Annotated in this window: 100 protein-coding genes and 1 pseudogene (1 of these 101 running past the window's edge); 41 read left to right on the top strand and 60 right to left on the bottom strand. The window is 62.2% G+C overall.

The window, feature by feature from the left end:
* Positions 1 to 190: the 5' portion of a LysR substrate-binding domain-containing protein gene (locus tag HX807_RS17615; RefSeq protein WP_102605866.1), read on the bottom strand. It extends 668 nt beyond the left edge of the window; 190 of the gene's 858 nt are visible here — the first part of the coding sequence; its start codon is at positions 188 to 190; its stop codon lies beyond the left edge, outside the window.
* Between the two features lie 107 nt (positions 191 to 297).
* On the opposite strand from HX807_RS17615, the gene HX807_RS17610 reads away from it, so the two are divergent.
* The 3 genes from HX807_RS17610 to HX807_RS17600 all read left to right on the top strand — a co-directional run bounded on the left by HX807_RS17610 (position 298) and on the right by HX807_RS17600 (position 1,328).
* Positions 298 to 576, top strand: coding sequence for a carboxymuconolactone decarboxylase family protein (locus HX807_RS17610; protein ID WP_008436391.1), 279 nt, complete (start codon positions 298 to 300; stop codon positions 574 to 576).
* A 5-nt stretch (positions 577 to 581) separates the two neighbouring features.
* A complete protein-coding gene (locus tag HX807_RS17605) occupies positions 582 to 956 on the top strand; it encodes a tautomerase family protein (protein ID WP_177050571.1) in 375 nt (124 codons plus the stop codon).
* 153 nt (positions 957 to 1,109) lie between these two features.
* On the top strand, positions 1,110 to 1,328 hold the full coding sequence (locus HX807_RS17600) for a hypothetical protein (RefSeq protein WP_102605864.1): 219 nt from the start codon (positions 1,110 to 1,112) through the stop codon (positions 1,326 to 1,328).
* A 528-nt stretch (positions 1,329 to 1,856) separates the two neighbouring features.
* On the opposite strand, the gene HX807_RS17595 is transcribed toward HX807_RS17600, so the two are convergent.
* The 5 genes from HX807_RS17595 to HX807_RS17575 form a co-directional block, all read right to left on the bottom strand.
* Positions 1,857 to 2,246: a hypothetical protein gene (locus HX807_RS17595; protein ID WP_102605863.1), complete on the bottom strand. Its 390-nt coding sequence runs from the start codon at positions 2,244 to 2,246 to the stop codon at positions 1,857 to 1,859.
* Positions 2,247 to 2,278: 32 nt separating this feature from the next.
* Positions 2,279 to 3,535, bottom strand: coding sequence for a 3-phosphoshikimate 1-carboxyvinyltransferase (gene aroA, locus HX807_RS17590; protein ID WP_102605862.1), 1,257 nt, complete (start codon positions 3,533 to 3,535; stop codon positions 2,279 to 2,281).
* Positions 3,536 to 3,619: 84 nt separating this feature from the next.
* Complete coding sequence (locus HX807_RS17585; RefSeq protein WP_102605861.1) at positions 3,620 to 4,078, bottom strand: nuclear transport factor 2 family protein; 459 nt, start codon at positions 4,076 to 4,078, stop codon at positions 3,620 to 3,622.
* 11 nt (positions 4,079 to 4,089) lie between these two features.
* Complete coding sequence (locus tag HX807_RS17580; RefSeq protein ID WP_173883058.1) at positions 4,090 to 4,920, bottom strand: SDR family NAD(P)-dependent oxidoreductase; 831 nt, start codon at positions 4,918 to 4,920, stop codon at positions 4,090 to 4,092.
* Entirely contained in the window at positions 4,917 to 5,816 is a 900-nt protein-coding gene (locus tag HX807_RS17575) for an NAD-dependent epimerase/dehydratase family protein (protein ID WP_102605859.1), read from the bottom strand. Before HX807_RS17575 ends, HX807_RS17580 begins: the two co-directional genes overlap by 4 nt.
* A gap of 114 nt (positions 5,817 to 5,930) precedes the next feature.
* Between HX807_RS17575 and HX807_RS17570 the strand changes: the two genes are divergently transcribed.
* The gene (locus tag HX807_RS17570) at positions 5,931 to 6,830 is read left to right on the top strand and encodes a LysR family transcriptional regulator (RefSeq protein WP_102605878.1); all 900 of its coding nucleotides are present in this window, start codon (positions 5,931 to 5,933) and stop codon (positions 6,828 to 6,830) included.
* Here HX807_RS17570 and HX807_RS17565 read toward each other — a convergent pair.
* A complete protein-coding gene (locus HX807_RS17565) occupies positions 6,827 to 7,627 on the bottom strand; it encodes an isocitrate lyase/phosphoenolpyruvate mutase family protein (protein WP_102605858.1) in 801 nt (266 codons plus the stop codon). The two genes, HX807_RS17570 and HX807_RS17565, sit on opposite strands and share 4 nt — an antisense overlap.
* Before the next feature lie 174 nt (positions 7,628 to 7,801).
* Here HX807_RS17565 and HX807_RS17560 point away from each other — a divergent pair, with 174 nt between their 5' ends.
* Together HX807_RS17560 and HX807_RS17555 are read left to right on the top strand one after the other, a co-directional pair.
* Entirely contained in the window at positions 7,802 to 8,155 is a 354-nt protein-coding gene (locus tag HX807_RS17560) for a DUF1428 domain-containing protein (RefSeq protein WP_008430817.1), read from the top strand.
* Positions 8,156 to 8,367: 212 nt separating this feature from the next.
* Positions 8,368 to 8,997, top strand: coding sequence for a lytic polysaccharide monooxygenase auxiliary activity family 9 protein (locus HX807_RS17555; RefSeq protein WP_177050569.1), 630 nt, complete (start codon positions 8,368 to 8,370; stop codon positions 8,995 to 8,997).
* A 135-nt stretch (positions 8,998 to 9,132) separates the two neighbouring features.
* Here HX807_RS17555 and HX807_RS17550 read toward each other — a convergent pair whose 3' ends face one another.
* The 5 genes from HX807_RS17550 to HX807_RS17530 form a co-directional block, all read right to left on the bottom strand.
* Entirely contained in the window at positions 9,133 to 9,687 is a 555-nt protein-coding gene (locus HX807_RS17550) for a UPF0149 family protein (RefSeq protein ID WP_177050567.1), read from the bottom strand.
* Between the two features lie 87 nt (positions 9,688 to 9,774).
* Positions 9,775 to 11,028, bottom strand: coding sequence for a chloride channel protein (locus tag HX807_RS17545; RefSeq protein ID WP_177015417.1), 1,254 nt, complete (start codon positions 11,026 to 11,028; stop codon positions 9,775 to 9,777).
* Between the two features lie 114 nt (positions 11,029 to 11,142).
* Positions 11,143 to 11,826, bottom strand: coding sequence for an anti-sigma factor domain-containing protein (locus HX807_RS17540; protein WP_177050564.1), 684 nt, complete (start codon positions 11,824 to 11,826; stop codon positions 11,143 to 11,145).
* Positions 11,823 to 12,350, bottom strand: coding sequence for a sigma-70 family RNA polymerase sigma factor (locus HX807_RS17535; protein ID WP_008430807.1), 528 nt, complete (start codon positions 12,348 to 12,350; stop codon positions 11,823 to 11,825). Before HX807_RS17535 ends, HX807_RS17540 begins: the two co-directional genes overlap by 4 nt.
* A 70-nt stretch (positions 12,351 to 12,420) precedes the next feature.
* Entirely contained in the window at positions 12,421 to 12,942 is a 522-nt protein-coding gene (locus tag HX807_RS17530; RefSeq protein WP_003215266.1) for a DUF3455 domain-containing protein, read from the bottom strand.
* Between the two features lie 137 nt (positions 12,943 to 13,079).
* Between HX807_RS17530 and HX807_RS17525 the strand changes: the two genes are divergently transcribed.
* Both HX807_RS17525 and HX807_RS17520 read left to right on the top strand, forming a co-directional pair.
* Positions 13,080 to 13,859, top strand: coding sequence for a class I SAM-dependent methyltransferase (locus HX807_RS17525; protein WP_003215268.1), 780 nt, complete (start codon positions 13,080 to 13,082; stop codon positions 13,857 to 13,859).
* 82 nt (positions 13,860 to 13,941) lie between these two features.
* Positions 13,942 to 14,727: a sulfite exporter TauE/SafE family protein gene (locus HX807_RS17520; protein ID WP_177050563.1), complete on the top strand. Its 786-nt coding sequence runs from the start codon at positions 13,942 to 13,944 to the stop codon at positions 14,725 to 14,727.
* Here HX807_RS17520 and HX807_RS17515 read toward each other — a convergent pair.
* Positions 14,724 to 15,959 (bottom strand): acyl-CoA dehydrogenase family protein, encoded by a 1,236-nt coding sequence (locus HX807_RS17515; RefSeq protein WP_177050562.1) that lies wholly within the window; start codon positions 15,957 to 15,959, stop codon positions 14,724 to 14,726. The genes HX807_RS17520 and HX807_RS17515 overlap by 4 nt on opposite strands.
* A 263-nt stretch (positions 15,960 to 16,222) precedes the next feature.
* Between HX807_RS17515 and sfnG the strand changes: the two genes are divergently transcribed.
* On the top strand, positions 16,223 to 17,314 hold the full coding sequence (gene sfnG, locus HX807_RS17510; protein ID WP_087692696.1) for a dimethylsulfone monooxygenase SfnG: 1,092 nt from the start codon (positions 16,223 to 16,225) through the stop codon (positions 17,312 to 17,314).
* Here sfnG and HX807_RS17505 read toward each other — a convergent pair.
* Positions 17,298 to 18,398, bottom strand: a complete 1,101-nt coding sequence (locus tag HX807_RS17505) for a GNAT family N-acetyltransferase/peptidase C39 family protein (protein WP_003215276.1) — start codon at positions 18,396 to 18,398, stop codon at positions 17,298 to 17,300. The genes sfnG and HX807_RS17505 overlap by 17 nt on opposite strands.
* Positions 18,399 to 18,492: 94 nt before the next feature.
* On the opposite strand from HX807_RS17505, the gene HX807_RS17500 reads away from it, so the two are divergent.
* A complete protein-coding gene (locus tag HX807_RS17500; RefSeq protein ID WP_003215278.1) occupies positions 18,493 to 20,079 on the top strand; it encodes a RimK family protein in 1,587 nt (528 codons plus the stop codon).
* Between the two features lie 6 nt (positions 20,080 to 20,085).
* The gene (locus HX807_RS17495) at positions 20,086 to 21,027 is read left to right on the top strand and encodes a magnesium transporter CorA family protein (RefSeq protein WP_008430799.1); all 942 of its coding nucleotides are present in this window, start codon (positions 20,086 to 20,088) and stop codon (positions 21,025 to 21,027) included.
* Positions 21,028 to 21,162: 135 nt separating this feature from the next.
* On the opposite strand, the gene map is transcribed toward HX807_RS17495, so the two are convergent.
* Both map and HX807_RS17485 read right to left on the bottom strand, forming a co-directional pair.
* On the bottom strand, positions 21,163 to 21,918 hold the full coding sequence (map, locus tag HX807_RS17490; protein ID WP_177042233.1) for a type I methionyl aminopeptidase: 756 nt from the start codon (positions 21,916 to 21,918) through the stop codon (positions 21,163 to 21,165).
* Positions 21,915 to 22,118, bottom strand: coding sequence for a ParD-like family protein (locus HX807_RS17485; RefSeq protein WP_003215288.1), 204 nt, complete (start codon positions 22,116 to 22,118; stop codon positions 21,915 to 21,917). The genes map and HX807_RS17485 overlap by 4 nt, the downstream gene beginning before the upstream one ends.
* Before the next feature lie 258 nt (positions 22,119 to 22,376).
* Between HX807_RS17485 and ilvA the strand changes: the two genes are divergently transcribed.
* Both ilvA and HX807_RS17475 read left to right on the top strand, forming a co-directional pair.
* Positions 22,377 to 23,396 carry a threonine ammonia-lyase, biosynthetic gene (ilvA, locus tag HX807_RS17480; RefSeq protein ID WP_102606112.1) on the top strand — a complete coding sequence of 340 codons (1,020 nt, stop codon included), beginning with the start codon at positions 22,377 to 22,379 and terminating at the stop codon, positions 23,394 to 23,396.
* Positions 23,397 to 23,908: 512 nt separating this feature from the next.
* Entirely contained in the window at positions 23,909 to 24,184 is a 276-nt protein-coding gene (locus HX807_RS17475) for a DUF1652 domain-containing protein (RefSeq protein WP_063029815.1), read from the top strand.
* 11 nt (positions 24,185 to 24,195) lie between these two features.
* On the opposite strand, the gene HX807_RS17470 is transcribed toward HX807_RS17475, so the two are convergent.
* A complete protein-coding gene (locus HX807_RS17470; RefSeq protein WP_177050561.1) occupies positions 24,196 to 24,594 on the bottom strand; it encodes a hypothetical protein in 399 nt (132 codons plus the stop codon).
* A 153-nt stretch (positions 24,595 to 24,747) separates the two neighbouring features.
* On the bottom strand, positions 24,748 to 25,008 hold the full coding sequence (locus HX807_RS17465; protein WP_008436118.1) for a DUF2790 domain-containing protein: 261 nt from the start codon (positions 25,006 to 25,008) through the stop codon (positions 24,748 to 24,750).
* Positions 25,009 to 25,338: 330 nt separating this feature from the next.
* Between HX807_RS17465 and HX807_RS17460 the strand changes: the two genes are divergently transcribed.
* On the top strand, positions 25,339 to 26,580 hold the full coding sequence (locus tag HX807_RS17460) for a hypothetical protein (RefSeq protein WP_008436119.1): 1,242 nt from the start codon (positions 25,339 to 25,341) through the stop codon (positions 26,578 to 26,580).
* 112 nt (positions 26,581 to 26,692) lie between these two features.
* A complete protein-coding gene (gene aqpZ / locus HX807_RS17455) occupies positions 26,693 to 27,385 on the top strand; it encodes an aquaporin Z (RefSeq protein WP_008436121.1) in 693 nt (230 codons plus the stop codon).
* Between the two features lie 643 nt (positions 27,386 to 28,028).
* Here aqpZ and HX807_RS17450 read toward each other — a convergent pair.
* From HX807_RS17450 to HX807_RS17380, 15 genes are all read right to left on the bottom strand, one after another.
* Entirely contained in the window at positions 28,029 to 28,967 is a 939-nt protein-coding gene (locus HX807_RS17450; RefSeq protein WP_177050560.1) for a carbohydrate kinase, read from the bottom strand.
* Positions 28,968 to 28,979: 12 nt separating this feature from the next.
* Positions 28,980 to 30,461 carry a xylulokinase gene (gene xylB / locus HX807_RS17445; protein WP_177050559.1) on the bottom strand — a complete coding sequence of 494 codons (1,482 nt, stop codon included), beginning with the start codon at positions 30,459 to 30,461 and terminating at the stop codon, positions 28,980 to 28,982.
* Positions 30,462 to 30,607: 146 nt separating this feature from the next.
* The gene (locus tag HX807_RS17440) at positions 30,608 to 32,089 is read right to left on the bottom strand and encodes a mannitol dehydrogenase family protein (protein WP_134326703.1); all 1,482 of its coding nucleotides are present in this window, start codon (positions 32,087 to 32,089) and stop codon (positions 30,608 to 30,610) included.
* An 18-nt stretch (positions 32,090 to 32,107) separates the two neighbouring features.
* Complete coding sequence (locus HX807_RS17435; RefSeq protein WP_102606106.1) at positions 32,108 to 33,211, bottom strand: ABC transporter ATP-binding protein; 1,104 nt, start codon at positions 33,209 to 33,211, stop codon at positions 32,108 to 32,110.
* Between the two features lie 37 nt (positions 33,212 to 33,248).
* Positions 33,249 to 34,079: a carbohydrate ABC transporter permease gene (locus HX807_RS17430; protein WP_003215312.1), complete on the bottom strand. Its 831-nt coding sequence runs from the start codon at positions 34,077 to 34,079 to the stop codon at positions 33,249 to 33,251.
* A gap of 10 nt (positions 34,080 to 34,089) precedes the next feature.
* Entirely contained in the window at positions 34,090 to 35,016 is a 927-nt protein-coding gene (locus HX807_RS17425) for a carbohydrate ABC transporter permease (RefSeq protein ID WP_003215314.1), read from the bottom strand.
* Positions 35,017 to 35,194: 178 nt separating this feature from the next.
* Complete coding sequence (locus HX807_RS17420; protein ID WP_003215317.1) at positions 35,195 to 36,505, bottom strand: sugar ABC transporter substrate-binding protein; 1,311 nt, start codon at positions 36,503 to 36,505, stop codon at positions 35,195 to 35,197.
* A gap of 336 nt (positions 36,506 to 36,841) precedes the next feature.
* Entirely contained in the window at positions 36,842 to 37,747 is a 906-nt protein-coding gene (locus HX807_RS17415) for an AraC family transcriptional regulator (RefSeq protein ID WP_003215319.1), read from the bottom strand.
* A gap of 71 nt (positions 37,748 to 37,818) precedes the next feature.
* Entirely contained in the window at positions 37,819 to 39,102 is a 1,284-nt protein-coding gene (locus tag HX807_RS17410; protein WP_177009418.1) for a glycosyltransferase, read from the bottom strand.
* 71 nt (positions 39,103 to 39,173) lie between these two features.
* A complete protein-coding gene (locus HX807_RS17405; protein WP_008436139.1) occupies positions 39,174 to 40,256 on the bottom strand; it encodes a nucleoside hydrolase in 1,083 nt (360 codons plus the stop codon).
* Positions 40,257 to 40,283: 27 nt separating this feature from the next.
* Positions 40,284 to 41,594, bottom strand: a complete 1,311-nt coding sequence (locus tag HX807_RS17400; RefSeq protein WP_010169608.1) for an MFS transporter — start codon at positions 41,592 to 41,594, stop codon at positions 40,284 to 40,286.
* Positions 41,595 to 41,817: 223 nt separating this feature from the next.
* Positions 41,818 to 42,450 (bottom strand): N-carbamoylsarcosine amidohydrolase, encoded by a 633-nt coding sequence (locus HX807_RS17395; protein ID WP_003215327.1) that lies wholly within the window; start codon positions 42,448 to 42,450, stop codon positions 41,818 to 41,820.
* Positions 42,451 to 42,588: 138 nt separating this feature from the next.
* Positions 42,589 to 43,341 (bottom strand): Asp/Glu racemase, encoded by a 753-nt coding sequence (locus HX807_RS17390; protein ID WP_177050558.1) that lies wholly within the window; start codon positions 43,339 to 43,341, stop codon positions 42,589 to 42,591.
* An 11-nt stretch (positions 43,342 to 43,352) separates the two neighbouring features.
* A complete protein-coding gene (locus tag HX807_RS17385) occupies positions 43,353 to 44,162 on the bottom strand; it encodes an alpha/beta fold hydrolase (protein ID WP_008436143.1) in 810 nt (269 codons plus the stop codon).
* On the bottom strand, positions 44,159 to 45,292 hold the full coding sequence (locus HX807_RS17380; RefSeq protein WP_003215332.1) for an FAD-dependent monooxygenase: 1,134 nt from the start codon (positions 45,290 to 45,292) through the stop codon (positions 44,159 to 44,161). Before HX807_RS17380 ends, HX807_RS17385 begins: the two co-directional genes overlap by 4 nt.
* 308 nt (positions 45,293 to 45,600) lie before the next feature.
* On the opposite strand from HX807_RS17380, the gene HX807_RS17375 reads away from it, so the two are divergent.
* The 4 genes from HX807_RS17375 (at position 45,601) to HX807_RS17360 (ending at position 51,500) form a co-directional block, all read left to right on the top strand.
* Positions 45,601 to 46,653: a 2,5-dihydroxypyridine 5,6-dioxygenase gene (locus HX807_RS17375; protein WP_003215335.1), complete on the top strand. Its 1,053-nt coding sequence runs from the start codon at positions 45,601 to 45,603 to the stop codon at positions 46,651 to 46,653.
* A 189-nt stretch (positions 46,654 to 46,842) separates the two neighbouring features.
* The gene (locus HX807_RS17370) at positions 46,843 to 47,277 is read left to right on the top strand and encodes a MarR family winged helix-turn-helix transcriptional regulator (RefSeq protein WP_003215338.1); all 435 of its coding nucleotides are present in this window, start codon (positions 46,843 to 46,845) and stop codon (positions 47,275 to 47,277) included.
* 193 nt (positions 47,278 to 47,470) lie between these two features.
* Positions 47,471 to 47,947, top strand: coding sequence for a (2Fe-2S)-binding protein (locus HX807_RS17365; protein WP_087692683.1), 477 nt, complete (start codon positions 47,471 to 47,473; stop codon positions 47,945 to 47,947).
* Positions 47,948 to 47,963: 16 nt separating this feature from the next.
* A complete protein-coding gene (locus tag HX807_RS17360) occupies positions 47,964 to 51,500 on the top strand; it encodes a molybdopterin cofactor-binding domain-containing protein (RefSeq protein WP_177050556.1) in 3,537 nt (1,178 codons plus the stop codon).
* A 121-nt stretch (positions 51,501 to 51,621) separates the two neighbouring features.
* Here HX807_RS17360 and HX807_RS17355 read toward each other — a convergent pair whose 3' ends face one another.
* On the bottom strand, positions 51,622 to 52,278 hold the full coding sequence (locus HX807_RS17355; RefSeq protein WP_003215344.1) for a TetR/AcrR family transcriptional regulator: 657 nt from the start codon (positions 52,276 to 52,278) through the stop codon (positions 51,622 to 51,624).
* Between the two features lie 153 nt (positions 52,279 to 52,431).
* Between HX807_RS17355 and ggt the strand changes: the two genes are divergently transcribed.
* On the top strand, positions 52,432 to 54,156 hold the full coding sequence (gene ggt, locus HX807_RS17350; protein ID WP_003215346.1) for a gamma-glutamyltransferase: 1,725 nt from the start codon (positions 52,432 to 52,434) through the stop codon (positions 54,154 to 54,156).
* Here ggt and HX807_RS17345 read toward each other — a convergent pair.
* From HX807_RS17345 to HX807_RS17330, 4 genes are all read right to left on the bottom strand, one after another.
* On the bottom strand, positions 54,153 to 55,670 hold the full coding sequence (locus HX807_RS17345; protein WP_177050554.1) for an FAD-dependent oxidoreductase: 1,518 nt from the start codon (positions 55,668 to 55,670) through the stop codon (positions 54,153 to 54,155). The genes ggt and HX807_RS17345 overlap by 4 nt on opposite strands.
* 141 nt (positions 55,671 to 55,811) lie before the next feature.
* Positions 55,812 to 56,333 (bottom strand): AAA family ATPase, encoded by a 522-nt coding sequence (locus tag HX807_RS17340; protein ID WP_177050637.1) that lies wholly within the window; start codon positions 56,331 to 56,333, stop codon positions 55,812 to 55,814.
* Positions 56,330 to 56,893: a nicotinamide riboside transporter PnuC gene (pnuC, locus tag HX807_RS17335; protein ID WP_003215352.1), complete on the bottom strand. Its 564-nt coding sequence runs from the start codon at positions 56,891 to 56,893 to the stop codon at positions 56,330 to 56,332. Before pnuC ends, HX807_RS17340 begins: the two co-directional genes overlap by 4 nt.
* 191 nt (positions 56,894 to 57,084) lie before the next feature.
* The gene (locus HX807_RS17330) at positions 57,085 to 58,719 is read right to left on the bottom strand and encodes a methyl-accepting chemotaxis protein (RefSeq protein ID WP_177050552.1); all 1,635 of its coding nucleotides are present in this window, start codon (positions 58,717 to 58,719) and stop codon (positions 57,085 to 57,087) included.
* 229 nt (positions 58,720 to 58,948) lie between these two features.
* Between HX807_RS17330 and HX807_RS17325 the strand changes: the two genes are divergently transcribed.
* Together HX807_RS17325 and HX807_RS17320 are read left to right on the top strand one after the other, a co-directional pair.
* Positions 58,949 to 59,779: an undecaprenyl-diphosphate phosphatase gene (locus HX807_RS17325; RefSeq protein WP_003215357.1), complete on the top strand. Its 831-nt coding sequence runs from the start codon at positions 58,949 to 58,951 to the stop codon at positions 59,777 to 59,779.
* Complete coding sequence (locus HX807_RS17320; RefSeq protein ID WP_003215359.1) at positions 59,776 to 60,159, top strand: DUF1294 domain-containing protein; 384 nt, start codon at positions 59,776 to 59,778, stop codon at positions 60,157 to 60,159. The genes HX807_RS17325 and HX807_RS17320 overlap by 4 nt, the downstream gene beginning before the upstream one ends.
* Here the strand turns inward: HX807_RS17320 and HX807_RS17315 are convergent.
* Both HX807_RS17315 and HX807_RS17310 read right to left on the bottom strand, forming a co-directional pair.
* A pseudogene (locus HX807_RS17315) lies at positions 60,142 to 60,504 on the bottom strand (MmcQ/YjbR family DNA-binding protein). The gene HX807_RS17320 and the pseudogene HX807_RS17315 overlap by 18 nt on opposite strands.
* Complete coding sequence (locus tag HX807_RS17310) at positions 60,501 to 61,409, bottom strand: LysR substrate-binding domain-containing protein (RefSeq protein ID WP_003215364.1); 909 nt, start codon at positions 61,407 to 61,409, stop codon at positions 60,501 to 60,503. Before HX807_RS17310 ends, HX807_RS17315 begins: the two are co-directional and overlap by 4 nt.
* 125 nt (positions 61,410 to 61,534) lie before the next feature.
* Here HX807_RS17310 and HX807_RS17305 point away from each other — a divergent pair, with 125 nt between their 5' ends.
* Positions 61,535 to 62,146, top strand: a complete 612-nt coding sequence (locus tag HX807_RS17305) for an FMN-dependent NADH-azoreductase (RefSeq protein ID WP_003215366.1) — start codon at positions 61,535 to 61,537, stop codon at positions 62,144 to 62,146.
* Between the two features lie 227 nt (positions 62,147 to 62,373).
* Positions 62,374 to 63,411 (top strand): dienelactone hydrolase, encoded by a 1,038-nt coding sequence (locus tag HX807_RS17300; protein ID WP_008436172.1) that lies wholly within the window; start codon positions 62,374 to 62,376, stop codon positions 63,409 to 63,411.
* Here HX807_RS17300 and HX807_RS17295 read toward each other — a convergent pair.
* The 4 genes from HX807_RS17295 to HX807_RS17280 form a co-directional block, all read right to left on the bottom strand.
* Positions 63,405 to 64,589 carry an MFS transporter gene (locus HX807_RS17295; protein WP_177050550.1) on the bottom strand — a complete coding sequence of 395 codons (1,185 nt, stop codon included), beginning with the start codon at positions 64,587 to 64,589 and terminating at the stop codon, positions 63,405 to 63,407. The two genes, HX807_RS17300 and HX807_RS17295, sit on opposite strands and share 7 nt — an antisense overlap.
* 347 nt (positions 64,590 to 64,936) lie before the next feature.
* Positions 64,937 to 66,526 (bottom strand): ABC-F family ATPase, encoded by a 1,590-nt coding sequence (locus HX807_RS17290; RefSeq protein ID WP_008436174.1) that lies wholly within the window; start codon positions 66,524 to 66,526, stop codon positions 64,937 to 64,939.
* A 162-nt stretch (positions 66,527 to 66,688) separates the two neighbouring features.
* Positions 66,689 to 67,927 (bottom strand): MFS transporter, encoded by a 1,239-nt coding sequence (locus HX807_RS17285; protein WP_177050548.1) that lies wholly within the window; start codon positions 67,925 to 67,927, stop codon positions 66,689 to 66,691.
* A 541-nt stretch (positions 67,928 to 68,468) separates the two neighbouring features.
* On the bottom strand, positions 68,469 to 68,855 hold the full coding sequence (locus HX807_RS17280; protein ID WP_177050546.1) for a TIGR03067 domain-containing protein: 387 nt from the start codon (positions 68,853 to 68,855) through the stop codon (positions 68,469 to 68,471).
* Between the two features lie 402 nt (positions 68,856 to 69,257).
* Here HX807_RS17280 and HX807_RS17275 point away from each other — a divergent pair, with 402 nt between their 5' ends.
* The gene (locus HX807_RS17275) at positions 69,258 to 70,601 is read left to right on the top strand and encodes an LPS O-antigen chain length determinant protein WzzB (RefSeq protein ID WP_043224670.1); all 1,344 of its coding nucleotides are present in this window, start codon (positions 69,258 to 69,260) and stop codon (positions 70,599 to 70,601) included.
* Positions 70,602 to 70,863: 262 nt separating this feature from the next.
* Positions 70,864 to 71,763: a lipid A hydroxylase LpxO gene (lpxO, locus tag HX807_RS17270; RefSeq protein ID WP_008436177.1), complete on the top strand. Its 900-nt coding sequence runs from the start codon at positions 70,864 to 70,866 to the stop codon at positions 71,761 to 71,763.
* Between the two features lie 18 nt (positions 71,764 to 71,781).
* Here the strand turns inward: lpxO and ligD are convergent, their stop codons facing one another.
* Both ligD and HX807_RS17260 read right to left on the bottom strand, forming a co-directional pair.
* Entirely contained in the window at positions 71,782 to 74,280 is a 2,499-nt protein-coding gene (gene ligD / locus HX807_RS17265) for a DNA ligase D (RefSeq protein WP_177050544.1), read from the bottom strand.
* A gap of 11 nt (positions 74,281 to 74,291) precedes the next feature.
* A complete protein-coding gene (locus HX807_RS17260; RefSeq protein ID WP_003218456.1) occupies positions 74,292 to 75,140 on the bottom strand; it encodes a Ku protein in 849 nt (282 codons plus the stop codon).
* Positions 75,141 to 75,336: 196 nt separating this feature from the next.
* Between HX807_RS17260 and HX807_RS17255 the strand changes: the two genes are divergently transcribed.
* Both HX807_RS17255 and HX807_RS17250 read left to right on the top strand, forming a co-directional pair.
* Positions 75,337 to 75,657, top strand: coding sequence for a hypothetical protein (locus HX807_RS17255; protein ID WP_177009410.1), 321 nt, complete (start codon positions 75,337 to 75,339; stop codon positions 75,655 to 75,657).
* 30 nt (positions 75,658 to 75,687) lie between these two features.
* Positions 75,688 to 76,848, top strand: coding sequence for a PQQ-dependent sugar dehydrogenase (locus tag HX807_RS17250; RefSeq protein WP_177035622.1), 1,161 nt, complete (start codon positions 75,688 to 75,690; stop codon positions 76,846 to 76,848).
* A gap of 126 nt (positions 76,849 to 76,974) precedes the next feature.
* On the opposite strand, the gene HX807_RS17245 is transcribed toward HX807_RS17250, so the two are convergent.
* Positions 76,975 to 77,454, bottom strand: coding sequence for a nuclear transport factor 2 family protein (locus tag HX807_RS17245; RefSeq protein WP_177050534.1), 480 nt, complete (start codon positions 77,452 to 77,454; stop codon positions 76,975 to 76,977).
* Between the two features lie 32 nt (positions 77,455 to 77,486).
* On the bottom strand, positions 77,487 to 78,038 hold the full coding sequence (locus tag HX807_RS17240; protein WP_177035623.1) for a TetR/AcrR family transcriptional regulator: 552 nt from the start codon (positions 78,036 to 78,038) through the stop codon (positions 77,487 to 77,489).
* Positions 78,039 to 78,163: 125 nt separating this feature from the next.
* On the opposite strand from HX807_RS17240, the gene pssA reads away from it, so the two are divergent.
* Positions 78,164 to 79,507: a CDP-diacylglycerol--serine O-phosphatidyltransferase gene (gene pssA / locus HX807_RS17235; protein WP_003218446.1), complete on the top strand. Its 1,344-nt coding sequence runs from the start codon at positions 78,164 to 78,166 to the stop codon at positions 79,505 to 79,507.
* Positions 79,508 to 79,525: 18 nt separating this feature from the next.
* Here the strand turns inward: pssA and HX807_RS17230 are convergent, their stop codons facing one another.
* The 8 genes from HX807_RS17230 to HX807_RS17195 all read right to left on the bottom strand — a co-directional run bounded on the left by HX807_RS17230 (position 79,526) and on the right by HX807_RS17195 (position 88,404).
* Entirely contained in the window at positions 79,526 to 79,969 is a 444-nt protein-coding gene (locus HX807_RS17230; RefSeq protein WP_008436193.1) for a hypothetical protein, read from the bottom strand.
* A 107-nt stretch (positions 79,970 to 80,076) separates the two neighbouring features.
* Entirely contained in the window at positions 80,077 to 81,297 is a 1,221-nt protein-coding gene (locus tag HX807_RS17225; protein WP_003218442.1) for an MFS transporter, read from the bottom strand.
* A gap of 3 nt (positions 81,298 to 81,300) precedes the next feature.
* Positions 81,301 to 82,080: an ABC transporter ATP-binding protein gene (locus HX807_RS17220; RefSeq protein ID WP_003218440.1), complete on the bottom strand. Its 780-nt coding sequence runs from the start codon at positions 82,078 to 82,080 to the stop codon at positions 81,301 to 81,303.
* A gap of 26 nt (positions 82,081 to 82,106) precedes the next feature.
* Positions 82,107 to 83,174, bottom strand: coding sequence for an iron ABC transporter permease (locus HX807_RS17215; RefSeq protein WP_023658859.1), 1,068 nt, complete (start codon positions 83,172 to 83,174; stop codon positions 82,107 to 82,109).
* Positions 83,171 to 84,286 (bottom strand): ABC transporter substrate-binding protein, encoded by a 1,116-nt coding sequence (locus tag HX807_RS17210; RefSeq protein WP_003218435.1) that lies wholly within the window; start codon positions 84,284 to 84,286, stop codon positions 83,171 to 83,173. The genes HX807_RS17215 and HX807_RS17210 overlap by 4 nt, the downstream gene beginning before the upstream one ends.
* Complete coding sequence (locus HX807_RS17205; protein WP_003218433.1) at positions 84,283 to 85,134, bottom strand: PepSY domain-containing protein; 852 nt, start codon at positions 85,132 to 85,134, stop codon at positions 84,283 to 84,285. The genes HX807_RS17210 and HX807_RS17205 overlap by 4 nt, the downstream gene beginning before the upstream one ends.
* A 5-nt stretch (positions 85,135 to 85,139) precedes the next feature.
* The gene (locus HX807_RS17200; RefSeq protein ID WP_003218431.1) at positions 85,140 to 87,368 is read right to left on the bottom strand and encodes a TonB-dependent siderophore receptor; all 2,229 of its coding nucleotides are present in this window, start codon (positions 87,366 to 87,368) and stop codon (positions 85,140 to 85,142) included.
* A gap of 133 nt (positions 87,369 to 87,501) precedes the next feature.
* Positions 87,502 to 88,404 (bottom strand): AraC family transcriptional regulator, encoded by a 903-nt coding sequence (locus tag HX807_RS17195; protein WP_003218429.1) that lies wholly within the window; start codon positions 88,402 to 88,404, stop codon positions 87,502 to 87,504.
* 352 nt (positions 88,405 to 88,756) lie between these two features.
* On the opposite strand from HX807_RS17195, the gene HX807_RS17190 reads away from it, so the two are divergent.
* Genes HX807_RS17190 through HX807_RS17150 form a run of 9 tightly spaced genes read left to right on the top strand, consistent with a single transcriptional unit; the run spans position 88,757 to position 106,311 of the window.
* Entirely contained in the window at positions 88,757 to 90,409 is a 1,653-nt protein-coding gene (locus HX807_RS17190; protein ID WP_003218428.1) for a (2,3-dihydroxybenzoyl)adenylate synthase, read from the top strand.
* Positions 90,402 to 92,150 (top strand): ABC transporter ATP-binding protein, encoded by a 1,749-nt coding sequence (locus HX807_RS17185; RefSeq protein ID WP_003218426.1) that lies wholly within the window; start codon positions 90,402 to 90,404, stop codon positions 92,148 to 92,150. Before HX807_RS17190 ends, HX807_RS17185 begins: the two co-directional genes overlap by 8 nt.
* Positions 92,147 to 93,904 carry an ABC transporter ATP-binding protein gene (locus tag HX807_RS17180; RefSeq protein WP_003218423.1) on the top strand — a complete coding sequence of 586 codons (1,758 nt, stop codon included), beginning with the start codon at positions 92,147 to 92,149 and terminating at the stop codon, positions 93,902 to 93,904. Before HX807_RS17185 ends, HX807_RS17180 begins: the two co-directional genes overlap by 4 nt.
* The gene (locus HX807_RS17175) at positions 93,894 to 97,301 is read left to right on the top strand and encodes a non-ribosomal peptide synthetase (RefSeq protein ID WP_177050533.1); all 3,408 of its coding nucleotides are present in this window, start codon (positions 93,894 to 93,896) and stop codon (positions 97,299 to 97,301) included. Before HX807_RS17180 ends, HX807_RS17175 begins: the two co-directional genes overlap by 11 nt.
* Positions 97,298 to 102,721, top strand: coding sequence for a non-ribosomal peptide synthetase (locus tag HX807_RS17170; RefSeq protein WP_177050532.1), 5,424 nt, complete (start codon positions 97,298 to 97,300; stop codon positions 102,719 to 102,721). Before HX807_RS17175 ends, HX807_RS17170 begins: the two co-directional genes overlap by 4 nt.
* Entirely contained in the window at positions 102,718 to 103,806 is a 1,089-nt protein-coding gene (locus HX807_RS17165; protein WP_177050531.1) for a saccharopine dehydrogenase NADP-binding domain-containing protein, read from the top strand. The genes HX807_RS17170 and HX807_RS17165 overlap by 4 nt, the downstream gene beginning before the upstream one ends.
* Positions 103,803 to 104,582 (top strand): thioesterase II family protein, encoded by a 780-nt coding sequence (locus HX807_RS17160; protein WP_003218418.1) that lies wholly within the window; start codon positions 103,803 to 103,805, stop codon positions 104,580 to 104,582. Before HX807_RS17165 ends, HX807_RS17160 begins: the two co-directional genes overlap by 4 nt.
* 12 nt (positions 104,583 to 104,594) lie before the next feature.
* Positions 104,595 to 104,909, top strand: a complete 315-nt coding sequence (locus HX807_RS17155; RefSeq protein WP_003218417.1) for an isochorismate lyase — start codon at positions 104,595 to 104,597, stop codon at positions 104,907 to 104,909.
* Positions 104,902 to 106,311 (top strand): isochorismate synthase, encoded by a 1,410-nt coding sequence (locus HX807_RS17150; RefSeq protein WP_003218416.1) that lies wholly within the window; start codon positions 104,902 to 104,904, stop codon positions 106,309 to 106,311. Before HX807_RS17155 ends, HX807_RS17150 begins: the two co-directional genes overlap by 8 nt.
* Positions 106,312 to 106,358: 47 nt before the next feature.
* Here HX807_RS17150 and efeO (HX807_RS17145) read toward each other — a convergent pair whose 3' ends face one another.
* The 4 genes from efeO (HX807_RS17145) to efeU are packed head-to-tail and all read right to left on the bottom strand — an operon-like array spanning position 106,359 to position 110,588.
* Positions 106,359 to 107,177, bottom strand: a complete 819-nt coding sequence (efeO, locus tag HX807_RS17145; protein WP_003218415.1) for an iron uptake system protein EfeO — start codon at positions 107,175 to 107,177, stop codon at positions 106,359 to 106,361.
* Between the two features lie 27 nt (positions 107,178 to 107,204).
* Positions 107,205 to 108,512 (bottom strand): iron uptake transporter deferrochelatase/peroxidase subunit, encoded by a 1,308-nt coding sequence (gene efeB, locus HX807_RS17140; protein WP_003218414.1) that lies wholly within the window; start codon positions 108,510 to 108,512, stop codon positions 107,205 to 107,207.
* Positions 108,513 to 108,526: 14 nt separating this feature from the next.
* Positions 108,527 to 109,729 (bottom strand): iron uptake system protein EfeO, encoded by a 1,203-nt coding sequence (gene efeO / locus HX807_RS17135; protein ID WP_177050530.1) that lies wholly within the window; start codon positions 109,727 to 109,729, stop codon positions 108,527 to 108,529.
* Between the two features lie 10 nt (positions 109,730 to 109,739).
* Complete coding sequence (gene efeU, locus HX807_RS17130; RefSeq protein WP_003218412.1) at positions 109,740 to 110,588, bottom strand: iron uptake transporter permease EfeU; 849 nt, start codon at positions 110,586 to 110,588, stop codon at positions 109,740 to 109,742.
* A 168-nt stretch (positions 110,589 to 110,756) separates the two neighbouring features.
* On the opposite strand from efeU, the gene HX807_RS17125 reads away from it, so the two are divergent.
* From HX807_RS17125 to HX807_RS31835, 3 genes are all read left to right on the top strand, one after another.
* The gene (locus HX807_RS17125; RefSeq protein ID WP_134326683.1) at positions 110,757 to 111,779 is read left to right on the top strand and encodes an AraC family transcriptional regulator; all 1,023 of its coding nucleotides are present in this window, start codon (positions 110,757 to 110,759) and stop codon (positions 111,777 to 111,779) included.
* A gap of 189 nt (positions 111,780 to 111,968) precedes the next feature.
* Positions 111,969 to 113,399, top strand: coding sequence for a glutamate decarboxylase (locus HX807_RS17120; protein WP_177050529.1), 1,431 nt, complete (start codon positions 111,969 to 111,971; stop codon positions 113,397 to 113,399).
* Positions 113,400 to 113,468: 69 nt separating this feature from the next.
* On the top strand, positions 113,469 to 115,169 hold the full coding sequence (locus HX807_RS31835; protein ID WP_177050528.1) for a TrkA C-terminal domain-containing protein: 1,701 nt from the start codon (positions 113,469 to 113,471) through the stop codon (positions 115,167 to 115,169).
* Positions 115,170 to 115,343: the final 174 nt, after the last annotated feature.

Genomic DNA, 115,343 nt, shown 5'->3' with positions numbered 1-115,343 from the left:
GCGTCAGCACCAGCCCGCGCCCGGATTTGCTCAGCACCGGCGTGCCGACCTGTTCTTCGAGTTTCTTTAATTGCGCGCTGACGGCTGAAGTCGAACGGCCCAGGCGATCCGCCGCCTTGGCAAAGCTGTTCAGCTCGACGCCGGTGACGAAGGTGCGCAGTACATCAAGGTCGAAGGTGGGGCGGCGCATTGAATGGTCCATTAAAACGGGATGGTGGATGCTATTAAATCTGATATTCGGAATGATCCTGGCTTGCTAGTTTTTGCCCGTCAACTGAATTGTCGGAGCGAGCGCCCATGAGCAACAAATTTACCGAGCTGACCCGCGACGTGCTGTTCGCCGATATCTGGGAGCGCGAGGGCCTGTCGCCCAGGGAGCGCAGCCTGATCACCGTGGCGGCACTGGTGGCGATGTACCGTCTGGAGCAACTACCGTTTCACTTGCAGCGGGCGGTTGGCAATGGCTTGAGCGTCGAGGAACTGGGTGAAGTCATCACTCACCTGGCGTTTTACTCCGGCTGGCCGACAGCGGCGTCGGCGCTGAACCTGTTGGCAGCCATCCATCCTGCGGAGTAACCACCATGCCTTACGCCCGAATCTCCTTGCACCGCGGGAAATCCCCTGAGTATCTGCAAGCGCTTTCACAGGAATTGCATGACGCCCTGGTTGAGAGCTTCGAGATTCCTGACGCGGATCGCTTCCACGTGATCCACCAGCACGAAATTGGCGAGATGATCATCGACCCCAACTATTTGGGCGGCCCGCGCAGCCACGACTATGTACTCATCGCGATCACGGGCGGTAAACCTCGTGATACCGAGACCAAACGGCGGTTTTACCAGGTGTTGGTGGAGCGGCTGGAGGCTACGATTGGGCTGAGCCCTGAGGATGTGATGGTGGTGATTACAACGACGGCGGCGGATGAGTGGTCGTTTGCGGGGGGAAGAGGGAATTAGTAGCACGGGCGTACTTTTCCAATTGGAATGATTGCCCACAAGGTATGGAGAGGTGATCGGGAAATGTCAGTCTGGAAAGGAGGACCTTTCTGACAACCTTTCAGGCGGCTCAGTCTTACTCTTTGCGCTCTCGTGGAATCCAGGAGTAAAGGAATGACTTCCAGCGTCTTGAAGGACGGTTTTCCAGCTGCCTATCGCACCACCCGCGAACGGATCGAAGGCAGTATCGACCTCGGCCGGTTGTTTGCCGCGATCGATGCTGACTCGGCGATTGCGGGGGCAGGAGTGGGTGCAACCATGAGTGTCATAGGCAGCGGCGTCTCCGGGAATATCCGGACACTGGCCATCGGCCTATATGAAGAGTTTGAATAATGGAGCTGAGAAATTCCCCTAGAGCTTTTATGGCTCACTATTTCCCTGTTTTCATCAGTGCTTTTATGTTTGCGCTTTTTGCTCTTGCGGTAGCGGGGTCGTCGATGGGTAGTACCTACATGCGAGGCGTGCCTGCTTATCGTAGTTACACGGGACTGGATGTGGGCATCGCTTCCATTATCTTGTCAGCGGGCAACTTTCTTATCCTCCGAGGTCGCGCCTGGGGCGTCTGGATACTGGCAGGCAGTTGTGTGATGAGCTTTTTCATTGTGCTGTTCACCTACAGCTATCAGCCCCATCCTTTTATCTACACAACGGGGCTGTTGTTCCCGCTGCTAAGCCTCTACCTGCTCAATACCCACCGCCACCGCCAAATGCGCGCAGAACTCGTTCTACTTCGTCACGAACGCCAGCGCTACAAAGCCGGCTTTCGGCCCCCGCGTACTCAGGAGATGGCCCAGGCTCGCCTCGAATACAAAACGGCCCGCAGACTCAAGCGTGAAAATCGCCGCAGATGGAACGCGGCCCTCAACCCTCGCGAAACAAGTCATGAGCATCCAGCAACCGATACGCAATCTCCGGGCGCTTCTCCATGCCCTTGCGAATCGCCGCCGGAATCGACTGCCGGGTCTTGCGACACAACCCCGGCAAGTCATCGATAACGATCTGAATCCCGCGCATCGTCTTCACTTCCGTATGGCCCGGCGCGATATGCACGCGAATGCCCAGTTGCTGGTACATCAGCTGTTGCATGCGCTCAAGATCGGGCAGGCTTTGCAGGTTTTCGAGGCGTTCGAGCAGGCGTTTTTCTTCCTGGCGCGTCAGGTGCAGGATGCGTGCATCGGCGCCGAGAAGGTTGAGCAGTTGCTCACGATTGCAGTCGCAGACGCCGGGTGGGCAGGGTTGGCGAATCGTCATGCAGTCTCCCTCCCGTTACCGGCGCCGTTGGCTTACCAGGTCAGATGAACCCCAAGGCTTTCCAGCTCTTTCCAGTACTCGGGATAGGTCTTGCCGACGCAGTCCGGGTCCTGAATCCTGATCCCCGAGACCTTCAAGCCCGCCAAGGCAAAGCACATCGCGATGCGGTGGTCGGCGTGGGTGTCGATCAGCGCGTTGCACGTGGTGCCCGCCAGGGCCGGATCGCTGGCCACCAGCAAATCATCACCTTCAATGGTCGCCAGGCCCGGACGGACTTCATTCAGGCCGTCATGCAGGGCCTGCACCCGGTCACATTCCTTGACCCGCAGGTTGGCCAGTTCCGTGAAACGTACCGGCGTGTTGTTGAACGCGGCGAGCACGGCGAGGGTGGGGATTGCGTCCTGCATCTGCGAACCGACAACCACCGGTTGCATGTGCGGGAACTGCGCGATCACTTCCTGGGCCTTGGCATCGGGCTGGGTGAAATCCTGCGGGGCGACACCGAGGTCGATGCGGCCGCCGGTCAACACTTCGGCAGCCCACAAATAGGTGGCGGCGGAAGCATCAGGCTCGATCAGGTAGTCGTGGGCGGTGTAGCCGGTCGGGGCCACGCGCCAGGTGCTTTCATCGACGATGTCTACCTGGGCACCGAAGGCGCGCATGCAGTCCAGGGTCAGGTCGACATAGCCACGGGCGCCAATGTCCTTGCCGGTCAGTGCCACTTCAATCGGGGCTTCGCCGCACGCCGCCAGCATCAGCAGCGCCGACACGTACTGGCTCGACAGGCCGCCGTCGATCTCGAAACGCTTGGCTTGCACGCGGCCAGTGCCATGGACGGTCACGGGTGGGCAACCGGTTGGGCTGTCGACCTGGATGCCATTCTGGCCGAGGGTCGCCAGCAGCGGGCCGATCGGGCGTTTTTGCATGTAGGCATCGCCGTCCAGCACCACGGTGCCTTGTACAGTGGCCACGGCAGCGGTGAGGAAGCGCATCGCCGTGCCGGCGTTGCCGAGAAACAACGGCTGCGCCGGCAATTGCAGCTTGCCCAGGCTGGTGACGACGAACGTGGTGTCGTCCGGTTCATCGATCACCACGCCCATCTGCCGCAGGGCCACCGACATGTGGCGAGTGTCATCGCTTTTCAGCGCGCCGCTCAAGCGACTGGTGCCCTTGGCCAGGGCCGCCAGCAGCAAGGCACGGTTGGTAATGGATTTGGAGCCGGGGGGCGCTACCTTGCCGTTCAATGGAAAGTTGGGCGGTGTAACGGTCACGGTTTTCTGCGAACTCAAGGTACAAGGCTCCTGCTTCAAGGCGGGTGGCGTTTGGCGGACACGAATAATCGGCCAAACACGCTACCCTTGTCGAGCATGGATCTACGCCTCCAGCCCTGCCACCGGCTTCCAGGCGGCCAGTGGTGTCAGGAAATGCAGCTCAAAGCGCCGCTCGCTGAACGCCCATTGCCCTTGCCGGCGTTCGAACCGATCGTGATAAAGACCGCTGATCTGCACCTGCCCCAGTTCGTTATGGGTGCACAGGCAATCCACCGCAACCCTCGCGCTGGCGGTATCGCCGCTGATGTCGATCAGCGGGTTGGCCATCCAGTGATGCATATGCGGCATGGCTGCCCAGTTGAGGTGGGCGGAAGCAATGATCGCGGCGACGCCGTCATGGCAGCCGAACGCGGCACCGAGGTCCAGCCGTGCGTCGTCGTGCCAGATGCTGCGCAGCAGTGTTTCGTCGCGGGCGTCGAAGGCGTGGGCGTACTCACTGATCAGGCGCTCCAGGGCGAAGCGGGTTTCCAGCTGTTCTACGCGGGTGATGAGGTCAGTCATGACAGAGGCCTTTATTGAGGAAAATCGGTGGAGGTGGACAGCGAGCGCCAGCGTTCAAGATCGGCGCGAACCTGGTCCAGCTTGGCTTCGACGACACTCAGCGCATCGCTGCCAGCGACGAAGCGCAACGGCGGTGCTGCCAGAGCCGCCAATTGCACAACCGCCAGGCCGAGTCGGTACGGGTCGCCGATTTGCCGGTGATTACGAGCCTCGAAGACCGCCAGCGTGCGGGCGCGAAATTCGGCGTAATCCTCAAGTGCCCGGGTGCCGAGCTTGAGCGTGCGGCTGTCGAGAAAGTCAGTACGAAACGCCCCGGGCTCCAACAGCGTCAGGCGGATGCCGAACTCGGCGACTTCCTCGGCCAGGGCTTCAGAAAACCCTTCAATCGCAAACTTCGACGCCGAATACATCGAGGCCCCACGCACGCCCTTGAAGCCGCCATTGGACGACATCATCACAAGGTGCCCGCTGCGCTGGCGGCGCATCACCGGCAGCACTGCGCGGGTGACGTTGAAGGTGCCGAACACGTTGGTCGCGAACTGACGCTCGATGGCCTCGGGCTCGACTTCCTCGAATGGCCCGAACTGTCCATAGCCGGCGTTATTGACCAGCACATCGATGCGTCCGAATCGTGCGATGGCGGCGGCCACCACCGTTTCGGCCTGTTGCTCATCGCGGATGTCCAGCGCGGCGGTCATCACCTGGTCGCCGCCGTAGGTTTGATCCAGGCGGGCCAAGTCAAGGTCAGTCGCCACCACCTGGTCGCCGTGGTCCAGCGCCGCGCGGGCGATGCCGGCACCCAGGCCGCCAGCGCTGCCGGTAATCATCCAGACTCGGCTCATAGCGGCATCTCGCTGCCGATCCAGTCGAGGATCGAAGCGTGCCGCGGCGCCCAACCCAGCTCGGCGCGAGCACGCTTGGCCTTGACCCGGCTATTGGTGCCGAAGGTGTAGTGCACATGCATCGGGTCCCAGTGTCGTTCGGCTTCGTCGGCCGGCCATGACTGCACCGCGCCCAGGTTCATGCGCTTGGCCAGTGCGGCGGCCATGTCGATGAATGACGCTTCACCGTTTTCCAGAAAGTAGAACGCGCCGGCCGGGGCCTTTTCCACGGCTAGCAGGAACAGTTGCGCGACGTCGTCAATGTGCACGTTGGACCAGCGATTGACACCGGCCCCGACGATACGCATCACCCCGGTTTCCCGGGCGCGGGCCATCAGGAACGGCAGCTGGAAGCTGTGATTGGTCAGGCCATGGCCCACGCCATAGATATTGCTCGGGCAGATCACCACGCTGCGAATGCCCAGGTCGGCGGCAGCCATCATGCGCAGGTCAATGTCGTAGCGGGCTTGCTTGGGGGCCTCGATGATGAACGGCGTGTCTTCGTCGAAGATGTGTTCTGACAGCATATTACCCAACGCATCATCGCCGATGATGCTGGAGCCGCTGGTGTGGATCAGCAGTTTGCCGGAGCCCTGCAGCGCCTCGATAAACGCGTCGACGGCGCCGGCGTGGTCGCTGTTGGCGGCATCAATCACCGCATCGGCTTGGCGAGCTTCGTCGATCAGTAATTGGCGATCATCCAGGCTGCCAATCACTGGAGTGATGCCCTGGGCTTGCAGGCGTTCGGCTTTCTGCGGGTCCCGCAGCAAGCCGCGCACGCTGTGCCCTTGGGCGATCAAGTGATGGGCAACGCTGCCGCCGACGAAACCATTGGCACCGGTAAGTAAAATCTTCATGGGAAAAAGCCTGTGGCTGGGGAACAAGCCACCACCATAGGCGTGAACAATTAGCGGAAAAACAGGCTTTAGTTCTGTTTAGAATGGACTCCAGAGTCCTTAATGGGTGAGCGTATGGAAAGCCTGAATGCCATCGGCGTATTTGTTGCGGCGGCTGAAGCCCGCAGCTTTGTCGGCGCGGGCAGGGCGCTGGGCATTTCGGCGTCGGCGGTGAGCAAAAGCATTGCCCGGCTGGAGGCAAAGTTTGGTGTGCGGCTGTTCCATCGCAGCACCCGCAGCATCACCCTCACGGCCCAGGGCACGCAGTTTGTCGAGCGCTGCCGGCGGGTGTTGGCGGAGCTGGAAGTGGCGGGTGAAGAGCTGTCGCAAACCCTTGCCGCGCCACAGGGACCGCTGCGGGTTGGCCTGCCGATGATTGCCCGGCCGTTCCTGGCGATGCTCGGCGAGTTCCAGGCGTTGTACCCGCAGATCCAGCTGGACCTGGATTTCAACGACCGTCTGGCTGACGTGATCGCCGAAGGTTTCGATGCAGTGATCCGCAGCGGTGCGCCGAAGGATTCCGGGCTGTCGGCGCGTCCGCTGGGCACTTATCGAATGATGGTCGTTGGCTCCCCGGATTATCTGGCGCGGAACGGAACGCCGCGTTGCCCGGAAGACCTGCACGCACATCGCTGCATCCATTTCCGCTTTCCCGCCTCCGGCAAACTCCAGGCCTGGCAGATGCGCCGCGACGAGCGAGCGCTGGAGCTTGAGCTGCCGCGCTCGATGATCTGCAATTCGGTGGAAGGGCGCATGGAGCTGGCGGTGCAAGGCCAAGGCCTGACTTATGCGGCCGACTTCGTGGTGCGCGAGGCGCTGGCGGCCGGGCATCTGGTGGAGGTGCTTGGGGATTACACCTGGGAGGGTGGCCAGTTCAACCTGCTGTGGCCGTCGGGGCGGCAGGTGCCGCCCAAGCTGCGGGTGTTTATCGAATTTATTGTCGCCAATATGCCGTTGGTACGTGGGACGTCTTAACCCGGCATGCGGCCATTCAAGTCGCCGTAGGTGAACGACTTCAGCTCATGGGTATCGAGCTTCCCGGTTCGCAGGAAACCTTCGGCCAGGCTGTGCATGGCGCCATACAGGAATTCGGCGATGCTCGAGCCGGCCGTGAGGCGGCGTACGCCCAAGGCTTGCAGCGTCTCGGGCGCGGGCAGGCCGGCCCAGGCCAGCACGTTGACCGGCAAGTTGGTCGCCTGGCAGAGCTGCTGGATTTCGTGCTCCAGGTGGATGCCGGCGGCAAACAGCCCGTCGGCGCCTGCGCCCTGGTACAACGCGGCGCGCTTGAGGAGTTCTTCAAGGCGCTGTGGCTCCGGGGCCAATCCTTTCAAATACACGTCGCTGCGGGCATTGATAAACAGCTTCACGCCACAGTTGTCCGCCACACGACGGGCGACTTCGATCTTGCGGGCCAGCAGTTCAGGCGTGCCGGCACCGTCCTCGATGTTAATCCCGACGGCACCGGCGTCGATCACCGCCTTGATCACCCGGCCCACGTGCTCCGGGTCGTCGGAATAACCGGCCTCGATGTCCACGCTCAGCGGCACATCGATGACGCGGGCGATGGACTGCACGGTGCTCACCAGCAACGGCAGAGGCAGTTGATTGCCGTCCTTGTAGCCATGGGTCCAGGCGACTGCGGCGCTGCTGGTGGCGACGGCCTGGCTGCCCAGTTGCGCCACCAGGCGCGCACCGCCGGCATCGGCAACGTTGGGCAGGATCAGCAATTGGGCGTGGTGCAGGGCGTGGAAGGCGGTGGCGTGGGCGGTCATGGCGGGTCAGTCCTTTGAGTGGGCTTTGTTGTTGAAGGCGCCTGTCATATCAAGAATCGGCCCGGCATCGCAATCGATAACACACCACTGGTCGACATTTCCCACGTTGATGTCGATTGAGCGCCTGATTGATCGACTACAGGCAGAACAACCCGTCGAATCAGGAGAGTGATCATGTCTTACGTAGATGGCTGTGTGATCGCGGTGCCCACCGCAAAACGCGAACAATTCATCCAGCACGCCAAGGCCGCCGCCGTGGTGTTCAAGGAACATGGTGCGCTGAATATCATCGAGTGCTGGGGCGATGATGTACCTCAGGGGCAGGTGACCTCGTTTCCCATGGCGGTCAAGCTCAAGGAGGATGAAACCGTGGTGTTTTCCTGGATCGTCTGGCCGTCGCGGCAGGTGCGTGACGCCGGGATGAGCAAGGTGATGGAAGACCCGCGCCTGAAGGCGGATGTCAATCCGATGCCGTTTGATGGGCAGCGGATGATCTATGGCGGATTTGAGATGATCCTCAACACCTGAGGCCAGGCGTTCATGGACGGCGGCTGTAGTCCGATCGCCTGCTGCAGGGTAGGACCGACGATAACTCTGGTGCAAGACCAGTGCGAAAACTCTGCAAAACAAGGACTTGACGCGATTTGTCTGACAGAAACGTCGGGTAGACAACCCGGCGAGGTGGGCTAAGTTCAAGGCGCTTCCCATGAGGGGAAGTCTTCAATCAAGGAGTGACTGAAATGAACAAACCCCAGACTCAACTCAGGCATGGTCGCGTCGTGACACCCGCCAGCCGTGGCTCGGTGGCGGTAGAGCGTGGCCTGCTGGAAAACTGGCAAGTCAACGAAATGGAAGGCGGCAAGAACTTCCCGGCCCTCAACGCCGGGCCGTTTCCGGCGCCTTACGAAACCGACGATCAAAGCGTCACGCCGCCCGCCGACGGGCACATCCTCAGCGGCGGCAAGACCGATGCCCGTGACTGCGTGAACTTCACCGACGAAGAAATGGCTAAAAAGCTCAACACTCCGTTTAACTGGCCGTTGTTGAATGTTGAAGCCGGCCAGGTGTTCAAGGTGCAATGGGATTACACCGCCGCGCACGTGACCCGTGGCTATCGCTGGTTGATCACCCGGGACGGTTGGGATCCCAGGCAGCGCATCAGCCGCGCGCAACTGGAGCCCAAGCCGTTCTTCGAGGACTTCTACACCCAGGTGCCGTATTACCAGCACTCGGCCGAACTGAAGGCCAAGGTTGAACATCAGGTGACGTTGCCCAAGGGCAAGAAGGGCCGGCATGTGCTGGTGTTGATGTGGATCGTGGCCAACACCGGCAATGCGTTCTATCAGGCGTTTGACGTCGATTTCAACTAGCGGCAACTGAACCCGGAGGCAAAACAAAAAAATGTGGCGAGGGAGCTTGCTCCCGCTGGGCTGCGGAGCAGCCCTAAAAATCGGGGGCGCTTCGCACCCCAGCGGGAGCAAGCTCCCTCGCCACAGGTGTTGCGTTCAGCGCTGGGCCAACCAGTAGTCGTGCAACGCACGGGCGGCCGGTTCGATAGCGGCTACCCGTTGCTGATGGGCATTTACATCCAGGTCTGCCGGCAGTTCAAAGTTGTCCTGCTCGGCGCACCAGGAAATCTTTTCCAGTTGCCCGGCCTGTTCGGCAGGCAGCTCTGGCCAGTTGCCGATAGCGGCGCCACGGATATAACCAAAGCACCATTCTTCCGCCAGGGTCAGTGGCTGGTCCTGATGCTCGGTTTCCTCGAAACGTGCCTTGAAACCCTGGGCGTCGGTCGCCAGTTGCGTGGCAATGGCGTTCATATGGCGCACGCACAGTTCAAGGAACTGGCCAGCTTCTTCCGGGCTTTCCCAATCCGGGTTCTGCCCACCAAAGATACCGGGGAACCATTCGGCAACCTCCACCTGCGCGGGGCTTGAAATCAGGGCGGTGAAGTAACCGTCGAGCTCGGCCAGGTTCAGCACCGAATGGTCGTCGCCGTACTTGAGCAGGGTGTCGTCGATGAACTCGAAATCGGCGGGGGCGAGGGGTTGGTCGTGCATGGGCATATCCTTTGTGCGTGGAACGCCGCTGATGGGGCGGCTTAAAGCGCGGAGGATGGCGCGTGTCGGGGTTTTAATCCAGCTTCTTCAACGCTTTTCCCACAGGACGCACAGCTTGCTCATGCACATCGAACCTGCCACCGCGAGAATGATCGGCACCAGGAAGTCATGGTCGATGCGGGTGAATTCCGCCACCAGCACGATTGCCGTCAACGGCATGCTCATGCTCGATGCCAGGAACGCCGCCGCACCGATGATCGCGAACGCCCCCAGCGGCACGCCGGGCCACAGCAGGCTCCAGGCGCCGCCGAGGATGATGGCGAGCAGGGCGCCGTTGGCCAGCGCCGGGGTCAGCAAACCGCCTTCGGCACCGGCGCGCAGGCTGCTCGCCGTGATCAGTACCTTGACCACCAGCAGCACCGCGGCAAGGCCGATGGTCAGCTCATTGTCAAAGCCCAGTTGCGCCGGGCCCTTGCCGTTGCCGAGGATCTGCGGCAGGAAAATCGCCAGGCCCCCGATGATCGTGAAGTTGATCAACGACAGTACCGGCAACCGCCAGCCACGGGCGGCGTTGCTGCGGGCCGCGCCGGTCAGCCGGTTGAATCCGTAGGCGGCCAGGCCAAACACCGGCCCGCAGGCCAGCGCCCAGGCGATCAAGCCAGGGCTGAGCACAAAGTGCGGCACCACGTATTGCGCCTCTGCGCCCAAGCCAATCCAGGCCACCGATGCACCGATGGCCGAGGTGGCTAACGCAATCACTGCCGCCGGCCAACTGAACACACCCACCAACACTTCGAGCACAAACACCGCGCCGCCCAACGGCACGTTGTACACCGCCGCCAGCCCGGCGCCCGCACCGCAGGCGACGATCAGTCGGTGCATGTCCGGCGCCAGTCGCGCCCGTTGTGACAACCAGGTGGCGGCCAGCGCGCCGACTTCCCGTGGCGCCACTTCACGGCCCAATGGCGAGCCGAGGGCCACAGTGATGATTTGCAGCACGGCGTGGGCGAGGGTGGTCTTGGGCGGCATGATCGGTGCCTGGGCGGAGACCGCTTGCTTGATGCTCACCAACGGGCGGCCATAGCGGTAGATCAACCACCAACCCGCACCGGCCACCAGGCCACAGGTGATCAGCACCAGCACCCGGCGTTCGGGCGCGGCGGCGGTGACGCCGAGCAAAAAGGTTTCATGGCTGATCAGGCTGTCGAGGCTGTAGCCGTAGGCCAGATGCTGGATGCCGTGCAGCAGTAAGGCGAGGAGCATGCCGCCCAGGCCGGCGCCGATGCCGGTGAAGATGACGACGAGTGCGAGAATCAGCAGCGAACGGGTTTTTGAGGGCATGAAGGGTCCAGGGAGCCGGGTTTCCGAGTCCGATTCTATAGCGCAATGGTGACGCCATAGCCCCGAGATGTAATGCACATGCGCGAACTGGCCTTCCACAACATTGCATTACGTTCAGATTACTTTAACGGCCCGGCCAATTGCCTGAATCGGACCTGTCGGCTTGCCGGTTTTCGACCCGCCGGGATTTTCCAGGGTCAGCTCAAACAGCTGGTTCGGCGCCAGTGGCGGGAGTTTGTCCAGGGGCACAGATAACGTCTGCCCCGGCTTGACCAGGCCCAGCGACACCGGGCCTTGCCAGTCTTCACCCTTGGTCCAGAACTGCAGCGTCTTGTCTGCCGGTACTTCCATGATGCCCAGGGGAATCAGCTGGATTTCCTGGGTATTGCTCGCCTGGATCACCCAGCCCGGGGCCTGGTTTTGCGGGGCTACCAGCACCACCACATACGCGGTCGGGTTGATGGCGACCGTACGGGTCAACAGCAGTGTCGCCAATACCAGGCTCGCCGCGATGCCGGCGCCGGCCAGTCCGCGCCACAACGCCAGCCTGTTCCACCATGAGACCGACGAGTCCCGGGTGGCTGAATGCCCCAGGCTGCGCTCGATGCGTCGCCATAAATACACCGAAGGCGTTGCCGGGGCGGCCTGTCCAGTCAGTGGCAGCAGGCGCTGTTCCCAGGCGTCCACTGCCGCACGCAAGTCGGCATCGGTGGCCAGGCGCTGTTCCACCTCGGTGCGTTGCTCGGTGGGCAAGGTGCCCAGCACATATTCGCTGGCCAGTTCGTCGATGCTGTTCATGCCATGCACTCACGCAATGCCGCGAGGCTGCGTTTGATCCACGCTTTCACGGTACCCAGCGGGGTGCCGAGTTTGTGCGCGATTTCGCTGTGGGAATAACCGTCTACATACGCATGCAGGATGCAGTTGCGGCGGGCCGGGTCGAGTTGTTCGAGGCAGCTGTAGATCCGCCCCGAGTGCGCCTGATAGTCGAAGGTATCAGCGCGCTCTGCGCTTTCATGCTCTTCGCTGAGGGGCACTTCGCGTCCATTGCTGCGCACGGCATTTAGCGCCAGGTGCCGGGTCACGCTGTATACCCAGCCGCGGGCCGAGCCTCTGTGCGGGTCAAAACTGGCCGCGCCGTTCCAGATCTTGATGAAGGCGTCATGCACGATATCTTCGGCCACCGCCTTGTCACGCACGATGCGCAACGCGACCCCCAGCAGCCGGCTGCTTTCCTGTTGATACAGCCGGCGCAAGGCCGGTTGTTCGCCACGGGCGCAGGCCAGCAGGCAGGCTTGATAGTCAAAATCGGCTTCAGGCAAAGACAGGTTTCCAGGTGGAGGCCCCGGCGGTGAGCCCGGGGCGCTTTGGCAGCAGCGTAGACGAATCTGGTCAGTTGGCCGCCCAGAAGATGTAGTCGGCCTGGTACTTGACCACTTCCTGCTTGCCCTTGTTGGCCGCCGTGCATTCCGTGCCTGGCGCCACGCCGCCCTTGAGGGCCACCCGCTGGATATACGCGACGCCACTCATCGCGCCCTTGCCTTCGGCGGGGTTGGCCTTGACCAGTTGATAAGGCAGGTTGCCAGGGCTGGACGGCGCCACGGCCAACTGGGTGCCGGTGACTTTCGAACCATCCTTGGCCTGCCAGGTGGCCGGCGGGCCGAAGTAGCTACCGACCTGCTGGCCGCTGCGGTCATTGAGCACCGCCTTGGGACCGACGAAAAACCATTCGGTCTGGCCGGCAGCATTGGCCTTGTCCCGGCATTCGTAGGTGATTTCGCCGACTCCGGTGGTTTCCATGGTCACCTTGTGGCCGTCCGGCACCTTGATGCTGTCAGGTAAACCGGTCTGGGCAAAGGCAGTCGGTGCAGCGGCGAACAGGCAGGTCACGCAGAACAGGGCTTTGGCGTTCATCGGTGTCTCTCCATAAGGGCAGCAAGGCGCTGCTACCTGTACTACCCACGGCACGCGCAAACGGATGCAGCGATTAGAAAATAAATCTTCAAGGGCGCACACTGTGGGCCCCCGCACTACCAGAGGAGAGATTGACGATGACCGGTGTTCACAAGTCTGCTCAACAGGGCTTCTCTACTCAGGCCGTCACGTACGCCCAAGGCCGGCCGGACTATCCACGGCAACTCACGGGTTGGCTCACCGACGCCCTGCAGATCAATCCCCACTCCACGGTCATCGACCTGGGCGCCGGCACCGGCAAGTTCACCCGCTTGCTCAGCACCGTGGCGCCGACGTTGATCGCAGTGGAGCCGGTGGAGGCAATGGGGGCGCAGTTGCACAAACTGCTGCCCCAGGTGCGCCTGCTGTCGGGCACCGCTGAAGCCATCCCCCTGGAGGCGGCCACCGCTGATGCCCTGGTGTGTGCCCAGGCGTTCCATTGGTTTTCCACGGAAGCGGCCCTGGCGGAAATTCACCGGGTGCTCAAGCCGGACGGTCGCCTTGGGTTGATCTGGAATGTGCGGGATGAGTCGGTGGACTGGGTCGCGGCCATCACCGAAATCATCACGCCCTACGAGGGCGACACACCGCGCTTTCATACCGGACGTTGGCGCGAGGCCTTTACCGGCGAGTATTTTTCCGCCCCCGAAATGACCTGCTTCCCCTACAGCCATGTCGGCAGCCCCCAGGAAGTGATCATGGACCGCTTCCTTTCCGTGAGCTTTATCGCCGCATTGCCACCGGCAGAAAAGGCGCAGGTGACTGAGCAGTTGCAGTCGCTGATCAACACGCATCCGGCCTTGCGCGGCCGTGAGACGGTTGCGTTTCCGTACCAGACCCAGGCTTATCGCAGCCAGCGGCTGATCAGAAAGGCATAAAGTCAGATCGTTTTGATATAAGTAGTTATAAGAAAAATCGCTATGCTGCGGCCAGAATTTTATAAGGCCGCAGGTAGTGGTAATGGATGTAGGTAATTTTGGTTTCTCGATTGCTGGCCTGATTGTTGGATTTATCGTGGGAATGACCGGTGTAGGCGGGGGCTCGTTGATGACGCCGATCCTGCTCTGGTTCGGCATCAACCCGGCAACCGCCGTGGGCACCGACCTGTTGTACGCCGCCATCACCAAGTCCGGCGGGGTGCTGGTTCACAGCAAGAATCGCAACATCGACTGGACCGTCACCGGCTGGCTGACCCTGGGCAGCGTGCCCGCCGTGTTGCTGACCTTGTGGTTTCTCAAGAGCCTGGACACCGACCCCGCCGCCTTGAACGCGGTGATCAAGCAGTCCCTGGGCGTGGTCTTGCTGCTGACGGCCACGGCGATCCTGTTCAAGAACAAGCTGTTGGCCTTTGCCCAGCGGCATGCCGGCGACGACTACAAGATGGCGCCGCGCAACCTTAATGCGCTGACCATCATCACCGGCGCTGTCCTCGGTACCATGGTGGCCCTGACCTCCATCGGCGCCGGTGCCCTGGGCACGGTGGCGCTGTTTATCCTGTACCCGTTCCTGGCCACCAAGCGCCTGGTGGGTACCGAAATCGCCCACGCCGTGCCGCTGACCCTGGTCGCCGGCCTCGGCCACGCCAGCATGGGCAACATGGACTGGACCCTGCTGGGCTTCCTGTTGCTGGGCTCGCTGCCGGGGATTTATGTCGGCAGCCACATGGCCGGCAAGGTCCCGGACGGGATATTGCGTCCTTGCCTGGCGTTCATGCTGGTGATGATCGGCTTCAAGCTGGCGTTTTAACGCGCCGGCCCATTGCCGATCTGCCACACAAACGGCGGCTCGGTGCGGTTGATCACCCAGTCGCCGACAATCCGCGCCTTGTAGATCACCGGGTTGTGGGACGACACGGTGCGGGCGTTGCGCCAGTGCCGGTCGAGGGCTTTGCCCTGGCGCACATCCGAAGCCCCCAGTGCGTTGAACAGTTCAGTGGTGGCGCGCTGGATCAGTTCCGAGACCACCACCTGCGCCGTGGCTGATTCGATTTCGGCGGTCACATTGGCTTCGCGCTCCACGGCATCGTCCCCACCGAACCGCGCCACATAAGCCCGCTGCGCTGGAACTGCGGCTTTCAATGCGCTGGCTTCGGCGGCGTATACCAGTGCTGCAACTTCACCCACCACCTGCTGAATCTGCGAGTCCTGGCTCACATGGGCGGCATTGCCATGGCTGTAGATTCGTTTGCGGCTGCGCACCTGATGCGCCACATCCTTGAGGGCCGCGCGGCCGATGCCGGCGAGGGTGGCGAGCAGCACCAACTGATAGAACGCAGTCTGATATTTGAAGCGCGTGGCAAAGTCGATGACGTTTTCCGCCTCCACCACCGCATCGGTAAAACGCGAGGTGCCGCTGCCGGTGGTACGTTGGCCAAAGCCGTCCCAGTCATCGCTTTGCGCCACGCCGGGCTGGCGGGTGCGGGTGGCGGCAATCACATCGCCGCCGGTGTCGCTGCGTTGGGCGTAGACGTCGATCCAGTCGGAAAACAGGCTGCCGGTGCTGTAGAACTTTTCACCGTTGAGTTTCCATTTGTCGCCGTCGGGGCTGACTTTAGTGACGACATCGCCGATGGCCACGCTGCCGATTTCGGTCCAGGCGCAGCCCACGATGTCACCGTCGACAAAGCGTTTGAACCAGAGGTCTCGCGCCGCGCCGGGTGCGGCATTCAGGCGGTCTTCGGCAAACGCGAAGTGCCCGCGCAAGGCCTGGGGCACGTTGGAGTCGGCTTCGGCCAGTTCGATCAGCAGTTCGAATAGCTGGGGCAGGGAGGCGCCGCCACCGCCGTATTCCACCGGGACGCGCACGGCGCCAAAGCCGGCTTGCTTGAGCCATTGGATCGGCTCGTAGGGCAGGGCGCGGGTTTGTTCGCGCTCTACGGCACCCTCGGCGATGCGCTGGAAAATCGGCCGGAAGCGTTCGGCCAGGGCGTGATAATCGACGCCGGTGGACAGTGGATTGATCACGTGATGTTCGGTCATGGGGACGGTTCCTGGGCAGTGAGATAGGTGAGCTATTGCACGGTCCATGCCGGGCGCGAAGGCACGTATTTACGGGACGGGTGCCGATTCAACTGTTGTTCCTGCAACAGCAAAACGACAAACCGCTGCAATCCATGACAGCTCGGAACAGGCTGCTTTTCGCCTGTTTCCGCGCTCGAAGGCCGGTAGTGCGGGCCTCTCACGCCCACTGGCACAGTTGCTGCTCCACACCTCGTACATGCCAATCCGCGAGGTACAGTCCAATGAGTCAGCAAGCCGTCAAATTTGCCTACTGGGTGCCCAACGTCAGCGGGGGGCTGGTGGTCAGCAAGATCGAACAGCGCACCCACTGGGGCATCGACTACAACCGCAAGCTGGCGCAGTTGGCTGAAGAAGCCGGCTTTGAATACGCCCTGACACAGATTCGTTTCACCGCCGGTTATGGCGCCGAATACCAGCATGAGTCGGTCGCGTTCAGCCACGCGTTGCTGGCGGCCACCACCAAGCTCAAGGTGATCGCGGCAATCCTGCCGGGCCCCTGGCAACCTGCGCTGGCGGCCAAGCAACTGGCAACCATCGACCAACTCACCAACGGCCGCGTTGCCGTCAATATCGTCAGCGGCTGGTTCAAGGGTGAGTTCCAGGCCATCGGCGAACACTGGCTGGAGCACGACGAGCGTTATCGCCGTTCCGAGGAATTCATTCGCGCCCTGAAAGGCATCTGGACCCAGGACAACTTCACTTTCCGGGGTGATTTCTACCGCTTCGACAACTACAGCCTCAAGCCCAAGCCACTGGGCGAGCCCCACCCGGAAATCTTCCAGGGTGGCAGTTCGCGGGCCGCGCGGGACATGGCGGCACGGGTGTCGGACTGGTACTTCACCAACGGCAATACCCCGGAAGGCATCAAGGCCCAGGTCGATGACATTCGCGCCAAGGCGGCGGCCAATAACCATTCGGTGAAAGTCGGTGTGAATGCGTTTGTGATCGCTCGCGACACCGAGGAAGAAGCCCGCGCCGTGCTCGCGCAAATCATCGAGCAGGCCGACCCGGAAGCCGTCAACGCGTTTGGCGATGCGGCGAAACAGGCGGGCAAGGCGTCACCGGAAGGTGAGGGCAACTGGGCCAAGTCGACCTTCGAGGATCTGGTGCAATACAACGACGGCTTCAAGACCAATCTGATCGGCACCCCGCAGCAGATTGCCGAGCGCATCGTCGCCTTGAAGGCGGTCGGCGTGGACCTGGTACTGGCCGGCTTCCTGCACTTTCAGGAAGAAGTGGAATACTTCGGCAAGCGTGTATTACCGCTGGTGCGCGAACTGGAAGCCAAGGCCGGGATCAAGCAAGTCGCCTGAACACCACCACCGCTGCCCGCAATTTGTTATTGCCGAACCGGCACATTCGCTCGAACTCCCCATGGCTGACCGGCAGATGCTGGCAGTCCATGGGCTGGCGATGCTGGCTGTGGTCGACGTCCGGGTCGTGCAGGTACACGAAGTCTTCGTCGCAGTCGGTGACGATTACCCAGTGGGGCGACTTGGAGCGGGTCAGGCGGTAGCTGCTGATCAACACCAGCGGCTGGCCGCCTTCGCGCAGCACCTGGGGTAAATCCAGCGGGCCGCCGAGCACTTGCTCAACGTCGCTCAAGGCCAACTCTTCCTCGAAGGCGTCATGCACCAAACGCATGACGTCTTTTTTATGCTGATCACGTACCCCGTCGAGAAACAACGGTCCGCTGACATTGACCTGCATGCGCACCCGAAAGCCCCGGCGCCAGGCGGCCAGCGCCAAGCCCTGGGGGCTGCAGCCGCCATGGCCGGCGGTCATGAACACGGTGGTTGCCTCGCGCCAGATCTGCAGTTCTTCCCGGCGCTGGGCCACCCGCGCAGGTTCCAGGGCACCCATGGCCATCAGCAGGCTGGCGGCGCCGCAGGTGAAGTCGGTGGTTTGCTGGTAATAGGGCACGCTCAAGGCGCGCGCGTCCTGGTGCTGGAGGATGCGTTTCTCCAGGCGCAGGGCAGGGGCGTGGTCTTCGTAGTAGTCGTTGACCAAGGCAAAGCGCCGGTAGCCGTTGCGCTCATACAGGGCGATGGCGCCGGGGTTGTCGGTACGCACTTCCAGGCGCAGGTAGGCGCAGTCATGCTCCACCGCACAGGCTTCGATGCGCGTCAGCAGCTGTTTGCCCAGGCCCAGGCCCCGGGAAGACTCGGCGATGGCGATGGAGTACAGGCGCGCCAGGGAGGTGCCCCGGTGGAACAACACCAGGGCGTAGCCCAGCAATTCGCCGTGTTTTTCTGCCACCAGCAGTTGCCCGTGGGCGCGACTGACCATCCACTGGAAGCTCCGGGTGGAGAGCCGGTCCGTGGTGAAACAGTGCTGTTCCAATGCCACCAATGCAGGCACGTCATCGGGTGTTGCAACGCGAAAGGAAAGAGCCATGTGACCGCCGTAAAAGTTGCGTAACGAAACGGGACTTCTCTAAAAGATCGTGCTTAATAGAAAAGGTCTAGTTCTCTAAAGCGGATCAATCAATATGTCAGCGGTACAAGGTCATTGGCGTGAAGTATCCGAGCAAACAGTGGCGGCGACAATAACTTCCAACGGTTATTTTTCCAGCCCTCCCAAGAGTGCAAGTCAAGTCGTGATCATTGTCGAGCGCAAGGAAGACTGGGCCTCGTACTTCCCCAGCGAAGACATCGTCACCGCCCAGGAATACCTTGAGCAAACCCGGGAAAACGAGACGGGCAAGCGCGTGCAGGTGATCAACCTGTGCCGCAGCTACAAGTACCTGGGGCACGGCTACTACTGCTCGCTGCTGGCCGAGGCGCGGGGGCACAAGGTGATTCCGTCGGTGCGCACCATCAGCGAACTGACGAAAAAGTCCCTGTACGGCCTGGCCCTGGATGACCTCGATAAAACCCTCGATAAAGCCTTGAGTCATCATCTCTACAGCAACACCGAAGGCTTTACCCTGACACTTTACTTTGGCCGGACCAATATTGAACCCTTGCAGGATCTGGCCCGCCAATTGTTTGAAGCGTTTCCCTGTCCGATCCTGTTAGTTGAGTTTCGCAAGAATAACGGCTGGCACATCGAAGGCATCAAGTCTGGCGTATTGCACAAGTTGCGTGATGACCAGGAAGACCAATTCGCGAATGCCCTGGACAACTTCAGCCGCAAGATCTGGCGTCAACCGCGCTCCCGCCGTCTGGCCCGCTATGACCTGGCGATCCTGCACGACCCGCAGGAACAACTGCCGCCGTCCAACGCCCGCGCCCTGGAAAATTTCGTCCGGGTCGGCAAGGGGCTCGGCATCGACGTGGAACTGATCGAACGCAAGGACTACGCCCGCCTGGCCGAATACGACGCCCTGCTGATCCGCGAGACCACCAGCGTCGACAACCACACCTACCGCTTCGCGAAAAAGGCCGAAAGCGAAGGGCTGGTGGTGATGGACGACCCGGCCTCGATCCTGCGCTGTACCAACAAGGTCTACCTCACGGACCTGCTGAAAAGCCATCAACTGGGCATGCCCGCCACCGAAATTCTCTACAAGGAGCGACCCGAAGATTTCGAACGGGTGGGTGAGCGCCTCGGCTTCCCGCTGGTGCTGAAGATCCCCGACGGGTGTTTCTCCCGCGGCGTGATCAAGGTCGAAAGCCAGCAAGCGCTGCTGACCGCCACCGCCGAACTGTTCGAGCATTCCGTGTTGCTGCTGGCCCAGGAATTTTTCTACACCGAGTACGACTGGCGCATCGGCGTCCTCAACCGCAAACCGATCTTTGCCTGCCAGTACTTCATGTCCAAGGGGCATTGGCAGATCTACAACCACAAGGCCATCGGCCAGGACATCAACGGCGAGTGCCGCACCCTGGCGGTCCACGAAGCCCCCAAGGCGGTGGTGGAACTGGCGGTAAAAACCGCCAACCTGATCGGCGACGGCCTGTACGGCGTCGACCTCAAGCAGTCCGGCGACAAGGTGGTGGTGATCGAGGTCAACGACAACCCCAACATGGACGCCGGCATCGAAGATGCCTACCTGCAAGACGACTTGTATTCCCTGGTACTGGAAGAGTTCGTGCGACGCCTGGAGTTGAAGCGTCAAGGCCAGGTGTGGTGACGCGCGATGATCCAGCGCTTTGAATTAACCGATGGCAAGTTGTACAACAGCCTGGGGGACGGCGGGGATGTCTTGCTGTTCAGCAATCCTGACCCCCACGAGCGCAAGTACCTGCGCGACTGCTACAAGCTCGATGAACACGCCCTGGCTTCGGCGCTGGACCCGGACGAAGTGTCGCGCATCGAGTTCCACCCCGATAACCTGTTCCTGATCTGGAAGCGCCCGGAGAACTATTCCGGCGGCGGCAACCTGGTGTTTGAAGTATCGTCCTGCGGCCTGTTGTTTTCCGGGGACCAACTCCTGGTGATCGCCACCGACGACAGCCAGCTTTCCGGGCTGGGGGCGCGCCGGCCATTGCGCACGCCGCTGGATGTGTTGCTGGACTTGCTGCTCAACAACATCCATCACTACCTGGGCCACCTCAAGGTGATCAAGATGGTCGCCCGGGAACTGCAGCAGCAGTTCAATGCATCGATGAGCAATCGCCACCTGATGCAGATGTTCAACCTCAGCGAAAGCCTGATCTATTACATCAACGCCCTGCACAGCAACGGCGCGGTGCTGACGCGCCTGCGCAACCATGGGGAAAAGGAACATTTCAGCGCTGAAACACTGGGCCTGATCGATGACCTGATTATCGAGAACAACCAGTGCTACAAGCAGGCGGAGATTTACTCCAACGTGTTCTCCGGGCTGATCGACGCCCGGGGCAACCTGATGAACAACAGCATGAACAACCTGCTGCGCAAGCTGACGCTGATCAACGTGGTGTTCCTGCCGTTGAACCTGATCGCCAGCGTGGGCGGGATGTCGGAGTTCAGCATGATGACGGCGGGCACGCCGTGGTGGATTTCGTACCCGTTGTTCATGGCCGCGATGGGACTCGGGGCGGGGTTGATGGTGCTGGGGTTGAAGCGGATTGCGGGGAGTGGCGACAAGGCAGTATGACTAAAATCCTGAATATCACTGAGGTCTAAATGTGGGAGCGGGCTTGCTCGCGAAAGCGGTGGATCAGTCACTGTAGATGGCGACTGTCACACCGCTTTCGCGAGCAAGCCCGCTCCCACAGGGGATGTGCGCCATTCAGACGTCCGGCTGCAACGTCAGCACCTCAAACCCATCCCGCGTCACCGCCACGGTATGTTCCCACTGCGCCGACAAGCTGTTGTCCCGCGTCACCACCGTCCAGCCATCCTTCAAGCTGCGCACCTTGGCGCTGCCCTGGTTGAGCATCGGCTCAATGGTAAACACCATGCCTTCACGCAGTTCGAGCCCGGTACCGGGGCGGCCGAAGTGCAGGATCTGCGGGTCCTCGTGCATCTCGCGGCCAATGCCATGCCCGCAATATTCACGCACCACGCTGTAGCCGTTGCTCTGGGCATGGTTCTGGATGGCGTAGCCGATATCCCCCAGGCGTGCGCCGGGCTTGACTTGGCGGATGCCGGCCCACATCGCTTCAAAGGTCATTTCCACCAGGCGCCGGGCCTTGGGCGAGACATTGCCGATCATGTACATCTTGCTGGAGTCGGCGATATAGCCGCCTTTCTCCAGGGTGATGTCGATGTTGACGATGTCGCCGTCCTTGAGCACGGCCTTGGCGCTGGGCATGCCATGGCACACCACCTCGTTGATCGAGGTATTGATGCAGAAGGGGTAGTCGTACTGGCCCAGGCTCGCCGGTCGCGATTGCAGGTCATTGCGGATGAAGGCTTCCACCGCGCTGTCGATCTCCAGGGTCGACTGGCCGGCGGCGACAAAACCATCGAGCATGGTAAACACCTGGGCCAACAGGCGGCCGGATTCGCGCATCACGGCAAGTTGTTCGGTGGTCTTGATCATTCGCTGCGCCCCCGGATCAGGTCGGGCTTGTCCAGCAACAGTTTGTTGATCAGGTCGTTATAGGCCAGGTGTGGATTGAGTTCGGCGAGCAGGCCGATCTTGATCCAGAACTCGGCCTGGGCGTTGATGGAACGGTCCATGGTGGCGCTGGCCAGACGGAGTTGTTCGTGCAATTGGTCGGTGATCTTGACGATGCCCATGAGCTTCACTGTGCAGAGTTGATATACAAAGCGTATACGTTTCGTATGCTCTACGTAAAGCCTGGCGTTTCGCCATTGACTTGCCCGGTGGCGCCGGTTAATTTTGATTCATGACATTTCAAACCTTTCGTTGCCAGCCAAGCATTATTACCGCCATTCCTCATTTGGCGGGATAGCGCTCGGCTGTACCCAAACCCGCCCTAGAGGCGGGTTTTGTTTTTCCGTCTCCAGGGCCTTGTAAACACCCAGGAGACATCCATGAGTACCCGCCCGGCGAGCCAGCCCCAAGATTCGGGATTGCTTGAGCACTACGTGAAGAAGATCCTGGCCGCCCCGGTCTACGACCTGGCGGTGCGTACGCCATTGCAGGCAGCGCCGGCGCTTTCGGCGCTGCTGGGTAATCAGATCCTGCTCAAGCGCGAAGACTTGCAACCGACCTTTTCCTTCAAGATCCGTGGCGCCTACAACAAGTTGGTGCAACTCAGCGCCGAGCAAAAGGCCCGGGGCGTCATCACCGCGTCGGCGGGCAACCATGCCCAGGGCGTGGCATTGGCGGCGCGGGAGTTGGGGATCAAGGCGACGATTGTCATGCCGTGCAGCACCCCGGAGCTGAAAGTGTTGGGCGTACGCTCCCGAGGCGGCGAGGCGGTGTTGCATGGGGCCAGCTTTCCGTTCGCCTTGGCCCATGCGTTGCAATTGGCCGAGGCCACCGGCAGTACGTTTGTTTCGCCGTTCGACGACCCGGACGTGATTGCCGGGCAGGGCACAGTGGGGATGGAAGTGCTGCGTCAGCAGCAGGGCCCGCTGGACGCGATCTTCGTCCCGGTGGGCGGCGGCGGGTTGATCGCCGGTATCGCGGCCTACGTGAAATACCTGCGGCCCGAAGTGCGCATCATCGGCGTCGAGCCCGAAGGCTCCAGTTGCCTGCTGGCAGCCTTGCGCGCTGGGAGCCGGGTGGTGTTGCCGAGTGTCGACAGCTTTGCCGATGGCACGGCCGTGGCCCAGATCGGCGCCTATGGTTTTGAAATCTGCCGGCACCATGTGGATGAAGTGATCACCGTCAGCAATGACGAACTGTGCAGTGCCATCAAGCTGATCTACGACGATACGCGCTCGATCACTGAGCCTTCAGGTGCCCTGGCTGTCGCCGGTATCCGCAAGTATGTCGGGAAGACTGGCCTCCAGGGGCAAACATGGGTGGCGATCAACTCCGGGGCCAATATCAACTTCGATAGTTTGCGGCATGTTGCTGAACGAGTGGCTGCTCAGACAGGTTAAACGTTTAACCTAAAGACTGTTTAATTTAGTTACATTCATCCGTTTGGATAGTGGTTATGAAGGCGTCAAAAAGTTTGTTGCGGGCACTTATAGCGAGCGGTCTTTCAATTTGCATGATGCCAAGGGAGGCTCATTGCAAGACGCATGAATCGACGGCACGTAATTTTGTCCGAAAGCCCCGATTTGTCTGGGGCGCAGGGCAGTGCGTATGGCGGCACGTTTAATGCTTTATAAGATCCTGTTACAACTCTGAATGAGCTACAAGCACGACGGTTCATACCTCAAACGGGAGGGTTGATGGCGGTCTGCCACGTAACTTATATAAGTAATGTCGTCGCTTATGAGGAAAGGATCCAACGCATTTCGAGCGAGCCTAGTACGCTGGGTAAGCAAAGCCGTCTGCCAGGGCTGGTCAGGCGCAAACGGCGAGCGTGTCACCGCGTTCGCCAGCCGTACGAATAAAGAATATTGATAACAATCGATTGGCAATCTCATAAAAGGAGAGGTCGGCCATGCTTTCGGATCTGGAATTACGCGGCATTATTGAAGGAAGTTTTCTGCCTAAGCGCTGTGAAGTCACCAAGGCGCCAGACGCCTCGCTGACGGTGAAGGTTTATCACGAGATCGACCATGACCGGGTCGACTTGGTGGTCACCGGCATTTGCGCGAACAAGCTCGACAGCAGTCGGGCGATCTGCAATTTGATTACCGAGTTGCGTGAAGACCTCAAGCACACCCACACCCATGCCCCGGCCCTCAAACGAGCCGGTGCGCGTCCTTTCTATTAAACGGACGTCTATTAAACGGACGGTTGAGCTTCAATCAGTGAAGACTTGCGGGCCTGGAGAAACGCCAGGCCCAACGCCGTTTCCGTGATCACCGCCAGCAAAATCCCCGGGCCCGCATGGCCGTTGATCCATTCGCTGATCCCCAACATCGCCAGCACAAAACAGCCGATCGCAAAGCCGGAGGTCATGGCATGCCGTGTCGCATCAGGTGGGGAATGGCGGGCGCGGTAAAACATGATGCCAATGGCCAGGAACAGCGCGGCGTTGCGTCGGGCGACCAGGCCGGTGGCACTGGAGTATTCAACACTCCACACCCACAGGAGCAGGTCCGGGCGCAAACCCCAGATCAGCGCGAGGGCAAAGCACAGCAGGGCAGTGAAGGTAGCGAGGGGACGGAAGTGCACTTGCATGGCGAATCCTTTCAGCCGTAACGAGCGCTCAAGGATACCCCTGTAGGAGCGAGCTTGCTCGCGAAGAACGCAAGGCCCGCGTACATTCAGGATGCCCGCGTTTCGCTGGAGTCTTTCGCGAGCAAGCTCGCTCCTACAAAAAAGCCGATCGGTTCAATTCTGGAAATCACAGGCTTCCGACAGTTTGCGATAGCCCACGTCCTGGACTTTCCCTTGACTGTCCACGAACTTGATATCGGCCTTGATCACCTTGCATTCATTGGTATCGGTTTCATGCATGGCAAGCACCTTCTGCACATCCATCTTCTCGCCGTAGTGATAAGGCGTGACGACGGGTGCGGTGTCAGCCTGCGCCATCCCCGTTACAGCCGTCAGGGCCAGTGCAGCACCGAGCATTAACGTACGCAGTTTCATGGTGTTTCTCCGCAAGTCGTTCGCAGGCTCAACAACGTGATGAGCCGCGGCCGCCCTGGGCAACGGTTGGAGCCGTGCGAGTGCGGTCGAATCAAATGTCTTCCCGGGGGATTAACCATCGATTAAGTGAGGCTTTACTGACAAAAGCTTCATCTTCATGGGGGCGTGGGCTGCGTGAGGGAAGCATCTATTACGCCTTTTTTTATCACCTCACAACCTGTCAACTCTGACAGTTGTCTGTCCTGGGAACTGTGCCATAACTAGGTTGCCCCGGCGCTTGAAACGTCTCACCCGCCGGCCATCAAACTGGCCTCCAAGGAAAGAATAGCCATGAACAATTTGATCAACCGCACGCTGGTTCTCGCGATGGCGGGTGCAACTGCCTATACAGGCGCTGTCAGCGCAGCAACATTCGTCGGTGAAGGCACGGCTGCCGGGAAGCAATGTGTTTCCTTGGCGGTCAACAACTCGGGCGTTGTGGTGGGTACCTGTACCCCGGGCACTACTTCGGGGCCATCCGTGGCGTGGGTCGCGTCCACGGCAGGCACTGAAGTTCCGCTACCGCCATTGGTGAGTGGCCAAGGCTGCACCGCCGTGGCTATAGACAATAACGGACAAATAGCGGGCTCATGCAAAATGGCAGACAATCGAGCCACCGCCGTCATCTGGAACAGCGCTACGCCGGGCGCTGCGCCGGTGGCGTTGCAAGCCGTCTCGGTATTGGGCACTGGATTACTGCCTGAGGCGCGCACTGTCATTAGTGCCTTCAACCAGAGCGATGTATTGGCCGGGGCGAGCTTAAGCGGTACCGGTGACGCAACGGCAGTGTTGTGGTTTTCCGGGAGTACAGCCCCGCTTCAAGTGTCCGCCCTGCACGACAACTGCTTTCCCGCCGACATCAACAACACGCCTATAAACGGTGTGCCCACCGTTGCGCTCGACTGCCCGAATCCTGCGTCTGGCAACACCGTCGCCAAAGTCGTGCAGAAAACCGGGCTACTGGGCACCTTGGTCACGACGCCCTTGACCACACCTGCCGGTAGCACGGGCTGCAGCGTAAGCAGCGTAAACAATGCAGTGCAGTTGCTGGGCACTTGCCACTTCTCGGCGCCGGATGTGCCCCAAGCCGTCTACTGGCCCAATCCAAGCGCCACGCCGGTTCAGTTGAGCAGCATTAGCGGTGTATCGGGGGCATCTCGAATCACCGGTTTGCGGTTGAACAATAACGGGCATGCCGTTGTGTCGTACCAGGACAGCAATGGCCATCATCTGTTGGCCTTCTGGACGCCTTCGTCGGGCAGCACTCAGTTGATTCCGCCGTTGGCAGGCGGCACACATATAGGCTTCGTGGATTTGAGTGATAACGACGTCGTGGCACTGACCAGCGAAAATGCCGGCGAGCATCACCAGGCCGCCACCTGGACTTCTGCGACGGGAACCGTGGCCATTCCACAGTTCGGCGGCGGTCAGGAAAGCGGTCTGACGGCGATATCCCCAAACGGCACTTATGTGGCAGGCGGTGCTGAAGACAGCACGGGCACCGACGATGCAGTCGTTGCAACGCTGCCATAGAAAAAGGCTCACCGGTTTACCGGACAAGTCTGATACAGCCAAGTTAATCGCTTTTGCTACCGTCGCCGCCAGGCCCATCAATCGGATGGCGTTGGCATTGGGTGGAGTTGGTTTGCAAAAGAAAATCGCAGCAGAGTTTCTTGGGACGTTCTGGTTGACCTTCTGCGGGTGCGGCAGCGCGATACTGGCCGCGGCGTTTCCGGAACTCGGGATCGGCTTCGCCGGTGTCGCCCTGGCCTTTGGCTTGACGGTGCTGACGATGGCCTACGCGGTGGGCAGTATTTCTGGTGCACACTTCAACCCGGCGGTGACCATCGGCCTATGGGTGGGGCGCCGGATGCCGGGCGTTGACGTGGTGCCGTACATCATTGCCCAAGTCGCCGGTGCGATTGTCGCCGCCGCCGTGTTGGCGCTGATCGCCAGTGGTCGTCCGGGGTTTGAAGTGGGCGCTTTCGCCGCCAACGGCTATGGCCAATTGAGCCCCGGGCATTACAGCCTGCTGGCCGCGTTGGTGGTCGAGGCGGTGGGGACGTTCTTTTTTGTGTTCATCATCATGCGTGTCACCGGCCCGGGTTCGGCTGTCGGGTTTGCGCCGATTGCCATTGGCCTGACCCTGACGCTGATTCACCTGGTGGCCATCCCCGTCACCAACACCTCGGTCAACCCGGCGCGCAGCACCGGGCCAGCATTGTTTGCCGGCGGGGAATACCTGATGCAGTTGTGGCTATTCTGGGCGGCACCGATAGTGGGGGCGGTAGTGGGCGCCATCGTTGCCCGGGCGGTTACCCGCGCTAGGGAAGCGTGAGCCTACCAGCTCATGCGTACCTGCGCATTACCGCTGAAACCCTCCAGCGTATAGCTGTCCAACTGGGTCTCCTCACATCTTCCAGAATTGCCTTTGTGTCGACGGGCGTTGCGCCTGGAACCAACGTGGCCAACACGATCCCGTGCTGCGCAAACCAAGTATCCGGCTCATGCTGGCCACTTCAATAGTGCAAATTGACCCCTATGCGTGTATGTCCGACAGCTTTTCCCGCTCCCGTGCGGCAACTGATCCCATTTGCCGAGGTGCCGTTACAGAAACCCGTAGGGAATCCGGGTTGAGTGGCGCTCTTTTCTGGGCTCAAAGTTTTCAATGGGGCATAGGGTGCTATAGACACAAAGGACACATGTTCCCATGCAATAGACTCCAGGTCTGTCGTGGTATCCAGTGGCGTTGCGCGAGCAACCGACGTGGCCAACACTATCCCTACGAACAAGCCAATCTTGATGTTTTTCATAAAATCTCCCGGCAACACAATGATGTTGGCGCCACTTCCTTGAGATTGAGGCGTAACCGGAGTCTTGACCCGAAAACCACGACTGACAACTGTCAAAGTTGACAGGTTGTGGAGGAAAGGAGAAAGGAGTAAATGAGTTGCCCCCGCAGCGCGCGGGGGCAGGCTGGGCTAGTTCAATTGCTGGCGGTAGGGCAGGTCCGGCCCGGTCTTGCTGCAGGTGAGTGCGGCAGCGCGGATGGCGAAGGTGAGCATGCTGCTGATCTGCTCGCGGGTCAGCCGTTGCAGGCCCTCTACCGAGTCCAGTTGCTGCTCGGTCAGCCAGGCAATCAACGCGGCTTGGAACGTATCGCCAGCCCCTACCGTGTCCGCCATGACGACCTTGGCCGCCGGCGCCGACCAACTGCCGTGCTGGCGGCTGAACACCGTCGCGCCGTCGCCGCCGCGGGTCAGGAACACCAGTTGGCAACGGTGCTGCAACCAGCCCTGCAGGACGCTTTCCGGTGTTTGGCCGGGGTAGAGCAGGTGCAGGTCTTCGTCACTGACCTTGATCAGGTCGGCATGCTTGACCAGCTCGGCCACGCGGGCGCGCCACAGCTCGATGTTCGGCTCCGGGTTCAGGCGTACGTTGGGGTCGAGGCTGATCAGGCGCTTGCCGCTTTCCCGGCGTACCAGGGCCAGCAGGGTGTCGGCAATCGGCTGCACCACCAGTGAGAACGAGCCGATGTGTACGCCACGCACTTCGTCGCCCAACGCCGGTAGATGCTCAAGTTGCAACTGGCGGTCGGCGCAACCTTCACCGCGAAAGCTGTATTGCGGTGAGCCATTGGCACCCACTGCGACCATTGCCAGGGTGGTGGGCGCTGAGAATTCCACGAGGTACTCCTCGCCCACGCCTTCGTCCTTGAGCACCTGCAACAGGCGTCGGCCCAGGTAGTCGTCGGAGATCCCGGCGAAAAAGCCCGCGTCGATTCCCAGTCGACGCAAGCCTACCGCGACGTTGAACGGCGAGCCGCCGGCAATCGCCTTGTAATTGACCCTGGATGCCTTGCCGCTGGCATCGTCCTCGCTGAAAAAATCAAACAGCGCTTCGCCACATACCAAATACATATTCGTTCGCTCTTAAAGGGATGCAACGTGCTGTTGATAACGCTCATAAGCCTGCTGGTAGGCGCTCACGCTGCCGGCATCCGGCAGTGTGCGGCTGGCTGCGTCGACGCTCACGCAGCGCTGGCACAACTGCGCCAGGCTTTCACCGGACTGGCACCACGCGGCCTGGATTGCCGCACCCAGGGCCGCCGCTTCGCTTTGTTCGGTGCAGACCACTTCGGTGTTCATGATATCCGCGACCATCTGCCGCCACACCGGGCTTTTCGAGCCGCCGCCGATCAGGCGGATGCTCTGGCTCTGCAGGCCGGTCTGGCGCAGCAGGTCCAGGCCATAGCGCAAGCCGAAGGTAGTGCCTTCGACCACGGCGCGGCACAGGTTGGCGCGGGTCAGATTGGTCATCGTCAGGCCGTGCAGGCTGCCGGTGGCGTGGGGCAGGGCGGGCACCCGCTCGCCATTGAGGAACGGCAGCATGCTCACGCCGTCGGCGCCGATCGGTGCCTGGGCCACCAACCCGTTGAACGCCACCAGATCCAGGTCGAACAGCTCGCGGATGACCCCGGTGGCGTTGGTCAGGTTCATGGTGCAGATCAACGGCAGCCAGCCGCCGCTGGATGAACAGAAAGTCGCCACCGACGCCTGCGGGCTGACATTGGCCTGATCGGCAAAGGCATACACGGTACCGGATGAGCCCAGGCTCATGGTGATCACGCCGGGGGCGATATTGCCGGTGCCGATGGCGCCCATCATGTTGTCGCCGCCGCCGCTGGACACCCGCGCATTCGGGTTGATGCCCAGGCGCTCGGCGATGGCTGGCAGGAGGGTGCCCACTGGCTGGTTGGCCTCGATCAACTCAGGCAGCGCAGCTTCCAGGCGCCCGTCGGGATCGATGTGGCGCAACAGTGCCAGGTCCCATTCACGGGTGCGCACGTTGAAATAACCGGTGCCGGAGGCATCGCCGTATTCGGCGCAGGCGCGGCCGGTGAGCCAGTAGTTGAGGTAGTCGTGGGGCAGCAGGATATGCGCGATCCGTGCGAACACCTCCGGGTGCTGTTCGCGGGTCCACAGCAGCTTGGACACGGTGTAGCCCGGCGCGATGGCCACGCCGAGGCGTTCCAGGGAGCCGCTTTCACCGCCCAGGTGTTGCAGCAGGCGATCATTTTCCGGCGCGGTTTCGGTGTCGCACCACAGTTTGGCCGGGCGCAGCACCTGGCCTTGGTCATCCAGCAATACCAGGCCGTGTTGCTGGCCGGAAACGCCGATGGCGAGGATGTCCTGGCCGTCAACCCCGGCCTGTTGCAAGGCGCGGTGAGTGGCTTCGGTAAACGCGTCCAGCCACTCCTGGGTGTGCTGTTCGCGGCGGCCGTTGGCACCGCTGATCAGCGTGTGGCTGGCGGCGCCCAGGCCCAGGACTTTGCCGCTGCTGGCGTCCAGCACGATGGCCTTGGTGCCCTGGGTGCCGCAGTCGATGCCGAGGTAGAGGTTTTGCTGGGTCATGGTAGGTCGCTCAGCCTATTGTTATGGAGAACTCGGTCAATGTGGGAGCGGGCTTGCTCGCGAATAGGGTGTGTCAGTTATGCAAATATTGACTGATCCACCGCTTTCGCGAGCAAGCCCGCTCCCACATTTTTGATTCGGTTCCGTCAGTTGAGATTGGCGAGCAGCCGCTCCAGCGTTTTGCTCACACCCACATCCTGCAGGCTCTCGAAACACCGCTCAAACGCTGCCACAAACTCGGGCGAGTTGGGAATAGCCGTACCAAAAATCTCTTCCACCCCCAGCAGCCGCTTGCTGATCAACGCATCTTCCGTCACCAGCCCCTGGCAAAACTCGGCGCGAGGGTCTGGAATCCGGTAGATCACCCCATTCTCATCCACGCCTTTCAAGTACAACGCCCAGGCCGCCACCACCAGCGCAGCACGCTCGGTCTCGCGACCATCGGCAATCAGGCGGTTGATGGTCGGTACGGTGAACTTGGGAAACTTCGACGAACCATCGGAACACACGCGCTCCAGCTGGTCGGCAATCGCCTGGTTGGAAAAGCGGTCCACCAGGGTCTGCTTGTATTCGGTCAGGTCGATACCCGGAACCGGCGCCAGGTTGGGCGTGACGTCCAGGTCCATGTAGGCGCGCATGTAGGCCACGAACAACGGGTCGTTCATGGTCTCGTGGACGAAGCGATAGCCCTTCAGGAAGCCCAGGTACGTCAATGCCAGGTGGCTGCCGTTGAGCAGGCCGATCTTCATCTCTTCATACGGTGTCACGTCATCGGTGAACTGCACGCCCACCGTCTCCCACGCGGGGCGGCCGTTGACGAACTTGTCTTCCAGCACCCATTGCACAAACGGCTCGCAGACCACCGGCCAGGCGTCGTCGATGCCGTGATCGTCATGCAATTGCAGGCGGTGCGCGGTGCTGGTCATTGGCGTGATGCGGTCGACCATCGCATTCGGAAAGCTCACGTTGGCCTTGATCCACTCGTGCAGGCCAGCGTCATGCAGCGCGGCGAAGGCCAGCAACGCCTTGCGAGTCACAGCGCCGTTGTGGGGCAGGTTATCGCAGGACATCACGGTAAATGCCGGCACCCCGGCGGCCCGGCGCTGGGTCAACGCCGCGCAGATAAACCCGAACACGGTTTTCGGCGAGCCCGGGTTGGCCAGGTCATGCTGGATCTGCGGCAGGTGGGCCATGAACTCGCCGTTGCTGTCGTCGATGCAGTAGCCGCCTTCGGTGATGGTCAGCGAGACGATGCGAATCTGCGGGCTGGCCAGCTTGTCGATCAACGCCTGGGCGCCGTCTTCGGCCAGCAGCATGTCGCTGATGGAGCCGATCACGCGCACTTCGGTGTCGTCGGTGTCGCCCAGTTCATACAGGGTGAACAGGTAGTCCTGGCCGGCCAGGTCGTCCCGCGCCTTGCGGTCCTCGCTGCGCAGGCCCACACCACAAATGCTCCAGTCCAGGCCCACGCCGGTATTCATCAAGGCATCGGTGTAATACGCCTGGTGGGCGCGGTGGAACCCGCCAACGCCGATGTGCGCGATGCCCTGGCTGGTATTGGCAATCGCATAGGCCGGCAGTTGCACTTCGGGCGCCAGTTGCGTGAGGTTTTGCTTGTTCAGTTTCATCGGGAAATTCTCGCGAAATCAGGCGGCGGCGCGCAGTGGGCGGGCCACGGCAACACCCTCAGCGTCGAACAGATGGCATTGGGTCGGGTCCAGGTACAGCTGCAGGGTCTCGCCATATTGGCTGGCCATGTCGCCACGGATCCGCAGGGTCAACGGCTCCTTGCTGGCGGTAATCACGTGGCAGAAGGTGTCGCTGCCGAGGCGCTCGCCGACGTCGGCGGTGACGGTCAGGGTGGCTTGCCCTGGCGCGGCGATTTCCAGGTGCTCCGGGCGAATGCCCAGGGTCACGGCGCTGCCGACGCTCAAGCTCGCGCTGCTCAGGGGCAGGCTGATGCGGCCGCCGGCGTCCAGTTCGACTTCGCAGCTCTGTGGGTCAACGCGAGTGACCTTGCCCTTGAGGAAACCCATTTTCGGCGTGCCCAAAAAGCCTGCGACAAACAGGTTGGCCGGCTGGTGATACAGCTCCAGCGGCGAGCCCACCTGTTCCACGCGGCCGCTGTTGAGTACGACAACCTTGTCGGCCAGGGTCATGGCTTCGACCTGGTCGTGGGTCACGTAGATCATCGTGGCTTGCAGCTCTTTATGCAGGCGCGACAGCTCCAGGCGCATCTGCACCCGCAGGGCGGCATCGAGGTTGGACAGGGGTTCGTCGAACAGGAAGATCTTCGGGTTACGCACAATCGCACGGCCAATGGCGACACGCTGGCGCTGGCCGCCGGACAACTGCTTTGGCTTGCGCTCAAGCAAAGGGCCCAGCTCCAGGATACGTGCTGCTTCGTTGACCTTGCTCTCGACAATCTTCTTGTCGACGCCGGCCAGGTCCAGGGCAAACGACATGTTCTTGCGCACGCTCATGTGCGGGTACAGGGCGTAGGTCTGGAACACCATTGCCAGGTCGCGCTTGGCCGGGGTGACCTCGGTGATGTCGCGGCCATCCAGCTCGATGGTGCCTTCGGTGACTTCTTCAAGGCCGGCAATCAAGCGCAGCAGGGTGGATTTGCCGCAGCCCGACGGGCCGACGAACACCACGAATTCCTTGTCGTTCACCTCAAGGTCGATGCCCTTGATGATGGAGAAGCCTTCGAAGCCTTTTTGCAGATTCTTGATTTTCAGGTTGGCCATGATGGGCCTCCGCTTCTAAATATTTTTGAAGGAGCCGTTACTTCACGGCGCCGAAGGACAGACCGCGGACCAGCTGTTTCTGGCTGATCCAGCCAAAAATCAGGATCGGCGCACAGGCCAGGGTCGACACGGCAGACAATTTGGCCCAGAACAAGCCTTCGGGGCTGGAGTAGGAGGCGATCAATGCAGTGAGCGGCGCGGCGTTGGACGAGGTCAGGTTCAGCGACCAGAACGCCTCGTTCCAGCACAGGATCAGCGACAGCAACACCGTGGAAGCCAGGCCGCCCTTGGCGATTGGCAGCAGCACCCGGACCATTTCCTGCCACAGGGTGGCGCCGTCCAGGCGGGCGGCTTCGAGGATGTCCTTGGGGATGTCCTTGAAGTAGGTGTAAACCATCCAGACCACGATCGGCAGGTTGATCAGGGTGTAGATGATGATCAGCGCAATGCGTGTATCCAGCAGGCCGAAGCTCTTGGCCAGCAGGTAGATCGGCATCAGTACGCCCACCGGCGGCAGCATCTTGGTGGAGAGCATCCACAGCAGCGTGCCCTTGGTGCGCTTGGTCTCGTAGAACGCCATGGAGTAGGCGGCCGGTACCGAGATCAGCAGGCACAGGGCGGTGGCGCTGAAGGAAATCAGTACCGAGTTCCAGGCGTAGCTGAAGTAGTTGCTGCGCTCGTTGATGTGCAGGTAGTTCTCCAGCGTCGGCGTGAAGATGAACTGCGGCGGCGTGGCGAACGCGTCGATTTCGGTCTTGAAGCTGGTCAGCACCATCCAGAAGATCGGGAAGAAAATCAGGATCGCGATGGCCCAGGCCAGGGTGCCGAGCAGCACGCTTTGCAGGCGGCGGGATTGTTGAAGCGTCATGGCGCGGCCCTCAAGGCTTGTCAGTCAGGTTTTTGCCGATCATCCGCACCAGGATGATCGCCGCGATATTGGCGATGACCACGGCAATCAAGCCGCCGGCCGAGGCCATGCCCACGTCGAACTGCACCAGCGCCTGGTTGTAGATCAGGTAGGCGAGGTTGGTCGAGGCGTAGCCGGGGCCACCGTTGGTGGTGGTGAAGATTTCGGCGAACACCGAGAGCAGGAAGATCGTTTCGATCATCACCACCACGGCAATCGGACGTGCCAGGTGCGGCAGGGTCAGGTGCCAGAAGATCGCGATGGCGCCGGCACCGTCGAGGCGGGCGGCTTCCTTCTGTTCCTGGTCGAGGGACTGCATGGCGGTCATCAGCAGCAGGATCGCGAAGGGCAGCCACTGCCAGGACACGATGATAATGATCGACAGCAACGGGTAATGGGCCAGCCAGTCCACCGGCTGGGCGCCGAACAGCTTCCACACGTAGGCGAGGATCCCCGACACCGGATGGAAAATCAGGTTCTTCCAGATCAGCGCACCGACGGTGGGCATGATGAAGAACGGTGAAATCAGCAACACCCGCACCAGGCCGCGACCAAAGAACTCGCTGGCTTCCAGCAGGGCGCTGATCAATACGCCAAACACTACGCTGATCAGCAACACGCTGCCCACCAGCAACAGGGTGTTGGTGGCGCCGGGCAGGAAGCCCGAGTCGGTGATGAAGTAGGTGAAGTTCTCCAGGCCCACGAATTGGTTTTCGCCGGGGTAGAGCAGGTTGTAGCGAATCAGCGAGAAGTACAGGGTCATGCCCAGCGGCACGATCATCCACAGCAGCAACAAGGCCACCGAGGGGCTGACGAGGAACCAGCCGGGGTTGATCAGGCGGCTTTTACGCGGCTTGTCCGGCGTAGCGGTTTGCACTTGGGCAGTGGTGGTATTCATGGTGATCAGGACCAGTCAGGTACATGCGGAATGCGGGTCGGAGTGCGGTCAAATGTGGGAGCTGGCTTGCCTGCGATGAGAGCGCCTCGGTGAAACTGACAGACCGAGTTGTCTGCATCGCGGGCAAGCCCGGCTCCTACATAAAGCGGGTTCCCACATTCAGTGTGGTGAGACCGCTTTACTTGGGATAACCGGCCCGCTTCATTTCGCGTTCGGTGAAGGTCTGTGCATCCGCCAGGGCTTTTTCGGCAGTGGAGCCACCAGTCAGTGCGCTGGAGAAGAACTTGCCGACCTGGGTACCAATCGCCTGGAATTCAGGAATGGTCACCAGCTGGATGCCCACATACGGCACCGGCTTGGCCGACGGGTCTTTCGGGTCGGCGACTTTCAGCGATTCCAGCGTCACCTTGGCAAACGGCGCGGCCTTCATGTATTCGTCGCTGTAGGTCGATTTGCGGGTACCTGGCGGTACGTTGGCAATCCCGTCGGTCTTGGCGACCAACTGGCTGTATTCCTTGGAAGTGGCCCAGGTGGTGAACACCTTGGCAGCGTCCTTGGCTTTGGAACTGGTTGGAATCCCCAGGGACCAGGAGTACAGCCACGAAGTACCTTTGTCGGTCTTCTCGTGCGGGGCAAAGGTGAAGCCGACGTGGTCAGCCACTTTGCTTTGGGTCTTGTCGGTGACGAACGAGCCGGCGACGCTGGCGTCGACCCAGATCGCACACTTGCCGCTGTTGAACAGCGCCAGGTTTTCGTTGAAACCGTTGCTGGAAGCGCCCGGCGGGCCGGATTTCTTCATGTTGTCGACGTAGAAGTTCAGTGCGTCTTTCCACTCTGGCCCGTTGAATTCCGGTTGCCACTTCTCATCGAACCAGCGTGCACCGTAGCCGTTGGCCAGGGTGGTGATCAGCGCCATGTTCTCGCCCCAACCGGCTTTGCCGCGCAGGCACAGGCCGTACTGTTCCTTGTCCTTGTTGGTGAGTTTGGCGGCGAATTCGCCAATCTGGGTCCAGGTCGGGTGCTCGGGCATGGTCAGCCCGGCGTCCTTGAACAGGTCGGTGCGATAGTAGGTGATGGAGCTTTCGGCGTAGAACGGCAGGGCGTACAGCGAGCCCTTGACGGAAAGGCCGTCACGCACGGAAGGGAAAACGTCGTCCAGGTCGTAGGAAGCAGGCAGGTCCTTCATCGGTTCCAGCCAGCCTTTGGCGCCCCAGAGTGCAGCTTCGTACATGCCGATGGTCAACACGTCGAACTGTCCGCCCTGGGTGGCGATGTCGGTGGTGAGGCGTTGGCGCAGGACGTTTTCTTCGAGTACCACCCAGTTCAGCTTGATCTCCGGATGCTCGGTCTCGAAGGTTTTCGAGAGCTTTTGCATGCGGATCATGTCGCTGTTGTTGACGGTGGCAATGGTCAGGGTTTGCGCGCCAAGACTGACGGCGCTGAGGGTCATGCAGGTGCAGGCAAGCAGAGCTTTGGCTGTGAACTTCATCGCGCACTCCATTTCTGCGCCCAGGGGCTGCAGAAGGACAGTTATTGTTGTTGTGTCTTCCACGACAGCTGGAAGAGTGTGCGTTGATTACAGCCTTCAATTGACGTGCTGACAAATCCTTGGGAGCACTTTTACTGATACTTTTTTGCACTGCAGCGGAAAATTGCTGAAACGATTCGCTGGGAGCGATCGGCTTCCTGCGTGAGCGCGATGCAAATGTGGGAGCGGGCTTGCTCGCGAAGGCGGTGAATCAGCCGACATTTGCGCTGCCTGACACACTGCATTCGCGAGCAAGCCCGCTCCCACACAAGCGGGTTCCCACAGGAACGCGCGTTTTCAGGCGAGGTTCTGCTCGGTTAACCGCTGCACCGCCAGGCGCCGGTAGTGCGAGGGGGTCATGCCCTTGAGCTGCTGGAAGCGGCGGTTGAAATTGGAGATGTTGTTGAAGCCTGACTCGAAGCACACATCGGTCACGGCTTTGTCACCATCGGCCAGCAGCTCGCAGGACTTGCTGATACGCAGGCGGTTGACGAATTCGATGAAGGTGCGGCCGGTGGCTTGTTTGAACACGCGGGAGAAATAGGTGGGTTTCATGCCGAGGTATTCGGCCACCTCTTCCAGGGACAGCTCCCGCGCGTAGTGGGCAAAAATGTAGTCCACCGCGCGGTTGGTGCGGTCGATGCTGTGTTCGTCCGCCAATTGCGGCGTGGTCACGCCGGAGAGCAGTTGGTAGTCCTCGCAGGCACTCAGCACTTCCATCAGGATGAAGAAGTGCCCCAGGCGCGCCATGCCTTGGGCGTCCTCGATGCGCTGCATCAGGGTCATGGCCTGGGCGATGGTTTTCTTGCAGCGAAATTCGATGCCGTATTGCGCCCGTTCCAGCAGTGGCGCCAGGGTCTTGAGCTCGGCAAAGACATGGCTGCCGCCGTCGAACAGCTCGTCGGTGAAGTTCACCAGCATGTCGCGCTTGGGCACCACTTCGTCCTCGGCCACCTGGCTGATCCAGTTGTGGGGCAGGTTGGGGCCGGTGAGGAACAGGCTTTCCGGGTAGAAGTTGCCGATGTAGTCGCCGATAAACACCTTGCCGGAGCTGGCAACGATCAGGTGCAGCTCGTATTCCTTGTGGAAATGCCAGCGCACCAACGGGCACGGGAAGCCGTGTTGGCGATAGATGATGGACAGACCGTTGTGATCGTCCATCAGCTCGTAGGAAGGATCGGTGATTCTCGCTGCTCGGGTCATGCTGCAGTCGCTTTATTGTGGTTGCGAAAAGGATAATGCCCCCTTGCGCGCCACCTCGCCAGCGTCTGTGTCTACAGCGTACGGTTTTTCGCCTCGATCCACTGCGCCATGTACTGGGTACTTTTGTGCAGGTGGTGGCGCAGCATGCTGCCGGTGAAATTGTTCCGACGGTGCTCGGCCAACTGGCGGCGGCACTGCTCCAGGCGCTCCACCAGGGCCGGGCCGTGGAGGTCGTGGGCGTAACGGCGGGCCAGTAACTGCCGGCCGTCTTCCTGGGCCTGGGTCCAGCGTGGCGGGTCTTGATACAACGCAACCGCCGCAGCCGCCAGTGCACTGGCGCTGTGTTCGACCACGCCGGGCCACGGTTCGCCCATGGCTTCGGCGCCAATCGGTGTGGTAACGCTGGGTGTGCCGCAGAGCATCGCGTCGGCCAGCTTGCCCTTGATCCCGGCACCAAAGCGCAGTGGCGCCAGGCAGATACGCGCAGCGCTCATGACCTGCAATGCATCCTCGGCCCAATTCATCACGTGGAAGCCCTGGGCCGGGTTGTGCAGCGCGGTGGCCTTGGGTGGCGTATAGGCGCCGTACACGTGGAGTTGAGCGCCGGGCAGTTGCTGGCGGATCAGCGGCCACACACTGTTCTTCATCCACAACACCGCATCCCAGTTCGGCGCATGGCGGAAATTGCCGATGCTCAGGAAGTGGGCACGGTCCTCAAAGGGGGCAAAGGCTTCGGTGGGCGGCGCCAGCATCAACGGGCACCAGTGGAGCAGGGCCGCGGGCACCTTGAAGTGTTCGGTCAGCAACTGGATTTCCACGTCGGAGATCATCAGGCTGATGTCGCAGCGGTAGATCGCGGCGATCTCGCGCTTGGCCAGGTCGGTGTCGGCCATGTCATCGAATTCGGCGGCCAGGTCCCGGCTGAACAGCGCGTCGAAGTCATCAGCTTCGGGGTGCGCCTTCAGGAAATCCTTGAGGCGCTGGTGGCGGGCGTCCCGCAGGCTTTGCAGGTCGGATGCTTCCAGCACCCGAAGAGCATTCGGGCAGGATTTTTCCACGCGCCAGCCGAACTGTTCTTCCATCATGAAACGGTCGAACAGCACGATATCCGGAGCCAATTGCTGGATAAACGCGTCGAAACTGCTGTTATTCAACTCGATCGCGCATTCGCGAATGCCCAGGGCGGGCAGGTCGGCCTTGTGTTCGCCGGTGACCGCCGGGCTGCTGAAGGTGATGTCCCAGCCTTGGGCCAGGAAACTCTCCAGAATCTGCATCATGTGCCCGCTGGCCGCCGAGGAGCGAGGCTCTGGCCAGACGTAGCCAATGACCAGGACTTTGGTGGCGGGCTGATTCATCGACAACGGATTCCTTGAAGGGCTGGGCAAAGGCGCGCAATTAAACCACAGCCCCTCAAGTTCCGGCGCACTCAGCGGAAGATGTTGACCGGCGTCGGCAGCGTCACCAACCCTACATAACCGTCCCAGAACTGCTTCTGGTCCACCGCGAAGACCACCTTGGCCTTTTGCGTGCCGACCGGCGCGCCTTTCTTGTAGCCCAGTGCCCGGCCGTAGTCGGCGCCGAAGGTGGCATCCACGTCCACCCACAGCTCGCGGGATTCGGTGACGATCCCGGGGTTCACGAGAAACAGTGCCGGCAGGCTGTCCCAGGTGAAGCTGTGGTAAGCCGGGTCCTTGGCGAACAGTGGCCCGAACTCGTGCTTGTACAGGTCGGCAATCGGGCCTTTGTGTGCGATCACCCGCTCATACACCGACTTGTCGAAGGTGACTTTCTCACAGACATCGTTGGGAAAAATCACGTGTTCGATGGGCGAGCGCAACACGATCTTCGCCGCCTCCGGGTCGAACCACCAGTTGAACTCCGCCGCCGGCGTGGTGTTGCCCGGGATCTCCAGCGCGCCGCCCATGTACACGATGCGCTTGATCAGCGGCACGATGTCCGGCGCCGAGCGAATCGCCAGGGCAATGTTGGTCAGCGGGCCGACCGCCAGGATCGTTACCTCGTGGGGGTTGGCCCGTACGCTGTCGACGATGAACTGGGCGGCGGTTTCCTTGCGCAGCCTGGTGTGGGTCGCCAGGCCGTCCGGTGGCGCGACCAGTTGTGAGGCACTGGTTGGCCGCGGGTTCTTGAACGCACCCGGCCAGCCGGAACCGAACAGGGCTTTTTCCGCCTCATAGGTGGCGTAGTCATGCAGCAGCGGGTAGGCGGCGCCGGAATACACGCCGACTTCCTTCTCCACACCCATGCGTTCCACCGCCTTGAGGGCGTCGACCTGTTCCTGGTCGACCCAGGCGTTGCCGCTGACCAGAGTCATGCCCAGCAGGTCGATGCGTTTTTGCCCGTGCAGCTGGGCGAGCATGATAAAGGCCTGGCCGTCATCGTTGAGCACGTTGAAGTCGGTGTCGAAGATGACCTTTTCTGCGGCCTGCGCCGTACCGGCACACAGGCCCACGGCGACAAGCAGGGCACAGCGCTTGATGAAACCTTGCATGGAGACTCACCCGAAAAATTGTTGTTGTTAGCGGTTTACCAGCTTCGCCGGCAAGGCGATCACCAGGAAGCTGCTGAGAATCAGGCAGCCGGCAAAAAACCACAAGGCCCCTGCGCTGCTGCCGGTGACGTCAATCGCCACGCCCATCAACGAGTTGCTCACCAGGCCCGCGATGTTCGCCAGCGAGCAGGCCAGGGCAAAGCCGGTGGCCGCTGCGGTGCCTTTCAGGAAGGTCGCCGGCAGGCTGAAAAACACCGGCACCGCACCGATGATCGCCGCCGAGGCAATCGCAAACAGCGCCACGGTGGCGACCACGTTATGGGTGAAGAACGTGCTGGTAGCCATCGCCGCCGCGCCGATGAAGAACGGCACGATGATGTGCCAGCGGCGTTCGCGGTGTTTGTCGGAGCTGGCGCCGATCAGCAGCATGCCCAAGAGGGCCGCCACGCTGGGCAGGGCCGTGAGGATGCCGATGTGGAAAGTGTCGGTAATCCCGGCGTTGCGGATGAATGTGGGCATCCAGAACCCCATGGCATAGGCACTGAGCAGGATCGAGAAGTCGATACCGCCGAGCATCCACACCTTGAGGTTGAAGAAGCCGTCGCGGAAGCTGTGTTTGCTGCCGGCACCGTCGGCGTCGTCCTTGCGCAGTTCGCTTTCCAGCAGGGTTTTTTCTTCCGGCGACAGCCACTTGGCTTGCTGATAGGTATTGGGCAGCGCCCAGAAGGTCCACACACCGAGCAGCACGCTGGGCACCGCTTCGATCAGGAACAGCCACTGCCAGCCGCGCAGGCCGGCCATGTTGTCGAAGTGGCCCATGATCCAGCCGGACAACGGGCCGCCGATCACGCTGGACAGCGGCAGGCCGATCATGAACAGGGCGATGATCCGCCCCCGGCGATGGGTGGGAAACCAGGTGGTCAGGTAATACAGCACGCCCGGCAGAAACCCGGCTTCGGCCGCACCCAGCAGGAACCGCAGGATGTAGAACTGGGTGGTGGAGGTGACCAGCATGGTGCAGGCCGACAGCAGGCCCCAGGTGATCATGATGCGGGCGATCCAGATCTTCGCCCCGACCTTTTCCAGGATCAGGTTGCTGGGGACTTCGAAGATGATATAGCCGACAAAGAACAGCCCGGCACCGAGGCCGAACGCGGTTTCGCTGAAGTGCAGCTGGTCGAGCATCTGCAGTTTGGCGAAGCCGATATTGATGCGGTCCAGGTAGGCCGCGAGGTAGCAGAAACACAGGAACGGAATCAGCTTCCAGGTGATCTTGTGGTAGAGCGTGTGGACCGGATCGGCGACCGTAGTCGCGGGCGCTGCATTCGCAATGGGCATTGGGGTGTCTCCTGGCGGTGACTTATGGTTTTTATACGGCCGCTTTTTCAGCACTTCGGAGTGCTGTGAAAGCGACTTCCAAAGGCAGTGACAGAAGACTGAGGTGGCCCTGTTGGAGGTGATCAAGTGTGGGAGCGGGCTTGCTCCCACATTCGACTGCATTCCAGCGTGGGCGCTCAGTTTTTTCCGGACCACGCTCTTTGTCGTGGTTCCTGTTGACGCGTTACTGCTCCTTGAACTTGCTCATCGCCTCCTGCTTGCTCACCACGTCGCCGTACTTGCTGTCGATATCGAACAAGTTGGCTTCATGGGGCGCCGGGTGGCGGTCGCCGACGCATTCGCGCACGACGATGGTACGAAACCCATGTTGCACCGCATCCACTGCGGTGGCCCGGATGCAGCCGCTGGTGGAACAGCCGGCGAGCACCACGGTGTCGATGCCCTGGGCGTGCAGCATCGGGGCCAGGCTGCTGCCGAAAAACGCGCTGGCGTATTGTTTGGTGATGACCACTTCATTGGCCAGGGGCAAGACCTCGGTGCAGAACGCGGCGAGGGGGTTGCCCTCGACCATGTCTTTCATCACCGGGGCCTTTTTTACCCAGATACCGCCGTCGGCGAAATGGCCCGGATGGTAGCGGATATTGGTGTGCACCACGCTGATTCCGTGACGCCTGGCGCAGGCCAGCAGCTCGACGCTTTCGGCCACGGCGATGCGCACTTCGGGGGCAAACAGTGGCGCGCCTTCGGTGGTATAGCCTTGCATAAAGTCGATCATCAGCAGGGCGGATTTTTTGCCGAAGCCGATTCGGTTACCCCAGACGCCCTGGTAGTTGGCGTCGGCGGATTGTTCGCTCATCTTTCAGTCCTCGGTAATGGACAGTGCACGTACCCTGTGGCGAGGGAGCTTGCTCCCGTTGGGCTGCGTAGCAGGCCTGTTTTTTTGGGGGCGCTTCGCACTCCAGCGGGAGCATGCTCCCTCGCCACAAAAGCGTTTTTAGTAGGCTCCCGACAGGAGGGCGCCGGCGCCGGGGACGATGGGTTCCAGGTCCAGGGCCTTGAGCATGGCGTAGGTGGTGGCGATGGCGGCGGTGAGCACCGGCAGGCCGGTCTGGGCTTCGACCTTCGCGACCACGGGCAGCGACTGCATTTGTACGCAGGCCGACAGTACGATTACGTCGACACCTTCCAGGTTCATCCCGGCAACAATCGCCGGCAGGTTGGCCGGGTCGTGGCGGGCCACTTCGAGGTTGTCGGGGATTTCCAGGGCGCGCCAGTCCACCACTTCAAAGCCTTCTTCGCGGATGTAGTTCACCACCAGTTCGGTCAGCGGTTTCATGTACGGCGCAACAATCGCGATGCGTTTGGCGCCCATGACTTTAAGGCCTTCGATCAGGGCGCCGGCACTGGTGATCACCGGGGCGTTGGCGTCGTTGTCGGCGGTGGCCGTGCGCAGGCGTTGCTCGGACTTGCGGTGGTAACCCAGCCCCATGGCCATGATCGCTACCAGGCAGGCGTAGCCCAGCACGTCGACCTTGGCGTCGGACAGTTCGATGGCGCAACGGTCGGACTCACCGTCCATGGCCGCCAGTTCTTCCTTGCGCACTTGCTTCATGCGCATGCGGCTGGAGTGAAAGGTGAAACGTTCCGGGCGGATCGCCTGGCGCGCGTTAAGCATCGCCGGGATCTCGGTTTCCATGGTGGTGTTGGAGCTCGGCACAATCTGGCCGATGCGATAAGGCTTGAGCATGATGGTCTCCGTTATGCAGTCAGGGGCTGGCCGAGGAAGTCGCCGAAGGCAGCGAAAAAGCCTTCAAGGTCATCCCAGGGGATCATGTGTCCTGCATTTGGCACATGGGCGACCTGTAGGGTCGGCTGTAACTGTCGGACTTCCGCGACATCTTCGGCCTGAATTACACCGCCGCGTCCGGCAACAATCAGCAGGGCAGGAGCCTCCAGGTGCGGCAGGTCCTGATGGAAATCGACGGTATGGAAGTCATTGAACGCACGCACGATCGCCGGCTCGTAGCAGGTGTGCAGCCATTCGGCGCGCAGTTGCAGTTGTTCCTCGGTCCAGGTGGCGCAGAAGGCGCGCATCGCCTCCGCATCCATGCCGACCTGGGATTGACGAATCGAATCGACGTACCACGGCAGTTTGCTTGGGTATTCGCGGCGACCCGGGCCGGACATCGGCGGGTCGATCAACACCACGCGGTTGACACCTTGTGGATGGCGCACCGCACTGCGTACGGCAAACCGCGCGCCCATGGAATGGCCGACCAGGTGATAGCTGTCGAGCTTCAGGGCGTCGGCAAACGCGCCAATGTCATCGGCGCAGGTGTCGGCGCTGTAGTCCAGCTCCGGGCCGGTGGACGACAGGCCGCGACCGCGCACGTCCAGCACGTAGGTGTCGAAGTGCAAACCCAGGCGTTCGGCGACAAAACCCCAGGTAATCGCCGGGCTGGTGATACCGGGAATCAGGATCAGTGCCGGGCCCTTGCCGCCGTAACGCAGGTAATGCTGGCGGATACCATTGGCCTGGACGTTGCCGCCATAGAGAAAGCTGCTCACGCCGCCACCCCCGATTTCAGTTGCTGGGCGTAGAGGTCGTAGCCGTAGACCCAGTCCGGATCTTCCTGGGTGCGCAGCCAGGTGTTGGCGTTGGACACGGCCTGCACCCGGGACGCGCGTTCCTTGCGGTTGGCTTCATACAGCTCGAACGCGGTGCGGTAGTCGCCGATCCCTGTTTCCTGCAGGCAGCGCGTCAGCATCGCGGCGTCTTCGATGGCCATGCCGGCGCCCTGAGCCATATGGGGTTTCATCGGGTGGCAGGCATCGCCCAGCAATACCAGGCGACCACGGCTCCACAACGGCAGCGGGTTGCGGTTGCGCAACGGCCATTTGGTCACGCTTTCGGTGGATTCGATCAGGGCCTGGACGGTCGGGTGGTAGCCCTTGAAGGCGTCGAACATCTCCTCCCGGCTGCTGTCGACGAAGGCGCCCTGGAAGTCCCATTCCGGGTGCGGCACGCCGGTGACGTAGTAGTACTCGTCGCGCTTGCCGGTGGTGTAGTAGACCATCATGTGCCGGTCCTCGGTCCACCACTTGATGCAGTCTTCGAACTTCAGGTCGTACTTGGCCAACTGGTCGCCACGGATCAGCGCACGGTGCGCGACCCAGCCGCTGTACAGCGGTTTTTCGGCACCCAGCAGCTCTTCACGAATGCGCGAATTGATGCCGTCGGCACCGATCACGATGTCGGCGTAGGTTACCTCGCCGTCGGCGAAAGTCAGGCGCACCTGGGTATCGGTTTCTTCAAGGGTTTCCAGGCGCTTGTTGAAGTGCAGGGTGCCGGGCTTGAGGGTGGACATCTGCAGCGCGTGCAGATCGCCGCGATGCACGGTGATGTAGGACGCGCCGTAGCCAGTCAGGGGAATGCGTGACAGGTAGTCGCCGGTTTCACCATCGCGGCTGAACCAGTGCTCGGGGTGCGACCCCATCAGGTCCAGCTGTTTTTCGATGCCCATGCGGCGGAAGATTTTCATGATGTTGGGGCCCATGTGGATCCCGGCACCCAGGCGGGAAAACTCCGGCGCCTGCTCGTAGATGTCCACGTCGAACCCTGCCTGTTGCAGCAGGGTGGCAGCGGCGGCACCGCCAAGGCCGGCGCCGACGATTGCGATTTTTTGTGTGCTTCCCATGGGGCGTGGTCCTCTTTTTCGAATAATGGCCGGCGGCGTCTGTCCGCAAGGTTTTTAAAGTGTATACGCTCATTTTTTCAAATGAAAAGCCCATGCCTGAAAAATTGTTTTTTTGGCCATATCGATCCCCTGTAACCGGTTATCTCCATATATAACTGGGCTTGTGTGGATTCGTAACGTTTTGGCGTGGTGCTTGCAGTCCATGATGAAATCAGTTCTTATCGTGATTAATTGGCGTATACGCTATAAAAACGCACTAGAGTGAAGCGCCCTGCAAGATCTTGGTGCAGCAGCTGAGGAGACAGGAAATGCCGGTAAGTGATTGCGAACTGACCCAGATGTTTGAGCATGTGTTGAAGCTCTCGAAGGTCGACCCGACCCAGAGCGTCGCCGTGCTCAAGAGCCATTACTCCGACCCGCGCACCGTGCGCGCCGCGATGGACGCTGCGCAGCGCCTGGGGGCCAAGGTGTATGCGGTGGAGTTGCCGTCGTTCAACCATCCCCGGGCGATGGGCAATGACATGACGGCCTACTGTGGCGACACTGCCCTGACCGGCAATATCGCGGCGCAGCGGGCGCTGGAAGCGGCAGACCTGATCGTCGACACCATGATGCTGTTGCACTCGCCGGAGCAGGAACAGATCCTCAAGACCGGCACGCGCATCCTGCTGGCGGTGGAACCCCCGGAAGTGCTGGCGCGCATGCTGCCGACCGAAGAGGACAAAGTGCGCGTGCTGGCCGCTGAAGAGCTGCTGAAAAAAGCCCGCTCGATCCACGTCAAATCCCGCGCCGGCAGTGATTTCCGGGCGGCGCTGGGGCAATACCCGTCCGTCACCGAATACGGCTTTGCCGACGAACCGGGACGCTGGGACCACTGGCCGAGCGGCTTCCTGTTCTCCTGGCCCAATGAGGAAACTGCAGAGGGCGTGCTGGTGCTGGATATCGGCGACATCCTGCTGCCGTTCAAGACCTACACCCGGGAGAAAATCACCCTGGAGATCGAGAAGGGCTTCATCACCAGAATCCATGGTGGTTTCGAGGCCGAATACCTGCGCGACTACATGAAATACTTCAACGACCCCGAGGTATATGGCATCTCCCACATCGGCTGGGGCCTGCAGCCACGGGCGCAATGGACGGCCATGGGCCTGCACGACAAGAACGACGGCATGTGCATGGACGCCCGCGCGTTCTACGGCAACTTCCTGTTCTCCACCGGCCCCAACACCGAAGTCGGCGGCACCCGCAAGACCCCGTGCCACATGGACATCCCGCTGCGCAATTGCGACGTCTACCTCGATGATGAGGCCGTAGTCATCGCCGGCGACGTCGTAGCCCCCAAGGCCTCCCTGGCCCACTAAACATCCAATGTGGGAGCGGGCTTGCTCGCGAATGCGGTACGTCAGTCACACATGCGCCACCTGACACACCGCATTCGCGAGCAAGCCCGCTCCCACATTTCAACCGCGTTCCGGCAATGAGATCCTTGAGTCATTTCCACAACCCCGCCATCATGCCACCCCATCGACCACCGCCTTCCCGAGCCCGCCGTGCCTGATTCCTACGTTTTCTCCGAGCAAGTCGGCCACCTGCTGCGCAAGGCCTACCAGCGTCACCTGGCAATCTTCCAGCAGAACGTCGGCGACTCCCAGCTCACCGCCGTGCAGTTCGTCACCCTGTGCGCCCTGCGCGATCACGGTGCAAGTTCGCTCACCGAACTGGTCAAGGCCACCGCCGTCGACCAGGCGACCATCCGTGGCATCGTCGAACGCCTCAAGGCCCGCGAACTGATCACCCTCGAACCCGACCCGCAGGACAAACGCAAAGTCGTGGTCAACCTATCCGACTCCGGCGCCGCCCTGGTGCAGCAAACCGTGCCCTGCGCCGCCACCATCACCGAACTGACCCTGAGCAACCTCAACCCCGCCGAACGCGTCGCCGTACTCTTCCTGCTCCGCAAAATGATCGAAGACCCCCAAACCTGACCCCGATCCCCTGTGGTAAGGGAGCAAGCTCCCTCGCCACAGGTATTCATCCATCTTCTGGCACCGTTTTTGCTCTACGTTGATGTAGTAACCACTTCACCCGTCAAGTGTGTCGCGAGACCCCAGGTACGCGACGCTTTTTTTTGACTGTTTGATGTAGTGGACACTTCACCAAATCCAACGGGCGAAGCGAATGACCAGCCAGAACATCACGGTAACGCTTGAGGTCAACGGCCACACCAGCGAGGTCAGCGCAATGGCCGACACCCCGCTGTTGTTGATCCTGCGCAATGACCTGCAACTCAACGGCCCCAAATACGGCTGCGGCCTGGGGGAGTGCGGCGCCTGCACGGTGATCATCGACGGCGTGGCTGCACGCTCCTGCGTCTTCCCCCTGTCGGGTGCCGTGGGCCGCAACATCGTCACCCTCGAAGGCCTCGGCACCCGCCAGACCCCGCACCCGGTGCAGCAGGCCTTCATCGATGAACAGGCCGCCCAGTGCGGCTACTGCCTCAACGGCATGATCATGACCGCCAAGGCCTTGCTCGACCGCAATCCCAACCCCAGCGAAGCCGAGGTGCGCAGCGAACTGTCGGGCAACCTCTGCCGCTGTGGCACCCATATCGAAATCCTCCGCGCGGTGCTGCGTGCCGCCCGCCAAATGCCTTGAACGTGGATCGATGACCATGACTGACGCAATCCCTTCCCGCGACCAATGGCTGGCCAAGGCCGGCGTCCTGCTGATCGTCGACGATGTGCTGCCACCTTCGGGGCCGGTGGCCAAAGGCGGCACACCGACGGTCAAGCCCAAGGAGCTGGGGCTGTTTATCGCAGTGAACGATGATGGGCTGGTGTACGCCTTCAACGGGCACGTGGACCTGGGCACCGGCATTCGCACCTCCCTGGCGCAGATCGTCGCTGAAGAACTGGACCTGACCATGGACCAGGTGCGCATGGTGCTGGGCGACACCGAGCGTGCGCCGAACCAGGGCGCGACCATTGCCAGCGCAACCTTGCAGATCTCCGCGATTCCGCTGCGCAATGCCGCCGCCGAAGCCCGGCGTTTCCTGCTGGCGCGGGCGGCGCAACGCTGGTCCGTAAATGCTCAAAGTCTCAAGGTCGACGCAGGCGTTATCCGCGGCGAAGACGGGCGCACCATCACTTATGGCGAACTGGTGACGGGCGAGCATGACCAACTGCGCATCAGCGGCGATGCACCGCTCAAGGCCACCGCTGATTACCGCCTGGTGGGCAAGGGCGCAGCCCGGGTGGATATCCCGGGCAAGGCCACCGGCGAACTGACGTACGTGCACGACATGCGCGTGCCGGACATGCTCCACGGTCGGGTGATCCGCCCACCGTATGCGGGCCTGGATTGCGGTGACTTTGTCGGCAACAGCCTGCTGAAGGTCGACGAGTCTTCCATCGCCCATATCCCGGGCATTGTTGCGGTGGTGGTGATCCGTGATTTTGTCGGCGTGGTGGCCTTGCGCGAAGAGCAGGCAATCAAGGCCGCCCACGAACTGCACGTGCACTGGAAACCCTGGAACCACCCACTGCCGGACATGAGCGATGTGGAGCAGGCAATCCGCGACAACCCGCGGGTACGCCGCACCGTGCTCGACCAGGGCAACGTCGACGCAGCCCTGGCCGCCGCCAGCCAGCGCATGCCGCGCACCTACCTGTGGCCATACCAGATGCACGGCTCCATCGGCCCGTCCTGTGGCGTGGCGGATTATCAGCCCGGTGGCAGCCGCGTCTGGTCGGGCAGCCAGAACCCGCACCTGCTGCGGGCCGACCTGGCCTGGTTGCTGGAATGCCCGGAAGCGTCCATCGACGTGATTCGCATGGAGGCCGCCGGCTGCTACGGCCGCAACTGCGCCGATGATGTATGCGCCGACGCCTTGCTGCTGTCGCGTGCGGTGGGCAAGCCGGTGCGGGTGCAACTGACCCGCGAACAGGAGCACCTGTGGGAGCCCAAGGGCACCGCGCAATTGATGGATGTCGACGGCGGCCTGAACGCCGACGGCAGCATCGCCGCCTATGACTTTGAAACCAGCTACCCGTCCAACGGCGCGCCCACCCTGGCGCTGCTGTTGACCGGCCGGGTCGAGCCGGTGGCGGCGATGTTCGAGATGGGCGACCGCACCTCGATCCCGCCCTACGACATCGCGAACATGCGCGTCACCATCAACGACATGGCGCCGATCGTTCGCGCCTCGTGGATGCGCGGTGTGTCGGCGTTGCCCAACACCTTCGCCCATGAATCCTATATCGACGAACTGGCGTTTGCCGCCGGGGTTGATCCGGTGGAGTACCGCCTGCGTTACCTGAAGGACGAGCGCGCCATCGACCTGGTGAAATCCACCGCCGAACGCGCCAACTGGGCACCGCGCACCGCGCCGATGCAAACCGCGAATGAGGACCACCTGCTGCGTGGTCGGGGCTTTGCCTACGCGCGCTACATCCACAGCAAGTTTCCCGGCTTCGGCGCGGCGTGGGCGGCGTGGGTCGCGGACGTGGCCATCGACAAGCAGACCGGCGATGTCTCGGTGACGCGGGTGGTGATCGGGCATGACTCGGGGATGATGATCAACCCCGCAGGGGTGCAGCATCAGATCCACGGCAATGTGATCCAGTCCACCAGCCGTGTGCTCAAGGAACGCGTGACCTTTGAAGAGTCGACCGTGGCGAGCAAGGAGTGGGGCGGTTATCCGATCCTGACCTTCCCGGAAGTGCCGCAGATCGACGTACTGATGATGCCGCGCCAGGACCAGCCCCCGATGGGCGCCGGTGAGTCGGCCTCGGTGCCCAGCGCGGCGGCGATTGCCAACGCGATCTATGACGCCACCGGCATCCGTTTTCGCGAGCTGCCGATTACCCCCGAGCGGGTATTGGCGGCGCTGAATGCAGGCACCCTGGGCGAGCCGGCGAAGTCCCAGGAAAAGCGCCGCAAATGGTTGTTCGGCTCATTGTTCGCCGCCTTTGGCGCGGTGCTGGGCATGGCTGCTACCGCGTGGCCGTTTCACAGCGAAATTGCCCCGATTGCGCCGCCCAGTGCAGGCACCTGGTCCAAGGCCACGCTGGAGCGCGGGCGCTTGCTGGCCGCCGTGGGGGATTGCGCGGTGTGCCACACGGCACCGGGCGGTGCCCCCAATGCCGGCGGGCTGGCGATGCATACGCCGTTCGGCACCCTTTACAGCAGCAACATCACCCCGGATGAGAAAACCGGGATTGGCAACTGGTCCTACCCGGCGTTCGAGCGGGCGATGCGCGACGGCATTGGCCGCGACGGGCGCAACCTGTACCCGGCGTTTCCCTATACGGCGTTTCGCAATATCAACGATGCCGACATGCAGGCGCTGTATGCCTACCTGATGTCCCAGGCGCCGGTGAGCCAGGCACCGGTGCCGAACGCGATGAGTTTTCCATTCAATATCCGACCGTTGATGGCCGGCTGGAATGCGCTGTTCCTGCGCCGTGGGGAAATCAGCGTGCAGCCCCAGCGCAGCGAGCAATGGAATCGTGGCGCTTACCTGGTCAACGGTTTGGGGCACTGCGCGGCGTGCCATTCGCCGCGCAACCTGATGGGGGCGGAGAAGGGCGGCAAGGCGTTCCTCGCGGGCGGCAGGGTGGACGGTTGGGAAGCGCCGGCCTTGAATGGCTTGTCCAAGGCGCCGACGCCGTGGACCGAAGACCAATTGTTCAGCTACCTGAGCACTGGTTATTCCGATGCCCATGGCGTGGCAACGGGGCCGATGGGACCGGTCGTGACTGAACTGGCGAAACTGCCCAAGACCGACATCCGCGCGATGGCGGTGTACCTGGCTTCGCTGAACGACAGCGGCGCCGCCGAAGCGCAGGTGGTGGCAGCTGCGACGGTGCCCAATGCCAATGGGCGACGGGTATTCGAAGGTTCATGCAAGGCCTGCCATGCCGACGGACAGGGCCCGAAGCTGTTCGGCGTCAGCCCGTCACTGGCGACCAATACCAATGTGCACAGCGATCAACCGGACAACCTGATCAAGGTGATTTTGCAAGGGATCAGCACTCCGGCGACCAAGGATCTGGGTTACATGCCGGCGTTCAAGGACAGCCTGTCGAACACCCAAGTGGCGGAGTTGGCCGCCTACCTGCGCGGGCGCTTCGCACCCCATGCACCGCAGTGGGAAGGCCTGGAGCAAACCGTGGCACACCTGCGAGCCAATCCCGGTACCCATTGATTCACACGGTCAAAAAATGTGGGAGCGGGCTTGCTCGCGAAAGCGGTTCGTCAGTCGCCAAATATATTGACTGATACACCGCATTCGCGAGCAAGCCCGCTCCCACATTTAGATCCAGGTTCTACCGTTGGATGGGCGGTGTCACGCATACCCCGCGCAACACCAGATCACTGATAAACCCCAGCCAATCCCGCTGCTGGGTCTTATCCGCCAAATCCTCCCCCAAAAACGAACTCAGCGTGTGCTGGTTGGAGTTATAGAAGTAGCACAACGAAGCAATCATCAAGTACACATGCTTGATGTCCACATCTTCACGAAACAGCCCCTGGGCCTGGCCCGCCTCAATGATCGGCCGCAACACCCCAACCGCCTCCCCGGACAACCGCCGCAGTTCACCCGACTGCTTCGCATGCTTGCCCTGGTGCAGGTTCTCGATGCTCAGGATCGCCACAAACTCGGGATGCTTGACGTAGTAATTCCAGATAAACCCCACCAGCGCCTGCAACGCTTGCACCGGTGCAGTCAGGTCGAGCTTGAGCTTGCTTTCGGCCTTGTTGAACTGTTCATAGGTGTGCTCCAGCACACACACAAACAGGTGCTCCTTGCTGCCGAAGTAGTAATACAACATGCGGTCGTTGGAGTCGGCTTCCCGCGAGATGCTTTCCACACGCCCGCCGGAATAGCCGTCGCGGGTGAAGACCTTGACCGCCGCCTGGAGAATCCGCGCGCGGGTCTGGTCGGCTTGCTGGGCGCGGATACCGGTCTTCTTGATCACCATCGAAAAGCCTCTGCTGCGCGGCGTAAAGGCCCGGAATATAGCATGGGCATTATTCCGTTACCGACAGGCTCTGTCACAAACGCGGCATAACGCTGGGGCTTGGATCGGAAAAGTATTACTTTCGAGTTCTTCTAATAAACAGAGTAGCCAGGGATGAAATACCAACCGTTTACCCGAACTTTGATTGCCACCGCGCTGGTGCTGACTGTCAGCGGCGTGCAGGCGGCCTCCCAGGCCCCGGTGGCTGGCGAAAATGGCATGGTGGTCACCGCCCAGCATCTGGCGACCCATGTGGGCGTGGATGTGCTCAAGGCCGGCGGCAACGCCGTGGATGCGGCGGTGGCGGTGGGCTACGCCCTGGCCGTGGTGTACCCGGCGGCCGGCAACCTGGGCGGCGGTGGGTTCATGACCGTGCAACTGGCCGACGGCCGCAAGACCTTCCTCGACTTCCGCGAAAAAGCCCCGCTGGCCGCGACCGCCGACATGTACCTGGACAAGGACGGCAACGTGGTCCCGGACCTCAGCTCCAAGGGCCACCTGGCGGTCGGCGTTCCCGGCACTGTGTCGGGCATGGAACTGGCGCTGAGCAAATACGGCACCCTCAAGCGCGCCCAGGTCATCGCCCCGGCGATCAAGCTGGCCGAAGACGGTTTTGCCCTGGAGCAGGGCGATGTCGACCTGCTGCACACCGCTACTGACGAATTCAAGAAAGACAAAGACCTGCGCGGCATCTTCCTGCACGGAGGCGAGCCGATGCTGGTGGGCCAGAAGCTGGTGCAGAAAGACCTGGCGAAAACCCTGCGGGAAATCTCCGCCAAGGGCACCGATGGCTTCTACAAAGGCTGGGTAGCCAAGGCGATTGTGGATTCCAGCCAATCGGGCAAAGGCATCATCACCCAGGCCGACCTGGACAAATACAAGACCCGCGAACTGGCGCCCATCGAGTGTGACTACCGTGGCTACCACGTGGTGTCCGCGCCACCACCGAGCTCGGGCGGGGTGGTCATCTGCGAAATCATGAACATCCTCGAAGGCTACCCGATGGCCGACCTCGGCTATCACTCGGCCCAGGGCCTGCACTACCAGATCGAAGCGATGCGCCACGCGTACGTCGACCGCAACAGCTACCTCGGCGACCCGGACTTCGTGCAGAACCCGGTCGAGCACCTGCTGGACAAGGATTACGCCGCCAAACTGCGCGCTGCCATCGACCCGCAGAAAGCCGGGATCTCCCAGGACATCAAGCCGGGCGTTTCGCCCCACGAAGGCAATAACACCACCCACTACTCCATCGTCGACAAGTGGGGCAACGCGGTCTCGGTGACCTACACCCTCAACGACTGGTTCGGCGCGGGCGTGATGGCGAGCAAGACCGGGGTGATCCTTAACGACGAAATGGACGACTTCACCTCCAAGATCGGCGTGCCGAACATGTACGGCCTGGTGCAGGGCGAAGCCAACGCCATTGCTCCGGGCAAGACGCCGCTGTCGTCCATGAGCCCGACCATCGTCACCAAGGATGGCAAGGCGGTGATGGTGGTGGGTACGCCGGGTGGCAGCCGTATCATCACGGCCACCTTGCTGACTATCCTCAATGTGATCGACTACAAGATGAACATCCAGGAAGCCGTGGACGCCCCGCGTTTCCACCAGCAATGGCTGCCTGAGGCGACCAATATCGAGCGCTTTGCCCTGAGCCCCGACACCCAGAAAATCCTCGAAGGCTGGGGCCACAAGTTTGCCGGCCCGCAGGACGCCAACCACCTGGCGGCGATCCTGGTAGGCGCGCCGTCCCTGGACGGCAAGCCGGTCGGCAATAACCGTTTCTATGGGGCCAACGACCCTCGGCGCAATACCGGGTTGTCCCTGGGCTACTAAAGCCCGCGGATCAGCTCCAGCACCTCGGCCTTCTTCAGCGGGTGCTTCAGGCGTTGCGAGAGCAGCGCCATGGCCCGCTGATGTTCACAGGCAACTACCGCTTCCACTTCGTCGCCCTGGCAGAGCAGGGCGATGAAGTCGTGGCGCTGCAGGTCGCCTTCCACGTGGAGCTGATTCCAGTGGCGGGGGTGGCCCAGCAGTTCAAAGGTCTTGCCGAAGTGATACGTCCAGAAGAACGGCACATCGGCAAACACCTGTTGTGCGCCCAGCATATTGCGCGCCGCCAGCACCCCGAGTTGCTGCGCCACACGCCAGTGTTCGATGCGCACGGGTTGGCCGTTCCATGGAAAGGTCACCATATCGCCCGCCGCCCATAGTCCGGGCGCGACAGACAAACCGGCATCGGCTTTGAGCGACTGGTCCTCGGCTTTTTCCAGCCCCTCGACAAACCCCGTGGCAGGCGTGACGCCGACGCCTATCAGTACCAGGTCTGCGGCCAATCTGTGGCCGTTTTTCAGCACCACCGTCGTCACGTCCATGTGGCCTTCCAGGCGTGCAGGCTCGCTGGCGGTGTGGAATATCACGCCGTTGGCTTCATGCAATTGGCGCAGTGAGGCACCGATGCGCTTGCCCAGTTGGGCCGCCAGCGGAATCTCGTGACGGCCCACCACCTGCACCGTCAACCCGCGCTTGCGTAAGGCGGACGCGGCTTCCAGGCCGATAAAACTGTCGCCGATGATCACTGCACATGTGCCCGGTTGAGCCGCCTTGACGATACGCGCCGCATCGTCCCGGGAGCGCAACACGAACACGTTGTTGAGTACGGTGCCCGGAACATCCAGCGGCCTGGCTTCGCCGCCGGTGGCCAGCAGTGCGGCGTCGTAGTCGAAATGGCGACCGTCCGCAAGCTCGAGGCGCTTGGCTTGAGGGTCGAGATGGCGCACTTCGCCGTGGATCCGCGACGCGTGGCAGGTGGCCTCGTCCAGCAAGGGCGGTGTTTCCTGCGGCGGCATCTCGCCGCAGATGACGAATTTGCTCAGGGCGGTGCGGTCGTAGGCGGGGTCCTGTTCCTGGTCGATCCACAACAACCGGCCGCTGAAACCCTTGCGGCGCAGCGTGGCCACGGCCGCCGAACCGGCTGCACCGGCGCCAATCACGATAAAGCAGCGCGAATCGTTGGTGTGCGGGGCAACGGGCGAGGGCAGTGCCTCGTCGCCCACAGTGACCACGCCGTCGTGAATCTCCACCGGGTACTGCTTGAGCTGCACCAGCGCGGGCGGCTCGCAGACCTGGCCGTCATCCACCCGGAAGGCCGCCTTGTGCCACGGGCAAATGATCCTCCCGTCACAGACCACGCCTTGCTCCAGGGGCGCCCCGGCGTGGGGGCAATCCGCCTGATAGGCACGAACCTCGCTACCCGAACGCACCAGCAGGATGTGATGGGCGGCGGTTTCAACACGAACGCCACGGTCTTCGGGCAAGTTGATCAAGCGGGCAACGATGCGCATGTTCATAGGCCAATCTCCTTTTAAGGATTGACCTGTGCCCCGGGTAGAGGACTGCGTTGACCCGATAACCGGTCTTCAGCCCTGCGCGCCAGAGCGTTGAAAGTGGGCCATGCGTAACGAGCGGTGCATGAAAATCGTCCCCGCCGGTCAATCCAGCAGTTGTTCCACAGCTGAAAAGGCCTGGTCCTGGCGTGCTTGCCAATCCCCACGGATGACCCGTAGCGGTAGATGATGTTGCTCCAGCCAGTCACGACTGGCCTGGAAAAACGCCAGGCGATCGGCAAACTCCGGCTGGCAGCGCTGGCCATCGGCGGTCCACTCCACGTCTTCCGGCGACAGCAGCAGGTGCAGGTCGTAGTGGCGGGCGAGCAGTTCGCTGTCGAGCCACGCCGGGTAGTCGCCAAACAGGGTCTGGCTCCACAGCTTGTTGGTCAGCAGGTTGGTGTCGAGGATCAGCAATGCCGGCTGCGCGGCGCGGGCGGTATCTTCCCAGGCCAACTGGCCCCGGGCGATCTCCGGGATATCCGCCAGGGTGGTATCGCGCTGGTGGTGGTCGATGAAATCGCGCACGTATTCGCCCACCATCACCCCGCCAAAATGTGCCTGCAACTGGGCGGCCAGCCAGCTTTTACCGCTGGATTCCGGGCCGGCCAGTACCACCACCTTCATGCGTGCAACGCCGGGTCGGCGCGCCATTCACGCCAGCCCTGCACCGCGATCACGGTGAACAAGGCGTAGAGCGCGGCGGTGAGGTACAGGCCTTTGTAGAGGAACAGCCCGACGAAGATCACATCCACGGTGATCCACAACGGCCAGCACTGCACGCGTTTTTGCGCCATCCACATCTGCGCCACCAGGCTGAAGCCGGTCAGGGCCGCGTCCAGCCAGGGTTGGGCGGCGTCGGTCCAGTGGGCCATGGCTGCGCCCAGCAACAGGCTGCCCACAGCACCCACAGCCAGGCCTTGCAGGATCGGTTGCAGGCCCAGGCTGGTGACTTGCCGGCCTTGCTTGACCTCACCGGCGCGGGTCCACTGCCACCAGCCGTAGAGTTGCAGGGCGGCGTAGATCACTTGCAGGAGCATGTCGGAGTAGAGCTTCACATCGAAGAAGATCCAGGTGTACAGCAGCACCATCACCAGGCCGATGGGCCAGCACCACGGGTTCTGTTTAACCGTCAACCAGACAGCGATCACCCCCAGGGCGGCGGCAAACAGTTCAAGCCCGGACATGGCGGTTCCTTGGGGGAGTCGAAGAGGGCGCTGATTGTAACCAATGTGGGAGCGGCGGTGCGACGATAGATCGTTCCCACGCTCTGCGTGGGAATGCAGTTCCGGACGCTCCGCGTCCCGGCTCTGCGCAACGGTGACGCAGAGCGTCACAGGATGCGTTCCCACGCAGAGCGTGGGAACGATCATCGGCGTCAGACCTTGAATTGGCGCAGAAGGCTGTCGAGTTGTTCGCTCAGGCCTTTCAAGTGCGCACTCGCGACGCTGGACTGCTGCGCCGCCAGTGCCGTGCTGTGGGACAAACCGGCTGCCTGGGTGACGTTCTGGTTGATGTCTTCCACCACATGCGCCTGCTGCAACGTGGCACTGGCAATCGAGGCGTTCAGCCCGTTGAGATTACGCAGCGCCTGGCCGATGGCAGTCAGGCTCGCGCCCGCCTGGCCTGCTTGTTCGATGGTCAGTTGCGAGGCCTGGTGGCTGTCACTGATGACCTTGACCGCTGCCTCCGAATGGCCTTGCAGGCGCTCGATCATCGCCTGGATCTCTGCCGTGGATTTTTGCGTGCGCTGGGCCAGCAGCCGTACTTCGTCGGCCACCACCGCAAAACCACGGCCTTGCTCCCCGGCGCGGGCCGCTTCGATGGCGGCGTTGAGGGCCAGCAAGTTGGTCTGGTCGGCAATCGAGCGGATCACTTCCAGCACGCCGCCAATCTGCGTGCTTTCAGTCGACAGCGTCCGGATCACCTCCACGGCCTGGCTGATGGTGCCGGAGAGCTGGTCGATCCGTTGCAGGCTGCCGTCGATATTGAGCTGGCCCTGTTCGGCCTGCACCTGGGCATCGCGCATTTCGCTGGCGGCATGCTCGGCATTTTTGGCCACGTCCTGTACGCCATAGGTGACTTCATTGATCGCCGTCGCCACCAGTTCCATCTGCTGCGATTGCTGCTGGCTGCGGGCATGGGCATCGCTGGCGTTGCTGCCCAGCTCGGTGGACGACTGGCCCAAGGCGTTGGCGCAGGTCTGCAACTGGCCCACTACCTGCCGCAGCTTGGCGGTAAAGCTGTTGAAGTGCCGCGACAATTGAGTGACTTCATCCTGGCCATGGGTGTCTAGGGTGCGGGTCAGGTCGCTTTCGCCACTGGCGATATTGGCCATCGCATTCACTGCCTGCTGCAACGGGCGCACGATGCTGCGGGCGATCAGCACCACCAGCAGGGCCATGATCAGCGCGATCACCAGGCCAACCACCGAGGCTTTCCACACCTGGCCGCGGAACTCGCCTTGCACGTCATCGACATACACGCCGGAACCGATGATCCAGCCCCAGGGTTCAAACAGCTGTATATAGGAGGTCTTGGCCACCGGCGCATCGGCGCCGGGCTTGGGCCAGCGGTAATTCACCATCCCCGCGCCCTTGGCCTTGGCCAGGATCACGAACTCGTTGAACACCGCAAAGCCGTCCGGATCACGGATGGCCGACAGGTTCTGGCCGTCGAGCTTGGGGTTGGCCGCGTGCATGATCATCACGGGGGTGAGGTCGTTGATCCAGAAGTAGTCGTCCTTTCCGTAACGCAGGCCACGTACCGCGCTCAAGGCTTGCGTCTGCGCCGCTTCACGGCTCAGGACGCCGCTGGTTTCGAGGCTGTGATAATAAGTCAGGATCCCGCTGGCGGTTTGCACCACGCGCTGGGTCTGCTCACTCTTGGCCTGGTACAGGTCGCCATGAATCTGCTTGAGCATAAGCAGGCCGAGGGTTAGCAGCATCAGCACGGCGACGATCAGGATCAGCCAGAGGCGCCGGCTGATAGACATATTGCGCAAACTGTTCATGGTCCTGTCACTCCGTGTTCTTATAATTTTGGGTGCTGCATCGACATTTCCGGCTTGTCTGATAGGCTTTCGGCCCAGAATCAAAAAACCTGAGTCCTGCCTGATTTTTCACGGAATTTTCGCAGTTCGGCCTTGATTATTTGCGCTGTGCTTGCAGCGCACTCTTCGTTAGTGAACGTCTAAAAAATATCAACGAGGCATGCCGTGGGCATGACCTTTGGGGGAATCGATGGATCTTTGGACCGCCGTACAGGCACTGATACTCGGCGTTGTAGAGGGGCTGACGGAGTTTTTGCCGATCTCCAGTACCGGGCACCAGATTATCGTGGCCGACTTGATCAACTTCGGTGGCGAACGCTTTGAAGCGTTCAATATCATCATCCAGCTGGGCGCGATCCTGGCGGTGGTGTGGGAGTTTCGACGCAAGATCCTCGACGTGGTCATTGGCTTGCCGACCCAGCGCAATGCCCAGCGTTTCACCGTCAACCTGATCATTGCCGTATTGCCGGCGGTGGTGCTGGGGGTGATTTTCGCCGACCTGATCAAACACTACCTGTTCAACCCGATCACCGTTGCGGCGGCGTTGGTGGTGGGCGGCGTCATCATGTTGTGGGCCGAGCGCCGCCAGCATGAAGTGCACGCCGAAACCGTCGACGACATCACCTGGAAGGACGCGATCAAAGTCGGCTTTGCCCAGTGCCTGGCGATGATCCCGGGCACCTCGCGCTCGGGCGCTACCATCATTGGCGGCCTGTTGTTCGGCCTGTCACGCAAGACCGCCACCGAGTTCTCGTTCTTCCTGGCGATGCCGACCATGGTCGGCGCAGCGGTGTATTCGGGCTACAAATACCGTCACCTGTTCCAGCCGGATGACCTGCCGGTGTTTGCCATCGGCTTTGTCACCTCGTTCATCTTCGCGATGATCGCGGTCAAGGCGCTGCTCAAGTTCATCGCCAGCCACAGCTACGCGGCGTTCGCCTGGTACCGGATCGCCTTCGGCCTGGTGATCCTGGCCACCTGGCAGTTCGGCTGGATCGACTGGTCGGCCGTCAAGCCATGATCATCCAGCATCCGCGCTTCAAGGCGTTGGTGTTTGCACTGTTGTGCGCCGCGCCGCTGTTTGGTGCGGCGCTGCTGGGGTACCGCGGGGTTTCGCTGATCCCGCTGGTGGCCTATGGCGTGGTCAGCGTGGTGGCGTTCCTGCTGTACTGGAGCGACAAGCGCAAGGCTCGCGAAGACAGCTGGCGCACCCCGGAAAACGTCCTGCACGCGGTGGAGCTGGCAGGCGGTTGGCCGGGGGCGTTGATTGCCCAGCAGGTGTTCCGCCACAAGACGCGCAAGGTGTCTTATCAGGTGGTGTTCTGGCTGATCGTGTTGCTGCACCAGGTGTTCTGGATTGATCAGCTGTTCCTGGGTGGCACGCTACTCTCGATCTTCTAGCAACAAGCCGACCTGCGTGCGCTTGGGCAGCTTGCTCACCACCAACTGGTGGGAACGCTGCAACAGGCCACGCAGTTACTCGGCGCCCAGCGGGTAGGGCGTTTCCATGATGATCCACTGCGCCCGCGCCAGGTACGGCGCCGGGTGGATGCCGGGGCGATCCACATGGCCCAGGAACAGCTCCTTGTCGACCTTGAAGGCCAGCGAGTCGCCCCGCAGGTTCTGCAAGGCAAACATCTTGTTGCCGGCAATCGAAAACACCCGTACGCCGCCCCATTTGTAATCTTCCCGCGCGCCGGGCAAGCCCAGGCAAAACGTGGCGACTTGTTCTTCGGTCATTCTCATAGCAAACGGTCTCCGCAACCTTTGAAGGCGTTATCCAGGTGGTCGATCCAGGCCCGCACGGCCGGCAACACACCGCGCCGATGTGGGTACACCGCCTGCAACCAGCCACCCGGCAATGACCATTGCGGCAAGAGCTGCACCAATTGGCCGTTGGCCAATTCCTCCTCGCAATACATCATCGGCAGCACGGTAAACCCCAGGCCGGCGAGGGCGCAGGCCTTGCGTACCAGGAAATCATCGATCCCCAGCCGCGCTTCCATCACCAGGTCGTGGCTGCTGCCTTCCGGGCTGAGCATGCGGAAGTGCACCATGCGGTCTGCTTCCAGGGCGCCCAGCACCGGCAGTTGCTTGAGGTCTTCCAGGGTGTCGATCTGCCGCTCACGCACAAAGTCGGGGCTGGCGACAATCGCGGTCTGGGCCTGGCGCAGGCGCTTGGTCACCAGCAGCGGGTCTTCATCCCCAAGCTCGCGCACGCGCAAGGCCACATCAATGCCTTCGGCCACCAGGTCGACGCGGCGGTTGACCAGGTTCATCTCCAACTGCACCAGCGGGTTGGCGGTGAGAAACTCCGCCACCACGGTCTGCAGGAATTGGTGAGCCAGGCCCACGGGGCTGCTGACCCGCAGCCGACCGCGGGGTTCGCTGGACATGCTGGCCACTGCCTCATCGGCCATTTCCGCCTCCAGCAGCATTGCCTGGCAGTGGCGCAGGTAGCGTTCACCCACGGCGGTGAGGGTCAGTTGGCGGGTGGTACGTTGCAGCAAGCGGGCGCCGAGGCGTTCTTCCAGCTCGGCAATGCGCCGCGACAGCCGCGACTTGGGAATCCCCAGCAGTCGCCCGGCAGCGGCGAAACCGCCGGCTTCCACCACCTTGGCGAAGTAGTAGAGGTCATTCAGATCTTGCATGGTCGGCCTATTGTCCTGTCAGTGGGACGAATAATCGCATATTGCCTGACTAATCGCTGATTGGTTTCATCTGTAGGCTTATTTCCATTCCGTCGCCCTTGGCGATGCTTACTTGGAGATTAACCATGAAACTGTTGCATATCGATTCCAGCATCCTCGGCGACAACTCGGTTTCCCGTCAGTTGAGCGCAGGTGTCGTCAAGACCTGGCAGGCGGCCGAGCCAGGCGTTGAAGTGACCTACCGTGACCTGGCCAGCGAAGGCATCAACCACTTTTCCGGCGTGACCCTGGGTGCACTGGGCACCGCTGCCGAGCTGCGTGATGCCGTACAGAAACATGAAGCCGAGCTGAGCGCCAACACCCTCGCCGAATTCCTCGCGGCCGACGCCATCGTCCTGGCTGCGCCGATGTACAACTTCACCATCCCGACCCAACTCAAGGCCTGGATCGACCGTATCGCCGTCGCCGGCCAGACATTCCGCTACACCGAAAACGGTCCTGAAGGCCTGGCCGGTGGCAAGAAAGTCATCATCGTGTCGACCTCCGGCGGCCTGCACGTTGGCCAGCCTACCGGTGTGGCTCACGAAGACTACCTGAAAGTACTGCTGGGCTTCCTCGGCATCACCGACATCGAAATCGTCCGCGCTCACGGCCTGGGCTATGGCGATGAAGTGCGCAGCAAGGCGATCAGCGACGCCAACGCAGTGATCAACGAACAATTGTTCGCCGCAGCGTAAGACTTGTGTAAATTTTGCTGTTCCTCGATATCAATCTGATTCGAGGCGCCTAAACTCTGTATTCTGCTCGCCTGAAAAGCGATCGGAGTACGGAGTTTTTTCGTTTACCCGCTGTCACTACTTTGGCCCAGGTTATGCACGCATGGGTAAACCCTGCCAGTCCGAGCGCCTGAACCATGGATACTTCAACAGCTACGCGGGCTTACGCAACAAAGGTGGACATCCCCATGATGCGTCTTTGTGCAGTCTTGGTTCTCTCCCTGCTCGGCGGCCTGATTTCAGTGCAAGCCGCGCCCGCGCCGCACCCCCATTGGAGTGTGGGCTTTCACCGCATGACCTTTCTCGACCCGCTGGATCTGCAGCCGATGAAAGCCGTCGCGTTCTACCCGTCCACCGGCCTGGAACACACCACCCAGGTGGGCGCTTATCACATCGCCGCCACTGAAGACTCGAAAATCGCCATCGGCCGCTTTCCAATGCTGATGCTGTCCCACGGCAATACCGGTACGCCCCTGGCCCTGCACGACCTCGCCACCTCCCTGGCGCGCAAGGGGTTTGTGGTGGTGGCGGTGCTGCACCCTGGCGACAACTACAAGGATCACAGCCGGCTGGGCACCTTGAGCAACCTGTACGGGCGCCCGATCCAGATTTCCGAAGCGATCACCGCCACCCTCGGCGACCCGATGCTGTCGCCATTCGTCAACGTCGACCAGGTAGGCGTCATCGGTTATTCGGCCGGTGGCGAAACCGCGCTGATCCTCGCCGGCGCCAAGCCGGACCTCGACCGCCTGCGCCGCTACTGCCAGCAACGCCCGGAAGATCGCGACGCCTGCACCACCAAGGGCGAGTTGATCGTCGACCGCGACGACCTGCAACCGCAGGCCGACCCGCGTATCCATGCCTTGATGTTGATGGCGCCGTTGAGCCTGATGTTTGGCCGCCACACCCTGGCGGACGTGCATGTACCGGTGCTGCTCTACAGCGGCGACGGCGACAAGCTGGTGGCCGTGGACAAGAACGCCGAGGCCCTGGCGCGCAAACTGCCGGAGCCGCCGGACTTCAAGCTGCTGGCCGGGGCAGGGCACTTTGTGTTCATGGCGCCTTGCGACGAGAGCCAACTGGCCGCGATGCCCGCCATGTGCACCGATGCCGACGGGGTTGACCGTGAAAGCATCCACCGCGACCTGATTTCCGAGGCCGGGCGGTTCTTTAATCACACCCTCGGGCAATCCACCCGGGCGGGCTTGCAGACGGCTGATCAGTAAGCGCGGCGCTTGAGCAGCAACGTCAGGCCCAGGCCGGTGATGGAAAGCAGGGCGGCGCAAAAGAAGATCCACGAGTAGCCCAGGTTCAGCGCCACCGCACCCATCACCGGCCCGGCAATGGCCAGCGCCAGGTCAAAAAACACCGCATATGCACTCAACCCGGCGCCCCGGCTGCTGTTGGGCACCTGGTTGATCGCCTCCACGCCCAGCGCCGGGTACACCAGCGACAGACCAAAGCCGGTCAGCCCGGCGCCGATCAAGGCCACGCCGGTGGACGGTGCCAGCCACAGCAGCGTCAGGCCCAGGGTTTCGATGGTCATGCAGGCAATCGCCGCGGTGAAGCCGCCGAAGCGGTTGATGGCAGAGATAAACACCAGCCGTGACAGGATGAAACACACGCCAAATACCGTCAGGCACCAGGCTGCGCCCGTCCAGCCACGGCTCAAGTAGTAGAGGGTGATAAACGTGGTGAGGGTGCCGTAGCCAATCGATGCGAGACACAGGCTGGCGCCGAACGGCGCGATACGCCCGAATACCGCCCAGAAGGGCAGCCGCTCGCCGCGCACCACGGGCACCGAAGGTTTGTTGCGAATCAGCAGCAGGCCCAGGGCGGAAAGTGCCGTGAGGGCGATTCCGAGGCTGGTGTAGCCGTAGTCGGCAACCATCACCACCCCAAGCGGTGCACCAATGGCAATCGCGCCGTAGGAGGCGATGCCGTTCCACGAGATCGATCGTGCCGTATGTTCGGCACCGACCGCGCCCATGCACCAACTGATGGTGCCGACGCCGATCAGGCCCTGCGCGACGCCGAGTAACAGCCGGCCGACAATCAATATGCCGAGGCTCAGCAACGGCAGGCTTTGCACCAGCGTGGCGATGAACGTCAGCACCCCGCTCAGCAGAATCCCGCTCAGGCCCAGCACGATAGCGCGCTTGGTGCCCACGTTGTCCGACATGCGCCCGGCCATGGGGCGGCTGAGCAGCGTGGCCAGGTATTGCGAGCCGATGGTTATCCCGGCGACCACCGCGCTGAAACCCAGCTCACCGTGGACATAGCCGGGGATGACGGCAATCGGCAGGCCGATACAGATAAACGCGATAAACGTGTAGAAAACGATGGAGACGATCTGCAGGGTGATCGACAAGGAGCTGGGGGTGGCGGGCTGTGTGGCAGGCATGGGGACTCGTTCGCGGGCGGGCGGTGCGGGCATCATGGCAAGGGCTTGGGGTAAAAGGAAGCAGGCTAACTATATTTGATGATATTGCGGCCCGTGCCTATCCGGCTTTGGATCCATGGGGCCTCCCTGGCCCGGGACGACTAAAGCGGACGCGGTAAAGTGTGGGAGCTGTCGAGCTTTAGCGAGGCTGCGAAGGCGGCGGCATGGTCAATAAAGATGTTGCCTGGCACACCGCTATCGCGGCCTCGCTAAAGCTCGACGGCTCCCACAGAAAAGCAGAGCCATACCCCAAAAAAAAGCCCCATCACACTGGACGGGGCTTTCGCATTTCAAACTACCGGCGGCTCTTAGAAAACCACACCCTGACTACGCAGGTAATCGTCATAAGTCCCGCTGAAGTCGATCACCCCACTCGGGCTCAGCTCGATGATGCGGGTGGCCAGGGACGACACAAACTCCCGGTCATGGCTGACAAAGATCAGCGTACCCGGGTAGTTCTCCAACGCCAGGTTCAGCGCCTCGATGGACTCCATGTCCAAGTGGTTGGTCGGCTCGTCCATGATCAGCACGTTCGGCTTTTGCAGGATCAGCTTGCCGAACAGCATGCGACCTTGCTCGCCACCGGAAATCACCTTCACCGACTTCAGGATCTCGTCGTTGGAGAACAGCATGCGGCCCAGGGTGCCGCGAACCACTTGCTCGCCTTCCTTGGTCCAGCGGCCCATCCAGTCGAACAGGTTGGACTCGTCTTCGAAGTCCGAAGCATGGTCCTGGGCGTAATAGCCCAGTTCAGCCGCGTCGGTCCACTTGACCGTACCGGCATCCGGGGTCAGTTCGTTGACCAGGGTACGCAGCAGGGTGGTCTTGCCGATACCGTTCGGGCCAATGATCGCCACGCGCTCGCCGGCTTCAACCTGGAAGCTGAAGTCCTTGAACAGCGTCTTGCCGTCAAAGCCCTTGGCCATGCGATCGACGATGACCGCCTGGCGGTGCAGCTTCTTGGTCTGGTCGAAGCGGATGAACGGGCTGACGCGGCTCGATGGCTTGACTTCGGCCAGCTGGATCTTGTCGATCGCCTTGGCACGGGAAGTGGCCTGCTTGGCTTTCGAGGCGTTGGCCGAGAAGCGGCTGACGAAGGATTGCAGCTCGGAGATCTGCGCTTTCTTCTTGGCGTTGTCCGACAGCAACTGCTCGCGGGACTGGGTCGCCACGGTCATGTATTCGTCGTAGTTGCCCGGGAACAGGCGCAGCTCGCCGTAGTCCAGGTCGGCCATGTGGGTGCAGACGCTGTTCAGGAAGTGACGGTCGTGAGAGATGATGATCATCAGGCTGTTACGCTGGGTCAGGATGTTTTCCAGCCAGCGGATGGTGTTGATGTCCAGGTGGTTGGTCGGCTCGTCGAGCAGCAACACTTCCGGATCGGAAAACAGCGCCTGGGCCAGCAATACACGCAGCTTCCAGCCTGGTGACACTTCACTCATCGGGCCGTTGTGCTGCTCGATGCCGATACCCAGGCCCAGCAGCAACTCACCGGCGCGGGATTCGGCGGTGTAGCCGTCCATCTCGGCGAAGTCGGTTTCCAGCTCAGCCACGGCCATGCCGTCGTCTTCGGTCATCTCCGGCAGCGAGTAGATGCGGTCGCGCTCGGCCTTGACCTTCCACAGCTCTTCGTGACCCATGATCACGGTGTCGAGTACGGTGAATTCTTCGTAGGCGAACTGGTCCTGGCGCAGTTTACCCAGGCGCACGTTCGGCTCCAGCATGACCTGGCCGCCCGACGGGTCGAGGTCGCCACCGAGGATTTTCATGAAAGTCGACTTGCCGCAACCGTTGGCACCGATCAGGCCATAACGGTTGCCTGCGCCGAACTTGACCGAAACGTTCTCAAATAGCGGCTTGGCGCCGAACTGCATGGTGATGTTAGCTGTGGAGATCAATTACTTTACCTATCAATAGCTTGGAGTGCGCTAATTTGAGCCGGGCCCATTTTGTGGCCCAGGCCAACGGGCATACGTCGGCAGCGACATCAAGGCTTGGGGCCCAGTCGCTGAGCAGAAAAATGGGTGCATGTTGGAATTTGGCGCGCATTGTCGCATATGTCAGGCGGGAGTTGTATGGCGCTGCACGGATGGATTCGCCCGAGTCTCCGGCATTGCCACCCACACCAGCCCCAATGCGACGGCCGCCACGCCGGCCAGGGTCAGGAACGCGGCGTTGTAACCCGCCCACTGCACGACAAAACCTGCCAGGCTGCTGCTCAAGGCCGCCCCGAGGCCGAATGCCGTGGACAGCGCGCCCAGGCTGACATTGAAGCGTCCGGTGCCCTGGGTGAGGTCTTTGACGATCACCGGAAACAGCGCGCCGAACACCCCGGCGCCGACGCCGTCAAGCATCTGCACTGCCACCAGCCAATAAGGATCACTGGACAGCGTATACAACACGCCCCGCAGCGGCAGGATCATGAAACCGGCGAGCAGCAACGGCTTGCGCCCCCACACGTCGGCCTTCACGCCCACCAGCCAGGCCACCGGCACCATCACCAACTGGGCCGCGACGATGCAGGCCGAGGTCAGCGGCGTGGCCATCTGCAGGTTGATCTGCGACAGCTTCTGGCTGACCAGCGGCAGCATGGCCGCATTGGCCAGGTGAAACAGCGCGCAGCAGATGGCAAACAGCATCAAGGGCCTGTTCGCCAGAAGCACGGCCAACCCCGACGGTTGTTCATGGCCGGTGCCATGCGCAGGGTCGAAACCCCGTGCGACTTCGTGGTCGATTGCCTGGGCTGACACGCAGCTGACCGCGATGACACTCGCCGCAGCCATGACTGCCATCAGATAGAACACCGCCACCGGGTCGAACAGGTAGGCGAACCCACCAGCGAGCAGGGCCGCCACCGCGTTGCCGGCGTGGTTGAAGGTTTCATTGCGGCCGGTGCGCCGGGTAAAAGCGCGCGGCCCGGTGATCCCGAGGGAAATCGCCGAGATGGCCGGCGCAAACACCGAGGCCGCCGCTGCACTGGCCGCCTGGGTCAGCGCCACCAGGCTGAAGGAGCTGACGAAGGGCAGGAGCAGGCAACTGGCAGTCACCAGCAGCGCGGCGATCACGATCACTGCCCGTTTGCTGCGGGTTCGGTCAATCAATGCGCCGGCCGGCGTCTGGGTGAGCAGGGCCGCGATGCCGGCCAGGGTCATGACCACGCCGATGCTGGCGGGGTCCCAGTGGTGCACGGCCAGCAGATAAATCGCCAGGTACGGCCCCAGTCCGTCACGCACGTCCGCCAGGAAGAAGTTCAGGCTGTCCAGGGACAGGGTGTTGCGCAGGTCAGAGCGAGTAGCCATGGCACGGTCTTCAGGCAAGAGGTCGGTAGCAGTAGTGACCCATGGCGTGAAGGTATAGTTTCTGAAGGCGGCGTTGCACTCGTATGGCAATACAAGCAAAAACATTTACAAAGTGGAGCCATTTGCATCGAAAAATAGCGCTGATCGAGGCTTTTTCAGGGCTTTTTATTGTTAACAGTTGAACATCCAATAAGCCTGGCTTATTTTCCGTCCGTTCGCCCTACAGTGAAGGCTCTTTACCGGTTCAAGGATGGCGAGGCTTTCGGTGTAGGGCGGACTTCTTTTGTCGCAATGACCGGAACATATTGGAGACGCAATGGACATGCTCTCAGCCCAGGTATCAAAACCAGCCCGCTCAACTGCCCCGTGCTACACCCTCACCGCCATCAAGCGCCCGTGCTGATTGGCTGCCGTGCAGGCAAAAAAAGGCCCGTGGGGTAGACGGGCCAAGGTGTTCACTGGAGTAGGTAGCCTTCACGCTATAGGTCAACACGTGAAGGCCATGTGAAAACCATGTCGCAGGAACGGATGTATATCCGTGTCAGGGTTTGCGCACGAACGTGCGCATGGTTTGCCCTTGGCCGGTACTGAAGCGGGTAGGGCGGGGCATGCCTTCATCTGCCGCAATAAACACGAAGTGATCACCTTCCAGCCGGTAACTCGCGGGTAACTGTTTGCCGGCATCCTCTCCCATCGAGTCAACCCAGGTAATGCTTTTGGGTGCCGTGCTGGCATCGAGCGTGAAGCTGCCTGCCAGTAAAACCTCGCCGTCGACCGTCACCACCTGGAATTGATCGCCCGAGATTGTCGTGATCGCGCCTGGCGCGCTGTGTTCATCCGTGGGATTGGGCACGCCATTGTCTTCCAGTGCCGTTTGTTCCCATGCGCCCTGGAGCGCCTCAAAGTCATCAATTGAAACAGAGGTCATACAAATTCCTTTTTTTTGGTTGAAAAATGATCAGTCAATGCCCTGGGGTGTAGGCGCCTGACGGATGAGCTGAATCGATTTTGTGAGAATTGTCTGTTTTCTCAAGGTTGCGTACGAATTTTCCCAATATTCACGGGTATTTAGCGCCATTTTATGCGTTGATTCGGAAACGGTTCTTTACAAGTTCGTCTACGCTCAGCACCAGGGTAGGGACTCCTGGGTATCTGAACGAAAACAATCTACGGTGATGTGGGATTTTTCCGTGACCGAGGTGGTCGGATGACCATCGGTAGACCGTGTGTGTCTTGTGTACAGGGCGTTGTCCCTGATTTTCAAGCGGTCATTCAGTATTTGATGAATATGTATGACCGCTGACTGTCGATTTTTTAAGGTGCATCAGTTTTGAATAAAACTCCTCGGCTCCACGCTCATGCGGCATCGGACGAAATTGATCTGTTTGAACTGTGTCATGGTATCTGGCGACAAAAGAAGTTAGTGCTGGGTTGTACAATTCTCGCGGGAGTCCTGGGCGCTGGCTACGCATTTCTGGCACCGCGGGAGTATGAGGTCAGCAGTGTGCTGCGCCCTGCAGCCATCAATGAACTGGATGCACTGAACCGCTCCGAAGTCTATAAGTTGCCCCCGGCGGACGCGCTGAATAAAGTCGGCGCACAACTGGACTCCTACGAAGCCCGCCTGGGGTTCTTCAAGTCGCATGAGGACCTTTTCAAGGCGTTCCAGAAAACCGGGCAAAGCCTGGAGCAGAGTTTTGAAGCATTCAATCGAAACTCGATCAACCTTATTCTGCCGGATCCAAAAAAAGCCGACTCCCTGAGCAGTTATATCCGGCTTGAGTTGCAATACCCCAAAGACATCGACGGCGTTGCCATTCTCAACGGCTTTGTGGACTACGCCATCGCGTCGGAACGCGCCCAAGTGGGTGCAGACCTGAAAGTGATCGTCAATAACCGCCTGAACGAACTCAAGGGCAAGATTGACGCAGCGCGCTCCAACTACGAAACCGATAAGGAGTCGAAAATTGCCAAGCTGCTTGAGGCCGACCGGCTCAAGCGCGCTCAATTGGAAGACGAATTGGTTGCCCTGCGCTTGCAGATGAAAATGGAGCGAACGAACCGACTGGCGGAGTTGGCCGAGGCCATCTCCATCGCCAAGTCGATGGGCATCAAGACGCCGACTACCCCGTCATCCATGGCGGATGCCTCTCGTGGCGGCTCCAATCAAATGATGCGCACCGAGGTCAATAATCAGAAAATCCCGCTGTACTTCCTCGGGACAGAAGCGCTTGAGGCGGAACGTACGGCCTTGCTGGCGCGCACCAGCGACGACTTCACTAACGGTCGCGTTGCGCAGATTGGCAAAGAGTTGCAGATGCTGGAGGTCAACCGAGAAGTCGAGGTCCTGAAAAAACGCGGGAATGAAGACATTTTCTTGCAGGATGTTGAACCGTTACGCGCGGAAGTCGCGCGGTTGCGGAGCCTCAATATCGACATGAGTGACCTCAAACTGGTCACCATTGACCGTCGTGCCCAGGAGCCACTCAGCCCGATCAAGCCTAAAAAAGGCCTTGTGATAATGCTGAGCGTGGTTGCGGGGTTGATTCTGGGTATGCTGATTGCACTGGTCCGCCATTTCATCCTGGCACGGCGCGAAGCCATACCCTACTCGCAGCTGGATGAACATCGGCTTGCTCTGCGTCCACGCAAGGATGACGAACCGAAAATCTGACGCCTGCAGCAGCGGGCAGGCCGCCCGGCAAGCCCGCTGCTGCTCTTCCTGGCACACTCACTGGACACCTTTTCACAAATCTTGATTAACCTTTGGTTACAAAGTGTGGCTAAAATAGCTGCCAATGGCCACGACCGGATTGTCACCCAGCCGTTCGTGTTGCCGGTTTTGTGAATTGTGATTTCAGGTGCTGCATCTTCAATCCTCGGCCGTTGTGGGCACGCGGGAGCAGCCTGTTCTCTTCTGACTTGTGACGAATACCTTGAAACTCATCATTGTTGCTCTCTACGTTGCCTCTATTGCGTATGTCCACCTGCGTGGCCGGGTGCGCCACAAGCTGGGGCGCCAGCTCAGTGATCACTCGACCTTCCTGGCTCCGGTGAACTGCTTTCTCTACCTCTTTTCCAAACTGCCCAGCCGACCGTACCTGTCCCCCAGCGACTTTCCCGACCTGAGCCCGCTTCAGGAGCATTGGCAAGAGATCCGCGAGGAAGGCCAGAACCTGTTGCGCGCAGGCGAGATCAAGCGCTCCGACCAGTACAATGACGTGGGTTTCAATTCGTTCTTCAAGTCGGGCTGGAAGCGTTTCTATTTGAAGTGGTATGGCGACAGCCATCCTTCGGCGATGAAGCTGTGCCCGCGCACCACCGAGCTGGTGCAAAGCATCGGCTCGATCAAGGCCGCGATGTTTGCCGAGCTGCCACCGGGCTCAAAGCTGGTACGCCATCGTGACCCGTATGCCGGTTCCTACCGTTACCACCTGGGCCTGGACACGCCCAACTCCCCGGGCTGCTACATCAACGTAGATGGTGAAAACTACTACTGGCGCGACGGTGAGCCGGTGATGTTTGACGAGACCTTCATCCACTACGCCGAAAACACCACCGAGCAGAACCGGATCATTCTGTTCTGCGATATCGAACGCCCGATGAAGTACCGCTGGGCGGCCGCGTTCAACCGTTGGTTCAGCCGCAATGTGATGGCTGCGGCCGGTTCGCCCAACGATGCCGGTGACAAGACCGGCGGCCTGAACCGTGCATTTACCCGCCTGTACAAGATTCGCCTGCGGGGCAAGGAGTTGAAGAAACGCAACCGCACCCGTTACTACCTGGAAAAGTGGGCGATCTTTGCCGGCCTGGCCGCGATCTTCATCCTCATCTGAACCGGGCAGCGGAGCGCATCAGCCTGGCGGATGCGCCCCCAGCTTCTCCCACATCTTCTTGCTGATCTTCTGCCGATTGGCATAACCCGCCCACGGGTCCTTTTTCAAACCCTGCAAACGCTCGTGCAAGTTAGCCACCGTCCATTGTTGGGCGCTGTGCAGACTCTTCAACTCATCACGACTCACCGGTACCGATACCGGCAGGCCGGGCCGCGCCCGCACCGAGTAGGCGGCTACCGTGCTGGCGCCCCGGGCGTTGCGCAGGTAGTCGATGAAGATCTTGCCCACGCGATTCTTCGGGCCCGAAGTCGCGGTAAAGCGTTCAGGCAACTGCAGCGTCATGAACTGGGCGATGGCCTTGGCGAAGGCTTTTACCGAGTCCCAGCCGTCGCGGCGCGCCAGCGGCACCACCAGGTGCAGGCCTTTGCCGCCGCTGGTCTTGACGAACGCTTCAAGCCCCAGTTCATCGAGTACCGACAAGGTCAGTTGCGCCGCTTCAAGCATGCTTTTCCACGGCAGTGCCGGGTCCGGGTCGAGGTCGAGCACAAACAGGTCCGGGGTTTCAATCTTGTCAGCGGTAGCGCCCCAGGTATGCAACTCGACGGTACCCATCTGCACGGCACCGATGAGCGCGGCCGGGCTGTCGATTTCCATCAGCCGCGCATGGCCCGGGTCCAGGGCCTGGTCCAGTTGCTTGATATTCGGGATCGCCAGGCGCTCGGAGTGCTTCTGGAAAAACTGTTCGCCGGCAATGCCTTCCGGTGCCCTGAGCAAGGACACCGGCCGGTTGCGCAGAAAGGGCAGGAGCCATTCGCTGATGCCCTCATAGAACTGTGCCAGTTGCAGTTTCTGTGTAGCGCTCTGGGCATCGATGACTCGGTCCGGATGGGTAATCCTGACCCCAGCCACGGCGCCGGTGCCCGCCGCCTGTTTGCGGGGTTTTTCCTTCAGCGATTTGGCCGTCCGCGGCTGTTCATGCACAATCTGCTCCGCCGGCTTGTCGGTGCGCAGCCCGACAAACGCCGCCTGGCGCACCACACCTTCGCGGGTCCATTCGGCAAATTGCACTTCGCCCACCAGCTGCGGCTCGACCCAGTGCACGCCGCGTGCCTGGGCACTGGTCAGGGGCTTGGCCAGCGGTGAAGTCTGGCGTTCCAGCGCCTTCAACTGTGCACTGATCTTTTTCAGCGCGGCCTGATCGAATCCGGTACCTACGCGCCCGGCATACACCAGGTCGCTGTCATCATTGACCGCCAGCAACAGCGCGCCAAACCCGCTGCGCGAACCTTGCGGGCGGGTGAACCCTACGATCACGAATTCCTGGCGCAGCCGGCACTTGAGCTTGATCCAGTCCGGGCTGCGCCTGGAAACGTAGGGGCTGCCGGCACGTTTGCCGATCACGCCCTCCAGCGCCAGGTCGCAGGCACTTTCGAAGATATCCCGCTGGTTGGCAGCAAAGGACTCGGAGAAGCGCAGCAGCTTGCTCTTGCTGCGGCTAACCGCGTCCTTCAGCGCGGTGCGGCGCTCTTCGACAGCGGCTTCGCGCTGGTCGCGGCCGTCCAGGAACGGCGCATCGAACAGGTAATAGACAATGTCCAGGCTCCGGCCGATATCAAAAGCGTTCTGCAGCGCCTGGAAATCCGGCAGCCCGTCGGCGTTCAGGCTGACCACCTCACCGTCAAGCCAACTGTCCTTGAGCTTCAGGGCTTCCAGGGCCTTGGCCTGGCGTGGCAGGCGATCGGTCCAGTCATGGCCATTGCGGGTGAACAGCCGAACTTCGCCATCGCGAATCCGTGCGAGGATGCGATAGCCGTCGAATTTGATCTCGTACACCCAATCGCCTTCCGGTGCACGGTCCACCAGTGTCGCCAGCTGTGGCGCGAGTTGATCGGGCAGGGCGGTTGAGGGCTTGCGCCTGGCTTTCTTCGCCGCTGCGGGCTTTTTCGCAGCCCCCACCGTTGCGTCGCTCAGCACGCTTTTCGGTTCAGCCTGGACCACATCGTAGTCAGCCACCGGGCGTGCCTGCTGATCGTTCTCCTTGATCAACAACCACTGCTCCTTGTCGCCGCTGCCCTTGAGTCGGGTGCGCACCAGCGTCCAGTCGCCTGCCAGTTTTTCGCCGATCAGGCTGAACTTGAGCTTGCCGGCCGCGTAGGCCTTGTGCGGGTCATCGTGGGGCTGCCACACGCCGCGATCCCACACGATCACATCGCCAGCGCCGTATTGGCCTGCCGGAATGCTGCCCTCGAAACTGCCATAGCCCAATGGATGATCTTCCACATGCACCGCGAGGCGCTTCTGGCTCGGGTCGAGGCTTGGGCCCTTGGGCACCGCCCAGCTTTTGAGGACGCCGTCGAGCTCCAGGCGAAAGTCATAATGCAGGTTGCGCGCATCGTGCTTTTGAATCACGAACGACAGGGCATGCGCCCGGTTCCTGGCGCGAGGCGCACTGCCGGCGGGTTCGGCGGTCACATCGAAGTCGCGCTTGGCGTTGTATTCACTCAGGGGCTTGGCCATGGCGGTCTACCTCATGAAGCCTTGCTGGTCTTTTTCGCGGCAGGTTTCTTGGCTGCAGCCTTGGTCGCGGGCTTGCCGGCCAGGCTGCGCTTGAGCAACTCCGTCAGGTCGATCACGTCCGCAGATTTGCGCTCGTCGACACCTTCGCTGGATTCCACGTCTTCGATCTTGCCGGCCTTGGCCTTCTTCGCCACCAGCGCCATGATCTTTTCCTGGAAGCTGTCGCGGTATTCGTCCGGCTGCCAGTCGGCACTCATGTCTTCCACCAGACGCTTGGCCATGTCGAGTTCGCCCTTGGCCAATGTCGGTTTGGTCACGTCGCTGCCCAATTCCAACTCGTCCAGGCCACGCACTTCGGCAGGCCAGCGCAGCATCACCAGCACCAGCGCCGACTCCAGCGGCATCAGTGCCGCCAGGTGCTGCTTGGTGTGCAGCACCACGTTGGCCAGGGCGACCTTGCGGGTTTTCTTCAGGGTTTCGCGCAGCAGGGCATACACCTTGCCGCCGCGCTTGTCGGGGGCCAGGAAGTAGGGCGTGTCGATGTTCTGCAACGGGATCTGGTCGCTGGCCACAAACGCGATGATTTCGATGGTCTGGGTGGACTTGGGGTGGGCCGAGCGGATTTCGTCTTCGCTGAGGATCACGTAGCGACCTTTCTCGTAGGCCACGCCCTTGACGATATTCTCCTTGGTGACTTCCTTGCCGGTGGTCTTGTTGATGCGCTTGTAACCCACCGGGTCCATGCTGCGTTTGTCCAGCCAGTCGAAGTCGACGCCCTGGGAGGACGTGGCCGAGACCAGTGACACGGGGATGTGCACCAAGCCAAAACTGATTGCGCCTTTCCAGATAGCCCGTGGCATGTCGGTATTCCTGAAGTGTGTGGTCTTCAGGTGACAGGGCGGATTCGGCAAAAGTTTCCCTGGCCAGCCGGCTGGCACCAGGGTTTCAGACAGATCGTGTTACACCTGATGAGAAACTATTTAGTTACCAAAGCCGAACCCAAGGCGTAGCGTGTTATCGAAAGCACGTATTACTTGCGCCCAGAGAGGCTTTGTCATGAACACCCGTTTGCGCAACCTTGCCGTATTGGCGTTGGGCCTGGCCTTGAGTTCTTTGGCACAGGCGCAAAACCTGCCCGGCAGCAGCAACAACCCCTACAACGGCCCCATCCACCAGGCCAATCCCAACAGCATGCAGGGCACCCAGCCCAACGCGCCGGCAGCGCGAGGCACCTATATTCCGCCGGCACAGCGGCCGCCGACCCTGCAAAACGGCGGTATCGGCAACAGCGTCCAGCGCCGTGACGGCGCGCAGACCCCGCCGGCTATCCAGCCCAAGACTCCCACCCGTGACGCCAATGGCAATCGCGGCGATTGAGTGTGTAAAGACGACAAGGAAACCCACCGTATGCTGTTACGCAAAACCCTTCTAGCGACCTTCTGCGCCGCTGCCTTGCTGCCCCTGGCGCTGCCTGTCTCGGCGGCCGCCACCCAACAGTTTCCAAGCGAGCAAGGGAGTATCACCGTCACCCCGATTGCCAAGGGCCTCGATCACCCGTGGGCGGTGGCGTTCCTGCCGGACAAGCAAGGCTTCCTGGTCACCGAACGTCCCGGCAACCTGCGGTTTGTCAGCCCGGAAGGCAAACTGTCCGCGCCCCTGAGTGGCGTGCCGAAGGTGTTTGCCAAAGGGCAGGGCGGCCTGCTGGACGTGGTGCTGTCGCCGGACTTCAAGGAGGACCGCCTGGTGTACCTGTCCTACGCCGAGGGCGGCGGCACTAATGGCACCGCAGGCACCGCAGTCGGGCGTGGGCGCTTGAGCGATGACCTGAGCGGCCTGCAAGACTTCAAGGTGATCCTGCGTCAGGAGCCCAAGCTGTCCACGGGCAACCACTTCGGCTCGCGGCTGGTGTTTGACCGCGATGGTTACCTGTTTGTGACCCTTGGGGAAAACAACGACCGCCCCACCGCCCAGGACCTCGACAAGCTGCAAGGCAAAGTGGTGCGGATCTTCCCGGACGGTCGTATACCTGAAGACAACCCCTTCGTCGGCCAGGAAGGCGTGAGGCCGGAAATCTGGTCCTACGGCCAGCGTAACCCCCAGGGTGCGGCACTCAACCCGTGGAGCGGCACACTCTGGGAAAACGAACACGGCCCGCGCGGCGGGGATGAGATCAATATCATTGAACGAGGGAAAAACTACGGCTGGCCCCTGGCAACCCATGGCATCAACTATTCCCTGACGCCGATTCCCGAGGCCAAGGGCAAGACCGCCGAAGGCACAGTGCCGCCGCACCATGTCTGGGAGAAATCCCCCGGCGTGAGTGGCATGGCGTTCTACGACGCCGACCGGTTCAAGGCCTGGCAGCACAACGTGTTTATCGGGGCATTAGTCAGCCAGGAGTTGATTCGCTTGCAGTTCGATGGGGACAAGATCATCCACGAAGAGCGACTGCTGGGCGGCCTGAAAGCGCGGATCCGCGATGTGCGCCAGGGCCCGGATGGTTACCTGTATGTGCTCACGGATGAAGATAACGGCGTGTTGTATCGGGTGGGTTTGAACCAGGACTGACGGATACGGCAAATACCAATGTGGGAGCGGGCTTGCTCGCGAAAGCGGTGGGTCAGTCGCTGGAGATGTTGGCTGAGCCATTGCCTTCGCGAGCAAGCCCGCTCCCACAGTTGTGTAGCGTCGAGCCTACAACCCAAGCTCCGACAACCCCGGATGCTCATCCGGACGCCGCCCCAGCGGCCAGTGGAACTTGCGCTCGCTTTCCTTGATCGGCATGTCGTTGATGCAGGCAAACCGGTTCGCCATCAAGCCGTTCTCGTCAAACTCCCAGTTCTCGTTGCCGTAGGAGCGGAACCAGTTGCCGGAGTCGTCATGCCATTCATAGGCATAGCGCACCGCAATGCGGTTGCCGGTAAACGCCCACAACTCCTTGATCAACCGATAATCCAGCTCTCTTGCCCATTTGCGGGTCAGGAAGGACTTGGCCTCTTCGCGGTTGTGGGCGAACTCGGCACGGTTGCGCCATTGGGTATCCAGGGTATAGGCCAGGGACACCCGTTGCGGGTCCCGGGAGTTCCAGCCGTCTTCGGCCAAGCGAACTTTTTCAATCGCCGATTCACGGGTGAATGGCGGCAACGGCGGGCGTATTTCTGCGTTGGATGACATGGGACGGCTCCTTAACAGGTTTAAAAGTCAGGTCAAAGTTGCAATAGGGTTCGCGCGATGGATTGCGCATTATCGGCAGCGGTGGTGTCGCCCATCACCAGGGCAACGGTAATGGCGCCATCAATCAGGATCAGCAGGTGCGCGGCCTGGCGTTCCGGGTCGGGGGTGCCATGTGCTTGACACAGTTCGAGGGCGTACTCGAACAGTTTCTGTTTATGGGCCTTGGCCAGTTGGCGCACCGGGTTGTGCGGGTCGCCGGTCTCGCCGCTGGTGTTGATGAAGGCGCAGCCGCGAAAGTCATCGGAGCCGAACCAGGTTTTCAACGCGCTGAACACACCCAGCAGGCGCTCGCCCGTGGTGGAGTGGTGTTCAACTTCGCTGCGCAGCCATTGCATCCAGCGCTCGTCGCGGCGTTGCAGGGCGGCAATCACCAGTTCGTCCTTGTTGGCGAAGTAGCGGTAGACGCTCTTTCTGGAGACGCCGGCGGTTTTCACCAGAAGATCCATGCCGGTGGCAGCGATGCCATTTCGGTAGATCAACTTTTCGGTAACGTCGAGGATAATGTCGCGAGTGATATCGTTCATGGAGATTACAGTAGAACGATCGTTCTCCTTGGTCAATTAATTATTTTTAACCCTGGGCGGGAAGACCTGAGCCAGCCCATGGTGTAAGCTCTGGAGTCCTTCGGATTCGACCCATTGCGAGCCCTATGCCGTCGTTATTCAAACGCTCCCTGTTGCCCAAGCTGCGCGGTTTTCCCCTCACGCCCGACGCGATCGAGGTGCTGTCCGGCGCCGCCGAGTACCGCCGTTGCCTGCTGGAGAAAATTTCCCAGGCCACCCAGCGCATCTACATCGTGGCGTTATACCTGCAGCAGGATGAGGCGGGACAAGAGATCTACGACGCGCTGCATGCTGCCAAGGCCGCCCGGCCCGGGCTGGATATCGTGGTGGTGGTCGACTCGCTGCGGGCCCAGCGTGGTTTGATCGGCGCCGGCAAGCAGCCGGGCAACAGCGCCTGGTACCAGGCCATGACCGAGTCCCACAGCACCGAAGTGCCGGTGTATGGGGTGCCGGTGCAAACCCGCGAACTGTTCGGCGTGCTGCACCTCAAGGGCTTCGTGATCGATGACAGCGTGCTGTACAGCGGCGCCAGCCTGAATAACGTGTACCTGCACAAGTTCGACAAGTACCGCTATGACCGTTATCACCTGATCCACAACAAGGCGCTGGCCGACTCGATGCAGCACCTGGTGGAGCACGGCCTGGTGGCCGCCAAGGCGGTGCATCGCCTGGACCTGCCCAACCCGCCGACCACCCGCAGCCTGCGCAACGACATCGGCGACCTGCGCAGCCGCCTGAAACACGCGGTGTATGACACCACGGCGGGGCAGTTGCCCAACGGCAGCCTGACGGTCAGTCCGTTGCTGGGCGTGTGCAAGAACAACCCCCTGAGCCGGGTGATCTGCGAGCTGATTGCCAGCGCCCAGCACCAGCTGACTATCTGTACGCCGTACTTCAACCTGCCGCTGCCGGTGACCCGGGAAATCAACCGCGCCCTGGCCCGCGGGGTGAAGATTGACATCATTGTTGGCGACAAGACTGCCAACGACTTCTACATCCCGCCGAGCGAGCCGTTCAAGGTCATCGCCGCGCTACCGTATCTCTACGAAATAAGCCTGCGTCGCTTCGCCAAGCGCCACCAGCGCATGATCGACAGCGGCCAGCTGAACCTGCACCTGTGGCGCGACGGCGACAACACCTACCACCTCAAGGGCATGTGGGTCGACCAGCGCTACACCTTGCTGACCGGCAACAACATCAACCCACGAGCGTTTCGCCTCGACCTGGAAAACGCCTTGCTGATCGATGATCCCAAGGGTGAGTGGGTAGGGCCACGGCGCACCGAGCTTGCCGAGATTTTCCAGCACACCTCGCGTATTGAACGCTACCAGCAGCTGGAAACCCTGGTGGAGTACCCGGCGGCCGTCGGCAAGTTCTTGCGCCGGGTCAGCCGGGTGCGGATCGAGCGTTTGCTGTATCGGATTTTGTAGGGCCCGTGACCTTGCAGGTTAATCCGGAATCGACCTGACAAGAATGTTGTCCAAGTCGTAGCGATGGGGTTCGCTGCCTGCACTTCTTGACCAGAGTCTGATTGAGATTGGGTGAGTGCCTCCGTCCTCTTTCACGTACGGAAGAGGGACAGTCAGGCGCGTCCAGCCGGGAGACGGTGGATGTGGCCCGTATGCTTGCTCCAAGCCTCCCGCCAACACGATGATGTCCGTTTCCGATAGGGTCCGGTATTCAAAGATCACTGTGTATTCAGTGCCCTTTATGAATGAGTAGGACTTGGAGATACCCATCTCATGAACCGCATCGGATGCATTGGTGAGGTAGAACTCGTGATCGTTCCCAGGCGTCCGTGGCTCAAGCTTTGCGGTGTCTGGGCGGTCCGGGTGCCAGCCATTCCAATTTCTGTCAGTAAATGTCGTCAAGTCATTCAGGTCGTCGCTCATGGTGCTTGTCTCCAGAAAAGGTAGGTGGCCTCAGCTAATGCTGCGGCCACGCGCTTTATCAGAGGCTTTTCAGGGATGGACGTCTACTGTCAGAAATAACAGGTAGCTCAACCTGGGGTGTTACCTGGTTGCCGTGCCGCCGGCCAGCACGCGATCAATAGCAGCAGCGCCGCCGCCACCAAGTAGGGCAGGCGAGGTTCGATCGCGTAGATCAAGGTCCCGGCCAACGGCCCGACCACCACGCCCAGGCCTTGGGCCGCACCCACCGAACCTGCCGTGGCGCCTTGCTCCGACGCATCCACCGCATTCGCCGCCAGCGCCGCGAAAGACGGGAAGATCCAGCCCATGCCGGCCGCGGACACAAAAAAGCACAGCCACAGGATCCAGGCCGTATCAGCGAACATGCTGCCGGCAAATCCCAGGGCTGACACCACCGCACCGATGCGAATCATCCGCAGCGGCGGCCACTCCAGTTTGCGCACTACCAGTTGCGAACAGATCAACGCCAGCCCGACCATGGTCAGGGCGATACCGGCAGTTTGTGCCGCATCGGCCGGGTTCATCTTCAAGCGATCCAACGCGAAAAAACCCACGGTTATCTGCGCGATCGACACACACAGCATCGCGACAAACGCCACCACCAACGGTCGACGCAGGCGTGGGTCCGAGAGGTTGACCGGCTTGGGCGGCTGCTTGAGGTGCAGCTCCTGGCGCGGCAATTTGGCCAGCAGCAACAAGAATCCCAACAGCGGTAACACCGCCATCGCATAAAACGGCAGGCTCAGGCTGTGACGCGCCAACAGCGCAGCAATCGCCGGGCCCAGCACCAGGCCGCAGGCGTTGGCGGCGCCCAGGGAAGCCATGGCCTTGGCGCGGTGCTCAGGCTCAATGTTGTCGGCCACCAGCGCATAGCCGCCCACCGGTATCGCAGCGTAGAACACGCCGATCAGGCCACGACCCAGAATCAGCCCGATAAACGCCAACATGGCCGATGGCAGCAGTTGCAGGGACGCATCGATAAACACGCACAGCGCCCAGTAGGCCAGGGTGAAACCACCGGTGCCCAGCAGCAGCACACGGCGCCGGCCCAGTCGGTCACTGGCCTGGCCCCATGGACGAGCCAGAAGCATCCAGATCACCCCGGACACGGTGACCGCCGCACCTGCCTGCCAGGTGGCCAGGCCAAGCACCCGAGCGATCGGGCCAATCAGCGAGACAAATGCCATCATCGCCATGGTGCAGGCCATGTTGGCCAACAGCAGCGGCCTCAGGTTGAATGGGCGGTCAGTGTGCAAAGTCGCGAGTGCAGCGTCTTGGGAGCTGTTCATCGGTTATCCAAGGGCAGGAGAAAAGGGCAGTCGTGCATCCACCATCACCAGCGGGCGGCCATGCACCTGTTCCAGGCGGCCACTCACACCATAGACGTTTTTCAGCAACGCCTGATTGATCACCACTTGCGGTGGCCCGGCAGCGGCCAACTGACCGTTGTGCAACACCACCACCTGATCACTGAAGCCCAGGGCGAGGTTGATGTCGTGCACCACCACCAGGGTGATCAGGTTGCGTTCGCGGGTGGCCTGGGTGATGGCTTCCACCACCTGGCACTGGTGATACAGGTCCAGGGCGCTGGTGGGTTCGTCCAGCAGCAACACCCGAGGCTGGCGCACCAGGGCCTGGGCCAGGCCCACCAGTTGGCGCTGGCCACCGGAAAGTGCATCGATCGGGCGGTCGGCGAGGGCGGTCAGGTCGAGGTCGGCGAGGATTTTTTCCACGCCCTTGAGCACCGTCGGGCTCGGCCGCCCAGGCGCAAAACCCGCGCCGCGATGGCCGGCCATGGCCGCACTCAGTACCGCTTCGAAGGCGCACAGGCGCGTACGCTCCGGCAGGCTCTGAGGCAGGTACACCACTTGTTGCGCGCGCTCGACTTGCGGCAGGCGATTGAGATCGACACCCTCCAGCCAGATCTGGCCGTGCGCCTTGTGCAGTCCGGCGATGCCACGCAACAAGGTCGACTTGCCGGCAGCGTTGGGGCCGATCAGCGCGGTGATGGTGCCGGGCAGCAACGCCGGCAGATGAATGTCCTGCAGCACGCTGCGACTGCCGTAGTGCATGCTCAATGCTTGTGTGCTTAATCCGGTCACAGAGCACCTCGGCGGTTACGCATCACAATCGCCATGAAAAACGGAATTCCCACCAGTGCGGTGACAATCCCCACCGGAATCAACACGCCGGGCATCAATGCCTTGCTGGCAATCGACGCCATCGACAGGATCAAGCCACCGCTGAGCACGCTCGCTGGCAGGAACAAGCGGTGATCTTCACCCACCAACAGCCGCGCGATATGCGGAGCAATCAGCCCGATAAAACCGATAGTGCCGACAAACGAAACCGCCAGCGCCGACAGCAGGCTGATGCGCAGCAACGACAGCACCCGCAGGCGGCCGACATCAATCCCGAAACTGCGGGCGCGTTCCTCGCCCAGGGTCAGGGCAGTCAACGCCCAACTCTGACGCAGGGAAAACGGCAGGCACAGCAGCAACGCCGCAGCGAGGATCGCGAGCTTTTCCCAGGACGCCCGGGCCAGGCTGCCCAGGGTCCAGAACACCAGTTGCTGAAGGCTGTCCTGGCTCGCCACAAACTGCAGCAGTGCCACCAGCGCATTGAACGCAAACACCAGGGCAATCCCGAACAGCACCAGGCTCTCCACACCAAACCCACGCCAGCGTGCCAACAGATACAGCAATGCCACCGATGCCAGTGCGAACAGAAAGGCGTTGGCCGAAATCAGGTACTGCGCCGGCACGCCAGGAATGCCCATCCCGAGCACAATGGCCAGGGCTGCACCGAAGGCGGCGGCGGCGGAAACGCCGAGGGTGAACGGGCTGGCCAGCGGGTTATCCAGCACCGTCTGCATTTCGGCGCCGGCCAGGGCCAGTGCCGCGCCCACCAGTACCGCCATCAACGCGTAAGGCAGGCGCACATTCCATACGATCACCGCCTCCACCCGCGGCATCGAAGCCGGGTCCCACAGCACTTGCAACAGGCGCGTCAGGCTCATGCCGGAAGGCCCGGTGGTGATGTCCACCGCCAGGGAAACCACCAATGCCAACGCCAGCGCCGACAACAGCAATACCCGTCGTCCATGGCGGTGGCGATAGCGCTCACCTGCGCCATCGGCGCTCGCACAGGCTTGCACCTGCGTCACGGCACAAGGCTCGTGGTGAATACGCCGCTGGCCGGAATTGGCATAAAGCGCCGGTACAATTCGGCTCGGGTCTGTTCCGGATCCAGGTCGGCGAACAACTCAGGATGCAGCCACTTGGCCAGGGCCTGCACTGCGATCAAGTGTTCCGGCGAGTCATAGAAAATATGCCAGAGGCCATGCACGTTGCCTTCACGTACCGCCCGCAGTTCATTCAGCGGCGCGCGCTGGGACACTTGCTTGAGGCTGTCGTTGGCCTGCTGCGGCGTGGCCGAATAGCCGAGGGTCACACCGCCCTGGCCGTGGCCGAATACGCCGGTGGCGACGTACACATCCGGATCGCTGGACAGAATGTATTCGACGTTCAATGTGCCGATCGGGCCGGGAATGCGCCCGTCGGCGATGTTCCGGCCACCCGCGAGCTTGATCATTTCCCCGAAGTTGCCGGTGCCCGGCGAACCACAGCAATCCTGCAGGCCGGCGAGCATGTCGATGAAGATCTTCGGCCGTTTTACCGTCCCGGCCTTGGCCAGGGTATCGGTGACCTTGGCCAGCGAGGCCTGGTAAAACGCGATGTAGTCCTCGGCTTGTTGATTACGGTCCAGAGCCTTGCCCAGCAGGCGCATGCTCGGCACCGTGTTGCTCAGCGGATGGTCGCTGAAGTCGACGAAAATCACCGCCACGCCGGCCGCTTCCAGCTGCTTGACCGCCTCGCTGTCGGGGCTCGGGCCATGGCCGCCGCTCAAGGCCATGATCGCCAGGTCCGGGTGTACCGCCAGGGCCTTTTCCACACTGAAGGTTTCGGCGGAGGTGCCGCCTACCAACGGTACGTTGTCGGCTTCGGGAAAGTGCTTCTGGAACGCGGCGTAACCCTGCACGTCCAGGCCGCGAAAATCCCCTTGCCAGCCGGCGATGCGGGTAAACGGGTTCTTGCCTTCAAGGAGCGACAGCGAGTAGATCATCCGGCCTTCACCCAGCAGGATATGCGAGACCTTGTCCGGTACGTCGACCTTGCGCCCCGCCAGGTCGGTGACGGTGTGGGCGCAGGCCAGGCCGCTCATTAACAGGCCAAGACCGAGCAGCAGGCCGCGTTGCAACAACAGAGGGTGTTTCATGAACAATTTCCTTGAACAGTTGGGCGCACGTGGCGGACGCGTTTGCGCCACCACAACAACAGCCCGGTGAGATAGAGCAGCGGCAATGCCAGGCCGCAAAGAAAGGCCAGGGCCGCGCCGGGCAACCCGAGCAACAGGTGGCCGTGGGCGGCGGAGAACAGCGGTTTGATCGCGGCGGGGTTGGCGAAGAACCAGTCGGGCCGGGCCAGCCAGGCGCCGCTGCCGGCAATCACCGCCAACGGCAGGCACAGCCAGGCGGCTGCGACGTTGTGCCATTCCCGCAGGCGGCGCAGGCCCTGGCTGCCCGGGCGCAAGCTGGCGGCTTTCCACCAGCTGCGCCGCCCCGGCCACCACAGGTACAGGCCGCTGCCCACCGAGCCCAGCAGCACCAGGCCACAGGCAAACAGGGCGACGGCGCCAATGGGCGGCGGCAACAGCAGTGCCCGGTGCAGCGCCACCAGCTTCGCCAGCCACAGGTCATCGAACACAAAAAATGCCCGTGGCTCGGCACTGTAGGGATCGATCATCGCAATGCCGATGCCGGGCCGATCCTCCAGGGCTCCGAAGACGATCGCGTTGTCCGATTCCAGGAAACCCTGGCGCGGTTTTGCGGCGCCAAAGACTTTCTGAAATTGCGGGTAGGCACCCAGTGCCGCGCTGATCCACTGCGCGTCATCCAGCAGTGCGCCGTGTTCAACCGGAGCCAGGTCCAAGGCCTGGCTGCCGACCTCCCAGCGCAGGATCGGCCCCTTGAGTTCCAGCAGCGCACCGCTCAAGCCAATCAGCGCCAGCAGCAGGCCGACGCTCAGCGCCAGCCATCGATGCACACGAAGCCACCACCCACGCATGGCAGTTACCAGCGATAGCGCAGGCTGGCGATGACACTGCGGTCATACCCGGCACTGCAGCTGGAGAGGGAGCAGCCTTCGTAATAGTGCTTGTCGGTCAGGTTGGTGGCATTCACCGCCAGGCGCAGGCCCTTGGCCGCCGGGATCAGCTTGTCGAAATCGTAGTGCACCGCCGCGTCGAGCAAGGTGTAGGAGGGCACGCTCACAGTGTTGGCAGCATCGGCCTCGGTGGAACCGATATAGCGTACGCCGACGCCAAATCCGAGCCCGGTGAGCGGGCCAAAGGGCAGGGTGTAGTCAGCCCACAACGACGCCATTTTTTCCGGGGTGTCGGTGGGGCGGTTGCCTTTTTCCAGCGGGTTGTTGCTCTTGCTGACTTCGGCGTCGTTGTAGGTCAGGGTTGCCAGCAGGTCCAGGCCCTTGGCGAGGCTGGCCTTGCCTTCCAGCTCCACGCCGCGCACGTTGACCTCACCGGTCTGCACGCTGTTCAGCGGGTTGCTCGGGTCGGTGGTCTTGACGTTCTGCTGGGTCAGGTCGAACAGCGACAGGGTGATGTAGCTGTCGATCCCGGGCGGCTGGTACTTGATGCCGACTTCCGACTGCTTGGCGGTGCTCGGTTTGAAGCTGGTGCCGTAGAAATCAGTGCCGAGCACCGGGTCGAACGAGGTGGCGTAGCTGATGTACGGCGACAGGCCGTTGTCGGCCAGGTAAACGAGGCCTGCACGGTAGGTGAACTTGTTGTCGTCCTGCTTCTGCCCGGTGTCGGTCAGGCGGTTGTCGGTGCGCGCACTCGAATGATCCTGGCGACCGCCGACGGTCAGTACCCAACGGTCGTTGAACGTCATCTGCTGCTGGGCGTAGAGCCCGGTCTGGTCGGCGCGCTGCAAGGTGCTGGCGAACGGGGTGTTCGGCGCGAACACACCCCCGTGCACCGGGTTGTAGATGTCGATCGACGATGCCGCGCCGCCGTTGAGGTAATAGTCTTCACGGGTGCGCCGGTAATCGACCCCCAGCAGCGACACCATCTGCACCTCGCCAAGGTTCCAGCGGGCCTGGGCATTGTTGTCCAGGGAGTACACGTCGCCGACGATGCGGAAGCGGTAGGCCGACCGGTTCAAGGTGCGCAGGTCCGGCGCCAGGGACATGCCGCTGGCGGTGTTGGTCAGCAGGTTGACGTGGCCATAACGTGCGCTGGAATTCAGGCTCCACACATCGTTGATCCGGTGCTCCAACAGGTAGCCCAGCGAGTATTGCGTGCGGCCGTTGTCCAGGCCGGGTTCGTCGAGAAAGACGTTGTGTTTGACCTTGCCATTCGGGTTCGGCTTGAGCGTGCCCACCGTCGGCAGGAACACCCGGGGCGCGCCGAATTCATCCTCCGAGTAATCGGCCAGTACGGTCAGGCTGGTGTCGTCGTTCGGCCGCCAGGTAAACGACGGCGCGATGAAGGTTTTGTCGTCCTTGATGTGATCGAACTGGGTGCCGCTGCTGCGCTCCAGGCCCACCAGCCGATAGAGGAATTGCCTCTGGTCATCCAGTGGCCCGCTGAAGTCGAACTGGCCCTGGGCGCGGTCGAAACTGCCGCCCTGGAGCTGCACTTCATGGAACGACTGGTCCAGTGGCCGCTTGCTGATCTGGTTGACCACACCGCCCGGTGCGTTCTGGCCGAACAACACCGAGGCCGGGCCCTTGAGCACGTCGATGCGTTCCAGGCCATAGGCTTCGGCTTTTGGCCAGGCCTGGGTGGTGGTGCCACGTAAGCCGTCGCGCAACATGCCGGTGCTGGTCACGTCGAAGCCGCGAATCGAGAGGTTGTCGAAGCGCTGGCTGGCGGCGGTAGTGTTGGCCTGCACGCCGGCCGTGTAGCGCAACGCTTCGCTCACCGATTGCACTTGCTGCGCGTCCATCTGGTCGCGGGTCACTACGGAGATCGACTGGGGGATTTCATTGAGCGCGGTGTCGGTCTTGGTCCCGCTGAGGCTACGCTTGGCCACGTAGCCGGCCTGTTGTCCGGTGGGGCTGTCGGCTTGGGTCCCGGTGACCACGCTGCTGTCGAGCACCAGGGCGTGATCGGTGTCCGCCTCGGCGGCCTGCACAAGGTTCATCTGGGTCAGCGACAGGCCCAGGGCAACGCCATGGATCAGGGTTGCCAAGGGCTTGCGACTGGTTTTCAAGTGCGGGACTGCGGTATCGATTGGCAAACCTGGGGTGTCTCGGTACAGAACGCGGGTGCCCATGCTTCACTCCATGATGAGGTGTTCAATGCGAATGCAAACGTATCTCATCCAGGCGTTGTGACGCAGGGCTATTGCTTTGGGTCGAGCGATCATTTCTTTCGTTTGCGGGGCAGGGCGGAACTTTCACAACCCGTCAGCGCAACGCCTTGGGCGAAACCCCGAAACGCTTGCGAAACGCCGTGGAGAAATGCGCGGGGCTGTAACCCACGCGGTACGCGGCGCTGGACACATTGGTCTCACCGCTGGCGAGCAGGCGATAGGCTTCGGCCAGGCGCTGTTCCTGCAAGTACACATAGACACTGGTGCCGAATACCTGACGAAAGCCCGCGGTCAATTTGCGCGGGTTGAGGCCGACTGCGCGAGACAGCTCGGCCAATGACGGCGAAGCCTGCAACGAACCGAGCAACAGGTCGCGGGCGGCATGAATGCGTTCGATGTCCGCTGAGTTGCAATGGGCGTCCTGCACCGGGCGCGACTCGGTTTGCGCGAGAATTCCCTCCACCCCCAGCGCTGTCAGCTCCAGGGCCTTGCCGCCCAGATAGAAGGAGCGGGCAGGGCCCTGCAACGGGCAGGTGAAAATCTGTTGGGCAAGGGCGAGCAACGGTTTGCTCGCGGGCTGGCAGAACATCATCGGCCCGCCGCCGCGTTTATCCAGCAGGCGCTCAGGCTCAAGGCCGACGCTGCGGATCGACGGGAAATCCAGCTGCACGGTGGTGTAGCGCACCGGCACACCACTGGCGAACAGGTGATCGCCACAATGTTCACCCTGGTTGGCCACGGCGCACAGGGTCGGCCCGCGAATCTCCACTTCCTGCTGGCCTTCGACCCGGCAATTGAGCTGGCCGCTGAGCACCAGGATGATCTTCAAACCTTGCCACAGCGGCTCTTGCATCCACATCTGGCTGTCCATCAACACAGTCCCGGCGGACAGGGTGATTTCCGGCACGACGGTGGCGGCACCCGTGTTCAAAGTGTTGGGAAAATTGAGGGTGAAATCCCTTTGGGTCGGTAGCGGCGCAGCGTGTGGGCTGAGCATGGCGGACTCCCTGTGAACCGGAAAAGAGGGGCATACGCTAGCAGGAAATTTCTTACCTGTAATTAAGAATGATTATCCTTTAGCCGAAAGCCCGGACCACGCCTCATCGCTGCAGGCCGCAGAAACTCACGCTGTAGCGCAATCAAAAGAAAAAGCCGCGCAAACGAATGTCCTGCCGGTTGCCGTGCTGCGGCTTTTGCCTATTAATAATCACTCTCATTTCCGCAGCCCTTGGCGACTCATGGATGAACCGCTCAATGACCCATTCTCCCTAGCCCTTTTCACCCTTGCCCCGCAGGCCTTTTGTTCACGGCATCGGCCCCTTATTGCCGAAAAAAACTCTGGAGACCCCATGACTATCATTGACGACTGCCCCGATTGGCCCGAAGCGTTTGCCCAACGCTATCGCGACGCAGGCTATTGGCGCGACGAGACCTTTGGCGACCTGCTGCGCAACGCCGCCCGCACCTTTGGCGAGCGTGAAGCGATCACCGATGGAACGCTGCGGGTGAGCTATCGCCAACTGGATCAACGGGTCGATCAACTGGCCGGCGGGTTCTCCCGGCTGGGGTTGGTGGCAGGGGACAACGTGGTGGTGCAACTGCCGAACTGCGTGGGTTTTGTCGAAGTGTGCTTCGCCCTGTATCGCCTCGGCGTACGGCCAATCTTTGCGTTACCGGCCCATCGTCATCTGGAAATCGGCCGCTTCTGCGAGTTTGCCCAGGCCAGGGCATACCTCTGCGCTGACGTCACGGCAGGTTTTGATTATCGGGGCATGGCCCGTGGCTTGAAGGCGGCCCATGGCGACCTTGCGTGGGTGATCGTGGCCGGTGAGGCTGAAGAATTCATCGCGCTCGAAGACCTTTATCTGGACGACCCGCAGCCAACCTTTTCTGCGCCGCCCGCGGATGCCGTCGCGTGTTTCCAGTTGTCCGGTGGCTCCACCGGCGTGCCGAAACTGATCCCGCGTCGCCACAATGAATACCTCTACAACGTGCGGACCAGCGCCGAACGTTGCGGCCTGACCGACGCCACGGTGTACCTCGCCGCGCTGCCCATGGCCCATAACTTTCCCATGTGCTGCCCGGGGTTCATGGGCACCTTGCTGATGGGCGGCCGTGTGGTGCTGAGCGGCTCGCCAAGCGCCGAAACCTGCTTCGCCCTGATCGAGCATGAACGCGTGACCCATACCGCGCTGGTGCCGCCACTGGTGCTGGTCTGGCTGGATGCCGCCCAGGCGCGCGGGCAGGGCCTGCCAGGATTGCAACTGCTGCAAGTCGGCGGCGCCAAACTGAGCTTCGAGGCTGCCCGCCGCGTGGAACCCACCCTCGGCTGCCGCTTGCAGCAAGTGTTCGGCATGGCGGAGGGGCTGATTTGCTATACCGACCCCAACGACCCACCGCAACGAGTCCTGCACACCCAGGGCAAACCCATGTCCCCGGGCGACGAAATCCGGGTGGTGGACGACAACGAACAGGACGTGATACAGGGCCAGGTCGGCCAATTGCTGACCCGTGGTCCGTACACGATTCGCGGTTACTACCGCCACCCTGCGCACAACGCCCAGGCGTTTACCACTGACGGTTTCTACCGCACCGGCGACCGGGTAATGCTCACCGACGACGGCTACCTGATGGTCGAAGGTCGCGACAAGGACGTGATCAACCGTGGCGGCGAAAAGATCGCCGCCGAAGAAGTCGAAAACCTCCTGCTCAGCCATCCTGCCGTCGCCGATGTGGCCTTGGTGGCGATGCCGGACGCCTACCTCGGCGAACGCACCTGCGCCTTCGTGATTCCCCGTGGCACGGCACCGCGCCCGCCGGAACTGCTGCGCCATCTGCGTGAGCAAGGGTTGGCGGCCTTCAAGCTGCCGGACCGCTTCGAATTTATCCCCGGTTTCCCGCAAACCGGCGTGGGCAAGGTCAGCCGCAAGCACCTGCGGGAGGCTATCCAGCAGCTGTATTTCGGGGCAAAACAACCTGAGGGAAGCGCCGCCCGTGGCTGATCAAGACTCGCTGCGTGAACTGCTCGCGCCTGTACGTGGCCGGTTGATCTGCGCCATGCTGCTGCAAGCCCTGGCGACCCTGATCGGCCTGCTGCCGTTGATCGCGGTGGCGGAGTTGGCGCCGTCGTTGCTGGACGGAAAACTCGATCTGCACGATGGGTTCTGGTGGTTGTTGGCCGGTGCGGGCGCTTTGCTGTTGCGCATGCTCGGGCTGGCTGCCGCCTTGCAGATGACCCACCTGGCCGACAGCGACCTGCAACGCCAGGTTCGCCAACGGCTGGCCGCGCATTTGGCGCGGGTTCCGCTGGCTTGGTTCAGCGCCCGTGGTGGGCAAAAAGTCGACCGTGTTTTGCTCGACGACGTAGGTGCGCTGCATCAACTGGTGGCGCACTTGCCAAACAACCTCGCCGCCGCATTGGTGGCGCCCCTGGCGTGCCTGTTGTACCTGCTGACGGTAAGTGTGCCGATGACCGTTGTGGTGCTGCTGCCTCCAGCGCTGGCGCTGTGGCGACTGCGAGCCTTGCGCTCCCAGGCTTATCGGGATGACCAGAAGGCACTGGGCGCCGCGCTGGGCAACCTGTCCCTGGCCACCCAGCAGTTTGTGCAGAGCATCGCCATGGTCAAGTCATTCGGCCGGGCCGATCGGGTGCAGTCAAAGTTCTTCGGTGCGGTGGAACGTTTCGCCAGTTTCTTTTCCTGCTGGGCCCAACGCTGGGCCGGGCTTGGGGCGAGTGTCGAGGTGCTGCTTTCGCCGTTGCTGGTGCTGGCCCTGGTGCTGTTGGGCGGTGCGTCGCTGGTGGCTGGCGGTTGGCTGATGCCGGTGCAACTGCTGCCGTTCCTGCTGCTGGGGCCGGCCCTGGCAGCGCCGGTCGCGGCCGTCGGGCATGGTGCGGATGCACTGGTGCAGGGCCGCATGGCCGCCAGCCGTATCGCCACCGTGCTCAACAGCGCGACGTTGACGCAACCTCGCGAATCCCGCGAGCCCAAGGGCCGCCAGGTGAGCTTTGAAGGCGTGGACTTTCGCTACCCCGACGGCACGCAGGTGCTGCATGACATTGACCTGGATCTACCGCCCGGCACGCTGACCGCATTGGTGGGCGACTCGGGCGCCGGCAAATCCACCCTGGCCACTTTGCTTGCGCGCTTTGCCGATGTGAGTGCCGGGGCGATCCGCATCGGCGACGTCGACCTGCGGGACATGCACAGCGCCACCTTGTATCGCCAGGTCGCCTTTGTGTTCCAGGATGTGCGCCTGCTGCGCACCAGCGTCCTCGACAACCTGCGCCTGGCGCGCCCCGACGCCACGCAAATCGAGGTGGAAGCCGCCGCCCGGGCCGCGCAGATTCACCAGCGCATCCTCGCGCTGCCCCAGGGGTATCACACCGTCCTCGGAGCCGGCGTGCAACTGTCCGGCGGTGAAGTGCAACGCCTGGGCATTGCCCGGGCGATGCTCAGTGAAGCGCCGATCCTGATTCTCGATGAAGCCACCGCCGCCAGTGATCCTGAATCCGAAGCCGCGATCCAGCAGGCGCTGTCTCGCCTGGCCCGTGCCCGCACGGTGCTGGTAATCGCCCACCGCTTGAGCAGCATCCAGGACGCCGACCAGATCGTCGTGCTGCAAGGCGGGCGGATTGTCGAGCGCGGTACGCATCACGGCTTGCTGGACCAGCAGGGCACTTACGCCGGGCTGTGGGCCGCTGAGCAGTTTTCGGCGGCCGCACTGAAGAGGGCACGGGCATGATTCGCGCGCTGTTACGCAGCCTGCAACCCCGTGAAGCCGGCTTGTTGCGGCGTGCGCTGATGGCGATGGCGTTGAGTGCGTTGGCCCAGGGCGCAGCGTTGGCGTTGTTGCCGATGGCCTTTGCCCAGTGGTTCGGCAACACCACGCCTTGGGCCTGGGCCATCGGTTTCACCGGCATGGCCTTGTTGTGCCTCTGGCTGCGCCGGTATGCCCAGCTGGCGGGCTATCGCGCCGGTGCCGAAGCAGCCCAGGCGTTGAACCGACGCATTGGTGACAAGCTGGTGCAACTGCCGCTGGAATGGTTTGTGGAGCGGCGCAGCGCTGAACTGAATCGCCTGGTGACTCACACCGTGCTGCAAATCATGAGCACCCCGGCGCACCTTTTGCAGCCAATGGCCAATGCGCTGTTGACGCCTTTGGCACTCCTGCTGGCGCTGTTTTTCTACGACCGCTCCATGGCGTTGGCGGCACTGGCCGCGTTGCCGTTGCTGGTGCTGGTGTACCACTGGGGCGTGCGCTGGGGCGGGCAAGCTGAAGCACTGAGCGAAGCCGCAGCCAATGAAGCGGCGGCCCGGGTGATGGAGTTTCTGCGCCAGCAACCGTTGCTGCGCTCCAGCGGGCGCACCGAGCAAGGTTTCGACCTGCTCACCGAGGCCCTGGCCCAGCAGCAACAGGCACAGCGTCACGCCCACTGGCGCACTTTTCCCGCCGCGCTGGGTTTGGCGGTGGTGTTGCAGGCCGGCTACAGCGCCATCCTGTTATGCGGCCTGTATGCCGTGTTGGGTGGCACCCTCGATGCGGCGAAGTTCCTGGCGCTGGCGATTCTCGCCACCTGCCTGGTGGAGCCAATGGGCGCGCTGGTCAACCTCGGTACCACGTTGCGCCAGACCCGCCACGGCTTGAATCGCCTGCGCCACCTGCTGCAGATGCCGGGGTTGCCTGAGCCTCTCGAACCCCAGCCTGCCCTGGGTTACGACGTGCAAGTGCGGGACGTAGGACTGGTCCGCCAGGGCCAGGCGATCTTGCAAGGCATCGACTTCACGTTGCAGGAGCGTTCGCTGAACCTGGTGGTGGGGGCGTCCGGCTCCGGCAAGTCCAGCCTGTTGCGCCTGCTGGCGCGCTTCAGCGATGTAAGCAGTGGCGCGATTCACCTCGGCGGTGTCGACCTGCGGCAACTGTCGGCCCTGGCCCGAGATACCCAGGTCGCCTTGATGTTCCAGGACAGCCCGCTGTTGCCGGGCAGCCTGCTGGACAACCTGCTGCTGGGCCGCCCCGACGCCAGCGAAGAGCAATGGCAGCACGCCGCCCGCGCCACCGGCCTCGACCGCCTCGCCGAGCGCCTGCCCCAGGGCTGGCACACCGTGCTGGGCGAGCAGGGCGTCAGCCTGTCCGGCGGCGAGCGCCAATGCCTGGCGTTGTCGCGGGTGTTGCTCAAGGACGCGTCGCTGATCCTGCTGGACGAGCCGACCGCCGCCCTCGATGCCATCAGCGAGGCGCGGGTCAATCGGACCCTGTTGCAACTGGCCCGCCGGCACACGGTGGTGCTGGTCACCCACAAACCGACCTTGGCGCCCCATGCCGACCAGATTCTGCTGCTCGACCACGGCCAGTTGGCCCAGGTCGGCCGCCATGACGCGTTGATGGCCACGCCCGGCCGTTACCGCGAGTTGTTCCACGAGCGCGAAGCGATCAATCGCTGGCGCTTGCGCCCAGACCCTACCGTTCCCCAAAGGACCGTCCCCCATGACCGATAACCCATCACTGGCATGCGTTCATCCTGCACCCGGCGGCCTCGCACACAGCCCCGAGGCGCTGTGCGCCGGTGTCGCGCAGTTGCTCGACTATGCCCCCCAGGACCTGGAGCCCGATGCCTCGCTGATCGAGCAGGGCCTGGACTCGGTGAGCATGATGCGCCTGCCGGCCTTGCTCGCCCGCGAAGGTGTGCAGGTGAGCTTTGCCGAACTGATTGAGCAGCCGACCCTTGAGGCCTGGTGGTTGCTGATCGACCGCCGTCGCGGGCAGGCGACGCACCTCAAGCCCGTCGCCGCCGACAACGATTTCGCCCTCACACCGTTGCAGCAGGCTTATTGGTTTGGTCGCGACCCGGCCATGCCGCTGGGGGGCGTTGGCTGTCACCTGTATCAGGAGCTGGACGGGTATCAGGTCGACGCTCAACGCCTGGAAAGCGCGGTGATGCGCCTGACTCACCGCCATCCCATGCTGCGCGCCTGTTTCCCGAACGCCACTTGCCAGCGCGTGCTGCCGACCAGCCCGTGGCCTGGGTTGACCGTGCATGAACGGCCGGATGAGTTGGCCTTGCGTGAGCGCCTGGCCCACCGCTGCCTGGATGTGCGCCAGGGCGAGGTGTTTGATGTGCAACTCAGCCGCTTGCCCGACGGCCGCAGCCGGGTGCACCTGAACATCGATTTGCTGGTGGCGGACGTCCTGAGTATCAGCGTACTGCTGCGGGATCTGGCGCTGATCTACAGCGGGCAAGAGGCGCAGCTGCCACGTCTGGAATGGGATTTTGCCCACTACCTGGGCGCCACCCGAACCAGCGATGCCGGCGCGCGGGACTACTGGCTGCAACGTCTGGATGACCTGCCCGACGGCCCGCAACTCCCCTTGGCACACGAGCCGCAATCCCTCGGCCCGCCGCGTTTTCGTCGCCTGGCGATGCGCCTCGGCCGCGCGCAGTTGCGAGCCCTGGAAGACCAGGCCCGCCAACACGGCCTGACCCTGGCCAGCGTGCTGTGCTGCGCCTATACCCAAGTGCTGGGCCGCTGGAGCGCCAGCCAGCATTTCCTGTTGAACGTGCCGCTGTTCAACCGCCAGGAGCTGCACCCCTGCGTCCCGCATCTGCTGGCGGATTTTTCCAACCTGGTGCTGCTGGAGATCGACCAGCGCCAGGCGGGTTCTTTCGCGCAGCAGGCGCAAGCCCTGCAACGCCAACTGCACCGCGACATCGCCCACAGCGCCTGGCCTGGTGTGGAAGTGCTGCGTGAGTTGTCCCGCACCCGGCAAGGCGGCGCCCCCGTAGTGTTTGCCTGCAACCTTGGCGAAGCGTTTGTCGACGCCACTTGCCGGCAGCACCTGGGCGAACCGGGCTGGGCCTTGTCGCAAACGCCCCAAGTGTGGCTTGACCACCAGAGCTATCCGCTGCCCGATGGCCTGTTGCTCAACTGGGACGGGGTAGATGCGCTGTTCCCCGAAGGCCTGCTGGACGAAATGTTCACCGCCTATGGCGACCTGCTGGCGTGGCTGTGTACCGGTGACTGGCGCCAACCCGCGCCGCTGCCGTTGCCCCAAGGCCAGCAAGAGGTCCGTGCAGCGGTCAACCACACGCCCTGGGCCTATGACAAAGGCTTGCTGCACGATGGCTTTTTCCAACAGGCGCAGGTGCACCCGCAGCGGGTGGCATTGATCACCGAGGACGCTGAGTTGAGTTACGCCGAGCTGGCGGCCCAGGCCCTGCAAGTGGCAGGTGCCCTGCGCCAGTGGGGGATTGAACCGGGTGATACGGTGGCGATCACCTTGCCCAAAGGCCAGGCGCAAATCGTTGCGGTGCTCGGCATATTGGCGGCGGGCGCGGTGTATGTGCCGGTGGGTATCGAACAGCCGGCAGCCCGTCGCGACATGATCTATCAACGCGCCGGAGCCAAGGTGGTGATCACCGATACGGCCCACCGTGATCGCGGTGTATGGCTGGCGGACTTGCAAGTGGTGGACCTGGCCCAGGCGCGTTCGGCCAGGGCCCTGAAACAACCGATCGAGGTGGCGCCGGACGCACTGGCCTATGTGATTTTTACCTCTGGCACTACCGGCGAACCCAAGGGCGTCGAGGTTCCCCACCAGGCGGCGCTGAACACCGTCGCCGCGATCAACCGGCGTTATCAGGTGGGCGCGGATGACCGTGTGCTCGGGGTTTCCGCCCTCGATTTCGACCTGTCGGTGTACGACCTGTTTGGCCTGCTGAGTGTCGGTGGCGCCGTGGTGCTGCCAGCGGATGCGCGGCGCAAGGAGCCGTCCGAATGGTTGCGGCTGATCCGCCAGCAGCGCGTGACCCTGTGGAACTCGGTACCGGCGTTGCTCGACATGCTGACCCTCAAGGCCCGCGAGCCGAATGCCCTGAGCGGATTACGCCTGGCGATGGTCTCGGGTGACTGGGTCGGGCTGGACCTGCCACGCCGCCTGCGATTGGCAGCCGGCGAAAGCGCCCGGTTCGCCGCTCTCGGCGGCGCCACTGAAGCGGCCATCTGGTCCAACGTCCAGGACGTCGACGAAGTGCCGGCTCACTGGCTCTCGATTCCCTACGGCAAACCCCTGGATAACCAAAGCTTTCGAGTCGTCGACAGCCAGGGCCGCGATTGCCCGGACTGGGTGGCGGGGGAGTTGTGGATCGGCGGCGCCGGGGTTGCCCAGGGCTATCGTGGCCTGCCGCATCTCAGCGCCCAACGCTTCGTCGAGCACGCCGGGCAACGCTGGTACCGCACCGGCGATCAGGGCCGTTATTGGCCCGACGGCAGCCTCGAATTTCTCGGGCGTATGGACCAGCAGGTCAAGGTCCGTGGCTTCCGCATCGAACTCAGTGAGATCGACGTGGCCCTGGAACGCCATCCGGCCGTCAGTCGTGCCGTCACCCTGGTGTTGCCCGGGGCCAACCCGCAGTTGGCAGCAACCCTGATGGGCGACGCGCTGCCGGATGCCGAAGCCATGCGCCAGTGGCTCTGCCAATGGTTGCCGGAACACATGTTGCCGGACCATTGGCTGAACCTCACCGAACTGCCCCTGAGCGCCAACGGCAAGGTCGACCGCGCCGCACTGCTGTGGCTGGTGCAGGAGCAACGCCAGGGCGCCAGACCCGAGCATGAAGACGCGCCTCAAGGCGAAGCCGAACAACTGTTGGCCGGGCTCTGGCGCGAATTGCTCGACATTCCCCTGGTGGGACGCAACCAGGGCTTTTTCGCCCTCGGCGGCAACAGTCTGTTGGCCGCTCGCCTGATCGAACGTATCGCCCGACAGTTCGACGTCGAACTGTCGCTGAAGGACTTTTTCAACGCGGCCACCGTCGCCCGCCAGGCCCAATGGCTTGTCGCCCGACGAGAACAGGACCACGTCAACCGGAACGCAATGGTGGAGGGTGCGCTATGACACTGCAGCAACTGCAACAGGACCTCGAAGCACTGGGTGTGGAACTCTGGGAAGAGCAGGGCCGCCTGCGCTACCGGGCGCCCGCCGGGGTGATGGATGAAGGCCGCCTGCAACAATTGCGCGAACACAAGGACGCGTTGTTGCAGCAATTGATGGAACCGGTGATGCCCACCGTCTCGGCCGACCTGGCTGCCCGCAGCGAACCGTTTCCGCTGACCGACGTGCAGGCCGCTTACCTGATGGGCCGCACCCAGGCATTCAGCTACGGCGGGGTGGCGTGCCACGGTTACCTGGAATTTGAACTCAGGGAACTGGACCCGGCGCGCCTGGAGCAGGCATGGAACCATCTGATTGCGCGTCACGACATGCTGCGGGCGGTGGTGCTGGAAGACGGCTACCAACAAATCCTGCCCCAGGTGCCGCATTACCTGATCGCCCGGCATGACCTGCGCGAAGACGACGGCCGTGCACTGGCCGCTCTGCGCGAACGCATGGAAATTCGCCTGGCGTCGCCCCAGCAGTGGCCGCTGATCGAGTTGTGCGTCAGCCAGGGCCGTGAACATGCGCGCCTGCATCTCTCAGTGGATCTGCTGGTGTGCGACTACCAGAGCGTGCGCATGCTGTTGGCCGAGTTGCAGCAGGTCTATCGTGGCGAAGCCTTGCCGCCGGCGGCGCCCATCAGTTTTCGCGACTACGTACTGGGCGAGCGCCGGTTGCGGGAACAGCCGCGTTACCAGCGTGACCGCCAGTACTGGTGGGCGCGGGTCGACAGCCTGCCCGGTGCTCCGGAATTGCCCATGCAGGGCGCTCCCAGCGGACCGCGTTTCGAGCGCCGCGCCCTGAACCTGGAGGCCCGGGATTTCAACGCCCTGCGCCTGAATGCAGCGGCGGCCGGCGTGGGTGCGTCGGCGGCGATTCTTTCCTGCTATGCCGAAACCCTGGGGCGCTGGAGCCGCAAGGGGCATTTCTGCTTGAGCCTGACCTTGCTCAATCGCCTGTCGCTGCACCCGCAGGTCGATCGGCTGGTGGGGGATTTCAGCTCGGTGGAATTGCTGGAAGTCCAGACCCTGCAAGGCGGCAGCTTTGGTGAACGCAGCCAGCAGTTGCAGGAGCGACTGTGGCAAGACATGGACCACCGCCTGTGTTCCGGCATTGAAGTACTGCGCGAACTGGCGCGGCGCAAAGGCCGTGATGCGGCCTTGATGCCCTATGCCTTCACCAGCACCCTGGGCGCCGGTGGCGAAAGTGGCGGCGGGGCATTTATGCCCGGCGCAGAACTGGTGCACGGCATCAGCCAGACCCCGCAAGTGTTGATTGATTGCCAGGTCAGCGAGCGCGACAACGGCCTGTTCATCAATTGGGACATTCGCCAGGGCGTGTTCAATGAGGCCATGCTGGAAGCGATGTTCGACACCTTCGAACGTCTGCTCAAGCGCTTGGCGCGGGAGCCTTCGGCCTGGACCCTGGACGATTGCCTTGAACTGCCGGCACCCCAGCGACTGGTGCGGGAGTTGATCAACCAGACGGCGCAGCCGATTCCCCCAGGCTTGCTGCATAAACCGTTCTTTCGCCAGGCCCGGGCGCAACCCCAACGTGTCGCCCTGATCCAGGGCGCGCGACAGCTCACTTACGCGCAACTCGCCGCCCGTGCCGAGGCGATTGCCGAGCAGTTACTGGATGGCGGTTGCCAGCCCGGCGAGCGGGTCGCGGTATGCATGGAAAAAGGCATCGACCAGGTGGTCGGTGTACTCGGGATCTTGCGGGCCGGCGCGGCGTACCTGCCGCTGGACACTAATCAGCCGATGGCGCGGCGCGCGTTGATTCTTGAGAACGCCGAGGTCAGCCGGGTGCTCAGCCAGTCGTGGTTGAGCGAGGACGTGGCCTGGCCCGCCCAGGTGACCCAGTGCATACCCGTTGATCAGGCCGCAGCCAGTGCCGGACGTGAACTGCCGGCGCCGCAGGTGACACCGCAACAACTTGCCTACGTGATCTACACCTCCGGCTCCACCGGGATTCCGAAGGGTGTGATGATCAGTCACCAGGCGGCCCTCAACACGGTGGTGGATATCAATCAGCGCTTCGCCATCGGCGCCGAAGACCGGGTACTCGCCTTGGCCAGCCTGGGCTTCGACCTCTCGGTGTACGACATCTTCGGCCTGCTGGCCGTAGGTGGCGCCCTGGTGTTGCCCGACGCCGGACGCCGCGCCGACCCGTCCCACTGGGCCGAATGCGCCCGCGAGCACGGTGTGACCCTGTGGAACTCGGTGCCCGCGCAGTTGCAGATGCTTGCCCATTACCTGCAAGCCGTGCCGGCCGCGGCACCTCAGAGCCTGCGCCTGGCCTTGCTGTCCGGCGACTGGATCCCGCTGAACCTGCCCGCCGAAATCGCTGCGTTGTTGCCTGAGCTCCAACTGATCAGCCTGGGCGGCGCCACAGAAGCGGCGATCTGGTCGATTGCCTATCCAATCACCGAGGTGGACGCACAATGGCGCAGCATTCCCTACGGCGCGCCGCTGGCCAATCAACGCTTCATGGTGCTCGACGAACAAGGCCGCGATCGCCCGCAAGGCGTTGCCGGTGAGCTGTTCATCGCCGGCACGGGGTTGGCGATGGGGTACCTGGGGGACGCGGAGAAAACCGCCGAGCGTTTTATCGAGCATGCCCACAGCGGCGAGCGGCTGTACCGCACCGGCGACCTGGGGCGCTACCTTGAAAGCGGGTTGATTGAGTTCCTTGGCCGTGAGGATTTCCAGGTCAAGGTTCGCGGGCATCGCATCGAGTTGGCGGAAGTCGAAAGTGCCTTGCTCAGTCATCCTCATGTCGAATCGGCCGTGGTGGTCGCTGCGGGCGAGGGCGCGTTCGAGCGGCGTTTGCAGGCCTGCGTGCGCGGGACTTTGCGTGATACTCCATTGCCTTGGCCGACCCGGTTGGCACCCAACGCCTTGGCGGCGGCCAATGGCGTGAAAGGCCAACTGACGGAAGCGCTGATTACGCAGATGTCCGATTGCGTCGAGCGTGCCGCGTTGCTCTCCATGGGCCTGGCCCTGCAACGCCCGGGGCTGTTTGATCAACCGGGCGTCGAGCACGACCTGGCCCAGATCATGAGCCTGTGCGAAGTGGCGCCACGCAACGAACGGCTGATCCGCCGCTGGCTGCAAGCGCTGCATCGCGAACAACTGGTAGACCGCAACCCAGGCACCGGCGCCTATTCGTCACTGCGGGTCTCGGGTGCTGAATACCGTCAGCTGTGGCAGCGCATCGAGGCGCTGGAACCGAGTGTGGGCTGGGGCGGTGAAGTGCTGCGCTACCTGCGGGAAAGCCAGGAGCAATTGCCTGCCCTGATGAGCGACCGGCTCGACCCGTTGCACTTGCTGTTTCCCGAAGGCCGTACCGACACCGCCGAAGGCGCCTATCGCAAGAACCTGATCAGCCAGTACCTGAACCAGGCGGTGTGTGCGGCGGTGCAGGAAATCGCCGCACTGCAACCGGCGGGCTGGCGTCTGCAGTTGCTGGAAATCGGCGCAGGCGTGGGCGGCACCAGTGCCGACCTGATTCCGGCCCTGGACGGCTTGGCGGTGGACTACCAGTTCACCGACCTGTCGCAGTTTTTCCTCAACGAAGCGCGGGAGCATTTCGTCGAGTTTCCGTGGGTCAGCTACGGGCTGTTTGACCTGAACCTCGACCACTGGGCCCAAGGCATCGCCGCCAACTCCCTGGATGTGATTCTGTGTGCCAACGTGCTGCACAACTCGCGGCATGCCAGCCAGGTACTCGCCCGGCTGCGGGAAATGCTCGCCCCCGGCGGCTGGCTGATCTTTATCGAAGCCACCCGCGACACCTACCAGATCATGGCGTCCATGGAGTTCAAGGAGGGCCTGACCGCGTTCGAGGATTTCCGCGCCGAGCAAGACACCACGTTCATCCGCCGCGAGCAGTGGCAGCAACTGTTGCAGGAAGCCGGCGCGCAGACGCCGCTGTGCATGCCGGCGGCTGACGATGCGATGTCACAGATCGGCCAGCACCTGTTCATCACGCGCTTCAAGACCGAGCGCCAGACCCTGGAGCCGGAGGCGTTGCGCGCGCATCTGGGCCAGCGCCTGCCGGATTACATGGTACCCACCGAGTGGCGGGTACTGGATGAAATGCCGCTGACGGTCAACGGCAAAGTCGACCGCCAGGCGTTGGCCAACCTCGGCATGGCCCAGGCCACGCAACAGGCCAACAGCGGGGCTGCACCGGTGGATGCGCTGGAGCGCAGTATCGCAGAGGTCTGGCAAACCCTGTTGCGGGTGCCCAGTGTGGGCCGTGAACAGGGCTTCTTTGAGTTGGGCGGTGATTCATTGCTGGTGGCGCAGGTGGTTGGTCGCCTGCGGGAAAGCCTGCCCCAGGCCCGTAACGTGCCCTGGGGGGATTTGCTGCGCCAGTTGATCAACCAGCCCACCGTTGCGGCCCTGGCGGATTACCTGCGGGGGCAGGGCAGCGAGAGCCTGTCGCCGCTGGTGCGGATTCGTGAGGAGGCGCAAGGCCCGGCGCGGATCTTTGTCCATGATGGCAGCGGCACCCTGGCACCGTATCGCGCGCTGTTTGCTGCACTCGGGGAAGAAGCGCCACTGGAGGGGCTGGTGCTCAATGATGTACCGGGTTACCTGGCTCTGGCACCGGCTACGGCGATTCGTGAACTGGCCGAGCGTTATGCCGACACCTTGCACGCCGAAGGCCGGCGCCAGGTGAGCATCGTCGGTTATTGCCTCGGCGGGTTGCTGGCGACGGAGCTGGCGTCATGCCTCGCGGCGAAGGACATCGAGGTGCTGCAACTGACAGTGATCAGCAGCTACCGCGTGCCGTTCATGATCGAGGATGACCTGCTGGCGGAGTACGTGTTCGCCCGCGTGATGCAGGCCGACCCGCACACCCTGGGTTACCCGGTGGATGAACAGGCGATGGAGCGGGCGATTGCCAAGGTGCTGCGCCAAACTCCGGGCCGCGTGCCCCAAGGTGCGTTGCTGGCGCTGCAGGATGAGCCCGACTGTGCCACGGCCCTGGCCTGCCTGCGGGCCCTGGCATCCAAGTCGGCAGATGAGCGCTTGCAGGCAATTGCAGACGCGATGCGCCACGCCGGCTCGCAACTGAGCGACCTGGACTGGCTGCGCGAGCAACTGCAGGTGCTGCGCCACAGCCTGGCCGCCGTCGCCTTGCATCAGGCCACGCCTTACGACGGTGACATGGTGTTTATCCGCCAGTGCGGTGAAGTCCAGGTACTGCCCGGCATGCACCGCGACATGAGCCAATACTGGCAGGCCCTGTGCCTTGGCGAATTGCAGGTGGTGGACGTGCCGGGCGACCACTTCAGCTGCATGCAGAGCCCCCAGGTCGAAGCCGTGGCCCGCGCGTTCGAACGGCTGGCGCAGGTGGCGGCGTGAGAGTCGGGATTGTAGGCGGCTATGGGCATGTCGGTCGGCAGGTTGCGCGGGTGCTGGTCGGTCATTGCCGCTTGCGCCTGGGCGGTCGCGACCCTGGGCAAGGGCAGCGTTTTAACGACGGCGAGTTGAACGGGCAGGCCGAGATCCGTGAAGTGGACCTGTGGGACGCCCAAAGCCTGGCGGCGTTTTGCAGCGGCTGCGACCTGCTGATCAATTGCGCGGGCCCCAGCTACCAGGTGCTCGACCGGGTGGCGCTGGCCGCTTTGGCCAGTGGCGCCGATTACATCGATGTCGGCGGCGATGATCCGCTGCATCAGCTGCTGCCCGCTCAGTTGCCGCCGGGTCGTCGTGTGGTGTTATCAGCCGGCATGTTGCCCGGGCTGTCGGGGTTGTTTCCCAAGGTGCTTGCGGCGTCGTTCGAGCGCGTCGATGCCGTGCATTGCTATGCCGTCGGACTTGGGCGGTTGTCGACAACGGCGGCCGAGGACTTTCTATTGAGCCTCGGCAACGGCTATGGCCAGGCCTCGATGGGCTGGTGCGATGGCCGTGCAATCAAGTCCGCCGTACTCGTCGATGAACACTTCGAGCGGCCCTGGCTGGTGGGCGGTCCCGTAACGGCCCACCCGTATCTAACCACTGAGCAACAGCGCTTGTTTACTGACTTGCGGGTGCGCGAAGCCCAGGCCTACAACCTGTTCGACGGCGGCCACCTGCGGGCCGCACTCGGGCGCATTCAGGGCTCGCCACCGGCTCTGCGACACACGGCAGAGAACATTGCCGCCCTGGTACAGGCCAGTGCGCTGGACCTGGCAGGGCGCACGCCTTACCAGTTGCTCGCAGTCGAAATGGCAGGCCTGCAACACGGCGAACCGCAGCAGGCCACCGCCTGGTTGCGTGCCGCCGACGGCTCGGCGTTGACCGGCACAGTGGCGGCAATCTGCGCCCTGCAACTGGCCAAACTGCCCGAAGGCACGCACTACGCTGCCCAGGTGATGGACGCCGATGACTGCTTGCGCCAGGTGCTGCGCTGGTTGCCGCAGACCCGGATCTACGTCACCACTGAACTGGAGGAGGGCGTGTTATGAAGAAAATCCCCAGCCCATGGCTGCGACGTTACCCGCAGCATCAAACGCCGCGTTGCCGATTGGTCTGCCTGCCCCACGCCGGCGGCAGCGCGGGATTTTTCAGCGGTTGGCAGGCACTGTTGCCGGCTGACATCGAACTGGTCAGCGTGCAATACCCCGGCCGCGAAGAGCGCCTGAGTGAAACCTGGCCCGGCAGCCTGGAATGGATGGCGGGCACTATTACCCGGGCGCTGTGGGACCTGTCCGACCGGCCGCTGGTGCTGTTCGGCCACAGCATGGGTGCGGCGCTGGCCTATGAGGTGACGCGGCGCCTGAACCGCCAGGGCAAGGACCTGCAACGGCTGATCGTCTCCGCCCATCCGGCCCCTCACCGGCAACGTCACAGCCAATTGCACCAGGGCCCGGATGCCGGTCTGCTGGCGGATGTGCGGCGCCTGTCGGGTGGTGCGCCATCACCCCTGGACGAACCCGAGATGCAGGCACTTTACCTGCCCGCATTGCGCAATGATTACCGCCTGATCGAAAACTACTGCGGCGATATCAGCGAGCTGCTGGACGTGCCCGTGAGCGTATGCCTGGGCAGCACCGACCGCGAAGTCGATCGGGAGGAAGCCCATGCCTGGTCGGAAGTGACGCGCCAGGTCACCGACTTTCGAACCTTCAACGGCGGGCATTTTTACCTGCGCGACAGCCAGGCCGACCTGATCGAGCACCTGGAACTGTTGCTGGGCAGCCCCGCCGAACCGGCGTGGCAGTGCTGGCCGTCGACCCCATGACCGGAGAATCCTATGAAAACACCTGAGCAGTGCAGCGGGCTGGAAGACGTCCGCCTGGGTATCGACACGTTGGACGAACAGATCATCCGCGCTCTCGGCCAGCGGTTGGCCTATGTGAAAGCTGCGGCGCAGTTCAAGCCTGACGAAGCCAGCATCGCCGCCCCCGAGCGGGTGGCCGCCATGCTGCCCCATCGCCGCCGCTGGGCCGAGCGCGAAGGGTTGGACCCGATGTTCGTGGTCCCGCTGTTTGCGCAGATCATCCAATGGAATATCGACCAGCAAGTGCGCCACTGGCGCCAGCAGCATCAAGGAGCGGAGCATGAGTGAACGTCTGCCGGGATTGCTTCAGGCGCTGACCGAGGGCGAACGCCTGGCGCGCGAGAAGGGCGGCGCAGTGCTGGTGGTGTTCAGCCTGGCCTCGGAGCGCCTGGACCCGCTGCGGTTATTTGCCGCCAACCGCCAGGTACTCGGGCAAAGCCTGTTCTGGTCAAGTGACCGGGGCGCACTGGCCATGGCCGGCTTTGGTTGTACCGAGGAAATCAGCCCCGGGGCCGATGACCGCTTCAACGCCAGTGCCCTGGCGTGGCAGGCGTTGCTCAGCCAGGCCCATCAGGTGGGGCCGCGCCAGCCGTTGCTGTGTGGCGGCTTTGCGTTTGACCCGAAGGGCCCGCGCTCGCTCAAATGGCAGTCATTCGCCGCCACCTCCCTGGTGCTGCCGCGCATCCTGCTGCTGCGGGAAGCCGAGCAACATCATGTGATCTTCAGCCAGTGGCTGGAGCCCGGGGCGGACGCGGTGCGTTGCGCCCAGAGCCTGGAAACCCAGTGGACGTTGCTTCTGTCCCGCTACGCCAGTGCGCCACGCCAGGAGATTCCCCTCGGCACACCGAGCGACGAAAACACCATCAGCGCGCAGCAATGGCAAGACACCGTGGCGACGGCCGTGCAGCGCATCAACGCCGGCGACCTGCGCAAGGTGGTGCTGGCCCGCGAAGTGCGGTTGACCACCTCACGGACGATCCCCTGTGGCCCGCTGCTGGAAAACCTCAAGGCGGCCTATCCCCAGGCGTACCTGTTTGCGTTCAGCCGTGGTGACAGCTGCTTTCTCGGCGCAACGCCGGAGCGGCTGGTGCGGGTGACTCGTGGCACGCTGAACACGGTGGCGTTGGCCGGTACTTGCCCGCGTGGTCGTCACGAGCAGCACGATGCCGAACTTGGCCAGGCCTTGATGGACAGCCCCAAGGACCGCCACGAACACACCCTGGTGGTTCAAACCCTGCGCGAAGCATTGCAGCCCTATTGCGCGATGCTCGACATTGCCAGCCAGCCGCAGTTGCACCGGCTGGCCAACGTGCAGCACCTGTTGACGCCGGTGATGGGCCGCTTGCATCCCCAGGTGCAATTGCTGCAACTGGTGCAGGCCCTGCACCCGACGCCGGCGGTGGGTGGCTTGCCGCGACGTGAGGCGATGGCCTATATCCGAGAGCACGAGCAGCTCGACCGTGGCTGGTACGCAGCGCCAGTGGGCTGGATGAATGCGCAGGGTGATGGTGAATTTGCCGTGGCGTTGCGCTCGGCGTTGATCAGAGGCTGTGAGGCGCACCTGTTCGCCGGCTGCGGCATTGTCGCCGAGTCGGATCCCGGGAGTGAGTACGAGGAAACGTGCTTGAAGCTGCGGACTATCCGCGATGCCTTGCGGCCTTCGGACGGAGTGCAGGTGGCGTCAGCCTGAGGAAGGCTCTCGCCCGGCAGGCCGGGCGAGAGCATGCAGCGTCTGGATCAGTTCAAGCCAAGCTTGCCACGCAGTGTGGACAGGTCTTCCGCCAGGGTATTGACCGGGCCAACCAGGGCTTTGCGGTCGGCTTCCTTGACCTTGTCGTAGGTCTCGAAACCGCCATCCTTGGTTTTGTACTTGGCCAGGATCTTGTCCACGGTGGCGAAGTTCTTGTCGACTTTGGCGACGAAGGCCTTGTCCTGCTTCTCGATCTGCGGACGGAACAGGTCGACGATTTTCTTCGCGCCGTCGATGTTGCCCTGGAAGTCATACAGGTCGGTGTGGCTGTAGCGGTCTTCTTCACCGGAGATCTTGGTCGCGGCGACTTCTTCCAGCAGAGCAGCAGCACCACCCACGACTTTTTCCGGCGGGAAGGTCAGGCCGTCCACGCGGGTTTTCAGGTCCAGTACGTCGCTGTTGAGCTTGTCCGCCAGGGCGTCGAGGCCTTTGGTGGTGTTCTCGGAGAACAGGCTGTACTCGATGCGGTGGAAGCCGGTGAAGTCTTCGGCTTTCACGCCTTTCTCGTGGTCGTCCACGCGGGAGTCGATGGAGGCGTCGAGGTCGCTGAACAGTTCGGCGATCGGCTCGATCGACTCATAGTGCACGCGGGTTGGCGCGTACAGCTTCTTGGCGGTCGCCAGGTCGCCTTTTTTCACGGCGTCGGTGAACGCCTGGGTCTGGGTGACCAGCTCGCCGATTTCTTCGGTGACGTAAATCTTGTAGTCCGACACCGGCCCTACCAGGTCCAGCGGTGCGGTGGCGGCGAAGGCGGCCAGCGGCGAAAGGCTCATTAACAACGACAATGCGAGAGACGACTTCTTCATGGGACGATTTCCGCTCTGGGGTTTGTTTTAGGTTTTGGCAGTGGTTTGTGGATGTGTCGCATCAAGCAGCGTGCGCCCGATGAAATCCTGGGCCCCGGTGACGCCTGGCAAGGTGAAGAAGTAACCGCCGCCAACCGGCTTCAGGTATTCCTCCAGAGGCTCGCCGTTGAGCCGGGTTTGCACGCTGATAAAGCCTTTCTCCAGGTCAGCCTGGTAGCAGATGAACAACAGCCCCATGTCCAGCTGACCGTTTTTGTTGACGCCGTTGGAGTAGTTGAACGGCCGGCGCAGGATCAGGTTGGCCTGGGTCTGTGCAGTACGCGGGTTGGCCAGGCGGATGTGGGCATCGAGCTTGGTCAACTTGCCTTCCGGGTCCTTGCTGTAGTCCGGGACCTGGGTTTCTTTCTGGCCATCCATGGGCGCGCCACTGGTCTTGATCCGGCCAATGATGCTTTCTTGCTCTTGCAGCGGGGTGCGGTCCCAGCGTTCGACGAAGTTGCGGATGATCCGCACCGCCTGGTAGCTGCCATTGGCGGCCCAGGCCGGTTCGTCGCTGCCTGGCTGTACCCACACAATCTGATCCATCGCCTTGTTGTCGTTGGAGTTCGGGTTGGCCGAACCGTCGCGAAAACCGAGGAAGTTGCGCGCGCTTTGCGCCGGCTCGCCGGGGCGGGCAGGGGCCTGGGGCGGCACGCTGCCTTCCTGCTTCCAGCGCACCAGCAGCAGGTCCGGCAGGTTTTTCACGATGTCGCGCAGGGCGTGGATGTTGGTGTCCGGGGTGTTGGAGCTGAACTGCAGGCTCAGGTCGCCGTGGCACTGCGCCGGTTCCAGTGCATCGTTGGGGAAACCGACCATGCGGATCAGGCGCTTGGGCTTGGCCGCGGCCAGGCCGAAGCGTTCGTCGAACAGCGACTCGCCCACCGATACGGTGATGGTCAGGTTGTCCGGTGTCACCACCGGGCCGAGGATGCCGGAGTCGGTGGGGGGCAGTTTCGGGTCGACTTGCACCACGGTGCCGCCGGTCATCAGGAATGCGATGCGCTCGTTCAGGGTGCGGAACAGCCGCTCCAGGTCCTCGCGGTCGCTGGCCAACACGTCGAATGACACCAACATGCCGCAGGCCGGGCGCGGAGTGACGATGCCGGTCTGGTGCTTGCCATGGAAATCGTGGTGGTCCTGGGTCTTTTCACTGCTTGGCGCGGTGGTCACCTGTGCCGCCGCGTTGGCAGCCATTGCCGGGCAGCTCAGGCTGCTGCCGGCAATGGCCGCGCCAGTGGCGGCCATACCCAGCAATACACGACGACGCTGGGCGGAAAATTGTTCTGAATCACTCATGTCTACGGTCGTCTTCACTTCAGGCCGGAAAGGCCAAGGGCGGGGTCGATTCCATCGAGTGCAACGGCCAGAGCCTTGGCCTTGTCGGCGATCTGCTTGCGCTGATCGGCGGTAACGCTGTCATACGAGGCGTAGCGGCCATCGACTTTCAAACCGTTGAGTTCGGCATCGAGGGCGTTGATCGCGCTGTCGATCCCCGGCAGCAATTGCGCGGCAGATTTGGTCAGCAGCGGGCGCATCAGGTCGACCACTTTGCGGGCGGCGTCCAGGTTGGCGGCGAAGCCGTTGAGGTCGGTATGGCTGTAGCGTTCTTCCTCACCGCTGGCGGCACGTACGTCGGCCAGGCTGTTGAGGTTGCGCACCACGATGCTCACCAGTTGCTCCGGCGGCAGCGACTGGGCCAGCAGCTGTTGCTTGAGGCTGCTGACGTCGGTGACCAGGCGCTGGGCAATCGGCGCCAGGCCGTCGAGATTGCGTTGCTGGAACAGGCCGTATTCGAGACGGTGGAAGCCGCTGAAGGCCGGGTCCTGCTCGCGCTTTTCAAAGTAGTCGGCGCGGGCGTTGATCGCGTTGTCCAGTTCCGCCAGGCGTTGCGAAGCCGGGGCCAGGCGCTGGTAAGCCTCGCGGGCCGGTACGTAAAGCGCCTGGGCCTGGGCGAGGTCGCCGGCTTCGATGGCTTGGTCCAGCGCGGTAACGGCCTTGACCAGGGCGCTACCCTGGCTGCTCAGGTACACGCGGAATTCCGACAGCGGGCCGATAAACGCGACCATCGACGGCTTGGCCTTGGCTTGGGCGTCAGACTCGGCAGTCGGTGTCACCTTCAAGGTGCCACGCGGGTTGCTCAGCAGGCCGCAGGTGATCTGGTAGTCGCCGGGCAGCAGGTTGGCGTTGATCACCTGGCTCAGGCCGGGGGCGATGTTTTCGCGCTCTTCGACCACCAGCACGCCGTCGAGGATTTCCCACTCCACGGCACGGTCCGAGCGGTTGATGATGCGGAAGCTGGCGCGTCCCGCCGGCACCGTCAGCGCATTCGGCTCGCAGCTGTGGGCGTGGATGGTGACGGCGATTTCATCGTGGTTGGCCTGGCGCTTGGAGGCGGCCAGTTGCGAGGCGTAGTAGAACAGGCCACCGGCGGCGATCATCACGACCACCGAGCCGCCCACCGCCCAGCGCAAGGCGCGGGAGGGCGGAGCCGGTTGAGGGGTTTGGTTGGACAAGAGGCGGTCCTTACTGGCTGGAAACGGAAGAGGTTGTGCGGGTAGCCGGCTTGCTCGGCGGCGCCGGCAGGAAGAACATCACCAGGGCCACCACCAGGTAAATCAGGTAGGCACCGAGGGTGCTGATGGTCGGGGCGTCCTGATAGCCGAACATGCCGGCCAGCACCGAGCCCAGCGGGCCATCCATCGGCAGCGTCGCGCTGAAATCGAACAGTACGGTTTGCAGGTGGTTCCATACCCCGGCTTCGTGCAGGGCTTGTACCGAGTTGGCGAGGATGCCGGCGGCCACCACCAGGATGAACAGGCCGGTCCAGCGGAAGAACGCTCCGAGGTTCAGGCGCATGCTGCCGGTGTAGATCAGGAAGCCGACGATGATCGCCAGGATCAGGCCGAGCAGGGCGCCAATCGGCGCGCCCGGACCTTCGCTTTGCTGGAACACGGCCAGCAGGAAGAACACGGTTTCCAGGCCTTCACGGGCCACGGCGAAAAACACCATGGCAATCAGTGCGGTGACCTGGTGTTTGGAGCCGGCCAGGGCATGATCGAGGGATTCATGCAGGGAATGCTTGATGGAACGCGCGACCTTGCGCATCCAGAACACCATGGAGCTGAGAATGCCCACGGCCACCAGGCCGACGATGCCTTCGAACAGTTCCTGTTGTTTCTGCGGGAATTCGGCACTCACCAGTTCCAGGCCACCGCCGACCAGCAGCGCGAGGGCCGCTGCCAGAAATACGCCGATCCACACTGCGGGCATGTACTGGCCACGGCCAGTTTGCTTGAGGTAGCTGGCAATAATGCCAACGATCAAGGCGGCTTCTATGCCTTCGCGCAGCATGATTAGAAAGGGAACAAGCATTCGGCACCGAATCGTCACTAGATAGGATGCTAAGTTGTAACATAATGATACTCATTACTAAACAGGGAATATTGACCTTTACTGAACCTTGACTGAACGGTGGTGGCAAACCGCATCCGACACTAGAATGCGCGGCATCGTCCCAGTCACCGGATTGCGCCATTCCCCATGTCGGAAAAAGACACGATTTCCATCCAACTGGTCCGCGAAGCCCTGTTGCAGAGCTGCGCGCCGGGTGCGGCGAGCGATGAAGTGTTGACCAAGGTCGGGATTGAGCCAGCACTGCTGGGCCAGCCAACCGCACGCGTCCCGGCAACCGCTTACGCACGCTTATGGCGCTTGCTGGCACGGCGAATGGACGATGAATTCTTTGGCATGGACCCGCGCAAGCTCAAATCCGGCAGCCTGGAGTTCCTCTGCCGGGCCTCCATGGCACAACCGAGCCTGGCCACTGCGCTGGAAACCGGCCTGGGGTTCCTGTCACTGATGCTCGAGCGCATGCCGGCGCAACTGGTGCGCCAGCAGAGCCTGGCGGAAATCGTACTGTTGGAGCCGGAGCCCGCACCCAGGCGCGCCTTCACCTATTTCGCCTACTGGATGATCGTCCACGGCGTCGCCTGCTGGCTGGCGGGGCGCCGGATCCCGATCCTGGCGATTGAACTGCGTTGCCCGCAGCCGGACTTCTGCGACGACTACCAGGTGATGTTTTCCGACAACTTGCGCTTTGACCGGCCGCGTACCCGGATGATCTTTTCCGCCGACTGCCTCGACCTGCCGATCAAGCGCAGCCCGGAGGAGCTCAAGCGCTTCCTGGCCCATGCGCCCGCCAACATCCTGGTCAAATACCGCGACCCGGACAGCCTTGCCACCCGCATCAAGACCGACCTGCGGCACATGCCTGCCGACACCTGGCCGGAAACCGAAGGCCTGGCCGCATCCCTGTGCATCTCGGCCTCGACCCTGCGCCGGCGCCTGGCGGAAGAAGGGCAGACCTACCAGGGCCTCAAGGACAGCGTGCGCAAGGAGTTGGCGATCGTCTGGCTGGCCGATTCCGACATCAGCTTTGCCGAGATCGCCACCCGCCTGGGGTTTGCCGATGCCAGCTCGTTCTACAAGGCGTTTCGCAAGTGGTCGGGCTCCAACCCCGGGCACTATCGCAGCCTGATATTGAACGAAGCACTGAGCCAGTAGGTCACTGCCAGGCACCCCCGGCACGTTTGCCTGCTTATCCACGCGTCTAATGATCTGGGTCACTTTCCTGCGCCGCCGTGCGTGTGATATTCGGCGCCACCGCTCCATCGTTCGTTTCCTGACGCAGCCTGATCGGCATTTGTCGCGATCAACGTCTACGCCATTTCCCTCATTCAAGAGCAGGATTTCATGGCACTTCACAGAACCGTAGAGACCCAGGACCAAGCCATCGAAGACGTCTATTCGAGTGGCTCCGCCCAGCACAAACTGCCCAAATACCGCCTCCCGGACCACTCGACCACGCCGTCGGCCGCCTACAACCTGGTGCGCGACGAACTGCTGCTGGACGGCAATTCCCGGCAGAACCTGGCGACCTTCTGCACCACTTGGGTCGAGCCCGAAGTGCAGCAGTTGATGGCCGATGCCCTCGACAAAAACATGATCGACAAGGATGAGTACCCGCAGACGGCCGAGATCGAAAACCGTTGCGTGCACATCATTGCCGACCTGTGGCACGCGCCGAAATCGTGGCAAACCGTGGGTTGCTCCACCACCGGTTCCAGCGAAGCGGCGATGCTTGGCGGCCTGGCACTGAAGTGGAGCTGGAAAAAGCGCCGCGAAGCGGCGGGGCTGCCCACCGACAAACCGAATTTCGTGTGCGGCCCGGTGCAGATCTGCTGGAAGAAATTCGCCCGTTATTTCGATGTGGAAATTCGCGAAGTGCCGTTGCGCGGTGACGCATTGGGCCTGCGCCCGGCCGACCTGCGGGGATATTGCGACGAAAACACCATCGGTGTCGTCGCGACCCTGGGCGTGACCTTCACCGGGATCTACGAACCGGTCGCAGCCCTGGCGGCCGAGCTGGACTCGATGCAACGTGACCTCGGCCTGGATATCCCGATCCATGTCGACGCGGCGAGCGGCGGGTTTATCGCCCCGTTCATCCAGCAAGAGCTGCAATGGGATTTTGTGATCGAGCGCGTCAAATCCATCAACGCTTCCGGCCACAAGTACGGCCTGGCGCCGCTGGGCGTCGGCTGGGTTATCTGGCGCTCCACCGAAGACCTGCCGGAAGAGTTGATCTTCTACGTCGACTACCTGGGCGGCAACATGGCGACCTTTGCCCTGAACTTCAGCCGGCCCGGCGGTGAAATCATTGCCCAGTACTACAACTTCCTGCGGCTGGGGCGCGATGGCTACACGCGGATTCAACAAGCGTGCTCCGACACGGCGCAATGGCTGGCCTCGGAAATCACCAAGTTTGCCCCGCTGGAACTGGTGTACGACGGCAAGGATGGGCTGCCGGCGGTCTGCTACAAGCTCAAGGACGGCGTCGACCACGGCTTCAGCCTCTACGACCTGTCGGAGCGCGTGCGCATGCGCGGCTGGCAGATCGCGTCATACCCGTTGCCGTCCGATCGGCAGAACGTCGTGGTACAGCGCATCCTGGTACGGCATGGCGTGAGCCGTGACCTGGTGGCGTTGCTGCTGGAAGACCTGCGCAAGGCCGTTGCCCACCTGCAGAAAAACCCGATGGAGCATTCCGACGCGGGCCCAAGCTTCAGCCATGGCGCCATCGCCGACCCGGTCATCCCGGCCGACACCCCGAACCTCGACTGAACGCACTGAACACTCACCGGGCCTCGAGGCCCGGTGCCTTTAGCGTTGCATCGCCAGGTACGAATCATCGTGACTGCCTTCTTTACTTTCCTGCACGACAACCCCTACATCCTGCTGTTCCTGGTGGTTGGCCTGTCCGTCTGGGTCGGGCGCGGCACCATCAAGGGTTATGGCCTGGGCGCGGTGGCCGGGGCCATCGTGATCGGCTGCGCGATTGCGACGTGGGCGTCTTACTACGGCGTGCATTTCGAACTCGATAACTTTACCAAGAGCCTGTTTTATTACCTGTTCATGTACGGCGTCGGGCTGCGGGTCGGGCCTTCGTTCATCAACAGTCTCAAGGGTGATGGCCTGAAATTCACCTTCCTGGCAATCCTGTCCTCGTTCCTCGGGCTGGGTATCGTGGTGCTCGGCGTGCGGCTGTTATCCCTGCCGGTGGGCGCGGCGGGCGGGATTCTTGCCGGTTCGCAAACCATGTCGGCGGCGATTGGCTCCGCCGAACAGGCGATTACCTCGGGCGTGGTGCCGCTGCCACCGGGCACCACGGCGGCGGCGGCCACCGCGATGATCGCGCTGTCTTACGGCATCACCTATATCTGGGGCACGGTCGGCATCATCCTGATCTGCAAGTATCTGCCGCGCTGGTGGGGTGTGGATGCGCGCAAGGCGGCCAAGGCATTCGAGGTGGAGCACGGAGTGCCGAACGTCGACGATGCCGGGCTCAGTGGGTATCGGCCGTTTGACCTGCGGGCCTATCGCCTGGTGAACCCGGAGCTGGTGGGGCAGAGCATCGCGCAGTTTCGCCAGCGCTTTGCGTTGTACCAGATCGAGAACGTCGAGCGTGGTGACGAGTTGCTGGGGGCTGATCCGACGCTGGTGTTGCAGCTGGGCGATGTGATCGCCCTGGGCGGCAGCCTGGATGCGCTGACCGATCACATGGGCCTGATCGGGCCGGAAGTACCTGATGCCCGAGCGTTGAATATACCGCTGGATGAGGCGGTGATTCTGGTGACCCACAAGGATGCCGTGGGCAGGGCGCTCAAGGAATTCAGCCAGTCGCCGATTGCCGGGCAGGTGCAGTTGGTGGGGATTGAGCGGGGTGGAGCGCCGATTCCGATGGGGCTGGAAACGCGGTTGCAGCGCCTGGATGTGATGCACTTGATTGGCTTGCGCAGTGCCATCGACAAGGCCACGGCGTTGCTGGGCAAGGCGGGGCGGGCGAGTACGGCGACGGATTTGCTGACGCTGTCGCTGGGTATGGTGCTGGGGTTGTTGATCGGGCTGATTCAGGTGCCGGCGTTCGGTGCGGCGGTGGGGCTGGGCAATGCGGGCGGGTTGCTGGTGTCGGGGATTATCGTCTCGTCGCTGGTGTCGCGGGTGCGGTTTTTCGGCAATACACCGAATGCGGCCCGCAACATTCTCGAGGACATGGGGTTGATATTCTTTGTCGCGATTGTGGGGGTGAATGCGGGGGCTAACCTGGTTTCGCAGATTAGCGCGATCATTGCGTTGAAGATCTTTTTGCTTGGGTTCGTGGCTTGTACGATTCCACCGTTTATTGTTTGGGCTGTGGGTTTTCATGTGTTCAAGATCAACCCGGCGATTCTCATGGGCGGTGTTGCGGGGGCGCGGAGTCACTCGGGGCCGGCGCGGGAGGCGGCCAAGGAAATTGATAGTACGGTGCCGTGGATTGGGTTTCCGGTGGCGTATGCGGTGTCGGGGATTTTGCTCACGGTGTTTGGGTATTTTGCCATGGTGCTGGCGCGGTAGCTGTATTGGGTACATATCCGTTGCTGCGGTAACGGCGGCTTATGGTTCCGCTCTTACAGCGGGTCACTTTTGGCAAACGCCCGGAATGCCGGCCCAGCCAAAAGTAACCAAAAGGTCTTTGCCCCACCACTCGGTGCCTCGCCTAGGCTCGGCATGCCCGCACTCCGGCACGGC

Origin of the sequence: Pseudomonas sp. D8002, assembly GCF_013385695.1 — a bacterium.
Taxonomy (GTDB): Bacteria; Pseudomonadota; Gammaproteobacteria; order Pseudomonadales; family Pseudomonadaceae; genus Aquipseudomonas.
This window is presented reverse-complemented; position numbering and strand designations above follow the sequence as displayed.

Bases quoted from the DNA above. Each gene is read 5' to 3' on its own strand.
- HX807_RS17465 (WP_008436118.1), bottom strand. From the start codon at position 25,008: ATGAAACTGCGTACGTTAATGCTCGGTGCTGCACTGGCCCTGACGGCT.
- HX807_RS17230 (WP_008436193.1), bottom strand. From the start codon at position 79,969: ATGAGCGACGACCTGAATGACTTGACGACATTTACTGACAGAAATTGG.
- HX807_RS17125 (WP_134326683.1), top strand. From the start codon at position 110,757: ATGTCGGAAAAAGACACGATTTCCATCCAACTGGTCCGCGAAGCCCTG.
- HX807_RS17170 (WP_177050532.1), top strand. From the start codon at position 97,298: ATGACACTGCAGCAACTGCAACAGGACCTCGAAGCACTGGGTGTGGAA.
- HX807_RS17585 (WP_102605861.1), bottom strand. From the start codon at position 4,078: ATGACTGACCTCATCACCCGCGTAGAACAGCTGGAAACCCGCTTCGCC.
- HX807_RS17355 (WP_003215344.1), bottom strand. From the start codon at position 52,278: ATGGTGATCAAGAAGACCGGTATCCGCGCCCAGCAAGCCGACCAGACC.
- HX807_RS17550 (WP_177050567.1), bottom strand. From the start codon at position 9,687: ATGCACGACCAACCCCTCGCCCCCGCCGATTTCGAGTTCATCGACGAC.
- HX807_RS17570 (WP_102605878.1), top strand. From the start codon at position 5,931: ATGGAAAGCCTGAATGCCATCGGCGTATTTGTTGCGGCGGCTGAAGCC.
- HX807_RS17150 (WP_003218416.1), top strand. From the start codon at position 104,902: ATGAGTGAACGTCTGCCGGGATTGCTTCAGGCGCTGACCGAGGGCGAA.
- HX807_RS17240 (WP_177035623.1), bottom strand. From the start codon at position 78,038: ATGAACGATATCACTCGCGACATTATCCTCGACGTTACCGAAAAGTTG.
- HX807_RS17425 (WP_003215314.1), bottom strand. From the start codon at position 35,016: ATGAATACCACCACTGCCCAAGTGCAAACCGCTACGCCGGACAAGCCG.
- HX807_RS17565 (WP_102605858.1), bottom strand. From the start codon at position 7,627: ATGACCGCCCACGCCACCGCCTTCCACGCCCTGCACCACGCCCAATTG.
- HX807_RS17280 (WP_177050546.1), bottom strand. From the start codon at position 68,855: ATGACCTCTGTTTCAATTGATGACTTTGAGGCGCTCCAGGGCGCATGG.
- HX807_RS17180 (WP_003218423.1), top strand. From the start codon at position 92,147: ATGATTCGCGCGCTGTTACGCAGCCTGCAACCCCGTGAAGCCGGCTTG.
- ilvA (WP_102606112.1), top strand. From the start codon at position 22,377: ATGAGTACCCGCCCGGCGAGCCAGCCCCAAGATTCGGGATTGCTTGAG.
- HX807_RS17345 (WP_177050554.1), bottom strand. From the start codon at position 55,670: ATGAACATGCGCATCGTTGCCCGCTTGATCAACTTGCCCGAAGACCGT.
- HX807_RS17485 (WP_003215288.1), bottom strand. From the start codon at position 22,118: ATGGGCATCGTCAAGATCACCGACCAATTGCACGAACAACTCCGTCTG.
- HX807_RS17320 (WP_003215359.1), top strand. From the start codon at position 59,776: ATGATCATCCAGCATCCGCGCTTCAAGGCGTTGGTGTTTGCACTGTTG.
- HX807_RS17195 (WP_003218429.1), bottom strand. From the start codon at position 88,404: ATGCTCAGCCCACACGCTGCGCCGCTACCGACCCAAAGGGATTTCACC.
- HX807_RS17525 (WP_003215268.1), top strand. From the start codon at position 13,080: ATGACCGGTGTTCACAAGTCTGCTCAACAGGGCTTCTCTACTCAGGCC.
- efeO (WP_003218415.1), bottom strand. From the start codon at position 107,177: ATGAAGAAGTCGTCTCTCGCATTGTCGTTGTTAATGAGCCTTTCGCCG.
- HX807_RS17325 (WP_003215357.1), top strand. From the start codon at position 58,949: ATGGATCTTTGGACCGCCGTACAGGCACTGATACTCGGCGTTGTAGAG.
- HX807_RS17210 (WP_003218435.1), bottom strand. From the start codon at position 84,286: ATGAAACACCCTCTGTTGTTGCAACGCGGCCTGCTGCTCGGTCTTGGC.
- HX807_RS17505 (WP_003215276.1), bottom strand. From the start codon at position 18,398: ATGGCTCTTTCCTTTCGCGTTGCAACACCCGATGACGTGCCTGCATTG.
- HX807_RS17600 (WP_102605864.1), top strand. From the start codon at position 1,110: ATGACTTCCAGCGTCTTGAAGGACGGTTTTCCAGCTGCCTATCGCACC.
- HX807_RS17220 (WP_003218440.1), bottom strand. From the start codon at position 82,080: ATGCACTACGGCAGTCGCAGCGTGCTGCAGGACATTCATCTGCCGGCG.
- HX807_RS17200 (WP_003218431.1), bottom strand. From the start codon at position 87,368: ATGGGCACCCGCGTTCTGTACCGAGACACCCCAGGTTTGCCAATCGAT.
- HX807_RS17575 (WP_102605859.1), bottom strand. From the start codon at position 5,816: ATGAAGATTTTACTTACCGGTGCCAATGGTTTCGTCGGCGGCAGCGTT.
- HX807_RS17450 (WP_177050560.1), bottom strand. From the start codon at position 28,967: ATGTATTTGGTATGTGGCGAAGCGCTGTTTGATTTTTTCAGCGAGGAC.
- map (WP_177042233.1), bottom strand. From the start codon at position 21,918: ATGATCAAGACCACCGAACAACTTGCCGTGATGCGCGAATCCGGCCGC.
- HX807_RS17555 (WP_177050569.1), top strand. From the start codon at position 8,368: ATGAACAAACCCCAGACTCAACTCAGGCATGGTCGCGTCGTGACACCC.
- HX807_RS17475 (WP_063029815.1), top strand. From the start codon at position 23,909: ATGCTTTCGGATCTGGAATTACGCGGCATTATTGAAGGAAGTTTTCTG.
- HX807_RS17380 (WP_003215332.1), bottom strand. From the start codon at position 45,292: ATGGGAAGCACACAAAAAATCGCAATCGTCGGCGCCGGCCTTGGCGGT.
- HX807_RS17225 (WP_003218442.1), bottom strand. From the start codon at position 81,297: ATGAACAGCTCCCAAGACGCTGCACTCGCGACTTTGCACACTGACCGC.
- HX807_RS17375 (WP_003215335.1), top strand. From the start codon at position 45,601: ATGCCGGTAAGTGATTGCGAACTGACCCAGATGTTTGAGCATGTGTTG.
- HX807_RS17305 (WP_003215366.1), top strand. From the start codon at position 61,535: ATGAAACTGTTGCATATCGATTCCAGCATCCTCGGCGACAACTCGGTT.
- HX807_RS17540 (WP_177050564.1), bottom strand. From the start codon at position 11,826: ATGAACAGCATCGACGAACTGGCCAGCGAATATGTGCTGGGCACCTTG.
- HX807_RS17595 (WP_102605863.1), bottom strand. From the start codon at position 2,246: ATGACGATTCGCCAACCCTGCCCACCCGGCGTCTGCGACTGCAATCGT.
- ggt (WP_003215346.1), top strand. From the start codon at position 52,432: ATGAAATACCAACCGTTTACCCGAACTTTGATTGCCACCGCGCTGGTG.
- HX807_RS17405 (WP_008436139.1), bottom strand. From the start codon at position 40,256: ATGCAAGGTTTCATCAAGCGCTGTGCCCTGCTTGTCGCCGTGGGCCTG.
- HX807_RS17295 (WP_177050550.1), bottom strand. From the start codon at position 64,589: ATGCCTGCCACACAGCCCGCCACCCCCAGCTCCTTGTCGATCACCCTG.
- HX807_RS17260 (WP_003218456.1), bottom strand. From the start codon at position 75,140: ATGCCACGGGCTATCTGGAAAGGCGCAATCAGTTTTGGCTTGGTGCAC.
- HX807_RS17415 (WP_003215319.1), bottom strand. From the start codon at position 37,747: ATGACCCGAGCAGCGAGAATCACCGATCCTTCCTACGAGCTGATGGAC.
- HX807_RS17365 (WP_087692683.1), top strand. From the start codon at position 47,471: ATGACCAGCCAGAACATCACGGTAACGCTTGAGGTCAACGGCCACACC.
- HX807_RS17430 (WP_003215312.1), bottom strand. From the start codon at position 34,079: ATGACGCTTCAACAATCCCGCCGCCTGCAAAGCGTGCTGCTCGGCACC.
- HX807_RS17410 (WP_177009418.1), bottom strand. From the start codon at position 39,102: ATGAATCAGCCCGCCACCAAAGTCCTGGTCATTGGCTACGTCTGGCCA.
- HX807_RS17400 (WP_010169608.1), bottom strand. From the start codon at position 41,594: ATGCCCATTGCGAATGCAGCGCCCGCGACTACGGTCGCCGATCCGGTC.
- HX807_RS17495 (WP_008430799.1), top strand. From the start codon at position 20,086: ATGATCCAGCGCTTTGAATTAACCGATGGCAAGTTGTACAACAGCCTG.
- pssA (WP_003218446.1), top strand. From the start codon at position 78,164: ATGCCGTCGTTATTCAAACGCTCCCTGTTGCCCAAGCTGCGCGGTTTT.
- HX807_RS17360 (WP_177050556.1), top strand. From the start codon at position 47,964: ATGACTGACGCAATCCCTTCCCGCGACCAATGGCTGGCCAAGGCCGGC.
- xylB (WP_177050559.1), bottom strand. From the start codon at position 30,461: ATGACCCAGCAAAACCTCTACCTCGGCATCGACTGCGGCACCCAGGGC.
- HX807_RS17435 (WP_102606106.1), bottom strand. From the start codon at position 33,211: ATGGCCAACCTGAAAATCAAGAATCTGCAAAAAGGCTTCGAAGGCTTC.
- HX807_RS17530 (WP_003215266.1), bottom strand. From the start codon at position 12,942: ATGAACGCCAAAGCCCTGTTCTGCGTGACCTGCCTGTTCGCCGCTGCA.
- HX807_RS17580 (WP_173883058.1), bottom strand. From the start codon at position 4,920: ATGAGCCGAGTCTGGATGATTACCGGCAGCGCTGGCGGCCTGGGTGCC.
- HX807_RS17205 (WP_003218433.1), bottom strand. From the start codon at position 85,134: ATGCGTGGGTGGTGGCTTCGTGTGCATCGATGGCTGGCGCTGAGCGTC.
- HX807_RS17515 (WP_177050562.1), bottom strand. From the start codon at position 15,959: ATGACCGAACATCACGTGATCAATCCACTGTCCACCGGCGTCGATTAT.
- HX807_RS17330 (WP_177050552.1), bottom strand. From the start codon at position 58,719: ATGAACAGTTTGCGCAATATGTCTATCAGCCGGCGCCTCTGGCTGATC.
- HX807_RS17175 (WP_177050533.1), top strand. From the start codon at position 93,894: ATGACCGATAACCCATCACTGGCATGCGTTCATCCTGCACCCGGCGGC.
- HX807_RS17390 (WP_177050558.1), bottom strand. From the start codon at position 43,341: ATGCTCAAGCCTTATCGCATCGGCCAGATTGTGCCGAGCTCCAACACC.
- HX807_RS17545 (WP_177015417.1), bottom strand. From the start codon at position 11,028: ATGCCCTCAAAAACCCGTTCGCTGCTGATTCTCGCACTCGTCGTCATC.
- efeU (WP_003218412.1), bottom strand. From the start codon at position 110,588: ATGCTTGTTCCCTTTCTAATCATGCTGCGCGAAGGCATAGAAGCCGCC.
- HX807_RS17460 (WP_008436119.1), top strand. From the start codon at position 25,339: ATGAACAATTTGATCAACCGCACGCTGGTTCTCGCGATGGCGGGTGCA.
- HX807_RS17560 (WP_008430817.1), top strand. From the start codon at position 7,802: ATGTCTTACGTAGATGGCTGTGTGATCGCGGTGCCCACCGCAAAACGC.
- sfnG (WP_087692696.1), top strand. From the start codon at position 16,223: ATGAGTCAGCAAGCCGTCAAATTTGCCTACTGGGTGCCCAACGTCAGC.
- HX807_RS17420 (WP_003215317.1), bottom strand. From the start codon at position 36,505: ATGAAGTTCACAGCCAAAGCTCTGCTTGCCTGCACCTGCATGACCCTC.
- HX807_RS17440 (WP_134326703.1), bottom strand. From the start codon at position 32,089: ATGAAACTGAACAAGCAAAACCTCACGCAACTGGCGCCCGAAGTGCAA.
- HX807_RS17155 (WP_003218417.1), top strand. From the start codon at position 104,595: ATGAAAACACCTGAGCAGTGCAGCGGGCTGGAAGACGTCCGCCTGGGT.
- HX807_RS17245 (WP_177050534.1), bottom strand. From the start codon at position 77,454: ATGTCATCCAACGCAGAAATACGCCCGCCGTTGCCGCCATTCACCCGT.
- HX807_RS17340 (WP_177050637.1), bottom strand. From the start codon at position 56,333: ATGAAGGTGGTGGTACTGGCCGGCCCGGAATCCAGCGGTAAAAGCTGG.
- HX807_RS17395 (WP_003215327.1), bottom strand. From the start codon at position 42,450: ATGAGCGAACAATCCGCCGACGCCAACTACCAGGGCGTCTGGGGTAAC.
- HX807_RS17300 (WP_008436172.1), top strand. From the start codon at position 62,374: ATGATGCGTCTTTGTGCAGTCTTGGTTCTCTCCCTGCTCGGCGGCCTG.
- HX807_RS17470 (WP_177050561.1), bottom strand. From the start codon at position 24,594: ATGCAAGTGCACTTCCGTCCCCTCGCTACCTTCACTGCCCTGCTGTGC.
- pnuC (WP_003215352.1), bottom strand. From the start codon at position 56,893: ATGTCCGGGCTTGAACTGTTTGCCGCCGCCCTGGGGGTGATCGCTGTC.
- HX807_RS17605 (WP_177050571.1), top strand. From the start codon at position 582: ATGCCTTACGCCCGAATCTCCTTGCACCGCGGGAAATCCCCTGAGTAT.
- HX807_RS17610 (WP_008436391.1), top strand. From the start codon at position 298: ATGAGCAACAAATTTACCGAGCTGACCCGCGACGTGCTGTTCGCCGAT.
- HX807_RS17520 (WP_177050563.1), top strand. From the start codon at position 13,942: ATGGATGTAGGTAATTTTGGTTTCTCGATTGCTGGCCTGATTGTTGGA.
- HX807_RS17500 (WP_003215278.1), top strand. From the start codon at position 18,493: ATGTCAGCGGTACAAGGTCATTGGCGTGAAGTATCCGAGCAAACAGTG.
- HX807_RS17160 (WP_003218418.1), top strand. From the start codon at position 103,803: ATGAAGAAAATCCCCAGCCCATGGCTGCGACGTTACCCGCAGCATCAA.
- HX807_RS17255 (WP_177009410.1), top strand. From the start codon at position 75,337: ATGAACACCCGTTTGCGCAACCTTGCCGTATTGGCGTTGGGCCTGGCC.
- HX807_RS17190 (WP_003218428.1), top strand. From the start codon at position 88,757: ATGACTATCATTGACGACTGCCCCGATTGGCCCGAAGCGTTTGCCCAA.
- HX807_RS17310 (WP_003215364.1), bottom strand. From the start codon at position 61,409: ATGCAAGATCTGAATGACCTCTACTACTTCGCCAAGGTGGTGGAAGCC.
- HX807_RS17250 (WP_177035622.1), top strand. From the start codon at position 75,688: ATGCTGTTACGCAAAACCCTTCTAGCGACCTTCTGCGCCGCTGCCTTG.
- efeB (WP_003218414.1), bottom strand. From the start codon at position 108,512: ATGAGTGATTCAGAACAATTTTCCGCCCAGCGTCGTCGTGTATTGCTG.
- ligD (WP_177050544.1), bottom strand. From the start codon at position 74,280: ATGGCCAAGCCCCTGAGTGAATACAACGCCAAGCGCGACTTCGATGTG.
- HX807_RS17120 (WP_177050529.1), top strand. From the start codon at position 111,969: ATGGCACTTCACAGAACCGTAGAGACCCAGGACCAAGCCATCGAAGAC.
- HX807_RS17285 (WP_177050548.1), bottom strand. From the start codon at position 67,927: ATGGCTACTCGCTCTGACCTGCGCAACACCCTGTCCCTGGACAGCCTG.